Source organism: Pseudomonas sp. S5D5 (assembly GCF_003013355.1).
Lineage (GTDB): Bacteria > Pseudomonadota > Gammaproteobacteria > Pseudomonadales > Pseudomonadaceae > Aquipseudomonas > Aquipseudomonas aylmerensis.
The window spans coordinates 394947-509469 of the sequence record NZ_PTEO01000001.1; the positions used below are offsets into that span (position 1 = coordinate 394947).

Consider the following 114523-nt stretch of genomic DNA (forward strand, 5'->3'; position numbering starts at 1 on the left):
TCTTATTCAACGGCTGGGGGCTGGCATGACCAGGCAGGTTTGCATCATCGGTGGAGGGGTTATCGGCCTGGCGAGTGCCTACGCGTTGGTGCGCGCCGGCCATGAAGTGACGGTGATCGAGGCACGCGACAGCCTGGGCAGCGAAACCAGTTTTGCCAATGGTGGGCAGTTGTCCTACCGCTACGTCGCCCCGCTGGCAGACGCCGGCGTGCCGCTGCAGGCGATTGGCTGGTTGCTGCGCGGCGATTCGCCGCTCAAGCTGCGCCCGCGCCTGGACCCCCAGCAATGGCGCTGGATGGCGGCCTTCATCGGCGCCTGCCGCGGCTCGGTGAACAAACGCAACGCCGCGCACTTGCTGCGCCTGGCGAGCCTGAGCCAATCCACCTTGCAGCAATGGCGCGTCGATGACGGCCTGGACGGTTTCGACTGGCGACGCAACGGCAAGCTGGTGACTTTTCGCAATGCCGATACCTTCGAGCGTGCGCGCAGCAAGGTCACCGACGTCCTGCAGCAGCAGGTGCTGTCGGCGGTAGATTGTGCGCGCCTGGAGCCGACACTCGCGGCAGGTGGGTTTGTCGGCGGCATCTACACGCCCAACGAGGAAGTGGCGGACTGTCATGCCTTCTGCCAGCAGCTGGCGGCGCGTCTTCAAGCGTCGGGGCGCTGTACCTTCATGCTGGGGCGCAAGGTCACCGGGATCCTGCATGCCGACGGTGCGGTACAGGCTATCGAACTGGGCGGCGAAGTGATGCCGGTGCAGCAATTGGTGCTGGCTGCCGGGCATCGCAGTGCCGAGTTGGCGTTGCCGGGCTTGTCACTGCCGCTGTACCCGCTCAAGGGCTACAGCCTGAGCGTGCCGATTGGCGCGCAGCACCGCGCGCCGAACGTGAGCATCACCGACTACGACCGAAAGATTGTCTACGCGCGCATCGGCGAACAACTGCGGGTGGCGGCGATGGTGGATATCGTCGGCTTCGACGCCAGCCTTGAGCCCAAGCGCCTGGCACTGATCAAGCGCCAGGCAATCGAGACATTTCCTACAGCTGGCGACTACACGCATGCGCTGGAATGGGCCGGCATGCGCCCGGCTACCCCGACCGGCGTGCCGCTGATTGGCGCCAGTCGCTATCGCAACCTGTGGCTGAACCTGGGCCACGGTGCCCTGGGCTTTACCCTGGCGTGCGGCAGCGGCCAATTGCTCGCCGAGTTGATCGGCCAACACGTCCCTTCCATTGATATGCAGGGCCTGGCGCCCCGCGCCGCATAAGGATGCACCCATGACCATCACGCGAATCAGCAGCAACGAACGACTGTCCGGCGCCGTCACCTTCAAGGACCTGGTATTCCTCTCGGGCCAGGTGCCGGGCGAGGGTGTCGACGTGGCGACCCAGACCCGCGAAGTGCTGGCGAAGATCGACGGGCTGCTGGCCCAGGCCGGCAGTGACAAGGATCATGTCTTGAATGCGACCATTTACTTGAAAGATATCGGCAACGGTTTCGCTCCAATGAATGATGTGTGGTCTGCCTGGCTGTCGCCGGGCATGGCGCCGACGCGCACCACCTTGCAGGCGGAACTGGCGCGACCGAGTGTGCTGGTGGAAATCAGCGTGATTGCTGTCCGTAAATAACTCAAAGACCAACGGAGAATAACAATGAAAAAAATCCTGTTGACCGGTTGCACCCTGGGGCTGTTGCTGGGGGCGCAGGCCCATGCCAATCAAGCGCCGCTGGACGGCACGCTGGGCAAGATCGCCAGCGCCAAGTCGATCACCCTGGGCTATCGCGATGCGTCGGTGCCGTTTTCCTACGTGGGGGATAGCAGTGGCAAGCCCATGGGGTATTCGGTGGACCTGGCGAGCAAGATCGTCGAGCGCATCGAGGAGAAAACCGGGGTCGCCGATCTCAAGGTGAAATACAACCTGGTGACTTCCCAGACGCGTATCCCGCTGGTACAGAACGGCACCGTCGACCTCGAATGCGGCTCCACCGGGGTGACTGCAGAGCGCCAGCAACAGGTGGCATTTTCCTACGGCTTTATCTACGTGAAGGGGCAGTTGCTGACCGCCAAGGACAGCGGTATCCAGGGCTTTGACGACCTCAAGGGCAAAAACGTGGTGACCACCGCCGGTACTACCAACGAGCGGTTTCTCAAGAACTACAACGCCGAGCACAAGACCAATATGTTCGTGATCAGCGCCAAGGACCACGGCGAGGCGTTCAAGATGCTCGAGACCGGTCGCGCGGCGGCGTTCTATATGGACGATGCGCTGCTCTACGGTGAGCGCGCCAAGGCCAGGGATCCGCACAAATGGGTGGTGGTCGGCAAAGAGCAGTCGCGGGAAATCTACAGCTGCATGGTGCGCAAGGGCGACCCGCAGTTTCTCGCGGTGGTCAACGAGGCACTGGGCGACCTGTACCGCTCGGGGGCGATCAACGGGATTTACCAGCGTTGGTTTGAACAGCCGATTCCGCCCAAGGGCTTGAACCTGGAGTTTCCGATGACCAGCGAGTTGAAGGCGATCATTGCCACGCCGGTGAGTGACCCGGTGGAGTGATCACCCGGCCAACCGTAGGCGCCGGCTTGCCGGCGCTTACATTGGAGGCGGGGTTAGAAATCGCCCCAGAGTTGCTGGGCCACCGCCAGCGCGACGACGGGCGCCGTCTCGGTCCGCAATACGCGCGGGCCCAGGCGGGCGGCATGGAAGCCGGCGTCTTGCGCGGTTCGCACTTCATTGTCGGTCAACCCGCCTTCAGGGCCGATCAGGAAGGCCAGGCTGGCAGGCTTGGCATGGCTGACCAGCGGCTCGGCCACCGGGTGCAGGACCAGTTTCAAGTCGGCCTCGGTCTGCTTCAACCAGTCCGCCAGCAGCAGCGGTGGGTGAATCACTGGCACTGTCGAACGCCCACATTGTTCGCACGCGCTGATTGCCACCTGGCGCCAGTGCAGCAGGCGTTTGTCGGCGCGTTCATCCTTGAGGCGCACTTCGCAGCGCTCGCTGAAAATCGGCGTGATCGCATTGACGCCCAGTTCGGTGGCTTTCTGTATCGCCCAATCCATGCGCTCGCCCCGCGACAACCCCTGGCCGAGGTGGATGTGCAGCGGCGATTCAGCCTGCCCGGCGAAGCTTTGCGTGAGTTGCACGCTGACGCGCTTCTTGCCGACATCCAGCAAAGTACCCAGGAACTCCTGGCCGGAACCGTCGAACAATTGCACGGCGTCGCCTTCGTTCATGCGCAGTACACGGCTGATGTAGTGCGCCTGGGCTTCGGGCAACTCGTGCTCGCCAAGGCTCAGCGGGGTGTCGGTGAAAAAGCGGGACAGTCTCATTTCTGTTCTCTGGAAAATAAGGTGTTTCTGCAGGCGCCGGCTTGCCGGCGCCTGCAGGGGTGTGATCAGCCGGGATCGCGAAAGCCTGGGTGGAAGTCCTTCGGCACGGCGACACTGACTTTGCTGTTGGTGGCAATGTCGATGCCTTCACTGGCCACCTCGGCCAGGAAATCGATCTGCTCCGGCGTGATCACATACGGCGGCAGGAAATACACCACGCTGCCCAAGGGCCGCAACAGCGCACCGCGTTCCAGGGCATGCTCGAAGACCTTCAGGCCACGGCGTTCCTGCCACGGGTAGGCGGTCTTGGTGGCTTTGTCCTGGACCATCTCGATGGCCAGGACCATGCCGGTCTGGCGCACTTCCGACACGTGCGGGTGGTCCACCAGGTGGGCGGTGGCGGTGGCCATGCGCTGGGCCAGGGCCTTGTTGTTCTCGATGACGTTGTCTTCTTCGAAAATATCCAGGGTCGCCAAGGCGGCCGCGCACGCCAGCGGATTGCCGGTGTAGCTGTGGGAGTGCAGGAAGGCGCGCAGGGTCGGGTAGTCGTCGTAGAAGGCGTCGTAGACATCATCGGTGGTGACCACCGCCGCCAATGGCAGGTAGCCGCCGGTGAGGGCCTTGGACAAACACAGGAAATCCGGGCGGATACCGGCCTGCTCGCACGCGAACATGCTGCCGGTGCGGCCGAAGCCCACGGCGATTTCATCGTGGATCAGGTGCACGCCATAGCGGTCACAGGCTTCGCGCAGTAGCTTGAGGTACACCGGGTGGTACATGCGCATGCCGCCGGCGCCCTGGATCAGCGGCTCGACGATCACCGCCGCGACGCTGTCGTGGTTGTCGGCGAGGGTCTGTTCCATGGCCTGGAACATGTTGCGCGAATGCTCTTCCCAGCTCATGCCTTCGGGACGCAGGTAGCAATCCGGGCTCGGCACCTTGAGGGTGTCCAAGAGCAGCGCCTTGTAGGTTTCGGTAAACAGCGGCACATCGCCCACCGACATCGCGGCGATGGTTTCGCCGTGGTAGCTGTTGGTCAGGGTGACGAAGCGCTTCTTGTTCGGCAGGCCGCGGTTGAGCCAATAATGAAAGCTCATCTTCAGCGCCACTTCGATGCACGACGAACCGTTGTCGGCATAGAAACAGCGGGTCAGGCCTTCGGGCGTCATCGCCACCAGGCGCTCGGACAGTTCGATCACCGGTTGGTGGCTGAAACCGGCGAGGATCACGTGTTCGAGTTGGTCGACCTGGTCCTTGATGCGCTGGTTGATACGCGGGTTGGCGTGGCCGAACACGTTGACCCACCAGGAGCTGACGGCATCGAGGTAGCGCTTGCCTTCGAAATCTTCCAGCCACACGCCTTCACCGCGCTTGATGGGGATCAGCGGCAGTTGCTGGTGGTCTTTCATCTGGGTGCAGGGATGCCACAACACGGCCAGGTCGCGTTGCATCCACTGGTTGTTCAAGCCCATCGGTCATCTCCTCGAAGCGGTCCTGCGTGTGGCGCAGGTGAAACATTCGCGCAAGCCTATGCAATGCAGGCCTGTGTCACAACCCATTGCGAGTTTGAAGCGTAAATTGGTGGTAAACGCAGGACAGTCCGTCACGTTTCTTCTGGATAGTCCTTAATCTCTTGTTAACTTACTCTGCATACGCTCTTGATCGTATTTCTCGATATTTCAAAGCGAAATTTTCCGCTTTAATTCGATAGGTAAATCGATAGTCTTGCCACAGCTCTTACGGGATTTGGGACATGCAACTACGTAATTCACCGGCCCGCTATGGCTGGGTCAGCATCGTTTTGCACTGGGGCGTGGCCCTGGTGGTGTTCAGTCTGTTCGCATTGGGCCTGTGGATGGTCGGTCTCGACTACTACAGTGCCTGGCGCAAAGACGCCCCGGACCTGCACAAGAGCATCGGCATTACGCTGTTCGCCATCATGCTCGTGCGGATCGTCTGGCGCCTGGTCAGCCCGCCGCCGCCACCGCTTGCCAGCTATAGCCGCATGACGCGTCTGGGGGCTGCGTTTGGCCACGCGTTCCTGTATCTCGGGCTGTTTGCCGTGATGATTGCCGGTTACCTGATTTCCACCGCAGACGGTGTCGGGATCCCGGTGTTTGGCTTGTTTGAGATTCCTGCGCTGGTTTCCGGGCTACCGGACCAGGCAGACACTGCAGGCGTGGTGCATTTGTACCTGGCCTGGGTATTGGTGGTGTTCGCCGGCCTGCATGGCGTGGCCGCGCTGAAACACCATTTCATTGATCGTGATGTGACCCTGGTTCGTATGCTGGGGCGCAAAGCCTGATGTTCAACCTCGACTCACAAGGAATAGAAAGCATGTTGAAAAAGACGCTCGCCGCTCTGGCAATCGGTACCGCCCTGCTGTCTGCTGGTCAGGTGATGGCCGCCGACTACAAGATCGACAAGGAAGGCCAGCACGCCTTCATCGATTGGAAAATCAGCCACCTGGGCTACAGCTACATCCACGGTACCTTCAAGGACTGGGATGGCTCGTTCAGCTGGGATGCCGCCAAGCCTGAAGCCAGCAAAATCGCGGTCGACGTGAAAACCGCCAGCCTGTGGTCGAACCACGCAGAACGTGACAAGCACATCGCCAGCAAGGACTTCCTCGACGTTGGCAAGTTTGCCGATGCCAAGTTCGTGTCCACCGCTGTTAAATCCACCGGCGAAAAAACCGCTGACGTGACAGGCGACCTGACTTTCCACGGCGTGACCAAGCCTGTGACCTTCAAGGCGACCTTCAACGGTGAAGGCAAGGATCCATGGGGCGGCGAACGTGCTGGCTTCAACGCCACCACTACTGTCAACCTGAACGACTTCGGCATCAAAGGCCCAGGCCCGTCCTCGCAGACCGTGGACCTGGACATCTCGCTGGAAGGCGTCAAGCAGAAGTAATTTCTGTTTTTACCCGAAAAAACCGGATCCTGAGATCCGGTTTTTTCATGCCTGGAATGCACGCAATGTGGGCGCTGGCTTGCCTGCGATGCGGGCGCATCGAAGCATCAGGCACACCGAGTCGATACAATCGCAGGCAAGCCAGCTCCCACAGTTGATCAGTGTCGAGTCAAAAAAAATGCCCCGTCTCGAAAGAGGCGGGGCATTTTTTGTGGTGCTTTGAAACTCAGCGGTTGCGGGTCAGCAGCGCTGGTTTTTCACCACGAGGACGGCCTGGCAGTTGATCCAACTGCTCCGGTGTCGGGAAGCGGTCGGCTTTCGACTCCTTGTGGATGATCTTCGGCGCCGGGCCACCGCGCGGGTTCTGCACGGCGGGTTCGGACAAGCGTGGCTGGTCGTCACGGGCCGGGCGACGGTTGTTGCTGCGCGAATCATCGCGACGGGCCTGGCCATCACGAGGCGCGCCGTTACGCGGGCCGTTGCGCTTGGCCGGTGGCGTACCGGTGGTGCCGCCGCTGCTGTTGCGCGGACCGTTCTGACGACCGCCCTGTGGCTGGCCGCCACGTGGGGCACCAGCGCCGGCACCTTGCGCCGGGGCGCCTGGACGACGGCCACGACCCTGGGCCGGTTTGGCCTGGGGCACGTAGTCAACGCGGTTACCGAAGTTATCCACGTCGTCGTCGAGGAACTCGTCCGGGGCGCGGTCGGCTGCAGCACGTGGTGGCTGGGTCGGCTGGCGCTGTTCGCGGGCCGGGGTGCCTTCACGTGGTTTTTGCTCACGGGCCGGGCGCTCGCCACGGCCGTTGGTAGGCGCTTTTTCCTTGCCGCCCTTGTCCTTGCCCTTGTCGCGACGACCACCGCCACCGCCGCCGTTCGGGCCATCGCCCTTCGGACCGCGTGGGTTGCGTGGGTTGCGCACGTCCGGACGCTCGCGCGCTTCTGGCTTTTCAGCCTCGACGGCGCTGGCATCGAAGCCCATCAGGTCGCCGTCGGCGATTTTCTGCTTGGTCATGCGCTCGATGCTTTTCAGCAGCTTTTCTTCGTCCGGTGCAACCAGGGAGATGGCTTCACCCGAACGACCGGCACGGCCGGTACGGCCGATACGGTGCACGTAGTCTTCGTCGACGTTCGGCAGTTCGAAGTTGACCACGTGTGGCAGTTGGTCGATATCCAGGCCGCGGGCGGCGATATCGGTGGCCACCAGGATGCGCACTTCACCGGCCTTGAAATCGGCCAGGGCTTTGGTGCGGGCGTTCTGGCTCTTGTTGCCGTGGATGGCGACGGCGGTGAGGCCGTGTTTGTCCAGGTACTCGGCCAGGCGGTTCGCGCCGTGCTTGGTGCGGGTGAACACCAGTACCTGTTCCCACGCGCCGGCGGTGATCAGGTGGGCCAGCAGCGCACGCTTGTGGCTGGCGGCCAGGCGGAACACGCGTTGTTCGATACGCTCGACCGTGGTGTTCGGCGGCGTGACTTCAATGCGTTCCGGGTTGTGCAGCAGCTTGCCGGCCAGGGCGGTGATGTCGTTGGAGAACGTTGCCGAGAACAGCAGGTTCTGACGTTTGGCCGGCAGGCGGGCGAGGACCTTTTTCACGTCATGGACAAAGCCCATGTCGAGCATGCGGTCTGCTTCGTCCAGCACGAGGATTTCCACGTGGGACAAGTCGACGCTGCCTTGGCCGCACAGGTCGAGCAAGCGACCGGGGCAGGCGACCAGCACGTCGACACCACGGGACATGGCCTGAACCTGTGGGTTCATGCCGACGCCGCCGAAGATGCAGGCGCTGACGAACTTCAGGTCGCGGGCATACAGCTTGAAGCTGTCGTGCACTTGCGCGGCGAGTTCGCGGGTGGGGGTCAGGACCAGTACGCGCGGTTGGCGCGGGCCGTGACGCTGGGATTTGTCCGGGTGACCATTGGGGAACAACCGCTCCAGAATCGGGAGGGCGAAGCCGCCGGTTTTACCAGTACCTGTCTGAGCCGCAACCATCAGGTCGCGACCTTGCAACACGGCGGGAATGGCCCGCTGTTGCACCGGAGTAGGCTCGGTATAGCCCGCTGCCTCGATGGCGCGGACTAAAGCCTCGGAGAGACCGAGGGAAGCAAAGGACATGAGTAATCCTGTTTTAGTTAGGGCTTGGCCCAGAGGGATAATCTTGCCGGGCGCGAATGGCGCTTAGGGGAGCGCAATCCCGTCCGGTCCTGCTGCGTCTGGCGAGCACTCCACCGGCTCGCGCGGGCTGAAAGCTGCGCTGTAGCGGGGTTGGGTGCCTTTTTCAAGACCTCAGCGGCCGGGCGTAAGCCTGGCGGAAAGGCCGGAGTATAACAGAGCAATCACTGCGCGCTGCTTTCCTGCTGCTCAACGGTGTCTCCTGCTGCCGATATGGCCTGGATTCCACCATATTTGGCACTCAAGGCGGCGTAGGCCGGTTCCTGTTTGAAGCGCCTGAGCTCGGCGGCAAAGCGCTGCACCAGCAGGTCCATGCCCGCACCCCGGCGCACGGCCAGGAACTGCGGCTGGCGGCTGACCACGACCTGGGCCTGGCTGACCTTGCCTTCCAGGCCCATGGCCTTGATCACGTGCTGGCCGACCCGGCGGTCGGTGATCACCAGGTCGATGCGCCCGAGCATCAATTTGCCGAAGTTGGCCTCATGGCTGGGCGCCGCTTCGCGGTTGAACAGCGTGGAATCGCTGAAAGGCTCGCCGTACAGGTAGCCTGGCGAGGTGCCGACGGTCAGGCCGCGCAGGTCCTCAAGGCTTTGGGCCGGGTGCGGCCGTTCGTTGGCATAGAACAGGGTGAACTCGACTTGTGACAGCGGTTCGCTGGGGTAGAGCAGCAGCGCGTCGCGCTCATGGCTGTGGAAAATATCCAGCGCGCCGTCGGCCTGGCCCTGGTCAAGCATGGTCAGGCAGCGCTTCCAGGGCAGGAATTGCCACTCGACATCGACCCCCAGGCGCTGGAACACGATCACCGTGGTGTCGTAGTCCAGTCCCTGCATGGCGCCGCGTTCTTCGTACACATAGGGTGCCCAGGGCTCGGTGACAATGCGCAGTTTCTCGCCATAAGCGGCCAGGCTCAGGCAAGTGAAAAGGGCAGCGGTCGCAAGCTTCAGGATCACGGGCATACCCTGAGGTTACGACGCTCCTGCGCTAAAGAGAAGCTCTGGCACACGCATCTGCAGGCGGTATCAATGCGTCTGCGAACTCATCAGGTGCTCGTAGATGGCGGTACGCCGCTCACCGAGAATCAGGCGCACCAACGGGTTGGCGAACCAGTGCTCCAGCTGGTGTGCATCGACCGGGCGCTGCTGGCGCTCTTCCTGATTCTGGCGGGCCTTGTCCCACCAAACCGGGCCACATGCCTGGTCGAACTCGTTTTGGTGCTCGTAGCACCCGTAGAGAATCTCGCGGATGAACTGCTGCTTGCGCTTGGGCAGGGCCAGGGTGATCAGCTTGTACATCAGGCGCTGCAGGCGTGGCGGGCGCGGCAAGTGGGCGGAGACCTTGCATGTGTCGGCCAGGGCCAGGGTGCTGATGGGGCTGGCGCTGTGCTTGGTGATCCACGCCTTGACCTTGGCCCGGAACAGCTGTTTGCGGCTCCAGTAATGGTGGATCAGGTCCGGGCATTGGCGCACGTTGACCTGGCGGTAGGCGGCAACCGACAGGCAGAACTCTTCCAGGGTGTAGGCGCCGAGAGCCATCGGGAACAGTTCGTCCATCAGCGCAATCGACTGGTCCAGCAGGTGCGCGTCCTGGCGTGCCAGGCCCATGACCCCGGAGTTGAGCAGCCACATGTTGTCGTCGGCCAGGCCTTTTTCGCTCAGGTATGGCGCGAGCGCTTCGTACAGCACGCTTTCGCGGTTATCGCCGTACTTGGCGTGGAAGGCGTTGCACAGCAGGGTGCCGGGCGCGACGCGCTCGAACAGGGCCATGGGCGAATCGTGGAAAAACGTATCGGTGTCGATCAGCAGTGCCCGCTCCGCCGTTTCCAGGACTTGGCGCAACAGCACGTGCTTGGTGCGGAAATGGTAACCGTGAGGCTCGCTCCAGCGTTTGCGCGTGGCCTCATCCAGCGTGTGGACCTGCACCGGCAGGCCGTCGTAGGGCGCCGGGTTGTCGCTGAACACCTGGATGTCCAGGGGCAGGTCCTCGGTTGCGCCCAGCTGCGCCAGGGCACTGGCGATGCTGAATACCGCTTCCTGATGATAGGTCTCGGCGCCGAATACCAGGTAAACCAGCTGCGGGCGGGGAGTCGGGGACGCTGTATTCATTTACTGCAGGCTTCCATTCCGGGGAGATGTGAACAAAAAAAGCCCTCGTATAAACGAGGGCCTGGATGCAGCTCGGTCAGACCTCAGCGCGGTAGCTTGAGGTTGTTCCAGATTGCAAGGCTCGGCTCAGCCTGGTTAAGCGTATAGAAGTGCAGCCCGGGTGCGCCACCTTGCAGCAATTCTTCACACATGCTGCTGATGACCTGTTCGCCGAACGCCTGGATGCTCTTGACGTCGTCGCCGTAGGCTTCCAGTTGCTTGCGGATCCAGCGTGGGATCTCGGCACCGCACGCGTCGGAGAAGCGTGCCAGCTTGCTGTAGTTGGTGATCGGCATGATGCCTGGCACGATCGGGATGTTCACACCCATGGCCCGCACGCGCTCGACGAAGTAGAAGTAGCTGTCGGCGTTGAAGAAGTACTGGGTGATCGCGCTGTCGGCGCCGGCGTTGGCCTTGCGCACGAAATTCTGCAGATCGTCTTCGAAGTTGCGCGCCTGGGGGTGCATCTCCGGGTAAGCCGCCACTTCGATATGGAAGTGATCGCCGCTTTCTTCACGGATGAAACTCACCAGGTCGTTGGCGTAGCGCAGCTCACCGCTGGCCATGCCCATGCCGGATGGCAGGTCGCCACGCAAGGCGACGATGCGCTTGATGCCGGCTTGCTGGTATTGGGTCAGCAGGCCGCGCAGGTCGGCCTTGCTGTCGCCCACGCACGACAAGTGCGGAGCGGCGGGAATGTTGGCTTCGCTTTCGAGCTGCAGCACGGTGTTGATCGTGCGGTCACGGGTCGAGCCGCCGGCGCCGTAGGTGCAGGAGAAGAAGTCAGGGTTGTAGCTGGCCAGTTGCTTGGCAACGGCCATCAGTTTTTCATGTCCAGCATCGGTCTTGGTCGGGAAGAACTCGAAGCTGTAGCGACGGTCTTGGGACATGTGAGGTCTCCAGCTGCAAGTTGCAAGCCTCAAGCTGCAAGAGGGCGGTGTGCCTGTTCTTGCAGCTTGGAGCTCGCAGCTGGTAGCTGCTTAAAGAGCAATGAAGTAGCAAGCCCTCGGCACAAGCGCATTTCTTGCCGCTTGCCGCTGAAAGCTTGCCGCTGCTTAGTAGCGGTAAGCGTGCGGCTTGAACGGACCTTCGACGGTCACGCCGATGTAGTCGGCCTGGGTCTTGGTCAGTTGAGTCACGACGCCACCGAAGCCGCGGACCATTTCCAGGGCCACTTCTTCGTCGAGTTTCTTCGGCAGTACTTCCACGGTCAGGCGCTCGGCTTTCTGGGCAGGCGACAGGTCGGCGTATTTCTGGCCGAACAGGAAGATCTGGGCCAGAACCTGGTTGGCGAACGAGCCATCCATGATGCGGCTTGGGTGGCCGGTGGCGTTGCCCAGGTTAACCAGGCGGCCTTCAGCCAGCAGGATCAGGTAGTCATCGTTCTGCGGGTCGAAATCGCCAGCGCCGGTACGGTGAACCTTGTGTACCTGTGGCTTCACTTCTTCCCACGCCCAGTTCTTGCGCATGAAAGCAGTGTCGATTTCGTTGTCGAAGTGACCGATGTTGCACACTACGGCGCGCTTTTTCAGGGCCTTGAGCATGTTCGCATCGCAAACATTGACGTTACCGGTGGTGGTCACGATCAGGTCGATCTTGCCCAGCAGGGCTTTGTCGATGCTCGCTTCGGTGCCGTCGTTCTGGCCGTTGATGAACGGCGAAACCACTTCGAAACCGTCCATGCAGGCTTGCATGGCGCAGATCGGATCGACTTCGGACACCTTGACGATCATGCCTTCCTGACGCAGGGACTGGGACGAACCCTTGCCCACGTCACCGTAGCCGATCACCAGGGCTTGCTTGCCCGACAGCAGGTGGTCGGTGCCGCGCTTGATGGCATCGTTCAGGCTGTGACGGCAGCCGTACTTGTTGTCGTTCTTGCTCTTGGTCACCGAGTCGTTGACGTTGATGGCCGGGATTTTCAGCTCGCCCTTGGCCAGCATGTCCAGCAGGCGGTGTACGCCGGTGGTGGTTTCTTCGGTCACGCCGTGGACGCGGTCGAGGATCTGCGGGTACTTCTTGTGCAGCAGCTCGGTCAGGTCGCCGCCGTCGTCGAGGATCATGTTGGCGTCCCATGGCTTGCCATCCTTGAGGATGGTTTGCTCCAGGCACCACTCGTACTCTTCTTCAGTCTCGCCTTTCCAGGCGAACACGGCGATACCAGCAGCAGCGATAGCGGCAGCGGCCTGGTCTTGAGTCGAGAAGATGTTGCAGGACGACCAGCGTACTTCGGCACCCAGGGCAACCAGGGTCTCGATCAGCACGGCAGTCTGGATGGTCATGTGGATGCAGCCGAGGATCTTCGCGCCCTTGAGCGGTTGCTCAGCGGCGTACTTGCGACGCAGGCCCATCAGCGCAGGCATTTCGGATTCGGCGATAAAGGTTTCGCGACGGCCCCAGGCAGCGAGGGACATGTCGGCGACTTTGTAGTCGTTGAAATCTGCAGGCGTGTTTACAGCGCTCATGAAGAGCCTCCATTCGTAGTGTGCGAATGGGCGCCGTTGTGCGTTTAGTATCCAGCTGGCTAACCAGGCCGGACAACGCCCCATCCGAGCCTGACAGGTTGAACCTGCTGCAGCGCCCCTCGGACAGGTGGCGGGAGAACGGTAGTAGCCGTTCTGAAATCGGGGGCGATTATAGCTGTCTTTGTCCGGCTAGTGGCAAGCAACAAGCTACAAGCGGCAAGTAAGAGCGAATCGGCTACTACTTGCAGCTTGTCGCTTAAAACTTGAAGCTGGGGGCCACAACCCAATCGCCAAACATCTCAAACCTGGAGTCCCCATGAACTTCCACACCCGCAAATGGGTAAAACCCGAAGACCTCAACCCCAACGGCACCCTGTTCGGTGGCAGCCTGTTGCGCTGGATCGACGAAGAAGCGGCGATCTATGCGATTGTCCAGTTGGGCAACCAGCGCGTGGTGACCAAGTACATCTCCGAAATCAACTTCGTCAGTGCCTCGCGCCAGGGCGACATCATCGAGCTGGGCATCACCGCCACCGAATTCGGCCGCACCTCGATCACCCTGACCTGTGAAGTGCGCAACAAGATCACCCGTAAAAGCATCCTCACCGTCGAGAAAATGGTCTTCGTCAACCTCGGTGAAGATGGCCTGCCAGCGCCTCACGGCCGTACGGAAATCAAGTACGTGAAAGACCAGTTTCAAGAGGATGGCATCCAGGAGTAACTGCATGCCCACCGGTTTGGTTTCTGTTACCTGATTGTTCCGGTTGGATCTTTCCCAGGCGCTGTCATCACTCAGCACTACACCCCCCGCAGAGTGAGTCAGCGCATGAAAGTGCTCAATCCGGTCAACCCCGTTCAGTTTCTCTCGCCTGGAGATGTCAGTACCCACGCCGATCACACCGCGAAGATGTTACGGGTGGAGGGCGGCGGCGCGCGCAATCTGATCCTCCAGCGCGATCCCCATGGGCGTGTGGAGGTGACATTGTCGCGGCCGCCCATCACGCATTTGGTGCTCAGCGGTGGTGGCGCCAAGGGGGTTGCCTTTTCGGGGGTGGTGCAGGCACTCGAGGACGCCCGGAAGCTGGAAGGCATCCAGGTGATTTCCGGCTCATCCGCCGGTGCGATTTCTGCGGCATTGATTGCCAGTGGAATGAGTGCCGCAGCCTTCGATGGACTGTCGGACAACATCAGTCTGCCAACCTTGCTGAACAGCAAAGACCCTGTGACGGCCTGGTTGCAGGACGCCAGTTCGACACTGGGCAAATACCTCGGGTACTTGCCGGGCCCGGTCGGCAATATTTCCCAGTTGCTGATGACCCTGCTGCCGCGCCTGAAAACCGATGCCGCCCCGCTGGAGGACATGATCCGCGACGAGTCGCGCAAGGCGCTTCTTGGTCATATTGCCGACACTCCCAGAGAAACCCGGCCTGCCGACGTCATGCGCATTGCTGACAAGCTCAGTGCTGGTGGGGCACCGACGTTTGCCGACCTTGAGGTGTTAAGCCGCAGTATTGCAGCGGTCAAGCAACTCAATATCACCGGCACGGGCATGTTTGGAGGGCGTCCACAGTTGGTAGTGTTCAACAGCAGTTTGACGCCGGACATGGATATTGCCCGCGCTGCGCGTATTTCGGGTTCGTTGCCGGCACTGTTCAAAAGCCCTGTGGAACAGGGGCATGGCTTCCAGATAGCGACAGAAACCACGACCTTTCAGGACGGTGGCCTGATGCTCAATACGCCAGCGCCAGGCGTGGTGGACCGATTGTTTGCCGAGAGCCTCCTGAGCAAGCCCGAGTCGCTGATCATCAAATTCGAGCCTGACTCCGCCGAGGAGCCTGCCCAAAGTGGCAGTTTTTTCAGCAGCTTGGTCGACTGCATTACGGGAACGCCACATTCGGCTGCCGAGGCTTACCAGGATAATAGGCTCAAGGCATTTGCCGACCAGACGCTGGTGTCGCCACTGAATACCGAACAGGGAGATTTTCGCGGCCTGTTCAACGGGACGGTCAACTTCACCATGAAGGATGAGCACAAGCAGCACCTGCAGGAAAGGACCCGTGAAGCGGTGGCTGGGCACCTGCAGAATCTGGCCTCGACGAGGGATTCTCACTCGTTCGGTTCGCTGGATGCGGCGGTGCTGGCGATGGATGATGAAACACTGGCCAGTGTGCAGACGGCATTGCAGGCAGACAGCGCCGCAGCCAGTGTGCTGATGTTTCGAGAAGAAGCGAAACAGGCGTTGCGCGCGCTGGACCATGCGATTACAGAGGTCGATAAGTCGCATGCTGGCTTGCTGTTCACACCGAAGCTGTCGTCGGCAGTGCGCAATCTGGAAGCACTTGCCCGAAGTCCCGAGCAATTGGAGTGGTTGGGACGGCGCTTGAATGACCCAGGCCAGCGAAATTTTCAGCGATTGCTGCAAGTGGCTGCTAATCAGGGCTCCGGCGATGTACCGTCCACTTCCAGGGTCATGGCTTGCGCTGTTGCCGAAATGAAACGTCGCGATATCGCGGTGAGTGCCGAGAGCTTTACACGGGAGGTTATCTACCCGTCACTGTTCCGACCTGGCCAGCCGGCATCCAATGTCGAACTGTTGCAGCGCGCGGCACGAGACTTGGCCAAGGCCACCGCGCCGCAGGCGTTCAATCGTGTGCTTGATGATCTCAGCGAACATTACCAGGCGCGCAACACGCCATGGAGTATGTCTTCCAGTGACACTACTGTGGCGATGGCCAAGGCCTGGCGCAAACGGGTTTAGTTGCCTGGCCACTGAACAGCTACTGTGCCGGCATGTCGTAGCTACAGGCACCCCTCGGACTCTGGTACATCATGGCCACTCAAGCAGACGGCAAGACCCCCAACCTGTCGCAGGAAGAGCAACAGGACGTAGACAAGAACCAACCCCCCCGCGCGGCGGTGTTGCATGAAATCATCCGCACCCAGGGCGACCAGGAGCTGGAGCGCAGCGTCGCCGCCTTGTGGTGGTCGGCGCTGGCTGCCGGCCTGACCATGGGACTGTCGCTGATGGCGATGGGCTTGCTCAACTCGCGCCTGCCAGATGGCGAAGCCTTCAAGGTCATCGCCAGCTTCGGCTACTGCGCGGGCTTCCTCGCGGTGATCCTGGCGCGCCAGCAATTGTTCACCGAAAACACCCTGACCGCCGTGCTGCCGGTGATGAGCAAGCCTACGCTGGGCAATGCGGGACGCCTGCTGCGCTTATGGACAGTCGTGCTGGTCGGCAACCTGTGCGGCACCCTGCTGGTGGCGTATGTGATGCTGCACCTGCCGATCTTCGATACCAAGACCGACCTGGCCTTCCTCGAAATCGGCCGCAAGATCATGGAAAACGACGCCGGCCAGATGTTTGCAAAAGGCATCGTTTCCGGTTGGATGATCGCGACCATGGTGTGGATGATCCCCTCCATGGAAAGCGCCAAGATGTGGATCATTATCCTGATCACTTACCTGATGGCGCTGGGGGACTTCACCCATATCGTCGTCGGTTCGGCCGAGGTTTCGTACCTGGTGTTTGCCGGCGAATTGCCGTGGAAAGACTTCTGGCTGGTGTTTGCCGGTCCGACCCTGGCCGGCAATATCATCGGCGGCAGCTTTATCTTTGCGTTGATCAGTCACGCGCAGATCCGCAGTGAAAGCAGCTTGCCGGGAAAAACCGCTGCGGACCCGAGGCATCCGCAGCAGATCAACAAGGATCAGTGAGGCTCGGGCGTGGCTTGGGGCTCGTCCCGAGTCACGCGCTTGACCAGCCTGCCGATGCTCAACCCCTGCAACAGGATCGACGACAGCACCACGATGTAGGTGATGCTCAGCAGCAGGTCGCGCTCCGGGCCGAGCGGCAATGCCAGTGCCAGCGCTACCGAAACCCCGCCGCGCAAGCCGCCCCAGGTCAGGATGCGGATGGTCCCGCGTGGCACCGTGCGCCAGCGGCGCAGCAGCAGGATTGCCGGAGCAACGGTCAGCAGGCGTGACAGCAGGATTGCCACGGCCAGGAGGCTGGCAGCGAAGACGTGCAGCCAGTTGAACGGCAACAGCAGCAGCTCCATGCCGATCAGCGCGAACAGCAGCGCGTTGAGCATGTCATCGAGCAGTTCCCAGAAGCCATCCAGATAGCGACGGGTCATGTCGTTCATCGCCAGCTTGCGCCCCAGGTTGCCGATGATCAGACCGGCCACCACCATCGCAATCGGCGCCGAGACGTGCAGTTCGGTGGCCATCGCCGAACCGCCGATGACCAAGGCCAGGGTCAGCATCACTTCGATCTGGTGCTGCTCGATGCTCTTGATCATCAGGTACACGAGGTAGCCGATCAGGCCACCAAACACCACGCCGCCAATCGCCTCATGGGCAAACAGCATCGCGGTAGCGCCTACGGTCGGCGTTTCGCCCAGCTGTGCAATACCCAGTAAAACCGTAAACACCACCACCGCCGTGCCGTCGTTGAACAGTGACTCGCCGACGATCGTGGTTTTCAGCGGTTTGGAGGCGTTGGCGGTACGCAGCACGCCCAAGACTGCAATCGGGTCGGTGGGTGAGATCAGCGCGCCGAACAGCAGGCAGTAGAGGAAGCTCACGTGCCAGCCAAACAGCGCGAAGATGTAGTACGCCAGGCTGCCGATCACCACGGTGGCAATCAACACGCCGAACGTTGCCAGCAGGCCGATGGGCCAGCGGTAGCTGCGCAGGTCGTTGAGGTTGACGTGCAGGGCGCCGGCGAACAGCAGGAACGACAGCATCCAGTTCATCAGCAAATCGCCGAAGTCGATCTGGCCGATCAATTGCTGGATACGTTCCTCCAGGCCCGGGTAGCCGAGCACGCTCAGGCCTTGCAGGATCAGCGAAAACAGCAGGGCCGTGACCATCACGCCGATGGTGGGTGGCAGGCCGATAAAACGGAAGTTCACATAGGTGAGCAGGGTGGTGAGGCAGATGAAGGCGGCGACAAGTTCAAGCATCCGGGGTCCTTGGAGGTTGGGTGGCAGTTCTTTGGTGCATGGGTGGACCGCAGGGCGGGCATGAGGTTGCACAGCGCGATAGAACCTTTCGGTGCGCGGCGTGCTCATAGCCGGTAAGTGCGGTTTGCTAGGTTTAGTGCTAAAACTCTAATTTCTGTTTAAAACTACAAAAGGAATCAGTGATGACGGTGGCTTTCTGGTGTGTGTTGATAGCGATTTTCCTGCCTTACCTGTGCACAGGGGTGGCCAAGTTCAGTGGCGGCAAATTCGGCCCGCGGCAGAATCATGATCCGCGCGCTTTTCTGGATACCCTCGACGGCTTCGCCAAGCGCGCCCACAACGCGCAGCTCAACAGCTTTGAGGTGACACCCGCCTTCGCGGCGGCGGTGATTATCGCCCACCTTGCCGGGACTGCGTCGTTGGTGACCATCAATGTGCTGGCGGTGCTGTTTATCACCAGTCGCCTGTTGTACATCATCTGCTACGTCGCCGACTGGGCAATGCTGCGTTCGCTGGTGTGGTTTGTAGGGATGGTATTGATCGCGAGCTTCTTCTTCGTCTCGATCTAAGGCGTAGCCCGGCCCTCTATTGTGGCCGGGCTTACTGTGGCAAGCCGGCTGCTGTGGCAAGCCCGCCTACTGTGGCGAGCGGGCTTGCCCCGCGTTGGGGCGCGAAGCGGCCCCAATCGGCACACCGAGTTTTTTCAGAAGGAACTCGGCGCCTGTTGTCAGGGCTGCTTCGCACCCCAACGCGGGGCAAGCCCGCTCGCCACGAAAGCCCGCTCGCCACAGTAAGTCCGCTCCCCACGACAGGCCTTATCCCCACGACAAGCCCGTTTACACATTTGATCTTCAGTGTTCCTCAGGTACCCGCGGGTGCATCCGGCACGTGCGGCAACGCCGCGCCTTTGGGCCACAGCATCCAGATCTGGCCTTGCTGCTTCATATTCCCCGCCAACTCGCCTGCCGCATCACCCGTGCCCCAGAACAGATCCGCGCGCACTTCGCCGGTGATTGCACCGCCGGTGTCCTGTGCGGCGACGGGACGTGCCAATGCCGAGCCGTCGGGCGTGGTGGTCGACAGCCACAACAGGCTGCCCAGCGGGATCACCTTGCGATCCACCGCCACGCTGTAGCCTGCCGTCAGCGGCACGTTCAGCGAACCGCGCGGACCTTCATTGCTGTCGGGACGGGCGCTGAAGAACACGTAGCTGGGGTTGCTCGCGAGCAGTTCCGGGATTCGCTCCGGGTGCGCCTTGGCCCAAGCGCTGATGGCGCCCATGGTCACTGCTTCTTTCTTCAACTCGCCTTGCTCCACCAGCCAGCGGCCGATAGGACGATAGGGGTAGCCGTTCTGGTCGCCATAACCCACGCGCAGTTGGCGCCCGTCCTTGAGTTGAATGCGGCCCGAGCCCTGGATCTGCAGAAATTGCAGGTCCATCGGGTTGGTCAGCCAGGCAATCGGCTTGGCGCTGGAGCCTTGGCCGTTGATGGCGCTGGCATCGTCATAGGGCTTGAGCACGCGGCCTTCGAGGCGACCGCGCAGGCGCTTGCCCTTGAGTTCCGGATAGATGCTTTCCAGATTGACGATGATCAGGTCATCCGGCACGCCATACACGGGCACATGGGCGGTGGCAGTCTTGGTCAGGCTGCCGGGGTAGACCGGTTCGTAGTAGCCGGTGATCAGGCCATTGGGGGTGTCGTCGGCCGAGCGCAGGCCGAATACATCCAGGCGTTCTTTTAGAAAACCACGCACCGCCACGGCATTGCCCGGCACGGTGGCCGCTGCGGCACAGGTCGCGCCCCAGATCGGGTCGGCCTTGAGGCGTTGGCAGGCGCTGCGCCAGGCTTCAAAGCCGGCCAGCAGGTCGCTGTCGGACACCGCCGGCAGGGCTTCCCATGGCGCGCTCACGTAGGTGGCTACGGCATGGGGTTTGGCCACTTCCTCTGTTTTGTTGGCGTCTTTACCGCCATCACAGCCGGCCAGCAGTGCAGCAATCGGCAGAGCCCACGCCAGGCGGCGGCTCCAGGTTTTCAGCACGACATTCATAAACGCAATTCCTGAAGCGATTGCCCGCGCTGTAGCGCAGTCGGGCAACCCTTATTATTAATAGGGCTATTGGTCTTTACGGGCGGGGCGAGGATACTGGCCGCCGTTTCCCGTGACCCTGAGCCATCATGACTTTTAATAAACTGACGGTTGTATTGCTGGCCTGCGTGGCCTTGTCCGCCTGTGGCGGCGTCGATCCAAATTCCCCGCTGGGCCAGCGCAAGGCGATTTTCAAGCAGATGCTCAAGACCGGCGAGGACCTGGGCGGCATGTTGCGTGGACGCATCCCGTTCGACGGCGCGAAGTTTGCCGAAGGCGCGGTCAAGCTCGATGCGTTGTCGCATGAACCGTGGAAGCACTTCCCGAGCGTGCGCGAAGAAGATCACACCAGTGCCAAGGACGACGTATGGCAACAACAGGCGCGCTTCCAGGAACTGGCCCGCAACCTTGAAGCGGCCACCGGTGAACTGGTGGTCGCCAGCCAGGTCCAGCCGTACAAGGCCAGCAACCTTGGGCCTGCGGTGCAGAAAGTCGAAGATGCCTGCAGCGCCTGCCATAAGCAGTTTCGCGATCACTGACCGGCGTTATTCGTCGAGTTGTTCAACGGCGTCCTGCAGTTCTTTGCGCGACTGGGCGAGCTTGTCCTTACGTTTGTTGATTTTCTCGGCGTCGCCCTTTTTCATTGCCTTGTCGAGGTCAGCCTGACGGCGGCTGACTTCGTGCTTGGCGTCGAGCACCTTGTTTTCGCGCTCCTTCCTCAAGGAGGCGTCGGTGCAGTTGGCAGTGACTTCGCTCAGGGCTTTTTCCAGGCCGGCCTGTTGCGCGCTGTTGCCATGCGCCTTGGCTTGTTCGATCTGGGCGCTGATGGCCTGGCGCTTGGCGGCGCAGCCGGTGAGGGGGGCAACTTCTTCGGCCGCCAGCAGTGGCGTGGCCATGCAGCTTGCGACAGTCAACAAGACAAAGGGGGCGAGAAATTTCATGTGGTACTCCAAAGTCGCAATCTGGCAGCAGGATGAATTCTGCCGCCGTTCAAAGGTGGCCAGGCCGGGTTCAAAACCCGTCTATCCCGGCCACGCGTAGTGTTTCAGCCAAAGCCTGTACGTGCGGATCGCGGAAAAAAGCGCTCAGTTGCGCTGCGCGACCCGGGCCGATGCCATCGGTGGCCTGCCAGGCCTGGGTGTCCTTGGCGGCCAGTGTCTGCCAGCCGCCTTCCAGGTTGTTGCGTGCCGCAGGCGGTATGCCCAGGGCCTTGAGCCATTGGGCGAAGGGCCGTTGCCGCGCGCTGTGCAGGCTGTCGAGCACCCGCGCGCGGCTGCGATCGCCGAAGCCATCAATGTTAGCAAGCTCTGCCGCGTCCAGGGTTAACCAATCGAGAAAGCCTGCGATTAGACCGGCCTGGATCAATATGTTCCAGGTCTCACGGCCGATATGGGGCAAGGCCAGGCCTTGATCACCGCTGAGCCAGGTGAGCCGCGCCAGCAGTTGTTCCTCGCAGCCGGGGTCCAGCTGCCAGCAGCTCAAGGCGTGGAAGTCCAGAGGGTCCGGGACCGGCAGGTCGACCCGGGTGGCGTTGCGCAGGATCACTTGGTCCAACCGTGGGATGATCTGGCCCGCCAGGCTGATGGCGACCTGATCGCCAGGGCGGATGTCCAGTGCTTGCCAGCGTTTCAGCGAGCCGACGTTGACGCGGCTGATCTGCCGGTCATCCAGCCGCACGGGCTCGAGTTCGAGCATGGGGGTGATGCGCCCGGTACGGCCGATCTTGAACCGCACGTTGCGCACCAGTGCCAGGGCCTTGGCCGCCGGGTACTTCCAGGCGACCGCCCAGTACGGCGTGCTGGCCTGCCAGCGCTCGGCGGGTGCGCGCTGCGCCTGGTGCAGCACCACGCCATCACTGGCGAAGGGCAGGGGATGGTTGTACCAATAGGCGCGCCAGTGTGCGGCGTGGGTAATGTCCTGGATGGGCTGGCTGTAGCGCTGGCTGTCGGTGAAACCCCAGCGTGCCAGGCTGGCGAGGCGCTCGTTGAACGCGGCCGGGCCGTCGGGCCAGGCCCAGATGAACACGCCGATGCCGGCGGCTTCGATGTCGCTCAAGTGTTTGCGGTTCATCAGCCCAGCCACTTTGCTGCGGGCATTGAGCCCGCCATGTGCCGACTGCACGTGGTCGTCGAGGCGCCAGTAAAGTTCGCCTTGCAGCACCAGGTCAAGGGGCTCCGGCAGCTGCTGGACAATGGCGGGGATCTTGCGCGCCGAGGCTGACCAGTCCTGGCCGAGCAGGCCATCGCCACGGCTGATGACTCGGCTCAGCCGACCCTGGCGGTACACCAATGTCACCGCCACGCCATCGACCTTGGGTTGTATCCACACTTCCTGGCGCGTGCCGAGCCAGGTGCCGACTGCCTGTTCATCCAGCAGTTTTGCCAGCCCGGTATGGGCGACCGGGTGAGCCAGGGTGCCGCGTGCGCTGGCCAGTGGGTTGTCGGCCTTTGCCGTGGGTTGGGGGAAACATTCGCGCCATTGCGCGAGGCGTTGGCGAGCCTGGTCGTAGAGCTCATCGCTGACGGGGGAATGGCCGAGCCGGTGATAGCTGTCATCCCACTGGCGGATCTGTTCGGCCAGGCTGCCGAGTTGGGTCCGGGCTTCAGCCGGGCAGCCGTCAGCCCAGGCTGAAAAGGTCAGCGTGCTGAGCAGCAGCGCAATCAGTAAGCGCGTCATGAGCATTCCTTGCTCGTAAAGGGCGCCCAGCCTAAGTGATCCAGGCAGGCACAAAAAAGCCCCGGCAGTGCGGGGCTTTTTACCGGGTGTTTCCAGTTACTTGAACAGACCGCCCAAGGCTTTCACGGCGTCATTCTTATCAGCCTTGGCCTCCTGGGTTTGCTGCTTGGCGTCGGCCTTGGCCTGGGTTTCAGCAAGTTTGTTACAGCCTTTGTTGATCTGCTCCTGCGCCGCTTTGAAGGCCTTCACTTTCAGGTTGTCTTTCTGGGCTTCGGCTGCATCGATCTTGGCTTGCAGGTCCGCGGATTGCTTCTGGCAGTCGCCGGAGTTGCCGCCACCCAGTTGGGACGTCAGCGCGCCACTCAGTGCGCTCAGGTCGGCGGATTGGGCCGGCAGGGCGAACAGGCTGAGCAGAAGGGCGGCAGGGGCGAGCGTGGAGATGCGCATGAAAAACCTCAATGTTCGATTGCCTGCGCGCTGATCGATCCCGGGCTGGCGCAGGGCAATATCCAAATAAGGTAGAGGGCCCGAGAGGGCGCGGATTCTAGAGGGCCATTATTTGGCCTGCAAGCTTTGGATCCAAAAAATGTGAGGGTGATCCCGCAGGCAATAAAAAAGCCCCGCCGGGGGTAAACCCGGCGAGGCTTTATATGCCGTGAGCGATTACAGGCCGGCGGCGGTGCGCAGGTCGTTGGCGCGATCGGTTTTTTCCCAGGTGAAGGTGGTGAAGGTGTCGTCGCCGACAGTCTTCTGCGCAGGGGTACGACCGAAGTGGCCGTAGGCTGCGGTTTCCTGGTACATCGGGTGCAGCAGGTCGAGCATGGTGGTGATCGCGTAAGGACGCAGGTCGAAGATCTCGCGCACCAGCTTGACGATCTTGTCGTCGCTGATCTTGCCGGTACCGAAGGTATTCAGCGAGATCGACGTAGGCTGGGCCACGCCGATGGCGTAGGACACCTGGATCTCGCAGCGCTCGGCCAGGCCCGCGGCGACAATGTTCTTGGCCACGTAGCGACCGGCGTAGGCCGCCGAACGGTCAACCTTGGACGGGTCTTTGCCGGAGAACGCGCCACCGCCGTGACGGGCCATGCCGCCGTAGCTGTCGACGATGATCTTGCGACCGGTCAGGCCGCAGTCGCCCACCGGGCCACCAATGATGAACTGGCCAGTCGGGTTGATGTGGAACTGGGTATCCTTGGACAGCAGTTCGGCCGGCAGCACGTGCTTGACGATCAGCTCCATCACGCCTTCACGCAGATCAGCGTAGGAAACGTCCGGGTTGTGCTGGGTCGACAGTACAACGGCGTCGATGCCGACGACTTTGCCGCCTTCATAGCGGCAGGTCACCTGGGACTTGGCGTCCGGGCGCAGCCAAGGCAGCAGGCCGTTCTTGCGGGCTTCAGCCTGGCGTTGCACCAGCTGGTGCGAGAAGGTGATCGGCGCTGGCATCAGCACGTCGGTTTCGTTGCTGGCGTAGCCGAACATCAGGCCCTGGTCGCCGGCGCCCTGATCTTCAGGCTTGGCACGGTCGACACCCTGGTTGATGTCAGGCGATTGCTTGCCGATGATGTTCATCACGCCGCAGGTCGCGCCGTCGAAGCCGACGTCGGAGCTGGTGTAGCCGATGTCGGTGATCACATCACGAACGATCTGCTCCAGGTCAACCCAGGCGGTAGTCGTTACTTCGCCAGCGATGATCGCTACACCGGTTTTCACCAGGGTCTCGCACGCCACACGGGCGAACTTGTCTTCAGCAATGATGGCGTCCAGCACCGCATCAGAAATCTGGTCGGCGATTTTGTCCGGATGCCCTTCAGACACGGACTCGGAGGTGAAAAGGGAGTATTCGCTCATCTCGATGTTTTCCTGAAATTTACCGATGGTGAGTGTCGCCAGCCGGCCGCTGGAAATGGCGGACCTGGATCTGGAAACCATTACGTAAACCTACATAGAGGCTTTCCCCGGGAACGAGTCCCGCAGCGGTGGCCCAACGGGCCAGATCGTCCTGTTCAAAACCCAACCAGAGATCACCGCAGGCCTCCCTGGCCCAATTCTGGTTGTGGCTGCATAAATCTGTGACCAGCAGGCTACCGCCGGGTTGCAGCAACTTCGCCATCTGCTTGAGGGCGTCTGCGGGGGCAGCGAAATGGTGCAGCACCATATTCAGCACCACGCAGTCGGCCTGCAGACTGTTGTGATTGAGCGCATCCGCCAACTGCAGGCGCACGTTGCCCAATGCTTCACGCTCGCACAGCTGGCGTGCCAGTTCGAGCATGGCCGGGCTGTTGTCCAGCGCCGTGACTTGCTGGAAACGCCGCGCCAGTTCTGGCAGGAAACCGCCATCGCCAGGGCCCACTTCGAGTGCCGTGGCTTCATCACTGAAGCTCAGCTTGTCCAGCAGCGCCAGTACGCTGTCGCGGTATTGCGGCAAACCTGCGATCAGGTCCTGCTGGGCGCGAAACTTCTCGGCAACCCGGGTGAAAAAATCCTGGCTGGCGGCGGCGCGCTGACCATGGACCTGACCGATGCGCGACTGCACGTCGCTGGGCAGGGCCAGGCTGTCGACTTCTTCGAGCAGGGCGGCGTGCAGCTTGCCGCCGAGCAACTCGGTGTGGGGCAGGGCGCGACGGTAGAAAATCGCATTGCCTTCGCGGCGGGTGGCTACCAGGTCGGCCTGGGCCAGTACCTTCAAATGGTGGCTCATGCCGGACTGGCCGATGGCGAAGATCTGCGCCAATTCCAGTACGCCGAACGAATCGTTGGCCAGTGCGCGCAATACGTTCAGGCGCAACGGGTCGCCAGCGGCCTTGCACAAGGCTGCCAGGTCATCGCCGTCGTCAGGACGCAGGGAGGGCACGGGTAGATTCATAAGGCCAGCAGTCTAGTGACGAGGTGAAGACCTCGCAAGGCCAATATCAAAAAGTTTTGATATTGAACGATAAGTGGCAGTTATAAGCAGCCGCTATAACCTTTAGACGAACCGGTCGGTCTTTTCTGCAAGCGATTGCCGCGCAAAGCACAGGAAAAACACCCACAAGTGACTATCTGTCATTGCCCGCAGGCGGTGGCTGAGGGAAAATGCCGGTCCTTTTTTCCGTTTCTTTTATTCAAACCCCAGGAGATCAGCGATGCCCAGCCGTCGTGAGCGTGCCAACGCCATTCGTGCCCTCAGCATGGATGCCGTGCAAAAAGCCAACAGCGGCCATCCCGGTGCCCCGATGGGCATGGCGGATATCGCCGAGGTACTTTGGCGTGACTACCTGAAACACAACCCGAGCAACCCGTCGTTCGCCGACCGTGACCGCTTCGTGCTGTCCAACGGCCACGGCTCGATGCTGATCTATTCGCTGCTGCACCTGACCGGCTACGACGTCACCATCGATGACCTCAAGAGCTTCCGCCAGCTGCACAGCCGCACCCCGGGCCACCCGGAATTCGGCTACACCCCAGGCGTCGAGACCACCACCGGTCCCCTGGGCCAAGGCCTGGCCAACGCCGTTGGTTTCGCGCTGGCCGAAAAAGTCCTGGGCGCGCAGTTCAACCGCCCTGGCCACAACATCGTCGACCACCACACCTACGTGTTCCTGGGTGATGGCTGCATGATGGAAGGCATTTCCCACGAAGTCGCGTCCCTCGCCGGCACCCTGGGCCTGGGCAAGCTGATCGCCTTCTACGATGACAACGGCATCTCCATCGACGGCGAAGTCGAAGGCTGGTTCACCGATGACACGCCCAAGCGTTTCGAAGCCTACAACTGGCAGGTGATCCGCAACGTGGATGGCCACGATCCGGAAGAGATCAAGACCGCCATCGACACCGCGCGCAAGAGCGAGCAACCCACCCTGATCTGCTGCAAGACCACCATCGGTTTCGGCTCGCCGAACAAGCAGGGTAAAGAAGACTGCCACGGCGCCCCACTGGGTGACGCGGAAATCGCCCTGACCCGCGAAGCGCTGAAGTGGAACCACGGCCCGTTCGAAATCCCGGCCGACATCTACGCCGAGTGGAGCGCCAAGGAAAAAGGCCTGGCGACCGAAGCCGAGTGGGACCAGCGTTTCGCGGCCTACTCCGCCGAATTCCCTGAGTTGGCCAACGAACTGGTACGCCGCCTGGCCGGTGACCTGCCTGCGGACTTCTCGGAAAAAGCCTCGGCCTACATCGCCGAAGTCGCGGCCAAGGGCGAGACCATCGCCAGCCGTAAAGCCAGCCAGAACACCCTGAACGCCTTTGGCCCGCTGCTGCCTGAGATTCTCGGCGGCTCGGCTGACCTGGCCGGTTCCAACCTGACCCTGTGGAAAGGCTGCAAAGGTGTCTCGGCCGAAGACGCCAGCGGCAACTACATGTACTACGGCGTGCGCGAGTTCGGCATGAGCGCCATCATGAACGGCGTGTCCCTGCACGGCGGCCTGGTGCCTTACGGCGCGACTTTCCTGATGTTCATGGAATATGCGCGCAATGCCGTGCGCATGGCCGCATTGATGAAGAAGCGCGTGATCCACGTGTACACCCACGACTCCATCGGCCTGGGCGAAGACGGCCCGACGCACCAGCCGGTCGAGCAGTTGACCAGCCTGCGCACCACGCCGAACCTGGACACCTGGCGTCCAGCCGACGCGGTCGAATCCGCAGTGGCCTGGAAACACGCGATCGAGCGTAAGGACGGCCCTTCGGCGCTGATCTTCTCGCGTCAGAACCTGCAGCACCAGGCGCGTACCGACGCGCAGATCGCCGACATCAGCCGTGGCGGTTATGTGCTCAAGGACTGCGTCGGCGAGCCGGAGCTGATCCTGATCTCCACCGGTTCCGAAGTCGGCCTGACCGTCCAGGCCTACGACAAGCTGACCGAGCAAGGCCGCAACGTGCGCGTTGTGTCCATGCCGTGCACCAGCGTGTTCGAAGCCCAGGACGCCGGCTACAAGCAATCGGTATTGCCACTGCAGGTCAGCGCGCGTATCGCCATCGAAGCGGCTCACGCCGACTACTGGTACAAGTACGTGGGCCTGGAAGGCCGCGTGATCGGCATGACCACCTACGGTGAGTCGGCGCCGGCGCCAGCGTTGTTCGAAGAGTTCGGCTTCACCCTGGAAAATATCCTGGGCCAGGCTGAAGAGCTGCTGGAAGACTAAGGCTGTAGATTGAGGTGGCTGTACTGACGCCTTCGCGAGCAAGCCCGCTCCCACATTAGATCGGGTTCACATGGTTGCAATTGTGAACCCATTCCAAATGTGGGAGCGGGCTTGCTCGCGAAGGCAGTCTGGCAGACACCCCATTACCCAAGGTAATCGAGAACCCCATGCCCCAACCGCGTCCTTACAAAGTTGCACTCAACGGCTACGGCCGCATTGGTCGTTGCGTCTTGCGTGCTCTGTTCGAGCGAGGGGCGGCGGCCGGGTTTGAGATTGTTGCTATCAACGATTTGGCCGACATGGCCAGCATCGAATACCTGACACGCTTTGACTCCACTCACGGCCGCTTCCCCGGCGAAGTGCGTGTGGAAGGCGATTGTCTGCATATCAATGGCGACTGCGTAAAAGTATTACGCAGTGCCACCCCCGAGGGCATCGACTGGGCGGCGCTGGGCGTTGACCTGGTGTTGGAATGCTCCGGTGCCTACCACACCCGTGCCGATGGCCAGCGTTTCCTCGACGCCGGCGCACCGCGTGTGCTGTTTTCCCAGCCGATGGCCAGCGAGGCGGATGTCGACGCCACCATCGTCTACGGCATCAACCAGGATTGCCTGACCGGCACTGAGTTGCTGGTCTCCAACGCGTCCTGCACCACCAATTGCAGCGTGCCGCTGTTGCGCCTGCTGGATCAGGCGATTGGCCTGGATTACGTGTCGATCACCACGATTCACTCGGCGATGAACGACCAGCCGGTGATCGATGCCTATCACCACGAAGACCTGCGTCGCACGCGCTCGGCGTTCCAGTCAGTGATTCCGGTGTCCACCGGCCTGGCTCGCGGTATCGAGCGACTGTTGCCGGAACTTGCCGGGCGAATTCAGGCCAAAGCCGTACGGGTGCCGACGGTGAACGTGTCCTGCCTGGACATCACCATGCAAACCGTCAGCGATACCGACGCGACGGAGGTCAACCGGATCCTGCGCGACGCCGCCACCAGCGGCCCGCTCAAAGGCCTGCTGGCCTACACCGAGTTGCCCCACGCCAGTTGTGATTTCAACCATGACCCGCATTCGGCCATTGTCGATGCCAGCCAGACCCGCGTTTCCGGCCCGAGGCTGGTGAACATCCTGGCCTGGTTCGACAACGAATGGGGCTTTGCCAACCGAATGCTGGATGTTGCGGAACATTATCTGCACATCGCCTCTAAACAACCTCAACAGTAATTCAGGAACTGCGACCCATGACCGTGTTGAAGATGACCGACCTCGATCTGCAAGGTAAGCGCGTACTGATTCGCGAAGACCTCAACGTCCCAGTCAAGGACGGTGTTGTCACCAGCGATGCGCGAATCCTGGCCTCGCTGCCGACCATCAAGCTGGCCCTGGAAAAAGGCGCGGCCGTGATGGTCTGCTCGCACCTGGGTCGTCCGACCGAAGGTGAGTTCTCCGCCGAGAACAGCCTCAAGCCGGTAGCCGATTACCTGAGCAAGGCCCTGGGTCGCGACGTGCCACTGGTCGCTGATTACCTGGGTGGCGTCGACGTGAAGGCCGGCGACATCGTGCTGTTCGAAAACGTGCGCTTCAACAAAGGCGAGAAAAAGAACAGCGACGAACTGGCCCAGCAGTACGCTGCGCTGTGCGACGTGTTTGTGATGGACGCCTTCGGCACCGCCCACCGCGCCGAAGGTTCGACCCACGGCGTGGCCAAGTTCGCCAAGGTCGCCGCTGCTGGCCCACTGCTGGCCGCTGAACTGGATGCATTGGGCAAGGCCCTGGGCGCGCCGGCACAGCCAATGGCCGCCATCGTGGCCGGCTCCAAGGTCTCGACCAAGCTGGACGTGCTCAACAGCCTCAGCCAGATCTGCAACCAGTTGATCGTCGGCGGCGGCATTGCCAACACCTTCCTGGCCGCCGCCGGCCATCCGGTAGGCAAGTCGCTCTACGAGCCGGACCTGCTCGACACCGCCCGCGCCATCGCCGCCAAAGTCAGCGTGCCATTGCCGGTCGACGTGGTCGTGGCCAAGGAATTCGCTGAAAGCGCCGAAGCTACCGTCAAGCTGATTGCTGATGTGGCTGCCGACGACATGATCCTGGATATCGGCCCACAAACCGCGGCCAACTTCGCTGAACTGCTGAAAGCCTCGAAGACCATCCTGTGGAACGGCCCGGTCGGCGTGTTCGAGTTCGACCAGTTCGGCAACGGCACCAAAGTGCTGGCCAAGGCCATTGCCGAAAGCTCGGCGTTCTCCATTGCCGGTGGTGGCGACACCCTGGCCGCCATCGATAAATATGGCGTTGCTGACCAGATCTCCTACATTTCTACCGGTGGCGGCGCGTTCCTCGAGTTCGTCGAAGGCAAAGTCCTGCCGGCCGTTGAAGTGCTGGAAACCCGAGCCAAAGGCTGAGGCTCGTGATCCGGAAAAGGAGTATTCCCATGATCAAGCCGTTGGCATTGATGATCGCGGCGGGCCTGTTGGCCGGCTGCGGCAGCACGCCAAGCAGTGTGCCGGAGGCCGATAAGCCCACCCCGGCGCAGAAAAAGAGCTGTTATCAGGCGGACTGGCAGGCCGAGACCATGCCGGTGATCAACAAGCGCATCGGCAACGAGCGGCTGGAGAAATACGACGCCGCGCCCAACGGTCAGGAACAGGGTTGCCCTTGACGGGTCAGATCAACTAACCGACAGCAATGACGGCGCTTTGGGCCGTCGTTCGAGGATTGGCAATGAAAGGCGTTTTCGCCCTGGCAGCCCTGGCCCTTCTGGCCGGTTGCAGCAGCATGAACATGTTCAACAAGGCAGAGCCTGCCGATAAATGGACCACTTGGATTTGCGACAGCAAGGCCGAGGTGAACTGGCGCTTTGCCAACCAGGCCCGCAACGAGGTGGATGTTCGCCTCGGTGGTTCGGACCAGGTTTATCGCCTTAAACAGGACGTTGCCGCCTCGGGCGTGCTTTATAGCAACGACCAGTTGGCGTTCCACACAAAAGGTGAGGAAGGCCTGGTTTACTGGGTCGCCACTGATGATTTGATCGGGCGCGGCTGCAAGGCCCAATAGTGAGATCACTGAAGATCAAATGTGGGAGCGGGCTTGCCCGCGAAAGCGGTGTTTCCGATTGGAATTTGAGTTCAGCTCATCAGCAATAACGATTCAGCCGGTCAGATGCACTCACCCTGACCTGCAATAACTTGAATAGCAGCCGCCGCTACGGCAGGCTTGCACGATTAACGACCCTCGACCGGGAGAGACAACACAATGGCACTTATCAGCATGCGTCAAATGCTGGACCACGCAGCCGAGTTCGGCTACGGCGTCCCAGCCTTTAACGTCAACAACCTTGAGCAGATGCGCGCCATCATGGAAGCCGCTGACAAGACAGACTCCCCGGTGATCGTCCAGGCTTCGGCCGGTGCGCGCAAATACGCCGGTGCCCCGTTCCTGCGTCACCTGATCCTCGCCGCGATCGAAGAATTCCCGCATATCCCGGTGTGCATGCACCAGGACCACGGCACCAGCCCGGACGTGTGCCAGCGTTCCATCCAGCTGGGCTTCAGCTCGGTGATGATGGACGGCTCCCTCGGTGAAGACGGCAAGACCCCGACCGACTACGAATACAACGTACGCGTCACCCAACAAACCGTGGCCATGGCTCACGCCTGCGGCGTTTCGGTTGAAGGCGAGCTGGGCTGCCTGGGTTCCCTGGAAACCGGCATGGCCGGTGAAGAAGACGGCATCGGCGCCGAAGGCGTGCTGGATCACAGCCAGATGCTGACTGATCCGGAAGAAGCCGCCGACTTCGTCAAGAAGTCCCAGGTTGATGCCCTGGCCATCGCCATCGGCACCAGCCACGGCGCCTACAAGTTCACCAAGCCGCCTACCGGCGACGTGCTGGCCATCGACCGCATCAAGGAAATCCACAAGCGCATCCCTAACACCCACCTGGTGATGCACGGCTCTTCCTCGGTTCCGCAAGAGTGGCTGGCGATCATCAACCAGTACGGCGGTGACATCAAAGAAACCTACGGCGTACCGGTTGAAGAAATCGTCGAGGGCATCAAGTACGGCGTGCGCAAGGTCAACATCGACACCGACCTGCGCCTGGCCTCCACCGGTGCGATGCGTCGCCTGATGGCCACCAACCCGAGCGAATTTGACCCACGCAAATTCTTCGGCGCTACCGTGACTGCGATGCGTGATGTGTGTATTGCTCGCTACGAAGCGTTCGGCACCGCCGGTAACGCTTCGAAGATCAAGCCGATCTCCCTGGAAGCGATGTACCAGCGTTACCTCAAGGGTGAGTTGAACGCCAAGGTGAACTAAGCCTCAAGCGTTAATAAAAAACCCGCAGAAATGCGGGTTTTTTATGCGCGACGCTTAGTGTGCAGGCGCCCCGCTTGCCGGCGATGGGCGCCTGAAGCCTGAGGACGACCCTGCGCACGCCATCGCCGGCAAACCGGGCCACTACGGGCACGTGCTGAAGGGGCTGGAGATGAGACGCCGCTCAGTCGTGGTCAATGTCCAACTTCGCAAACGTCACCCGCGCGCCTTCCTTGCTGTTGCCACTGTTGTCCTGCACATACGCGCCGGCCTTGAAGTACAGCGGCTTGGCACCCCACGCCGCGCCGATGCGCTCGTTCCACTCACCGTCGGCGGCATACACACTCAGCAGCCCGGCCTTGTTCAGGTTGATGACGTAGGTGAAGGTTTTCTCCAGCGGCACATTCGAGGCGACGATGATCACCCGGCCTTCGTCCTCGTCCGGGCGCATGCGCACTTTGGCGACGATGTTGCCGGTCTGGGTTTTTTCCTTGAATTGATACTCCAGCTTGATCAGCGGTTTCTGGCTGTCATAGGCGTGAATCTGGCCGATGACGATCTTGCCGCTGGAGGGCACCTGGTTGACGGCCAGGGTGGCGCGCAGGAAATTGTCGGCGTCGGGGTAGGTCCAGTTGCGCAAGCGGCCGTCGGCGTAGGTTTCGCGCAGTTCGCTGCGCGGGTAGACGGCGTTTTCGGTGCGGGTACCGGTGACGGGGGTCCAGAATTGCACATTGCTGCCTTCGGCCTGGAAATATTGGTCCTTGAAGCCGCTAAGCAGTTTCGGGGTGTCGATGGTCGCGGGGGGCGAGCCAACGGGAATGCTCAGGTTCCAGGTAGAGAGGTCGATCATGGCGTAGGCCTTTTTACAGAGGGGTGTAGGCTATGGCCCTTAGGCCAGACAGGTTCTTTATAGGCCGTAGTCCTCCGCTTGTTAATTAATCGCTGGCAAATTATTGGCGCCAGAGGAATGCCAAAAAGCCATGTTTCCCATGAACCGTGGCCTGCAGGCACTGACCGTTAGTCGGCTTCCTGAGCTTTGGCGCAATGATGGCACTTAGGTTACTTCTGATTTTTCGGAACCGGGGCTAGAGTGAGGCCTCAGTGTTTGTCCGGGTTTTCTCCCAGAAGTGACCGGAGTGGGCTCCCAAGGAAGAGATGTAGCATGGAATGCGCTCCACACCACGGCGATAGCAGTTCGGTTCTTTTGGTGGTCGATGACTACCCGGAAAACCTGATCAGCATGCGCGCACTTTTGCAGCGGGAAGACTGGCAGGTAGTCACCGCCGGTTCCGGCCTGGAAGCCCTCGAGTTGCTGCTGGTACATGAGGTCGATCTGGTGTTGCTCGACGTGATGATGCCCGGCATGGACGGCTTTGAAGTCGCGCGCCTGATGCGCGGCAGCCAGCGCACTTGCATGACGCCGATCATCTTCCTGAGTGCCAATGCCCAATCCCCGGCTGCTGTGCTGGAAGGCTACGCCAGTGGCGCCATCGACTACCTGTTCAAACCCTTCGACCCGCATATCCTCAAGCCCAAGGTCCAGGCGTTGCTGGAGCACCAGCGTAACCGCCGGGCCTTGCAGCGCCTGAGTCATGACCTGGAATCGGCGCGCGCCTTCAACGCCTCGGTACTGGATAACGCCGCCGAAGGCATCCTGGTGGTGAGCGAAGGTGGGGTGATCGAATACGCCAACCCGGCGATCTCGCGCCTGCTCAATGCCACGATCCATGAGCTGCAGGGCCAGGAATTCCTCGGCTTTCTGCAAAAACCGCATATCCCTACGTGGCTGGAGTCGCAGATGTATGCCGGGTTTCGCAAAGGCGAAACCTGGCGCCTGCACGACGCCATCCTGCGCACCGGCCGTGGCCAGCAAGTGCCGGTGGCGTTGTCGTGTGCGCCGTTGCCGACCGAACAGAAGGCCATGGTGGTGACCGTGCTGGACATGTCCGAGGTGCGTCACCTGCATCAGCAGTTGGAGTTCCAGGCGGTCACCGACCCGCTGACCGGCCTGCTGAACCGGCGCGGCTTCTACCAGACCGTCGAGAACACCTTGCTGCGCAGCGAGCGCGCGGAACATTGCCTGGTGCTGCTCTATCTGGACCTCGATGGCTTCAAACGGGTCAACGACTCCCTGGGTCATGACGCCGGCGACCGGGTGCTGCGCTGGGTCTCGGAGCAATTGCAGGGTTGCCTGCGCTCCGGTGACATTCTGGGCCGCATGGGTGGGGATGAATTTACCGCGTTGCTGGAGCTGGAATTCCCGGAGCAGGCGGCGAAGATTGCGGAAAAACTGATCGACCGGGTTTCGATTTGCCAGCAGGTGGATGGCCTGGATGTGATGCTGGGTGTGAGCATTGGTATCGCGATTTTTCCGGACTGTGGTTCGGACCTCAATGGCCTGCTGCGCGCTGCCGACATCGCCATGTACGAAGCCAAGCGTGCGGGGCGTCAGCAATATCGCTATTACGATCAGGAAATGAACGGCCGCGCGCGTTCGCGCCTGATGCTCGAAGACAGCGTGCGCACCGCCATACAAAACAAGGACTTCACCCTGGTGTACCAGCCTCAGGTGTCGCTGGCGGACGGGCGTCTGCGCGGCGTCGAGGCGCTGTTGCGCTGGCAGCACCCGAGTGTCGGCGATGTGCCGCCGGGGTTGTTCCTGCCGTTGTTGGAGGAGGCACGGCTGATCAGCCAATTGAGTGCCTGGATCTACCAGCAGGTCGCTGCCCAGCGCCAGGCGTGGCAAGCCACGTTCGACGATGATCTGGTGTTGAGCGTGAGCCTGAGCAGCAGCCAGTTCAATATGCCCAACCTGGCCAACCAACTGCAGCAGGTACTCGAGCGACATGGGCTGCAGGCGCGGCAGCTGGAGGTGGAAATCGGCGAGGACTGCTTGATGAGCAACCTGGAAGAGTCCGCCAAACAGCTCAAGTTGCTGCGTCGGATCGGCGTGCGCATTGCCCTCGATGACTTTGGCGCCGGCCAGTGCTCCCTGGCCCACCTGCGCGACCTGGCGTTCGACACGCTCAAACTCGATCCGCAATTGGTCGCACGCCTGCCGGGCTCGGCACGCGACGCGGCGATGGCGCGCAGCATCATCGAACTGTGCGGGCATTTTGATGTACTGGTGGTGGCCGAAGGCGTGGAAACCGCCGAGCAAGCCCACTGGCTCAAGACCAATGGTTGCGCGTTTATCCAGGGTTCCTGGGCAGCGCAGCCGTTGATGGCCGAGGAAGTGGTCGACTGGTCACGCACTCGCTTGCGCTGAATTCGTTACACTGGCGACCTTCCGAATTCTGTTGCCATACCCCATGACCGCGCTGAAATACCTCCAGGCCTACCCCGCAGCCCTTCAAGAGCAAGTGCGCCAATTGATCGCCAAGGACCAATTGGGCGCCTATCTGGAGCAGCGCTACCCCGAACGCCATGCCGTGCAGAGCGACAAGGCCCTGTACGCGTATGCCCTGGCCTTGAAACAGGAACACCTGCGCAACGCGCCGGCCATCGACAAGGTGCTGTTCGATAACCGCCTGGACCTGACCCATCGCGCCCTGGGCCTGCACACCACGATTTCGCGGGTGCAGGGCGGCAATCTCAAGTCCAAGAAAGAGATTCGCATCGCCGCGCTGTTTAAAGAGGCCGCGCCGGAATTTCTGCGCATGATCGTGGTGCACGAGCTGGCACACTTCAAGGAATCGGACCACAACAAGGCGTTCTATAAACTCTGCGAATACATGATGCCCGGCTACCATCAGGTGGAATTCGACCTGCGGGTGTACCTCACGTATCGCGACCTGCAGGGCAAACCCTGACCGCACAAGGCGACCGACCATGGATGTGAGCAAGACCAAGAGCAGCTTCTACCGCCGCCTGTACGTGGCCTACCTGATCGACAGCGGCCAGGCCAGCAGCGTACCGGCCCTGACCGACGCCACCGGTATGCCCCGGCGCACCGCGCAGGACACGATTGCGGCGTTGGCGGACCTGGATATCGTGTGTGAGTTCGAGCAGGAAGACGGCGCCCGTAACCATGCCGGGCATTACCGGATTCGCGACTGGGGTGCGATTGATCGGCGGTGGATCGAGGCGAATCTGGCGTCGGTGAAGCAGGTGCTGGGGTATCCCTGAAGGTCGGTGGTGAGTGCGCTGGCGCCATCGCAGGCAAGCCAGCTCCCACAGGGATCGCGAGGGGCCAACCCCTATCGCCCATGCCGCCGCTTCGCTGAAGCTCGACTGGTTGCTCCCACTTTTTGCTGTGTGCACACGGTTAAAGGTGGGAGCTGCCTGCGATGAGGCTCTCAGTCGCGGCGCATGCCGATGTGTGGAATGTCATCTTCCAGATACTCCTCACCCGCCACCACAAAGCCATACTGCCCGTAATAGCCCTGCAGGTGCGCCTGGGCCGAGAGAAAAATTGGCGTCTCGGGCCAGATATCAGCGATTTGCTTGAGCGCCTCGGTCATCATCCGATGCCCCAGCCCGGTGCCGCGCGCCACCGGTGCGACGATCACGCGGCCGATCACCACATCACCACCCTGGGACTCCGGGTCCAGCAGGCGCAGGTAGGCCACCAGTTCATTGTCCTGCCAGGCCATGAGGTGATGGGTGTCGCCCGACAAGTCCTGCCCGTCGAGGTCCTGGTAGATGCATTTCTGCTCGACGACAAACACTTCGTTGCGCAGGCGCATGATGGCGTATAGCTGCTCTTTGCCCAGCTCGTCGTGATGTTTGCAGACCCAATCAACTGTCATGGTGTGTTCTCGCATAAGTGTCAGGTCTGGATAGTAAGCGCGGCGGGTGAGTCTGTCTAAATCAGCTATTTTTGTAAGTGAAATCAATTTGCCATCATTGAGTGCATTCGCTGCCCGTTTCTTTGTGTAATCTGAGCTACTGTTAGAACCTCAGGCACCGCCTGGAACAAGTGCCCGCCAAGGACTTTGAGCATGCTGCGATTCACTCGTGTCGTTGCTTTGATTGGAGTGGTGTTGCTGGCGACGCCTGCGTTCGCTCAGCGTCTGCGCCTGGTGGCGGATGCCTGGCCACCCTTTACCGATGCCACCTTGATCAACGGCGGGCTGGCCACCGACATTGTCAGCACGGCCCTGGCTCGCGCGGGCTACGCCAGCGATTTCGAACAAGTGCCCTGGGCCCGTGCGCTGATGGGCGTCGGCGATGGCCGCTATGACGTGCTGGTCAATGCCTGGTACGACGATGCCCGTACGAAACTGGGCCAGTTCTCCGGCGAATACCTGCTTAACCGTGTGCGCTTCATCAAGCGCCACGACGACCCCATCGACTTCCAGACCCTTGAGCAACTGCACGACTACCCCGTCGCGGTGGTGCGCGGCTATGCCTATTCGGCGGCGTTCGATGCGGATGCACAGTTGCAGAAAGTCCCTGTGCATAACTTCGCCATGGCCGTGCGCATGCTCGCGGCGCAGCGGGTGCGGCTGACAGTGGAAGATGAATACGTGGCGCGCTATTACCTGGCGCGCGAATCGGCGCGGGTGCGCAATGCGGTGGAGTTTCTACCCAAGCCGCTGAGTGAAAACAGCCTGCATATTCTGGTCAGCCTGAAGAACCCGCAGCATGAGCAGATCGTTGCCAGCTTTGACCGGGAGATTGCCAAGATGAAGGCTGATGGCAGTTATGCGCGATTGATGCGGCAGCATGGGATGTAGCGTCCTCGGGGGCCCTATCGCCGGCAAGCCGGCGCCTACGGGGGTAGCGACCTAAGCCGCGCGGGTGTCTTTGATCAAATGCGCCGCCAAGGTGCGCAACGGCCCCAGCTGCCGGCAGATCAGCGCCAACTGCGTCTGCACCAGCCGCTGGCCTTCATCGATCTCATCCGGCATCTGCTCCAGGTCCGCCGCCAGCGCTTCTTCGGCATCGCTCTGGATCGCGATCGGCTGCTTGTTCGCCAGCCCGGTGGCAATTTCATCAATGCTCGCCGCCAGGCTGTTACCGGCACCGTCGATCAAATGCTCGCGTACTTCGGCTGGCAGCTGGGTTTCGCGGTGCGCGCCCAGGCCCGACAAGTAGCTGAGCAAGGTGTGCGACAACACCAGGAAGCGGAAGCCCACATCGGCCTCCTTACGAAAGTGTCCGGGCTCCATCAGCATATTCGCCAGGGTGGTGGACAGGGCTGCGTCGGCGTTGTGCGCATTGCGCCGGGCCAGGCGGTAAGCGAGGTCGTCGCTCTTGCCGGCGGCGTACTGCTGCATGATCTGGCGCAAGTAGATGCTGTTGCAGGTCAGGGTGTTGGCCAGCACTTTGTTCAGGCGTCGGCCCTGCCAGTCCGGCAGGAACAGGAACACCGCCAGGCCGGCGATCAGGCTGCCGAGCAAGGTATCGAACAGGCGCGGCAGGAACAGCCCGTAGCCATCGCCCACCTGGTTGAAGCAGAACAGCACCATCAGGGTGATTGCCGCCGTGGCCAGGGTGTAGCGCGTGGTGCGGTTGATAAAGAACACCAGGCCGGCGGCGATGGCAAACATCGATTGCACCAGCGGGCTGGGGAACAGATCAAACAGTGCCCAGGCCACGGTGAGGCCGATGGCGGTGCCGATGATCCGCTGGCCGAGTTTGCGCCGGGTCGCGCCGTAGTTGGGCTGGCACACGAACAGGGTGGTGAGGATGATCCAGTAGCCTTGGGAGGCGTGGATCGCGTGGAGCATGCCGTAGCCGACGGTCAAGGCGAGGGCCAGGCGCAAGGCGTGGCGAAACAGCAGCGACGTCGGCGTGAGCTGGGTGCGCAGGCGCGTCCACATTTCCTTGAGGTTGCGCGGCGCGCGGTCCAGCAGGTTGCTGTCGGTGGCGTCGGCCAGGGCGTCGGGGTTGCTGGCGTCGCCGAGCAGGCGGTCGAGGGTCGACAGGTTGGCCGCCAGGGCGCGCAACGAGCGCAGCAGGCCGCGCCAGGCCGGGTTGCTCTGGATGCGCAGGTGTTCCAGCGATGCATTCAGGTCGCCCAGGGCCTCGGCGAAGCTGTCGTCATAGATGAACGGCTGGCGCAGTTGGATCGACTCGGCCAGGGCCTGGCACGCCTTGCCTTGCTGGCGCAGCAGGCGCTGGCAGCGGAACAGCACATCGCTGTGGAAGAACGCCTCGGCCAGGGCGTTGTAGGGATAATGCGATGAGCTGGCGCGCTCGTGGATGTCCTGGGCCAGGAAATACAGCTTCAAGTAGCGACTGACCTTCGAGCCTGGGCGACCATTGCCCACACGGTGCAGGATGATTTCTTTCGCCGCATTCAGCGCCGCGACCACCCGGCCGTTCTGCTGGGCCAATTCCAGGCGGCGCGCTTCCACGTCCAGTTGGCGGATCGGTTCGAACAGGGATGACTTGAGCTTGAGGTAGCGCCCCAGTTCGCGGAACAACCGCGCCAGGCTCTGCTGGACCGGCTGGTTGGAAAACAGCGCCTGCCACAGCACCGAAAGCACGCCATACCAGGCAGCTCCCGCCACCAGCAGCAGCGGTTCGTGCCAGAAATCGGAAACCGCGCCACCGCGCTGGTCCACGCCGATCATGGTGTAGACCGACAGGATCAGCGTCGCCGACGCAATCGCCCCGTAGCGCTCGCCGAGGGCGCCGAGCATGGTCAGGCAGAAACTGGCCAGCGCCAGGGCAATCGCGAAGATCCAGGGGTAGGGAAACAGCAACTCCACCGACAGCGCGGCAATGCTGAAACACACCAGCGTCACCGCCAGGGCATTCAGGCGGCCTTGCCAACTGTCGTCGGTCTCGGCCAGGGCGCTGGCGATAATCCCCAGGAACAGCGGGATCAGCAGCGTCATTTCATCCTGGTACCAGCACAGCGCCATGCTGCCGGTGAGGGCGATGAATACCCGAACGCTGTAACTGAATTTATCCAGCGCCCACAGGCGCCGCATGGACTGCTTGAACGAGGTCGATGACATGAAGGCTGGAGTCTTCCGGGACGATGCCGCTAAATTGAGCCATCAGTGACGTCACGGCAAGCGTAGCGATCACATCTCATTGCATATTTTTGAGTGCCACCCCAAAACGAATGTGGGAGCGGGCTTGCCTGCGATGACGGCGGTGAATTCACCACCGCTATCGCAGGCAAGCCAGCCCCCACAGTTTGACCGAGTACGCGCTTCAGGCGTACTGCGCGGCGGCGTAACCGGATGCCCAGGCCCACTGGAAATTGAACCCGCCCAGGTGACCGGTCACATCCAGCACTTCCCCAATGAAGTACAACCCCGGGCTTTTCAGCGACTCCATGGTTTTCGACGAGACTTCCCGCGTGTCGACCCCACCCAGCGTCACCTCGGCGGTGCGATAGCCTTCGGTGCCCGCCGGCACCAGTTGCCAGCTCGCGAGTTTTTGCGCGATATCGGCCACTTCGGCGTGGGTGTATTGCTTCATGGGCTTGGACACGAACCAGGTTTCCGCCAGCAGGTTGGCCATCTTCTTGGTGAAGATCTCTCCCAGCAGGGTTTTCAACTCGCTGTTGGGACGCTCGACTTGTTGCTGTTGCAGCCAGCTGTGGGCGTCGTGATCGGGCAGCAGGTTGATCTCCACGGTATCGCCGGACTCCCAGTACGAGGAAATCTGCAGGATCGCCGGGCCGCTCAGGCCACGGTGGGTAAACAGGAGGTTCTCGCGAAAGCTCTGGCCGTTGCAGCTGACCAGGCAGTCCACCGAGGTGCCGGACAGCTCGCCGCACAATTCCTTGAGCTGGTCGGTGATGGTGAACGGCACCAGGCCCGCGCGGGTCGGCAGCAGCTCGTGACCGAACTGCTTGGCCACCTGATAACCAAAGCCGGTGGCGCCAAGTGTCGGAATCGACAGGCCGCCTGTGGCAATCACCAGGGACTCGCAGCGCAACTCACCCAGAGTGGTCTGCAGCTGATAGCCGTTGTCGAGCTTGGCGATCTCTTCGATGGAGGTATCCAGGTGCAGGCTCACGCCGGTCTGGATGCACTCATCCAAGAGCATGCCGAGGATGTCGCTGGACTTGTTGTCGCAGAACAGCTGGCCGAGTTTTTTCTCGTGGTATGGCACGCCGTGCTTGGCCACCAGCCCGATGAAATCCCACTGGGTATAGCGGGCCAGGGCGGATTTGCAGAAGTGTGCGTTGTGCGAGAGGAAGTTGGCCGGCTCGGTGTACATATTGGTGAAGTTGCAGCGGCCACCACCGGACATCAGGATCTTCTTGCCGGCCTTGTTCGCGTGGTCGATCAACATCACCTTGCGCCCACGCCCGGCGGCGGTCAGTGCGCACATCAAGCCTGCGGCGCCGGCGCCAATGATCACAACTTCGGTCGAGCGCACAGCAATGTCCTCATACAAATTCTGGATTGGAATACAGTCAAATGTGGGAGCGGGCTTGCTCGCGAATGCGCAGTGTCAGCCACCGAATCTGTCGACTGATACACCGCATTCGCGAGCAAGCCCGCTCCCACATTTTTGATCTCGGTATCGCTTGAGATCTTTACAGGATCCGCACGCGCAGCGAACGGCCTTTGATCTTGCCGTCGTTCAAGCGCTGCAGCGCCTGCTTGGCGATCCCACGCTCCACGGCCACAAACGCCTGGAAGTCGAAGATCGCGATCTTGCCGACCTGGGCACCCGGGATGCCCGCTTCACCGGTCAAGGCGCCGAGGATATCGCCCGGGCGAACCTTGTCCTTACGGCCGGCGGCGATGCACAGGGTGCTCATCTGCGGCAGCAGCGGGCCGCCGCTTTGTGGCTTGAGGTTGTCCAGCTGGTCCCAGTTCAGCGGCGATTTCTGCAGCTGCTCGATGGCCTGGGCGCGGTGTGCCTCGGACGGTGCTACCAGGCTGATGGCGATGCCGGTCTCACCCGCGCGCCCGGTACGGCCGACGCGGTGGATGTGGATTTCCGAGTCACGGGCCAGCTCGACGTTGATCACCATGTCCAGCGAGTCAATGTCCAGGCCACGGGCGGCAACGTCGGTGGCGACCAGAACCGAGGTGCTGCGATTGGCAAACATCGCCAACACCTGGTCACGGTCGCGCTGCTCCAGGTCGCCATGCAGGCCGACGGCGGAAATGCCCTTGGCCGTCAGGTGATCCACGGTTTCCTGCACCTGCTGCTTGGTGAAGCAGAACGCCACGCAGGACGCCGGGCGGAAATGCGCCAGCACCTTGGTCACGGCGTCCATGCGTTCTTCCGGGGAAATCTCGTAGAAACGCTGCTCGATCTGGTCGTCGGAGTGAAACGCCTCGGCCTTCACTTGCTGCGGCGCACGCATGAATTTCGACGCCAGCTGCTTGATGCTCACCGGGTAGGTGGCCGAGAACAGCAGGGTCTGGCGACGGGCCGGGGTCTTGCTGATGATGTCTTCGATGGCGTCGTAGAAACCCATGTCGAGCATGCGGTCAGCTTCATCGAGGATCAGCGTGTTCAAGCCGTCGAGTACCAGTGAGCCTTTGCGCAAGTGCTGCTGGATCCGGCCCGGGGTGCCGACGATGACGTGGGCGCCATGCTCCAGGGAGGCGATCTGCGGGCCGAGGGACACGCCGCCGCACAGGGTCAGCACCTTGATGTTGTCTTCGGCGCGGGCCAGGCGGCGGATTTCCTTGGCGACCTGGTCGGCCAGCTCGCGGGTCGGGCACATTACCAGGGCCTGGCAGCCGAAGTAGCGCGGGTTGATCGGGTTCAGCAGGCCGATGCCGAAGGCCGCGGTCTTGCCGCTGCCGGTCTTGGCCTGGGCGATCAGGTCCAGCCCCTTGAGGATCACCGGCAAGCTTTGCGCCTGGATCTGCGTCATCTCGACATAACCCAGCGAGTCGAGGTTAGCCAGCATGGCGGCGGAAAGCGGCAAAGTATTAAAAGCGGTGGCGATGGTAGTCACGGGACTGGCTCTGCAAAACAAAATGTTGCGCAGTGTAGCAGCCCCCCGTGGGTTTTTTCGCATGTTCCAGACAAGGGGGTGGGGGACAGCGGCAACTGATGAGCTGCAAGCGGCACGCTTGCAGCGGCTTCAATGCTCGATGTCGTGCTCGCGGCTGACCACGCGTTTGCCGTCTTTGGGCGACAGCTGGAGGAAGATCGCAGCGGCCAGCATCGCCATGATGCCCACGGTCAGGAAGGTCAGCTGGAAGGCGCCGAGCACACTGTCGACCCCGTCGTTGCCGGCTTCGGCGGTAAAGCCACCGAGCAACGCGCCTGCACAGGCCACCCCCAGGCTCAGGGACAACTGCGCCACTACCGAGAGCAAACTGTTGCCGCTGCTGGCCTGGGCGTCGTCGAGGTCGATCAGGGTGACGGTGTTCATCGCGGTGAATTGCAGCGAGTTGATCGCGCCCAGTATCGCCAGCATGCCCAGCAGCAGTGGGTAGGGCGTGTGTTCACTGACCAGGCCCATGCTCGCGAGCATGATGCCCAGGGCCAGGGTATTGCCGGTCAGCACCACCCGGTAACCCAGGCGCTCGATCAGCGGCCGGGCGATGGACTTGGCAAACATCGCCGCCGCCGCCAGCGGCAGCATGCTCATGCCGGCTTCGGACGGCGAGTAGCCCAGCGCTACCTGCAACAGCAACGGCACCAGGAACGGCAGGGCGCCGCTGCCCAGGCGCGCGAACAGGTTGCCGAGGATGCCCACGGCGAACGTGCGGGTCTTGAACAGCACGGGCGAAAACAGCGGGTTCTCGATATGCCCGGCGCGCAGCCAGTACGCCGCCAGGCACGCCAGCCCGCCGAACAGCAGCAACATCACGCGCAGGTGCGGCAAGTGCAGTTCGCCCAGGCCCTCCATGGCTATAGTGATCAGCACCATTGCCGCGCCGAACAGCAGAAACCCGACGCCATCAAAGCGCGTGCGCTCGCTGCCGCGCAGGTCGGGAATGAATTTCCACACGGCGTAGCAACCGATCATGCCCACCGGCAGGTTTATCAGGAAGATCCAGTGCCAGGTCAGGTATTGCACCATCCAGCCGCCCATGGTCGGGCCAAGCAGCGGGCCAAGCAGGCCGGGGATGGTGATGAAACCCATGATGCGCACCAGCTCGGAGCGGGGGTAGGCGCGCAGCACCACGAGCCGGCCGACCGGCAGCATCAGCGCGCCACCCAGGCCCTGGATCACCCGCGCGCCGACCAGCATGGTCAGGCTGCTCGAGAGTGCACACAACAATGAGCCGATGCTGAACAGCATGATCGCGCCGAAAAAGATGCGTTTGGTGCCGAAACGGTCGGCGACCCAGCCCGACGCCGGGATCAGCAAGGCGACGGTGAGCATGTAGGCGATCACCACCCCTTGCATGCGCAGCGGGTTCTCTGCGAGGTCGCGGGCCATGGCCGGCAATGCCGTGTTCAGAATCGTCCCATCCAGCGATTGCATGAAGAAGGCAATCGCGACCACCCAGGGTAGCCAGCGGGCGGTCTTGGCATCGAGAGGGGCGCGATTCGGCATAGGTGACCTTTTTGTTAGCAGGCTATGTGTCGGCGATTATGCGCCATCCGTCGCTCCTTTTCCCACTGGCGGTTCGTCTAAATCCGACATCGTTGCATGCTCTCCCACCAGGAAATCCAGCAAGGCACGGTGCACCGCCAGGGCCGCCTCACGGGATTCCAGGTCAAGCAAATGGCCGGTGTGTTCCGCCACGGCAAAGCTGCTGCGCCCGACATACTGTTTGAATAACCGGGCTTCGGCGGCGGGGGTGTATTCGTCCAGCGTGCCGTTGATGAAGTGCACCGGCGTCTCGATGCGGGTGAGGGCCGGCAGGTAGTTGCCATCCCCCAGGGCGAGCACCTGATGGATATGAAAGCGCGCCTGGCGGTATTCGGTGGTGGCCATGTTCGACAGGTGACGATGGTTGTTGCGCTTGAGGCGCGGCGACAGGTACTTGCCCACCGTTTCGTTGAGCAAGTGGCCGACGGCGGATTTGTCATCGGCCTCGATCAGCACGCGCACGCGCTCCACATAATCGAGCATCGCCTGGTTGAGGTTGGGTGCCAGGGCCATCACCACCGAGCTCTCGATGGAGGGCGGGTTGTGCGCCAGGGTCAGCAATGTCGAGATGCCGCCCCAGGAAGCCGACACCAGGTGATTGACCTCGAAGCGTTCGACCAGGGCCCGCAGGATCTGCACCTCGTCGTCCTTGGTCACCAGGTCGAGGTCGGTGTTGTGTTCGCGCGAATAGCCGGAGAACGGCAGGTCGAACAGCAGCACATTGAAGTGCTCGGCCAGGCATTTGCTGGTCCGGGCAAAGGAGCGCGTGGTGGACAGCGCTCCATTGACCATCAGCACGGTGTTCTTTTCCGAATCGTTTCCCAGCTGCTCAACATGAACGTTGTAGTGCTTGAACAGCTTTTCAATGACAAAACTTCCATGGTTCATGTCAACGCTCCAGCTTGCCCAATCCAGGCAAGGTCGTGCATCACGTGCGCGCACGTGGGGTTGGTGGCGGGGTGCCACTAACCGTTATAACGAGGTTTTTTGCGGGCGACAACCGGCCGCACGGAGAGACGGGTGAGATGGGAATTGTCGGTAGGAAGGGACGAAATGCAGTGGCTGAAATCAATGCAAAGCCGTGTGGGAAGTGGCTTGCCTGCGCTGCAGGCACCAGGGTGTATCAGTGACACCGCGGTGATGCTATCGCAGGCCAGCCAGCTCCCACCGGGACTGGCGGTGCTTATAAGGTCAGGGTCAGGCGTTTGACCAGGGCGCCTGGCAGCAGGTTGGAGGCCGTGTTGCGCTGGCCATACGTGCTGGCCGACAGCAGCAGTTCCCGATCAGCGGTCAGTGCTTCCAGTTGCGCACCGAGCAACTGGAACACGCTGTCATCAAAGCGCATGGTGCTGACCGGCGCCTTGATCTCGCCGTCTTCCACCCAGAACGTGGCGAAGCGCGTCATGCCGGTCAGGCGGGCGGCCGGCAGGTCGGAGTAGTTCAGGTACCACAGGTTGCTGATGTACAAACCGGTGCCCAATTGCTTGAGGATGTCGGCCTGGGCGAGGGTGCCCGCCGCCATCTGCAAGGCGCTGGGGGATTCGTCACGGCTGGCGCCGTTGGCACTCAGGCCGTACTCGGCGGCGCTGCGCGAGTTCACCAGTTGGCCGTCGGCCTTGCCGGCGTTGATCAACCTGACATCGCTGCGCGGGTAGCCTTCGCTGGAAAACGCCGGGCTCAGGGAGCCGCTGACCTGTTCGTCCACCGTCACCTGCGGGCTGAGGTGTTGCTCGCCGGCGTACAGGCGTTGCAGGGAGCTGCCCTTGCTGGCGATGGCCTGGGCCGAGAAACCGCCCCAGGTGATGATGCTGATGATTTCTTCCAGCGCCGCCGGGGCCAGGTAGGCGCGGTATTCACCGGGTGCCAGCGCGTGCAAGGGGCGGCCGAGGAATTCCAGCTGTTCGCGGGCCAGTTGGAAGCGCCGGGCGAACTCGGCGCTGTTCCAGGCATGGCCGGCGTAGCTGGCTTTGACAGCCTCGCCATTGGCGTGGAACAGGCTGAAGTCGAAGTTGAAGCTATTGGCCTGGTGCCAGCCGAACGCACCGTTCGAACTGGCGAAGCCGCGGCTGATCGGGCCGGCGGCGTAGAACCCGACGAGGTCGACACCTGCAGCCGCCTGGCTGATTTCGTCCAGCACCTGGGCCAGGTCCGGCAATGGCAGGTCCTGTTCGTTGTGATTCTGCCAGGCGTTGTGGTTGAGCAGCAGGTAGGGATCGTGGGGCAGCAGCGGCAGGGTTTCGCGCAGCTGTTGCAGGCCCTCGGCGAGGCGCTGGCGGTCCAGCTCCGGATCACCGGCGAGGGTGATGCCGAGGTCGGCGTGGCGGCCATCGTTGATCAGTTTCAGGTTGAGGCTGGCCTGTTGCACCTGGCCGGCCTGGCGCACCTTGGCGTGGTTGAAGCGCACGAACTCGGACGACTCGGCCGCATAGCCCAGGTGGAATTGTTCCTTGTCGGTGATGGCCTGTTTGAGCCATTGCACCAATGCCTTGAAATTGTTCATCAGGCATCTCCCCCAAATACGTCAACGTTGCTGAACACACAGGCCGGCGACGCGTGGCCGACGCGGATCACTTGGTTGGGTTCGCCTTTGCCGCAGTTCGGCGTGCCCAGGACCTTGAAGGTGCTGGCATCGCCCACGGCGCTGAGGTTGCGCCAGAACTGCGCGGAAATCGCCCGGTAGTTGGGGTTTTTCACCACGCCCTTGAGCTCGCCGTTTTCAATCAGTTGGCCCCATTCGCAGCCGAACTGGAATTTATTGCGCGCATCGTCGATGGACCAGGAACGGTTGGTCGACATCAGGATGCCGTGTTCGATGCCGCCAATCAGTTGCGCCAGGCTCTGGTCACCGGCTTCGATATTCAGGTTGGCCATGCGGTCGATCGGCGGGCGGTTCCAGCTGCTGGCGCGGCTGTTGGCGACACCGCCCAGGCCGGCACGGAACTGCGACAGCGCGCCGCCGAGTGGCCTGAGCAGCACACCTTCGCGGATCAGGAACTGTTTGCTGGCCGGGGTCCCGTCATCGTCATGGCTGTAGCTGGCCAGTTGTTCGGGGATGTCCGGGTCGAAGGTCACATTGAGCAGTTCGGAGCCGTATTGCAGGTGGCCGAAGTCCTCGGCCTTGACGAAGCTGGTACCGGCGTAATTGCGCTCATCGCCGAGGATGCGGTCCAGCTCCAGCGGGTGGCCGATGGACTCGTGGATCTGCAGGATCATCTGGTCGGGCATCAAGAGCAGGTCGCGCGGGCCCTGGGGCGCATTCGGCGCCAGCAGCAGTTGCAGGGCTTCGTCGGCAATGCGCGGCGCAGCGCCGACCAGGCCGAAGCGGTCGATCACATCAAAGCCGCCTTGCTGGCCGAAGTTGCTGCCGCCAAGGGTGCGCGACTGGCTGTCGTTGCCGTCGTAGGCAGTGACATTGACGCCGGGGAACACAAAGCGCTGCGCCTGGCGCAGCTCGGCGCCGGCACTGTTGAGGTAGATCTGTTCGACATGGGTCAGGCCGAGGCTGACTTCCCAGTTCACCAGGCGCTCGTCGTGGGGCACGGCAGCGGATTCATCACCGAGCAATTGGTAGCAATCGCTGAGGGAAGGGAAGGCTTGCGCAAGGTTGGGTGACAGGTAGTCGGCGACGTCACTGGAGACGTGTTGGTCGCGCAGGTCGAGCAGGGCGTGGGGCAAAATCCGCCGGGCTTGCTGTTCGGCGCGCTCAAGGGCGGCTTGCAGGCCATGCAGGGAAATATCGTGGGTTGCGGCGTAGGCTTCCACACCGTTGACACGCACGGTGAGCATGGCGCCTTCGTCGTGGTTCAGGTGGGGCGGTTCGGCGACGTTCTTGCGTACCGACAGGTACTGGCCGGATTCGCGGACATAACGCAGCGAGAAGAAGTCGGCGGTGGTGCGCAGGGCACTGAAATGCTTTTTGAGTGTGGCGTGGTGGTCGAACATGGGGCCTTCCTTGTGGGCGGCTCAGCGCAGGCAGGCAAACAGAGTAGGCCTGGGCTGGGGAGCGATCAAGGAGGGCGACTACTTGTAGCAGGTGAACCCTTGTGGTGAGCGGGCTTGCCCCGCGTTGGGCTGCGCAGCGGCCCCAAAAATCTTGGGAGCGCTACGCACTCCAACGCGGGGCAAGCCCGCTCGCCACAAAGTATTTCAGTTACTGCGCAGTCGGGCCCACTTCACGCAACGGCTTGCCACGCACCGGCGCATCGCCTGCCACGTAGTAGTCGGCGGTGCTGCGCGGCAGCGGCTGGCGGCCACGGATCTTGTCGGCGATTTTCTCGGCGATCATGATCGTCGGCGCGTTCAGGTTGCCGGTGGTGATGATCGGCATGATCGACGCATCAACCACCCGCAGGCCCTGCATGCCATGCACACGGCCTTCGCCGTCCACTACCGCCATCTCGTCGGTGCCCATCTTGCACGAGCAGGACGGGTGGAACGCGGTTTCGGCGTGCTCGCGGATGAACTTGTCCAGCTGCTCATCGGTTTGCACTTCGATGCCCGGGCTGATCTCGCGGCCACGGTAGGGGTCCAGCGCCGGCTGCTGCATGATTTCACGGGTCAGGCGGATGCCGTCACGGAATTCCTGCCAGTCCTGCTCGGTGGCCATGTAGTTGAAGAGGATGCTCGGGTAATCCCGTGGGTTCTTCGACTTCAATTGCACGCGGCCACGGCTTGGCGAACGCATGGAGCCCATGTGTGCCTGGAAACCGTGTTCTTTTACACCGTTGCTGCCGTTGTAGTTAATCGCCACCGGCAGGAAGTGGTACTGGATGTTCGGCCAATCGAATTCTTCACGGGTACGGATAAAACCGCCCGCTTCGAACTGGTTGCTGGCGCCGATGCCGGTGCCGTTGAACAGCCACTCGGCACCGATGGCTGGCTGGTTGTACCAGAGCAGCGATGGGTACAGCGAGACCGGTTGGGTGCACGCGTATTGCAGGTACAGCTCAAGGTGGTCCTGCAGGTTTTCACCAACGCCCGGCAGGTCGTGGACCACCGGGATGTCCAGGCTTTCGAGCAGTTTGGCCGGGCCCACGCCGGAGCGTTGCAGCAGTTGCGGCGAAGCGATTGCACCGCTGCACACCAGCACTTCTTTACGCGCACGGGCTTCAACGCGCTCTTCGGCGGCACCGATCAGGTAACGTACGCCCACGGCACGCTTGCCTTCGAACAACACTTTGTCGGTGAGGGCGTGGGTGACGATGGTCAGCGTCGAACGCTTCTTGGCTGTGTCCAGGTAACCGCGCGCGGTACTGGCGCGACGGCCGTTCGGCGTGACGGTACGGTCCATCGGGCCGAAGCCTTCCTGCTGGTAGCCGTTCAAGTCTTCGGTACGCGGGTAGCCGGCTTGCACGCCTGCTTCAACCATGGCGTGGAACAGCGGGTTGTTGCCGGCTTTAGGCGTGGTCACGCTGACCGGGCCGTCGCCACCGTGGTAGTCGTTGGGGCCGATGTCGCGAGTTTCAGCCTTGCGGAAATACGGCAGGCAGTCCAGGTAGGTCCAGTTTTCCAGGCCCGGCAGTTTCGACCAGTTGTCGTAGTCCATGGCGTTGCCACGGATGTAGCACATGCCGTTGATCAGCGAGGAACCGCCGAGGCCCTTGCCGCGACCGCATTCCATCCGGCGGCCGTCCATGTGAGGCTCTGGATCGGTTTCGTAGGCCCAGTTGTAGCGACGGCCTTGCAGCGGGAACGCCAGGGCGGCCGGCATTTGCGTACGGAAATCGAAACGGTAGTCCGGGCCGCCGGCTTCCAGCAGCAGGACGGTGACGCCTTCGTCTTCAGTCAGACGGGTCGCCAGGGTGTTACCGGCGGAACCGGCACCCACAATGATGTAATCGTATTCTTGAGTCATGGGGGTCTCCTTGAGAGCTGCTAGCTCTAAGCTTCAAGCTGCAAGAAAGAGCAGCGAGCGGTGTATCTGGGAAGTGCGGCAAACCAAACTGCTTTTACTTGCAGCTTGAAGCTTGCCGCTTGCCGCTTATCAGAACACCGAGGCGTAGTCGCCCAGCTCAACCTGTACCGATTTGATGCGGGTGAAGTTGTTCAGCGAGCTGATGCCGTTCTCACGGCCCACACCGGATTGCTTGTAGCCACCGACCGGCATTTTCGCGTCGGACTCGCCCCAGGCGTTGATCCAGCAGATACCCGCTTCCAGCTGATGAATCACGCGGTGGGCGCGGTTCAGGTCCTTGGTCACAAGGCCCGCAGCCAGGCCGAAGTCGGTGTCGTTGGCGCGACGGATCACTTCTTCTTCGGTTTCGTAAGTAAGAATGCTCATCACCGGGCCGAAGATTTCTTCACGCACGATGGTCATCTCGTCGGTGCAGTCGGTGAACACGGTCGGGGCCACGTAGGCGCCTTTGGCGAATGCACCGTCGGTCAGGCGGTCGCCGCCGCAGAGCACGCGAGCGCCTTCTTCCTTACCTTTGGCGATGTAGCCGAGCACGCTTTCCATGTGGGCGAAGCTGACCAGCGGGCCGAAGTTGGTGTTTTCGTCTTGCGGGTCGCCAACGCGAATGCGTGCCACACGCTCAACGATCTTGGCTTCGAAGGCGGCTTGCAGGTGCTTGGGCACGAACACGCGAGTGCCGTTGGTGCAGACCTGACCAGAGCTGTAGAAGTTGGCCATCATCGCGATGTCGGCGGCGCGATCCAGGTCGGCGTCTTCGAACACGATCAGCGGGGACTTGCCGCCCAGTTCCATGGTCACTTCCTTGAGCGAGGAGCTTGAAGCGCTGGCCATGACTTTCTTGCCGGTGTCGGTGCCGCCGGTGAAGGAGACTTTCTCGATGCGCGGGTGCTCCGTCAGCCAGGTGCCGACTTCACGGCCGCTGCCGGTCAGTACGTTGAACACGCCCGCCGGAACGCCGGCTTCGGTGTAGATCTCGGCCAGTTTCAGGGTGGTCAGCGAGGTGACTTCGCTCGGCTTGAAGATCATCGCGTTGCCGGCAGCCAGGGCCGGTGCGGACTTCCACAGGGCGATCTGGATCGGGTAGTTCCACGCGCCGATACCGGCAACCACGCCCAGCGGCTCGCGGCGGGTGTAGACGAAGGACGTGTCGCGCAGCGGGATCTGCTCACCTTCGATGGCTGGCACCAGGCCTGCGTAGTACTCCAGTACGTCAGCGCCGGTGACGATGTCGACGTATTGGGTTTCGGAGAATGCTTTACCGGTGTCCAGGGTTTCCAGGGCGGCCAACTCGTCGTTGCGCTCACGCAGGATGTCGACGGCGCGACGCAGGATGCGCGAACGCTCCATGGCGGTCATCGCGGCCCAGATCTTCTGGCCTTTTTCGGCGCTGACCACGGCACGTTCAACGTCATCGAACGTGGCGCGTTGCACTTGGGCGAGAACTTCACCGTTAGCCGGGTTGATGGCTTCGAAGGTGGCATCGCTGCCAGCGTCGCTGTAGCCGCCGTCAATGTAGAGTTTTTGCAGTTCGAAACGGGCCATAAAGTCCTCGCAAGTGCATAAGTGGTTGGCGTTAACCGCCGAAAGTGGGCCATAAGGGTCTGGCATCACTGATCGACAGCAGTTCAGGGGTTGAGCGGTTGTGTGTGCTCTAACTCACCTGCTTGGCCAATTGGAAATCCATGTATTCGTAAGCGATCCGTTGCGCTTGCGCCGTGTCGAAAGCGTCTCCCGACAGGGCGCCGCGCAACCACAAACCGTCGATCAGGGCCGCCAGGCCTCGGGCTGCTTTGCGTGCGTGCGGCAGCGGCAGCACTCGGCGGAACTGGCAGCACAGGTTGGAATACAGACGTTGATCGTTGATCCGCTGCAACCTGTGCAATGACGGGTGGTGCATGCTGGTGGCCCAGAAGGCCAGCCAGGTTTTCATTGCCGGGCCGTTGACCTGGCTGGCATCGAAGTTGCCCTCGATGATCACCTGAAGGTGCGCCCGTGGGCTGTCATCCTTCAGTGCGAGCCTGCGTTCGTGGACGTTCTCGATCAGCACATTCATCAGGTACCGCATCGTCGCGGCGATCAGGCCGTTCTTGTCCTGAAAGTAGTGACTGATGATGCCGTTCGAGACGCCGGCCAGACGGGCGATCAGCGCAATGCTGGCATCCCCCATTCCGACCTGATCGATCGCCGTCAAGGTGGCTTCGATCAACTGCTGGCGGCGTATGGGTTGCATACCGACCTTGGGCATGTAGCACCTCTCCTTAGGCCTGCCGATGGGCGATCAACGTCCGTCGGCTTGATGGCCAGTCTATTTTGTTTTGATTGAACGTTCAATCAACAAAGAATAAGATCTGCGACAAATGGTCGCTGCCTACAGATATTTCCTACCTGCGAGCTGCGACATCTGACACCTGCAAAAGTCCTTGAAACAGGCCGTATCAGGGCCTGGGCACCGCTTCGACGGGGCTCAAGAATTTTCGGGGTGTCTTTATAACACCCGTCCGTCGACTGCCGAAAAATCGATGTCCCGGGATAACCGTTGCCTTGTGTTTCTCTCTCGCACTGCCCGGAGCATCTGCGCCATGAGTTCTGCCTCTCTTATAAAGACCCCGCCGGAAAAGGTCCGGGTCAACGGTTGGGTGTTCTACACCTCCACCGCGCTCATTCTGTTGTTGACCGCCATTCTGATCATCGCCCCGCAGGAGGCCGGGCGCATGCTCGGCGTAGCACAGGCCTGGCTGTCGAAAAGCTTTGGCTGGTACTACATGGTGGTCATCGCCGCTTACCTGGTGTTTGTGGTCGGCCTGGCGTTTTCGTCCTACGGCAAATTGAAACTGGGCAGCAAGGACGACACCCCGGACTTCAGCTACGGCGCCTGGGCCGGCATGTTGTTCTCGTCCGGGATCGGCATTTCGCTGCTGTACTTCGGCGCTTCGGAGCCGTTGGACCACTACTTCAACCCGCCCGAAGGCGCGGCCGCCAGCAATGGCGCAGCACGCCAGGCGCTGCAACTGACCTTTCTGCACTGGGGCCTGCACGGCTGGGCGATCTATGCCCTGGTCGGCCTGGCCGTAGCGTACTTCGCGTACCGGCATAACCAGCCGCTGGCGCTGCGTTCGGCGCTGTACCCGCTGGTAGGCGAGCGTTGGGTGAAGGGCGCGGCCGGCCATGCGGTGGACGGCTTCGGCATGTTCGTGACCCTGCTCGGCCTGGTGACCAACCTGGGTATTGGTTCGATGCAGGTCTCGTCCGGGTTGGAAAACCTGTTCGGCATGCAGCACAGCAACACCAACCTGTTGATCGTGATCATCGTGATGAGCACCGTGGCAACCATCGCTGCGGTGTCCGGTGTGGAGAACGGCATTCGCCGCCTGTCCAACCTCAACATCGTGCTGTTCAGCGGTTTGTTGATCTTCGTATTGCTGTTCGGCCCGACCCTGCACTTGCTCAACGGCTTTGTGCAGAACATCGGCGACTACATGAACGGCCTGGTGCTGAAAACCTTCGACCTCTATGTGTATGAAGGCGACGCCGATAAGACCGAACGCTGGATGGGCCTGTGGACCCTGTTCTACTGGGCCTGGTGGATTTCCTGGGCGCCATTCGTAGGCATGTTCATCGCGCGTATTTCCCGTGGCCGCACCGTGCGCGAGCTGGTGGCCGGCGTGCTGCTGATCCCGCTGGGCTTCACCCTGGCGTGGTTGTCGATCTTCGGCAACTCGGCGCTGGACCTGGTGCTCAATCACGGTGCGGTGGAGTTGGGCAAGACGGCGCTGGAACAGCCGTCCATGGCCATCTATCAACTGCTGGAGCATTACCCGGCGTCGAAAATCGTCATCGGTGTGTCGATCTTCGTCGGCTTCGTGTTGTTCCTGACCCCGGCGGATTCCGGCGCGGTAATGATGGCCAACCTTTCCTGCAAAGGCGGCAATGTGGATGAAGATGCGCCGCACTGGCTGCGGATCTTCTGGTCGGCGGTGATCACCCTGGTGACTATCGGCCTGCTGTTCGCCGGTAACTTCGAAGCCATGCAAACCATGGTGGTGCTGGCGGGGCTGCCGTTCTCGGTAGTGCTGATTTTCTTCATGTTCGGTTTGCACAAGGCCATGCGCCAGGACGTCGCAATCGAACAGGAGCAGGCGCAGTTGGCCGAGCGTGGACGTCGGGGGTTCAGCGAGCGTCTCACCGCGCTGGATCTGCAACCGAGCCAGGCCACTGTGCAGCGCTTCATGGACAAACACGTCACGCCGGCGCTGGAAGAAGCCGCGACGGCGTTGCGCGACCAGGGGCTGGAGGTGCAGACCCTGCTGGGCAAATCCAAGCGTTGCATCGGTGTGCGCATCGAGATGGAAGAGGGCAACCCGTTCGTCTACGAAGTGAGCCTGGATGCTTACTCGTCGGCGCCGAGCGACCTGCCGGAAGAAGAGCGCACCCGCTACTACCGTGCCGAGGTCTACCTGCACAACGGGCCTCAGGAGTACGACCTGATGGGCTTTGCCCAGGAACAGATCACCCGGGACGTGCTCGATCAGTTTGAAAGCCATCGGCAGCTCCTTGGCCGTGTCTATAGCTGATAGTTAATCCGAGTGGCGCCTTCCCTGGCGCCGCTGTTTCAAGATTGGAATGGGGTCAAATGTGGGAGCTGGCTTGCCTGCGATAGCTATGTTGGATTCACCATTGCTGTCGCAGGCAAGCCAGCTCCCACATTGACCCAGTTCATTCAGCCGATCTGTGCACTGCTCAGCCCAGGTTCTTGCCCAGCAGGGCATGGTAGAGCTCACTGTCCCCCAGAATCCCCACCACCTGGTTGTTGTCATGCAACACCAGCTTGTTGCCGGTGTGATAACGAATCTGCAGCGCATCGCGCATGCCGATGTTGGAGTCCACCAGTGTCGGCACCCGGCCCAGACCTTCCACCGGTTGCCCCGGCGCCCAGTTCTGCAGGTTCATCACCGCGCCATTCTGGCGAGCACCGGTGATGGTGTTGCCTTCGGCCAGGTCCAGCCATGAGTCGCCACCCGGATCGAGGCACACCGAGCCGTTCACGCGCTTGCAGTTGTCCAGGGTGCGCATCAGGCTGCGGCCGCACAGCACGTTGAGCGGGTTGGTATGGGCGACGAAGGTGCGCACATAGTCGTCCGCCGGGTTCAGCACGATCTCTTCCGGCACGCTGTACTGGATGATCTTGCCGTCTTTCATGATCGCGATGCGGCTGCCCAGCTTGAGCGCTTCATCGAGGTCGTGGCTCACGAACACGATGGTCTTGCTCAGCTTGCGTTGCAGCTCCAGCAACTCGTCCTGCAGGCCCTGGCGGATCAGCGGGTCGAGGGCGGAGAAAGGTTCGTCCATCAGCAGGATGTCGGCGTCCATCGCCAACGCACGCGCCAGGCCGACGCGCTGCTGCATGCCGCCGGAGAGTTCATCCGGCTTCTTGTTGCGCCACTGGGTCAGGCCCACCAGCTCGAGTTTCTCATCCACCAGCTTGCGGCGGTCTTTCTCCGGGCGGCCCTGCATTTCCAGGCCGAAGCTGATGTTTTCGCGCACTGTCAGCCAGGGCATCAGGGCGAACTTCTGGAACACCATGGCGATGCGCTTGGTGCGCATCATTTTCAGCTCGGCGGGCGTGCACGACGCGATGTCGATCTGGCGCCCTTCATGCTCCACGAACAGCTGGCCACGGCTGACGGTATTGAGGCCGTTGATGCAACGCAGCAGGCTCGACTTGCCGGACCCGGAGAGGCCCATGAGCACGCAGATCTCGCCTTTCTCGATATCCAGGCTGGCTTTTTCAACGCCGACAATCTGCCCGGTCTTTTTCAGGATTTCGTTGCGGTGCATCCCTTGGTCCAGCAGCTTGAGGGCTTCGCGTGGGTCCTTGGAGAAGATCACATCGACCTTGTCGAATCGGATAATGCTCATGCATCACCCCCTACTTTGGCGTCGGGTTGTTTGCAGATGCGGTCGAGCATGATGGCGAGCAATACGATCGCCAGGCCGGCTTCGAAACCGAGGGCGATATCGGCGGTGTTCAGCGCGTTGACCACCGGCTTGCCGAGGCCGTCGGCGCCTACCAGGGCCGCGATCACCACCATCGACAACGACAGCATGATGCATTGGGTAATGCCGGCGGCAATGCTCGGCATGGCGTGGGGCAGTTCAATGCGCGAGAGCAACTGACGGCGCGAGCAGCCAAAGGCCTTGCCGGCGTCCATCAACTCTTGCGGTACATCGCGGATACCCAGGTAGGTCAGGCGGATCGGCGCGGCAATCGCGAACACCACCGTGGATATCAGCCCGGGCACCACACCCAGCCCGAAGAGGGTCAGGGTAGGGATGAGGTAGACGAAGGTCGGTACGGTCTGCATCAGATCGAGCACCGGCCGCATCAGGGTGTAGAACATCGGCTTGTGCGCGGCAACAATGCCCAGCGGCACACCGATGACCACGCAGACCAGGGTGGCGAACAGCACCTGCGCGAGGGTTTCCATGGTTTCCTGCCAGTACCCCAGGTTGAGGATCAGCAGGAACGAGGCAATGACAAATACAGTCAGGCCCCACTTGCGTTGAATGAAGTGAGCCAGCAGCGCAATCAGACCGATCAATGCCAGCGGATTGAACCAGGTCAGCGCAAACGTCACGCCGTGGATCATCGTTTCCAGCGTCGATGCGATTGCGTCGAAGTAGTTGGCGCCGTGTTGGGTCAACCATTCGACGAAGGCAGCGATGTACTGGCCTAGTGGGATTTTCTGTTCAGTCAGCATGGTAGTGAATGTCCACATGCGAAGGGGAAAACATCCCAGGCCAGCGCACCGGCCTGGGGTCAGCGGGTGTTATTTGGCGAGATAAGCTTTGACGGCCTCCAGACCGGGTTTGCCATCGACGGTGGTGACGCCTGCGAGCCAGGTGTCGAGCACTTGCGGGTTGGCCTTCAGCCAGGCCTTGGCCGCTGCATCGGGTTTCTGTTTTTCGTCCAGGACTTTACCCATCAGGGTGCTTTCCATGTTCAGGGTGAACACCAGGTTTTTCAGCAACTGGCCGACGTTGCTGCATTCCTGGGTGTAGCCCTTGCGGGTGTTGGTATAGATGGTGGCCTGGCCGTAGTTGGGGCCGAACGAGTCGTCACCCCCGGTCAGGTACTTCATCTTGAAGCGAGTGTTCATCGGGTGCGGTTCCCAGCCGAGGAACACGATGGCCTGGTCGCGCTTGGTGGCGCGTTCGACCTGGGAAAGCATGCCGGCTTCGCTGGATTCGACGACTTTGAAGCCGGCGGTTTTCAGGCCGAAGGCGTCTTTGTCGATCAGCGTCTGGATAGTGCGGTTGCCGTCGTTACCCGGCTCGATGCCGTAGATCTTGCCCCCCAGCTCATCCTTGAATTTGGCGATATCGGCGAAGTCTTTCAGGCCTTTGTTGTACAGCGCTTCGGGTACCGCCAGGGTGTACTTGGCGTTCTCCAGGTTGGCGCGCACGGTTTCCACGGTGCCGGCATCACGGTACTGCTTGATGTCGTTTTCCATGGTCGGCATCCAGTTGCCGAGGAAGATGTCCATGTTCTTGCCGTCGGCCAGCGACTTGTAGGTCACAGGTACCGAAATCATCGTGGTGCGCGGCTTGTAGCCCAGGCCCTTGAGGACTTCGCTGGTGGTCGCGGTGGTGACGGTGATGTCGGTCCAGCCGACATCGGAGAAATTGACGGTCTGACATTGTGCCGGTTCTGCAGCGTGCGCCAGGACTGGCAGACTCAGCATGGCGGCCAACAACAACGAGGGTGAACCTTTCATCTGGGTAGACTCCTGTGTTTTTTCTGGCGGCATTCGCCGCGCTTTATATGTGTTGCGGTTGGAACGTGCGACGCAGCGGCGGCGCGGTGCCTTGCAAACGAGTCGAGACTGATCATGTACCAGTGAAAATCTGACGCCTACAGGGGGCGTCGTATCCAGTACAGGGATGGTCGTATCCAGTGTCGGTGACGTCGCTTACAGATTTTTCCAAAGGCAAAACTGCAGTTTTCAACGATCTGCACCGCTAAAAACGGCCAAAACGCCTGATCGCACGAGAGCGACGCTGGTGAGCATGGGTACGTCGGTGTGAGACGCCGTGACGGCGGATAAAAGCTTGATGATGCCGCCATCTGGGCGATCTGAGCGTAGCAGCTCCTTGGTGTCCGGTTTGCTCACCTGCGGAGTCCCACGTTAATGGCTATCAGCGTTTTCGACCTGTTCAAGATCGGCATCGGGCCTTCTAGTTCTCACACCGTCGGCCCCATGCGCGCCGCGGCGTTGTTCGTCCAGGCATTGCGTGAACGTGAACTGTTGGAACAAGTCAGGCGCGTCGAAGTTCAGCTCTACGGCTCATTGTCGGCCACCGGCATTGGCCACGGCAGCGACACCGCGACCATCATGGGCCTGATGGGCGAGTGGCCCGACGCGATTGATCCGGCGCAGATCGGCCTGCGTATCCACACCCTGCGCGAGACCGACACGCTGCTGCTGGATGGGCGCTTGCCGGTGCCGTTTGTGTGGGCACGCGACATGCGCCTGCTCGACGAAAACCTGCCGTTTCATCCCAACGCCATGACCCTGGTGGTGTTCGGCGATGACGGTGAGTTGCATCGCGACACCTACTATTCGGTGGGCGGCGGTTTTGTCGTGGATGAAGCCCAGGCGCAGAGTGGCGTGGCGGATATGGACCGCACCGAGCTGCCCTATGATTTTTCCAGCGCGGTGGAGTTGTTGCAGCTGTGCAATACCCACAACCTGCGCGTCGCCGAGCTGATGCTGGCGAATGAAAAAACCTGGCGCTCGGAAGATGAAATCCGCAGCGGCCTGATGAAACTCTGGCGCGCCATGCAGGCGTGTGTGGAGGAGGGGCTCAAGCACGAGGGCATCTTGCCGGGCGGGCTGAACGTGCGCCGCCGCGCGGCCAAGTTGCACCGCAGTTTGCTGGAGCTGAACAAACCCAATGTGATCGGCTCGACCTTGAGCGCCATGGAGTGGGTCAACCTGTTCGCCCTGGCGGTCAATGAAGAAAACGCTGCCGGTGGACGCATGGTCACCGCACCCACCAACGGCGCGGCGGGGATCATCCCGGCAGTGCTGCACTACTTCATGAAATTCAGCGAGGAAGTGACCGAAGCCAACGTGGTCGACTACCTGCTCGGCGCTGCGGCGGTGGGCATCCTGTGCAAGAAGAACGCCTCGATCTCCGGCGCCGAGGTCGGCTGCCAGGGCGAAGTCGGCTCGGCCTGTGCGATGGCCGCCGCCGGCTTGGCGGAGATCCTCGGCGCCACGCCGGAGCAACTGTGCAACGCGGCTGAGATCGGCCTGGAACACAACCTCGGCCTGACCTGCGACCCGGTGGGCGGGCTGGTGCAAGTGCCGTGCATCGAGCGCAACGCGATTGCGGCGGTGAAGGCGATCAACGCGGCGCAGATGGCCTTGCGTGGTGATGGCCAGCACTTCATCTCGCTCGACCGGGTGATCCGCACCATGCGCGATACCGGGGCGGACATGCACGACAAGTACAAGGAAACCTCGCGCGGTGGCTTGGCGGTGAGCGCGGTGGAGTGTTGACCCCTTTTTCCGGTGGGCGGCTTGTTGTGGCGAGCGGGCTTGCCCCGCGGTGGGCTGCGCAGCAGCCCCAATAACTTCACTGAGTTCGTTCACGAATATCGAGGTGTCAGGTTCTGGGCTGCTGCGCGGCCCGACGCGGGGCAAGCCTGCTCGCCACAATTGAGGTGCAAACTGCGCATAAAGTGAACATCCCAACCAAAAGCGCCACCTTTTAGCGCGTCGCAAACAGATAAGTAGCTCCCAAACGATTTACCCCTCGACCACCCGTCACCTGTGCGTGTGGTGACAGACTTTTCCTACGCCCTGAAAGCGCCTTCCCACAAGTGCTACCGATCTGCTCACACCCCTTGAGCAGGCTCACTCCTGCCACTGAATCGGGTCATATCCCGCACTCGCGGCGCGGGCTTATATAGACGCTTCATCAGGTCGTTTTCAGGAGTTATTGAATGGCCATTCAAATTTAGGCATGGCATTTGCTCTATCAATTCAAAGCCTCGCCTCTCCAGGACGAGCGCAATAACAAGAGCCTCGCCTGAGGCCATCACCCGCTTTGTGTGAGGAGATACCGCGATGACGTCGTTCAACTCAGGGGCCCAACCCCAGAACCGTGCGCCTCAATCCATCGGCTTTTTGCTGCTGGACAATTTCACGCTGATTTCCCTGGCGTCGGCAGTGGAGCCGCTGCGCATGGCCAACCAGTTGTCCGGCCGCGAGCTGTATCGCTGGACCACCCTGAGTGTCGACGGCAACCAGGTCTGGGCCAGCGACGGCCTGCAAATCACCCCCGATGCCTCCATGCACAAAGCCCCGGCCCTGGACACTGTGATTGTGTGCGGCGGCGTGGGTATCCAGCGCACCGTTACCCGTGAACACGTGTCGTGGCTGCAAAGCCAGGCGCGCCAGTCGCGTCGCCTTGGCGCGGTGTGCACCGGCAGCTGGGCCCTGGCCTGCGCCGGCTTGCTCGATGGGTTTGATTGCAGCGTGCACTGGGAATGCCTGGCGTCGATGCAGGAAGCCTTCCCGCGGGTCGCCATGAGCACACGCTTGTTCACCCTCGACCGCAACCGTTTCACCAGCTCCGGTGGTACCGCGCCGCTGGACATGATGCTGCACCTGATCAGCCGCGACCACGGTCGCGAACTGTCCGCAGCCATCTCCGAGATGTTCGTGTACGAACGCATCCGCAACGAACAGGATCACCAGCGCGTGCCGCTCAAGCACATGCTCGGCACCAACCAGCCGAAGCTGCAGGAAATCGTCGCGCTGATGGAAGCCAACCTTGAAGAGCCGATCGACCTGGATGAGCTGGCGGTGTACGTCGCCGTGTCGCGGCGCCAGCTGGAGCGGCTGTTCCAGAAATACCTGCACTGCTCGCCGTCGCGCTACTACCTCAAGCTGCGCCTGATCCGTGCGCGGCAGTTGCTCAAGCAAACGCCGATGTCGATCATCGAAGTGGCGTCGGTGTGCGGGTTTGTCTCCACGCCGCACTTCTCCAAGTGCTACCGCGAATACTTCGGCATTCCGCCACGCGATGAGCGTGTGGGTTCCAACACCACGCAGCAAGTGGCGATGATGCCGATTCCGCAGGCGCTGGTGTTGTCACCGTTGTCGGGGCCGATGTCGGCGTTGAGCCAGGCGCGCAATGAGTCGACTTTTGCCAGTGTAAGGCTCTAGACCGGGCCGTCTTCATCGCAGGCAAGCCAGCTCCCACATTTTGATCTGTGAATAGATTCAAATGTGGGCGCTGGCTTGCCTGCGATGGCGCTTTATCAGGCGCCAGAGTTTTGCTTGAACTGCACCAAGGCCGGCAACAACTGCTTGTCGATTGCCTGGCGTACCGCCGGCAGGATCGTCGCGCTGCCGGTGTACATTTGTTCCACCATGCCCTTGAGCGCCTTGGCCCGTGCGGCACTCAAGCCGCGCACGGCGCACTCGCAGGCCTGTTCGGCGCTGGCGCCGCTGGACACCTCGAAACCCAGCGAGCGCAGTTGGCTCAGCAGGTCATCCTGGTCAATCAAATCCGCGTGCATCATGACGTTTATCCTGGTGTAGGGAGCGGGAGATTGAGGTCGATTCTGGTAGGCCATCACCGAGTCGGCAAGGCCTGAATGCGTGAATGTCCGGCACACCTATGAACAGGTCGTTTTCGGCTAACTCGCAAGGAAGAGGAGTGTGCACACTGGCATCAAGCAAGCAGCTTGAAGGTTTGGTCACCCTCGGGATGCGCAGCTCACACAAAGCACTCTGCCCCGATCCTGTCACGGCTGGATCGGGGTTTTTTTTGGCTGGAATCTGGGGTGTTGGTACTGGCCCTATCGCAGGCAAGCCAGCTCCCACAGTTTGGAGTGTGAGCCCGGTCAAGTGTGGGAGCGGGCTTGCTCGCGAAGGGCGCGCCTCGGTCTACCGCTGCAACACCAATATCCGCGACAACAACTCATCCCGGTCGATATAGCACCCCTGGAAATGCCGTGCCCCCGAAGCCGGATCAAACGCATTGCGCGCATGCAAGGTGCGACGGTTATCGAAGCACCACAGCTCACCCGGGTTCAGGCGCTTGACCAGCCGGAAACGAGCCTCGCGCGTCATCGCAATAAACCGCCGATAAGCCCGATACAACAACGGCATCTGCTCCACCGGCGCCTCGAACGGCCCGCGCAAAAAGTTCGCCATGCGAATCTCCGCCACATCGCCCAGGGCATCCAGTGCAATGATCGGCGCGAGACGGCGATAGTCGCTGTGACGGTCCTTGTTGCGAAACTCTACGGGGATTTCACACAGTGCACGAAACGCCTCGGGGTCTTCCGTGCGCAGGGCATGGGCGATGGCGAAACCATCGACAAAAATACTCTCGCCGCCGGTGGCATCGTTCACCAGGCAATGCAGGAATTGCAGCCCCGGTTGCAGCTCCCGCGTCGGCAAATCGCTGTGCAACGGCAGGTTGAAGGCGGTGTAGGCATTGCTGTCGGCATCGGCCTTGGATTGCACGTTGAACAGCACGCCGAAATTGCTTTCGCGGATAAACGCAATACGCTTGGCGATCAGCGCCAGTGAGCCGGGTTCGGTCGGAACGCCGCGCACTTGGGTCAGGCCGGAGTCGCGCACCGCCAGCAGCCACTGCAGCAGCGCCTTGGGGTCTTCCATCACGGCGGCATAGTCGAACACCGGCAACGTGAAGCGGCTGTCCCAGAGCCTGGATTTCGGCCTGGCAGCCTGGCGTTCAGCGCGCGATTCGTCGTCGTAGGCGTGAGCCCGCAACCAGCCGGGATCGTAATGGCTGCGATGGCCGCCGAGCCACTGCACACTGAGAAAACCCTGTTCGATCTGCACGTCGACGGCGGTCAGTGCCTCATCCACATCGACGATTTCCAGTACCTGCTCGCGGGTGACGCTGTACACGCATTCGGTACACGGGCAGTTATCGCGCAGCCATTGATGATGAAACGGGCTGACCCGCCCATCGGCCCACCGCACGCGAATCTGATCGTTCAGCACCTGCGCATCGGCGAGGTCGCTGATCTTGGGGTAGGTACGAAAATCGGCAACAGCGGCGGCGGTTTGCATGGTGGCTCCTTATGGTTTTTTAGGCGGCAATCCAATCACTCGACCCAGTAGTGCAGGGCGGGGCAGGTCGGCTTGAGCGGTGCTGATGACCGTCAGCTTTTCCAGCGTGGCCTCGGTGAACGGCGCCGAATTCGGCCCCGCCAGGTCGACGTGCAAGAGCATCTGTTCATTGCCGGCCAGTTCCTGCTCATGACCGACTAAATGCAGGCTGTGATAGAGATGCAGGCGCTTGGCGTCGTGGGCGATCAGTTGCGTGTGTACTTCAACCTCGGCACCCAGTTTTACCTCGTGCAGGTAGTTGAGGTGCAGCTCGAGCGTGAACAACGAGTGGCCGCTGGCTTCGCGGTTTTCGCTGTCCAGCCCCAGGGTGTCCATCAGTGCGTCGGTGGCGTAGCTGAAGATCAGCAGGTAGAACGCATCGCGCAGATGGCCGTTGTAGTCCACCCAATCCGGTTGGATTTTGGTGGTGTAGGTGGTCAATGCAGGCATGTCTGGGATTCCGGATCATTATTCGGTTCAACTGTAGGAACTGGCATGCAGGCGATGGTGACGTCGGATTCACCACCGCTATCGCCGGCAAGCCAGCTCCCACAAGGATCAACTGCCGTTATTCGGCGAAGCTCATGCCGTGCTTGGCTTTAGTCACCTTGACCGCCTCCAGCACTGCCAGCAGGCAATCGTCACGATAGCGTTCCAGCGCCGAAATGCTGTGGCTGCCGAGTTGATCGCGGGTGCCGTCGACCACATCGTCAATCAACTTGTCGGTGAGTTCCGGTGCCGGCAGGTACGTCCACGGCAACTGCAGCGCGGGGCCGAACTGCGCCATGAAGTGGCGCATGCCGGCATCACCGCCCGCCAGGGTGTAGGTGAGGAAAGTGCCCATGAACGACCAACGCAAGCCGGCGCCAAAACGAATCGCATCGTCGATTTCACCGGTGGTCGCCACGCCGTCATTCACCAGGTGCAGCGCCTCGCGCCACAGCGCTTCGAGCAAGCGGTCGGCGATGAAACCGGGGACTTCCTTGCGCACATGCAACGGGCGCATGCCGAGGGATTCATACACCGTGATCGCGGCCTGAATGGCTTGCGGCGCGGTGTGCTTGCCGCCGACCACCTCCACCAGCGGCAGCAGGTACACCGGGTTGAACGGATGACCCACCACGCAACGTTCCGGGTGCGTGGAGCCTTCATAAAACTCGCTCGGCAACAGCCCTGATGTACTCGAGCCAATCAATGCATTCGGCTTGGCCGCTGCACTGATCTTGCTGTGCAGTTCCAGCTTCAACTCCAGGCGCTCCGGGGCGCTTTCCTGAATGAAGTCGGCGTCTTTCACGCACTCTTCAATGGTGGCAACAAAGCGCAGGCGCTCCTGCGAGGCACCTGGTGCCAGGCCTTGTTTCTCCAGGGCGCCCCAAGCATTCGCGACGCGCTTGCGCAGGGCGGCTTCGGCACCGGGCGCCGGGTCCCAGGCGACCACATCGAGGCCGTGGGCTAGGGCGCGGGACACCCAGCCGCTGCCGATAACGCCGCTGCCGAGGGCGGCGAAGGTTTTGATTTCAGTGATAAAGCTCATGGAAAATTCCTGAATTATTCGATGATCCCCTGTGGGAGCGGGCTTGCTCGCGAATGCGGTGTGTCAGGTGATGCATTGAGTGGCTGATTCACCGCATTCGCGAGCAAGCCCGCTTCCACATGTTTAATTCGCTTTCGGCAAGCAATCAGCCGCGCTTGGCCAGGCCCATCTTGATGCGACCTTCCGCCGGGGTCATGACCCGTGCACCCAGGCGGCTGAGGATTTCACTCGCCCGCTCCACCAGTTGGCCGTTGGTCGCCAGCACCCCCTTGTCCAGCCACAGGTTGTCTTCCAGGCCGACCCGCACGTTGCCGCCCAGCAGCACCGCTTGTGCGGCCATCGGCATTTGCATGCGGCCGATGCCGAAGCCGGCCCACACCGCATCGGCGGGCAGGTTGTCGACCATGGCTTTCATGGTGGTGGTGTCGGCCGGCGCGCCCCACGGAATGCCCAGGCACAGTTGGAACAACGGGTTATCGAGCAGGCCTTCCTTGATCATCTGCTTGGCGAACCACAGGTGGCCGGTGTCGAAGATTTCCAGCTCGGCCTTCACGCCCAGCTCTTGAATGCGCTTGGCGCCGGCACGCAGTTGCGCCGGGGTCGACACGTAAATGGTGTCGCCGTCGCCGAAGTTCAGGGTGCCGCAGTCCAGGGTGCAGATTTCCGGCAGCAGCTCCTCGACGTGAGCCAGGCGGGTCAGCGGGCCGACCAGGTCGGTATTGGGGCCGAACTCCATCGGGTGCTCGCCGCCGCCGATCTCCAGGTCGCCGCCCATGCCGGCCGTGAGGTTGACGATGATGTCGATGTCGGCCTCGCGGATGCGCTCCATCACTTCGCGGTACAGGGCGACGTCGCGGCTGAACTTGCCGGTGTGCGGATCACGCACATGGCAGTGCACCACGGTGGCACCGGCCTTGGCGGCTTCCACCGCGGCGGCGGCGATTTGCTTGGGGGTGACCGGCACGTGCGGGCTTCTGGCGGTCGTGTCGCCAGCACCGGTGAGTGCGCAGGTGATGATGACGTCGTGGTTCATGAGGCAGGTTCCTTACAGGCGTGGTGGTGCCGTTCGCAGCCAGGAGCGGCTGCGAAACGGTGATGCGGATCAGGTTATTTGCTGCTCAATTGCAGGTTGGCGGCGGCCGGTTTGCCGTCGAACGTGGTCACCCCTTCGAGCCAGCGCTGCTGGTCTTGCGGGTGATCCTTGAGCCACTGCCTGGCGGACTCGAGGGCGTCCTTGTGATCCAGCAACGGCTGCATCATTCGGCTCTCGTCGGCGGCAGTGAAGGTCAGGTTGGTCAGCAGCTTGTGGACGTTGGGGCACTGCTCGGCGTAGTTCGGCGCGGTAACGCTCCACACGGTGGCCATGCCTTCGTTCGGGCCCAGGGCATCGTCGCTGCCGGTGAGGTAAGTCATGGCGACGTTGACGTTCATCGGGTGCGGCGCCCAGCCGAAGAACACCACCGCTTCCTTGCGGCGCACCGCACGGTCGACGGCGGCGAGCATGCCGGCCTCACTGGATTCCACCAGCTGGAACTTGCCGAGGCCGAACTGATTCTTGGCGATCATGGCCTTGATCTGGGTGTTGGCGCCCGAGCCAGGCTCGATGCCGTAGATCTTGCCGCCCAGCTCTTTCTCGAACTTGGCGATGTCGGCGAAGGTTTTCAGGCCTTTGTCGGCGAGGTACGTGGGGACTGCGAGGGTGGCGCGGGCGTCTTCCAGGCTCGGCTTGTCGAGGACCTTGACCTGCTTGGCGTCGACGAACGGCGTGATGGTCTGGGTCATCAGCGGGTTCCAGTAGCCGAGGAACAGGTCCAGGCGCTGGTCGCGGATGCCGGCGAAGATGATTTGCTGGGAGGCGCTGGTCTGTTTGGTCTTGTAGCCGAGGCCGTCGAGCAACACTTGGGTCATGGCGCTGGTGGCGATTACGTCGGTCCAGTTCACCACGCCCATGCGCACGTTCTGGCAAGAGGCCGCATCGGCAGCCAGGACGTTCGTGCTCAAAATGGCGCTGGCGCTGAGTGCGAGCACGCAGCGGCTGATCAGTCGGTTCATGGTGGATCCCTCGGCAGGTCGTTATTGTGGGGGCCGGCGTCTTTGTGCGCCGTGAGGCCAAGTTACGCAGCTTGCAGGTCGAGAAAACGCACGGCGGCGACTCGCTCTTGCACTGCAGCGACCTGCCCCCTTGAATCCGCCCATGAACGGGAGTATCACAGTGCCACGCTGCCCGTCCGACGAGAGCGCCACCATGTCCCAGGATTTCTACTTTCTGCTGATGCCGGGTTTCTCGGCCATCGGTTTTATCTCCGCGTTGGAGCCACTGCGGGTCGCCAACCGCTTTCGTGGTGAGCTGTACCGCTGGCACATACTGAGCGCCGATGGAGGGGCGGTACTGGCGAGCAATGGCATGTCGGTCAACGCCGATGCCGCGCTGGAACCCCTGAAAAAAGGCGCGACGCTGCTGGTGGTGGCCGGCTTCGAGCCGCTGCAGTTCGCCACGCCTGCGCTGGAGCACTGGCTGCGTCGCCTCGACCACGATGGCGTGACCCTCGGCGCCATCGACACCGGCGCGTGTGTGCTGGCCGAAGCCGGTTTGCTCGACGGCCACCGGCTGACCCTGCACTGGGAAGCCATCGACGCCTTCAAGGAATCTTATCCACAGCTCACCGTGACCCAGGAGCTGTTCGAGATCGACCGCCGACGCATCACCTGCGCCGGCGGCACCGCTTCCATCGACCTGATGCTCGACCTGATCGCCCAGGCCCACGGCCCGGACCTGGCGATCCAGGTCTCCGAGCAATTCGTGCTCGGGCGTATTCGCCCACGCAAGGACCACCAGCGCATGCAGATCGCCACGCGCTATGGCATCAACAACAAGAAGTTGGTGCAGGTGATCGGCGAAATGGAGCAGCACACCGAACCGCCCCTGAGCACCCTGGCCCTGGCGGAGGCGATCAAGGTCACGCGGCGCCAGCTGGAGCGCTTGTTTCGCCTGCACCTGAACGACACACCGAGCAACTTCTACCTCGGCCTGCGCCTGGAAAAAGCTCGGCAACTGCTGCGCCAGAGCGATATGAGCGTGCTGGAAGTGAGCATTGCCTGCGGGTTTGAGTCGCCGTCGTACTTCACCCGGAGTTATCGGGCGCGGTTTGCGAAATGTCCGCGGGAGGACCGGCGACGGGAGGCGGTTTGACGGCCAATTATAGACGATTATACTCGCTACTATAATTTATAGTCCTTTGCATAATTGAGTATAAAACCATGTCCAAGCACAGCGGCTTTGTATTCCGCCGTCCCGCCCTGGCCAGCAGCATTGCCGATGGCCTGGTGGGGGCCGGCATCCAGGATTTCACCTCGGGCCTGTTTCTAGCAGCGCCGCGTCGCACGGGCAAAAGTACGTTTTTGCGTGAAGACCTGATCCCGGAGTGCCAGCTGCGCGGTTGGCTGGCGGTGTATGTCGATCTGTGGGCCGACAAAGAGAAAGACCCTGCGGAGTTGATCGCCAGTGCAATCGCCGCCGCGCTGGTGCCCTATGAAAAGGGCATTCGCAAGCTGGCCAAGAACATTGGCATCGAGAAATTAAGCTTCCTGCGTACCCTGTCCTGGGATTTCACCAAGCCACAATTGCCCGTCGGTGCGACGCTGACCCAAGCCTTGGAATTGCTCCACCGTGCTGCGGAAAAACCCGTTGTGCTGGTGATTGATGAAGCACAGCACGCCTTGACCACCGAGTCAGGCATCAATGCGATGTTCGCGCTGAAAGCCGCCCGGGACCAGCTCAACCAAGGGCGTGACGAGGAGGGCAGCGGTTTGCACCTGGTGTTCACCGGTTCCAACCGCGACAAGCTGGCCCATTTGGTGCTGGGCAAGAGTCAGCCGTTCTTCGGCTCCAGCATCACGCCGTTCCCGTTGCTCGGCAAAGAGTTCACGCGAGCCTACACCGCGCACCTCAACGCACATTTGGCTAAAACCAATCAGTTCAACGCCGCCGACATTGATGACGCCTTCGAGCTGGTAGGCCGTCGCCCCGAAATGCTGCGCACCATTATTGGCGAAGTGGCGCTGGAGCTGGGCGAAGCGAGCAACCTGGGCCAGTTGCTGCACAGTCGCGCCGAATTTCTGCGTGCCGGCGTGTGGACGGAATTCGAAAGTGCCTGGAACAACCTCACCGTCCCCCAGCGAGCCGTGCTCGAGGTCATGGTGCAGCGCTCGCAGAACAACGAACCCTTTGCGCCGTTCACCGACAGCACCCTCACGGCGGTGAGCAAGGCGCTGGAAGCCATGGGCAGCGATGTGGTGCCGGGCACCCAGACGATTCAGGCCTGTATCGATGCCCTGCGCGACAAGGAACTGGTGTGGAAGTCGAGCCGGGGCGGCTATGCGCTGGAGGACAAAACCTTCGGCGATTGGCTGCTGCGCAAGCGCTGAAGGGCAACGCGGGTCAAATGTGGGAGCTGGCTTGCCTGCGATAGCGGTCGATCAGGCATGCAGCGTTATCTGGCAAACCGCCATCGCCGGCAAGCCAGCGCCTACAGGGGGTTGGTGTGTGGCTTACTTCTTCAGCAGGGCCGAACACGCCGCCTTATAGGCTTCATGCTGATACTTGTTCAACGAGGCCGGCAGCTCGAAGTTGTGTTTCTTGTTCTGTGCATTGATGGTCTGCGGCGACAGCAGCGTCACTTCAACCCCCTCCAGCAACTGAAACACGCCTTCGATCTTGAACGTGGTCGGGCCGCCGGCGAACTCGCCTTTTTTGCTGCGCTTCTTGATCGCGATCCGGGTGATGGCGTTGGCCTGCACGAACGCCTTCACCTGTGCCGCAAAGGCTTTGACGTTGGCGGCTTCATCGTCGTCTTCAAGCGCGATTTTCTTGGTGGCCAGGGCGATGTGGGCCAGCGCCTGGTTATCCAGGGAGGCAACGGCGATGATGGCTTCGCTGCCTTTGATTTCGATGCCGCAGAGAGTCATGAGTAGCCTTGATTCAAGAGGAAAGTGACGGGGATTGTCGCTTATTCCTGCCCGATCGACTCCAAAAACTCCGACCGCTCATCACTCATCCGTGCCAGGCAGTCATTTTGCGCAATCGCGTAGGCCTTGGTCCCGTTCACCGCTGGGAAGGTGTCCACGGCGCAGTCGGCGTCACGCAGTTTTTCCCACTTTTGCTGGGCATCCTTCAGACGAGCGGTAATGTCGGCGAGTTTGGTCTTGTCGCTGCCATAGGTCGAACCCATGCGTTCCAGCAGGCCCTGGTAGTTATCCTTGAGCAGCTGTTCGGCGGTGGTTTTGTTGTAGGTGGCGCATTCCAGGGTTTGCTTGTCGTTTTCGATGCCATCGCACGGCGTGCTGTCGGTGTCTTCGGCCGCGTGGACGCCGGTTGCGATGAGTGCCAAAGCCAGGAAAATCGATTTCATTGCGCCGTCTCATATCAGGTGATGCGGAATTCTGGCTCAAGCGTAAGACAAATAACAGCCGCCAGTCAGACACCTCTTAACAGCCTTTGTCGCGGATTGACGCTTTCGGCAATTCCCCTGTCGTTTTTGCACCCGGCTCGGGTTTGCCCTGGGCATATGCTGGCCCCAAAGCGCCGGCAGACGATTCGGCGCATGAATCGCCAATAAGGGGACGCCTGATGAGCCCAGCCGAATTGCACGCCGACAGCATCGTTATCGACGGGCTGATTATTGCCAAGTGGAACCGCGACCTGTTCGAGGACATGCGCAAAGGTGGCCTCACCGCCGCCAACTGCACCGTGTCGGTGTGGGAAGGGTTCCAGGCCACGATCAACAACATCGTCGCCAGCCAGACCCTGATCCGCGAGAACAGCGACCTGGTGATCCCGGTGAAAACCACCGCTGACATCCGCAAGGCCAAGGAGCAGGGCAAGACCGGCATCATCTTCGGCTTCCAGAACGCCCATGCGTTTGAAGACCAGTTGGGCTATGTCGAGATCTTCAAGCAGCTCGGCGTCGGTGTGGTGCAGATGTGCTACAACACCCAGAACCTGGTGGGTACCGGCTGCTACGAACGCGATGGCGGCCTGTCGGGCTTCGGACGCGAGGTGGTCGCCGAAATGAACCGCGTCGGCATCATGTGCGACCTGTCCCACGTCGGCTCCAAGACTTCCGAAGAAGTCATCCTCGAATCGAAAAAACCGGTGTGCTACTCCCACTGCCTGCCTTCCGGCCTGAAAGAGCACCCGCGCAACAAGTCCGATGAAGAACTCAAGTTCATTGCCGACCATGGCGGTTTTGTCGGCGTGACCATGTTTGCGCCGTTCCTCGCCAAGGGCATCGACTCGACCATCGACGACTACGCCGAAGCCATCGAGTACACCATGAACATCGTCGGCGAAGATGCCATCGGCATCGGCACCGACTTCACCCAGGGCCATGGCCAGGATTTCTTCGAAATGCTGACCCATGACAAGGGCTACGCCCGCCGCCTGACCAGCTTCGGCAAGATCATCAATCCGCTGGGCATCCGCACCGTGGGCGAGTTCCCCAACCTCACCGAGACCCTGCTCAAGCGCGGCCACAGCGAGCGCGTGGTGCGCAAGATCATGGGCGAGAACTGGGTCAACGTCTTGAAGGACGTTTGGGGCGAGTGAATAACTCCGGAGCCTACTCCGCTCGCCGATAGCTGCGTCAGGTCCTCGCGCCAAACTCGCCGTACGTCCCGTACTGCCTCGCTTGTCGCTCCGGTCCTTCCTTGCTCTCGACGTGCTCGCTACGGCTCCAAAGTCATTCACACGGCTTGTTTATAAGAGCAAAGCAAAAGCTTTGCTAAGCACTGAAAACGAATTTTCTGGAGTTAAGTTTCCATGGCCAAGATCGCCCCGCAATTGCCTATCGAAGTCGACAGCGAAACCGGTGTCTGGACCTCCGACGCCCTGCCGATGCTGTACGTGCCGCGCCATTTCTTCGTCAACAACCACATCGGTATCGAAGAAGTGCTGGGCGCCGAGGCCTATGCCGAGATCCTCTACAAGGCCGGCTACAAATCCGCCTGGCACTGGTGTGAAAAAGAAGCCGAATGCCACGGCCTGGAAGGCGTCGCGGTGTTCGAGCACTACATGAAGCGCCTGTCGCAACGTGGCTGGGGCCTGTTCAAGATCCAGGACATCGACCTCGACAAAGGCACGGCCAGCGTCAAGCTCGAACACTCGGCGTTTGTCTACGTGTACGGCAAGGTCGGGCGCAAGGTCGACTACATGTTCACCGGCTGGTTTGCCGGCGCGATGGACCAGATCCTGCAGGCACGCGGCAGCAGCATTCGCACGGTAGCCGAGCAAGTCTACGGCGGCTCCGAAGAGGGCCACGACGACGGCCTGTTCACCGTCAAGCCGTTGTAAGTCGAGGAACCCTGCCATGGCTTTCGAAGCAATGTTCGCGCCGATCCAGATCGGCAAACTGACCATTCGCAACCGCGTGCTCAGTACCGCCCACGCCGAGGTGTATGCCACCGACGGCGGCATGACCACCGACCGCTATGTGAAGTACTACGAAGAGAAAGCCAAGGGCGGGATCGGCCTGGCGATCTGCGGCGGGTCTTCCAGTGTGGCCATCGACAGCCCGCAAGGCTGGTGGAAATCGGTGAACCTGGCCGACGACCGCATCATCCCGCACTTTCAAAACCTGGCCGATGCCATGCACAAGCATGGCGCCAAGATCATGATCCAGATTACCCACATGGGCCGCCGCTCGCGCTGGGACGGCGAGCATTGGCCGACCCTGCTGTCGCCCTCGGGCATCCGCGAGCCGGTGCACCGTGCGACCTGCAAGACCATCGAGCCGGAAGAAATCTGGCGTGTGATCGGCAACTACGCCACGGCGGCGGCACGCGCCAAGGCCGGTGGCCTGGACGGCGTGGAACTGTCGGCGGTGCACCAGCACATGATCGACCAGTTCTGGAGCCCGCGGGTCAACAAGCGTACCGACGAATGGGGCGGCAGCTTTGAAAACCGCATGCGCTTCGGCCTGGAAGTGTTGAAGGCGGTGCGCAAGGAAGTCGGTCCGGATTTCTGCGTCGGCATCCGTTTGTGTGGCGATGAATTCCACCCGGACGGCCTGTCCCACGAGGACATGAAGCAGATCGCCAAGTATTACGACGACACCGGCATGCTCGACTTCATCGGCGTGGTCGGCTCGGGGTGCGACACCCACAACACCCTGGCCAACGTGATCCCCAACATGAGTTATCCACCGGAGCCGTTCCTGCACCTGGCGGCCGGTATCAAGGAAGTGGTCAAGGCCCCGGTGCTGCACGCGCAGAACATCAAGGACCCGAACCAGGCCACGCGGATTCTGGAAGGCGGCTACGTCGACATGGTCGGCATGACCCGTGCGCACATCGCCGACCCGCACCTGATCGCCAAGATCAAGATGGGCCAGGTCGACCAGATCAAGCAGTGCGTCGGCGCCAACTACTGCATCGACCGCCAGTACCAGGGCCTGGATGTGCTGTGCATCCAGAACGCTGCGACGTCCCGTGAGTACATGGGCGTGCCGCACATCATCGAGAAGTCCACCGGGCCCAAACGCAAAGTCGTGGTGGTCGGTGCCGGCCCGGCGGGGATGGAAGCCGCACGGGTGGCTGCAGAACGGGGCCACGACGTGACCCTGTTCGAGAAGAAAGACTTTATCGGTGGGCAAATCACCACCGCTTCCAAAGCCCCGCAACGCGACCAGATCGCCGGCATCACCCGCTGGTTCCAGCTGGAGTTGGCGCGCCTGAACGTGGACCTGCGCCTGGGCGTGGCGGCGAATGCCGACGCGATCCTCGACCTGCGCCCGGATGTGGTGGTGCTGGCCGTCGGCGGGCATCCGTTCCTGGAACAGAACGAACACTGGGGCGCAGCCGAAGGCCTGGTGGTCAGCAGCTGGGACGTGCTCGACGGCAAGGTTGCGCCGGGCAAGAACGTGCTGGTGTACGACACCATCTGCGAATTCACCGGCATGTCGGTGGCGGATTTCCTGGCGGACAAGGGCAGCCAGGTCGAGATCGTCACCGACGACATCAAGCCGGGCGTGGCCGTCGGCGGTACGTCGTTCCCGACCTACTACCGCAGCATGTACCCCAAGGAAGTGATCATGACCGGCGACATGATGCTGGAAAAGGTCTACCGCGAAGGCGACAAGCTGGTGGCGGTGCTGGAGAACGAATACACCGGCGCCAAAGAGGAGCGGGTGGTCGACCAGGTGGTGGTCGAGAACGGCGTGCGCCCGGATGAAGAACTCTATTACGGGTTGAAAGCCGGCTCGCGCAACAAGGGCCAGATGGACATCGAAGCCCTGTTCGCGATCAAGCCGCAGCCGTGTTTGAGCGAGGCGGGTGAAGGGTACTTGCTGTTCCGCATCGGTGACTGTGTGGCGCAGCGCAATACCCACGCCGCGATCTATGACGCCCTGCGCCTGTGCAAGGATTTCTGACCCAACACCGAACCAATGTGGACTCGGTCAAAAATGTGGGAGCGGGCTTGCTCGCGAAAGCGGTGTGTCAGTCGATGCATCCGGTGGCTGATTCACCGCCTTCGCGAGCAAGCCCGCTCCCACATTAGGCCTATGTGGTCTGTGGGAGCTTCACCATGTTGAACACCTTGCTTCCTGTTCTTTTGTTCGCAGCGATAGGCCTCGCCGTCCTCGGCGCCCTGCGCCGGGTGAACATGTGGCGTCGTGGCCGTGCATCCAAAGTCGACCTGCTGGGCGGCCTGCTGGCCATGCCCAAGCGCTACATGGTCGACCTGCACCACGTGGTCGCCCGTGACAAATACATCGCCAACACCCACGTCGCCACCGCCCTGGGATTTGTGCTCTCGGCGTTGCTGGCGATCCTGGTGCATGGGTTCGGCCTGCATAACCGCATCCTGGGTTACGCCTTGCTGCTGGCTTCGGTGTTGATGTTTGTCGGTGCCACGTTCGTCTACCTGCGTCGGCGCAACCCGCCTGCGCGGCTGTCCAAAGGCCCGTGGATGCGCCTGCCGAAAAGCCTGATGGCGTTTTCGGTGAGTTTCTTCCTGGTGACGTTGCCGGTGGCCGGGATCCTGCCGGCGGACTTCGGCGGCTGGTTGCTCGCTGCGCTGCTGAGCCTTGGCGTGCTGTGGGGCGTGTCCGAAATGTTCTTCGGCATGACCTGGGGCGGCCCGATGAAACACGCCTTCGCGGGCGCCTTGCACCTGGCCTGGCACCGCCGGGCCGAGCGCTTCGGTGGCGGCCGCTCCACCGGTTTGAAGCCGCTGGACCTCAGCGACAAGACCGCGCCATTGGGGGTGGAAAAACCCAAGGATTTCACCTGGAACCAACTGCTCGGCTTCGACGCCTGCGTGCAGTGCGGCAAGTGCGAAGCCGCGTGCCCGGCATTCGCCGCCGGCCAGCCGCTGAACCCGAAAAAGCTGATCCAGGACATGGTGGTCGGCCTGGCCGGCGGCACCGATGCCAAGTTCGCCGGCAGCCCTTATCCCGGCAAGCCTGTCGGCGAACACAGCGGTAACCCGCACCAACCGATTGTCAATGGCCTGGTGGACGCCGAGACCCTGTGGTCCTGCACCACCTGCCGCGCCTGCGTGGAAGAGTGCCCGATGATGATCGAGCACGTGGACGCCATCGTCGACATGCGCCGCCACCTCACTCTGGAAAAAGGCGCCACGCCGAACAAGGGCGCCGAGGTCCTGGAAAACCTGATCGCCACCGACAACCCCGGCGGCTTTGCTCCGGGCGGACGCCTGAACTGGGCGGCGGATTTGAACCTGCCACTGCTCAGCGACAAAGGCCGCGCCGACGTGCTGTTCTGGGTCGGCGACGGCGCATTCGACATGCGTAACCAGCGCACCCTGCGGGCTTTCGTCAAAGTGCTCAAGGCCGCCAAGGTCGACTTCGCCGTGCTCGGCCTCGAAGAGCGCGACAGCGGCGACGTGGCCCGCCGTCTCGGCGATGAAGCCACCTTCCAACTGCTGGCGACGCGCAATATCCAGACCCTGGCCAAGTACAGCTTCAAGCGCATCGTCACCTGCGACCCGCACAGTTTCCATGTGCTGAAAAATGAGTACGGCGCCTTTAACGGTGACTACGTGGTGCAGCACCACAGCACCTTCATGGCCGAGTTGATCGGCGACGGCGCGCTGAACCTGGGCCAGCACAAGGGCAACAGCGTGACCTATCACGACCCGTGCTACCTGGGGCGCTACAACGGCGAATACGAGGCGCCGCGCCAGGTACTGCGCGCGCTGGGCATCGAGGTCAAGGAGATGCAACGCTCGGGCTTCCGTTCACGCTGCTGCGGCGGCGGCGGTGGTGCGCCGATCACCGACATCCCCGGCAAGCAACGTATCCCCGATATGCGCATGGAGGACATCCGCGAAACCGCCGCCGAGCTGGTCGCCGTGGGCTGTCCGCAATGCACTGCGATGCTGGAAGGTGTGGTCGAACCGCGCCCGATGATCAAGGACATCGCCGAACTGGTGGCTGACGCGTTGCTTGAAGACGCCGCACCGGCCAAGACCCTGAAACGCGAACCTGCGGAGGTGCACTGATGAGCGACATTATCCGCCGCGACCCACGGGCCGAATGGATCGCCCGCAACCGCCTGCACCCGCTGCATGCAGCGATGCAGCCGGCGCAACACAGCTGGATGGGGCCTAACGGTGTGATTCGCAAAAACGTCCACGGTGTCGGGTTCATCGGCCCCAACGGCATCAAGCGCATCGACCGCAGCGGCGCCCAGCAGGGCGGCGCGGCCAAGCGTACGGCGGCGGTGCAGGTGCAGTTGCCGCTGCACCAGGTGCCTGCGCCGGCGTTCTACATCAACGTGGTGCCGGACATGGTCGGCGGCCGCCTGAGCAGCCACGACCGCGACCTGCTCGGCCTCGCGCGGCAACTTGCCGGCAGTGACGGCGCGGTGCTGGCGGTGGTGTTTGGCGAGCACAAGGAAAGCGCCTTTGCCACGGCCGGGGTGGATCGCCTGCTCGTGCTCGACGGCCACGAATTCGACGGTTATGCACCGGAACAACGCGTGCAGGGCCTGCGTGCTGTGGATAACCAGTTCAACCCGCGCCATTGGTTGCTGCCCGACAGTCGCAGCGGTGGCGGTGAGTTGGGTCGGCGTTTTGCCGCCAGCCTCAAGGAACGCCCGGCCACGCGGGTGTGGCAGATCAAGGGCCAGGAGTGCATCGGCCGCGCCGGGGCGGGCCAGGAGGACTTGGCGCGACCGCTGCCGCGCCTGATCCTGGCCGCCGCCGAGTGCGCCGAGCCGGTCAGCGAGACCCGCCACGAAGTGTTGCCCGTGGAGTTATCCACAAGCCTGGCGCGCAGCCTGCCGCGCATCGAAGACCTCGGCGCGGTGGCGGTGGACCCGGCAGCGATTCCGATGGCCGAGGCCGAATTCATTTTCTCTGGCGGCAATGGCGTGAAGGACTGGGCGCTCTTCCACCAGACCGCCGCTGCATTGGGCGCCACCGAAGGCGCATCGCGCGTGGCGGTGGACGATGGCTTTATGGCCCGCGATCGCCAGGTCGGCGCCAGTGGCACCTGGGTGACGGCGCGGGTGTACGTGGCCGTGGGGATTTCCGGGGCGATCCAACACCTGCAAGGTATCGGTGCCTGCGACAAGGTGGTGGCGATCAACCTCGACGCCGGCTGCGACATGATCAAGCGTGCCGACCTGTCGGTAATCGGCGAAAGCGCCGCGATTCTGCAAGCCTTGATCGATGCGGTGCAGACATACCGCAACGGCGCCAAGCGCGATGCGGCTTAAGGATATGGCCATGACCACGAATGTAATCAGCCTGGTGTCCATTGGCGCCCACCCGACCTCCGGCCGCCCACGTCGCGCCGAACAGGACGCGCGCGCGGTCGAGTTGGGCCTGCAGATGGCGGGGGACAAATTGCAGGTGCTGCACGCCGGCGATATCCACGAGCCGACCTTGCGCAGCTACCTGGGCATGGGGTTGCCACAGCTGCACGTGCTCGAACAACCGGCCGGCGCTGATGCCTTGCCGGTGCTCAGTGATTATTTGCGCGAGGCCGGCGCCCAGCTGGTGCTCACCGGCAGCCAGGCCGAAACCGGCGAAGGCTCGGGAATGTTGCCGTTCCTGCTGGCCGAGCAATTGGGCTGGCCGCTGATTGTCGGCCTGGCGCAGGTGGAGTCCATTGATGGCGGCGTGGCCCACGTGCTGCAAGCCTTGCCCCGTGGCCAGCGGCGCCGCCTGAAGGTACGCCTGCCGTTCCTGGCGACTGTGGATAACGCCGCGCCCAAGCCACGACAAAGCGCCTATGGCCCCGCGCAACGCGGCGAGCTGGCGGCCCATGAGGTTGAGGTCGAGCAGGACGAGTTATTCACCGGCGCGCTGTTGCAGCCGGCCAAGCCACGGCCCAAGCGCCTCAAGGTGATCAAGGCCAAGAGTGGCGCCGACCGCATGAAGGCGGCCACGGCCAAGGCCAGCGGCGGCGGCGGGCAAGTGCTCAAGGGCGTGAGCGCCGAAGAGGGCGCCCAGGCCATTCTCAAGCTGCTCATCGAAGAAGGCGTCGTGCGCTGATCCAAGGGGGGTACGAGGCCTGTGTGGGAGCTGGCTTGCCTGCGATGGCCTCATCGCGGTCTTGCCCTGGACCGGGTCGCCTGCATCGCGGGCAAGCCCGCTCCCACAGAAAAGCCGGCTGGGCCGGTGTTTTTGCGGCGCGCCTGGAGGATTACCCACAATCCCTGTTGATCCACCTGTGGATAACCTGTTCGCGGTTGTCCACACCCCCTGCAAATCAAGCCCTGTAGCCCTCTGTATGAAAAACAACCAGCCTAACTGACGGTTTTTCCTTGGGTTTTTCTCTTATTCAGCGCCTCTCTGTCCACAGACTTTCCCCCAAAGTCTGTTGGCGCTTCTGTGGATAAGATGTTCGCTATCGGCTGCAGGCCATATAAACAGGGGCTTTCAGGTGGTTGATCGAAATATGATCAATTAGGCTGTATTACCGGCTGTGTGAGCCTGGATACCCCGGTTTATGAAGGTTTGAAGCGGTTTTCCACAGCGCTGGCAAAGTTGCCCACAAAGTCTGTTGGTGCTTTTGTGGATAAGGTGTTTGCGTACCGCTGCAGACCACGGATTATGTGGCTTGCAAAGGATTGGTCAATAAGTGATCAATGTGTCTCGAGAACCGTGAGCTTGAATAAGTCACGGATTTTCTTCAGTTAATTTTGGGCGGGTTGCGCAGTTGCCCACAATTGCTGTGGGTGGCTTTGTGGATAAGTTGTTGGGTAAAGGCTGGAGGGCACAGTGGTAAAGGGGTGTAGGGGGAGTGATCAATTATTGATCACTGCGAGGGACTAAAAGTGGGAGCGGGCTTGCCCGCGAAAGCGGTGTGCCAGTCGTACAATTTACTGGCTGATCCACCCCTTTCGCGAGCAAGCCCGCTCCCACATTTTTATCTGTGGTGTGTCAGTTACTCGTGAACCGCAACGCCCTTGAGGTAAGGCGCGGGCGCCGCCCCCAGGTTGTTGAGCATGCGCTCGCTGTACCAGTCCACGAAGTTCACCACGCCAAATTCATAGGTCTTCGAGTACGGTCCTGGCTGGTAGGCCGTGGAGTTGATGCCGCGCTGGTTCTCTTCGGCCAGGCGCCGGTCCTGGTCGTTGGTGGCGTCCCACACCTGGCGCATGCGCTCCACGTCGTAGTCCACGCCTTCGACGGCGTCCTTGTGCACGATCCACTTGGTGGTGACCATGGTTTCCTGGGCGCTGATCGGCCACACGGTGAACACGATGATGTGGTCGCCCATGCAGTGGTTCCACGAGTGCGGCAAGTGAAGGATGCGCATCGAGCCCAGGTCGGGGTTCTTGATGCGGCCCATGAGCTTGGCGCAGCCCTGCTTGCCGTCCAGGGTCATCGACACGGTGCCCTTGAGCAAAGGCATGCGCACGATACGGTTGCGCAGGCCGAAGCTGGCGTGGGCGTAAGGGATTTTCTCGGCATCCCAGGCGGCGGCCGAGGCGGCGACGTGGTCCTTGAAGGCCTGGTCGGCGCGCGGGTCGGTGACGTCGTCCCATTCCAGCAGGGTTTTCAACAGCTCCGGGTGCGACGCATTGCAGTGGTAGCACTCGCGGTTGTTTTCCAGCACCAGTTTCCAGTTGGCTTTTTCCATCAAGGTGGTTTGCACCGCCACCTTGGTGTTCTCCATGTCGTACGGTTCCATGTAGTGATTGAGTGTCGACAGGAAGTCATCGATGGCTGGCGGATTCTCGGCCAGGCTGATGAAGATGTAGCCGCCGGCGGTCTTCACGTTCACTGGCTTGAGGCCGTACTGCTTCATATCGAAGTCGGCGCCCATCTCGGTGCCGGCGAACAGCAGGCGGCCGTCCAGCTCGTAGGTCCATTGGTGGTAGTGGCACACCAGTTTGGCGACCTTGCCCTTATCGCTGGTGCACAGGCGCGAGCCCCGGTGGCGGCACACGTTATGGAACGCATGCACGACGCCTTCGGCGCCACGGATCACGATGATCGGGTTCTTGCCCACTTGCAGGGTCAGGTAGTTGCCCTTGGTAGGGATTTCGCAGGTCATGCCGGCGATCAACCATTCTTTCTGGAAGATCTCCTGCATGTCGATATCGAACAGCCGCTCGTCAGAGTAGAACGGCTGCGGCAGCGAGAAGGTGCGCTCGCGCTCTTGCAGCATTTGCGCGGTGGCCTTGCGTGCGGGTTCCAGCGGATCGCCCAAGCTCAGGGTTGCGGTGACGTCCATCGTGTGTGTCCTCATGGCCATTCTGTGTGGCCGGGATAAGTGGCTACGGTTGTTGCTGTGCAAGGCGTAAAGAAAGCGTCGTTGTTGGGAGCGAGTGTGGGGCCGCCGATGCCCCGAACCTTATCCATGAGCGACATGGCCCACTCTGATCCCGACGCGCAACCCCCGTGGTATGGGGGCTGGTCGCGATAAGTATGTGAATGTCGCAGATAGGTAAATGGGTGGTTCTCGCGTTACGCAGAATCGCCACCATCAGGCCGACACACGGCTACGGAGAACAGCATGTCCAACAGCTTCCTGAATCCGGTCACCACCCAGACCTGGGCCAATGGTCGACACATCGTCCGTTGCGTCAAAGTCATCCAGGAAACCTGGGACGTGCGCACCTTCTGCTTCATGGCCGACCAGCCGATCCTGTTCTTTTTCAAGCCGGGCCAGTTCGTGACCCTGGAGCTGGAAATCGACGGCCAGCCGATCATGCGCTCCTACACCATTTCCAGTTCACCGTCGGTGCCTTACAGCTTCTCGGTGACCATCAAGCGCGTGCCGGGTGGGCGTGTGTCCAACTGGCTGCACGACACCCTGCATGAAGGCCAGGAACTGGCGGTGCACGGTCCGGTGGGGTTGTTCAATGCCATCGACTTCCCGAGCCCGAAAGTGCTGTACCTCAGCGGTGGCGTGGGGATTACCCCGGTGATGTCCATGGCGCGCTGGTTCTACGACACCAACGCCAACGTCGACATGACGTTTATCCACAGCGCCCGTTCGCCCAAGGACATCATCTACCACCGCGAGCTGGAACACATGGCGTCGCGGATCGACAACTTCAGCCTGCACCTGATCTGCGAGAAACACGGGCTGGGCGAACCCTGGGCCGGTTATCGCGGCTACTTGAACCACAAGATGCTCGAGCTGATGGTGCCCGACTTCCTGGAGCGCGAAGTATTCTGCTGCGGCCCCACGCCTTATATGAACGCAGTGAAGCGCCTGCTGGAAGCTGCCGGTTTCGACATGGCGCGCTACCACGAGGAATCCTTCGGCGCGACGCCGCCGGAAGCGCGCGCCGATGCGGTGGAGCAAGCCGAACAAGCGGCCGAGGCACCGGAAATCGACCTGGCGGACCTGCACCAGGTGGAGTTCATTGCCTCGGGCAAGAGCATTCGCGTGGCGCCTGGCGAAACCGTCCACGCAGCGGCGGCCAAGCTTGGGCTGTTGATCCCCAAGGCCTGCGGCATGGGCATCTGCGGAACATGCAAAGTGATGAAGCTGGGCGGGGAGGTCGAGATGGACCACAACGGCGGGATCACCGAGGAAGACGAAGCCGAGGGCTACATCCTGTCGTGCTGCAGTGTGCCCAAGGGTGATGTGCGCATCGAGTTCTGACCCTCATCCTGATCGTTCCCACGCTCCGCGTGGGAACGCCTCCTTGGACGCTCCGCGTCCCGCTGTATGACGCCGAGCATCACGGGCTGCATTCCCACGCAGAGCGTGGGAATGATCAGGTCCAGCGCTGAATCTCGATCAAACCTTCTTGTCCTGCATAGTTGCGGGCACTGGAATATCGCCAGTGTTCCGCCAAGTCCACATAGCCGCGCTTTACCGGGTTGTGGTGAATGTAATCAAGTTTTTGGCGCATCACTGATTCGCTGTACACCAGTTCGGCGTGTGAGCCCTCCTGCCATAGCTGATAAGCCCGATCTGCCTTGTGGGCTCGTTTGCTGAAGCGCAGGCGCTGCAACACTCGTTCAGCTCCTCGGCTATGCAAGTCGTCGATAATAGTTCGGGCTGTGAACGATTTGAATTGAGCGACGCACCTTCCAAGATCCGACGCCTGAGCGATGCAGTGCAGATGGTTTTCGAGGACTACGTAGCCGTAGAGATTGAGATGTTCGTGGGTTTGTTGATAGCGCCAGCAGCTCAATAGATGGCCGACGAGGTAGTCGCGGGTAAATAGCGGTAGCCATTCCATGACGGTGAAAGTCAGGAAGTGTGGCTTTTCAGGTTCGGTAATGGTGTAACGACTTCTGGCCATCAATTCATCCTTGAATCGTGCTGTGGCCTGGACGCGGAGCGTCACGGGCAGCATTCCCACGCAGAGCGTGGGAACGATCAGTTAGAGGTTACTGGGCATAGATATGCACGACGAAGTGCTGGCCTGATGCTGTCAATTCGTAGACTTTGTCGTAGATCCGCAAGGTCCTGGATGGTTCGCGGATGGTGTCACCGACTTTTGCGTATTTGCGAAACTCATCCCAATCAATGACGGTGGTGCTGATGGTCCCGTCGCCTTGCAGGTTGTTAGTGTTGTTTTGATATTCCATGGTGTAGTCCTCTGCTGGAGTTCCATATCCGGCCGATTGTTCGGCAGGCGGTGATACCCGAAAGGAGGTCGCTGCAGCGGCCTTTTCCTTCCGGGTTCCAAGAGGCTAGTCAACGAAAAGCGGGTTCGCTGCTGTCAGAAATATCAAAAAACAGTCTCGGCATTCGGCCAGTATTCGCTGGCCTTTTTCCTACGTTAAGCGTTCATCACTTCCCGAATATCCGCAGCCAATTCTCTTACGCGCTCTTCTTCGGTATCCCACGCACACATGAAGCGCGCACCGCCTTTGCCGATGAAGGTGTAGAAGCGCCAGCCCTTGGCCGTGAGTGCGGTGATGGCCGGTTCCGAGAGTTGCAGGAACACGCCGTTGGCCTGTACCGGGAACATCAATTCCACACCCGGAATGTCTGCCACCAGGCTGCTCAGCAGCTGCGCGCAGTGGTTGGCATGGCGTGCGTGTTTGAGCCAGGCGTCGTTTTCCAGCAGGCCCACCCACGGCGCGGAGAGGAAGCGCATTTTCGACGCCAGCTGGCCGGCCTGTTTGCAGCGGTAGTCGAAGTCTTCGGCCAGTTTGTGGTTGAAGAACAGGATCGCTTCGCCCACCGCCATGCCGTTCTTGGTCCCGCCAAAGCACAGCACGTCGACCCCGGCTTTCCAGGTCAGGTCGGCCGGCGAGCAGCCGAGGAACGCGCAGGCGTTGGAGAAGCGTGCGCCGTCCATGTGCAGGTTCAGGCCCAGCTCCTTGCAGGTAACGCTGATCGCGCGGATTTCTTCCGGGGTGTACACGCTGCCGACTTCGGTGGCTTGGGTCAGGGTGACCACGCGCGGTTTCGGGTAGTGGATGTCCTGGCGCTTGAGGGCGATCTCACGGATCGATTCCGGGGTCAGCTTGCCGTTTTCGGTGCGCGCGGTGAGCAGCTTGGAGCCGTTGGAGAAAAACTCCGGCGCGCCGCATTCGTCGGTTTCGACGTGGGCGGTTTCCGAGCAAATCACGCTATGGTAGCTCTGGCACAACGAGGACAGCGCCAGCGAGTTGGCTGCAGTTCCGTTGAAGGCGAAGAACACTTCGCAGTCGGTTTCAAACAGATTGCGGAAACCGTCGGCGGCGCGATGGGTCCATTCATCATCGCCGTAGGCGCGTTGATGGCCCTGGTTGGCTTGTTCCATGGCGGCCCAGGCTTCCGGGCAGATGCCCGAATAGTTGTCGCTGGCGAATTGTTGGCTCTTGTCGGTCATGGCCCATTCCTGTGGTCGATGTTGGTGCGCACTGTAACCAAGATTGTCGGGCGTGCGCACGCACTGTAAATGCAAAGTCACTGGGGAATTATGCACGGCACTGAAACGATTCCTGTCAGACGCGTCCGTGATGGCGCCCTGGACCTGCTCAAGTGGCTGGCGCTGCTGTGCATGGTGCTTGATCACCTGCGTTATGTCGGGCTGAGCCTGGATGGGTTGTACGTACCGGGACGCCTGGCGTTCCCGTGGTTTTGCCTGGCGATTGCGGCGAATTTGCATCGGGTCAAGGGCGCGCCGGTGACGGGCCAATGGCGCTACCTGGGTTGGTTGCTGCTGTTCAGCGTGATCAGTGAAGTGCCGTACCGTCTGTTTATCGACGATGCCGATACGTTGAACGTGCTGCCGACCCTTGCGTTGGGTCTGCTGGTTGCCCGAGGATGGCAGCAGAAGGCGCTGGTTGATCGAGGATTGGCGCTGATTGCGTTAGTTGTCGCCGGCGTATTTTCGACCCAACTCATGTTCGGTTTCTTTGGCGTCGTGCTGCCGCTGGCGATGCTCGTGGTGTTCCGCCGGACATGGTATTTCAGCATATTGCCAGGCCTGGTATGCGTGGCTGCCAATCAATGGGAGATCCTGCTCAGCAGCGGCACGCTGGTGGCGTTAATGGGATTGGCAACATGCCTGATTGCGCCATTGGCTGGTCTGTTTCTGTTGCGACGTGCCAAAAACGTCTCGCCACCGGCCATGCGGCGTTGGGCTTATGTCCTCTATCCCCTGCATTTCCTGCTGCTGTTACTCGTCCGCCAGATCATCGCCTAACCCCCTGTGGGAGCGAGCAAGCCCGCTCCCACATTTGTTTCGTGTCGCTCATCTAATGTCGTAAACGCACCTTTGCGTGGCGTCCGTAGGCATTTGACCTGCGGGCGCCAGCCCTACCATCGCATCAAAGGGCCCTGCGAGGGCCTCAACAATACGAAAGGCTGGGAGAGACGCGATGTTCAGCAAAAAAGACCAGATCCAGGGATATGACGACGCACTGCTGGCGGCCATGAATGCCGAGGAGCAGCGCCAGGAAGATCATATCGAGCTGATCGCGTCGGAGAACTACACCAGCAAACGCGTGATGGAAGCCCAGGGCAGCGGCCTCACCAACAAATACGCCGAAGGCTACCCGGGCAAGCGCTACTACGGCGGCTGCGAGCACGTGGACAAGGTCGAGGTCCTGGCGATCGAACGCGCCAAGCAACTGTTCGGCGCCGATTACGCCAACGTGCAGCCGCACTCCGGCTCGTCCGCCAACAGCGCGGTGTACCTGGCGCTGCTGAACGCCGGTGACACCATCCTCGGCATGAGCCTGGCCCACGGTGGTCACCTGACCCACGGCGCCAAGGTGTCGTCCTCGGGCAAGCTGTACAACGCGGTGCAATACGGCATCAACACCGACACCGGCCTGATCGACTACGACGAAGTCGAGCGCCTGGCGGTGGAGCACAAGCCGAAGATGGTCGTCGCCGGTTTCTCCGCGTACTCCAAGACCCTGGATTTCCCCCGTTTTCGCCAGATTGCCGACAAGGTCGGGGCGCTGCTGTTCGTCGACATGGCCCACGTCGCCGGCCTGGTTGCCGCTGGCCTGTACCCGAACCCGCTGCCGTACGCTGATGTGGTCACCACCACCACCCACAAGACCCTGCGCGGCCCGCGCGGCGGTTTGATCCTGGCCAAGTCCAACGAAGAGATTGAGAAAAAACTCAACTCCGCGGTATTCCCCGGCGCCCAGGGCGGCCCGCTGATGCACGTGATCGCCGGCAAGGCCGTGTGCTTCAAGGAAGCGCTGGAGCCCGGCTTCAAGGCCTACCAGCAACAGGTCATCGACAACGCCCAGGCCATGGCCGAGGTGTTTATCAAGCGGGGCTACGATGTGGTGTCCGGCGGCACTGACAACCACTTGTTCCTGGTCAGCCTGATCCGCCAGGGCCTCACCGGCAAAGAGGCGGATGCCGCCCTCGGTCGCGCCCACATCACCGTCAACAAGAACGCCGTGCCGAATGACCCGCAGTCGCCGTTCGTGACCTCGGGCCTGCGTATCGGCACCCCGGCGGTGACCACGCGTGGTTTCAAAGTGCCGCAGTGCATCGAACTGGCCGGCTGGATCTGCGACATCCTCGACAACCTCGGCGACGCCGACGTCGAGGCCAACGTGGCCAAGCACGTGTCTGCCCTGTGCGCTGATTTCCCGGTTTATCGCTGAGCGCGGTTTTGGAGTAATGACTATGCAACGCTACTCGGGCTTCGGCCTCTTCAAGCACTCACTCAGCCACCACGAAAACTGGCAGAAGATGTGGCGCACGCCGACCCCTAAAAAGGTCTACGACGTGGTCATCGTCGGCGGTGGCGGGCATGGTCTGGCGACCGCCTACTACCTGGCCAAGGAACACGGGATCACCAACGTGGCCGTGGTCGAGAAAGGCTGGCTGGGCGGCGGTAACACCGCGCGCAACACCACCATCGTGCGTTCCAACTACCTGTGGGACGAGTCGGCGCACCTCTACGAACACGCGATGAAGCTCTGGGAAGGTTTGTCCCAGGACCTGAACTACAACGTGATGTTCTCCCAGCGTGGCGTCTACAACCTGTGTCACACCCTGCAGGACATCCGAGATTCCGAGCGCCGCGTGAGTGCCAACCGCCTCAACGGCGTGGACGGCGAACTGCTCAACGCCAAGCAAGTGGCCGATGAGATCCCGTACCTCGACTGCTCGAAAAATACCCGCTACCCGGTAATGGGCGCCACCGTGCAACGGCGCGGCGGTGTGGCCCGTCACGATGCCGTGGCCTGGGGCTTTGCCCGCGCCGCTGATGCACTCGGCGTGGACTTGATCCAGCAGACCGAAGTGATCGGTTTCCGCAAGGAAAACGGCGTGTGCATCGGCGTGGAAACCAACAAGGGCTTCATCGGCGCCAAGCGCGTCGGCGTGGTCACCGCCGGTAATTCCGGGCACATGGCTTCGCTCGCGGGCTTTCGCCTGCCGATCGAATCCCACCCGTTGCAAGCGCTGGTGTCGGAGCCGATCAAGCCGATCATCGACAGCGTGATCATGTCCAACGCCGTGCACGGCTACATCAGCCAGTCCGACAAGGGCGACCTGGTGATCGGCGCGGGGATCGACGGCTACAACGGCTACGGCCAGCGCGGCTCTTACCCGGTGATCGAACACACCATCCAGGCCATCGTCGAGATGTTCCCGGTGCTGTCGCGCGTGCGCATGAACCGCCAATGGGGCGGCATCGTCGACACCACGCCGGACGCCTGCCCGATCATCTCCAAGACCCCGGTCCCGAACATGTTCTTCAACTGCGGTTGGGGCACCGGTGGCTTCAAGGCCACGCCGGGCTCAGGCAACGTGTTTGCCGCCAGCCTCGCCAAGGGTGAAATGCACCCGCTGGCAGCGCCTTTCTCCATCGACCGTTTCCACAACGGTGCGTTGATCGATGAACACGGCGCTGCAGCCGTCGCTCACTAACAGGAGAAATTCCCTATGTTGCATATCTTCTGTCCTCACTGCTTTGAGCTGCGCTCCGAAGAGGAATTCCACGCGTCCGGCCAGGCACATATCCCGCGCCCGCTGGACCCGAACGCCTGCACCGACGAAGAGTGGGGCGACTACATGTTCTTTCGCGATAACCCGCGTGGCCTGCACCACGAGCTGTGGATCCACGCCGCCGGGTGCCGCCAGTATTTCAACGCCACCCGCGACACCGTGACCTACGAAATTCTTGAAACCTACAAGATAGGCACCAAGCCGCAATTCACCGCCAAGGCTTCTGGAGAGAAGGTATGAGCCAGATCAATCGCCTGTCCAACGGTGGCCGGATCGACCGGAACAAAGTGCTGAGCTTCAGCTTCAATGGCCAGAGCTACAAAGGCTTTGAAGGCGACACCCTGGCCGCAGCCCTGCTGGCCAACGGCGTCGACATCATCGGTCGCAGCTTCAAGTATTCCCGCCCGCGCGGGATCTTTGCCGCCGGTGCCGAAGAGCCGAACGCGGTGCTGCAGATCGGCGCCACCGAAGCCACCCAGATTCCCAACGTGCGCGCTACCCAACAGGCGCTGTACCAAGGCCTTGTCGCCACCAGCACCAACGGCTGGCCGAGCGTCAACAACGACATGATGGGTATTCTCGGCAAAGTCGGCGGCAAGCTGATGCCGCCGGGTTTCTACTACAAAACCTTCATGTACCCGCAGTCGTTCTGGATGACGTACGAGAAGTACATCCGCAAGGCTGCCGGCCTGGGCCGCTCGCCGACCGAGAATGATCCGGACACCTACGACAACATGAACCGTCACTGCGACGTGCTGATTGTCGGCGCCGGCCCTGCCGGTTTGGCCGCTGCACTGGCCGCCGCGCGCAGCGGTGCCCGCGTGATCATCGCCGACGAGCAGGAAGAGTTCGGCGGCTCGTTGCTGGATTCGCGCGAAAGCCTCGACGGCAAGCCGGCCACCGAGTGGGTTGCCAGCGTCATCGCCGAGTTGAAAGCCCTGCCGGACGTGGTGCTGCTGCCTCGCGCGACCGTCAACGGCTACCACGACCATAACTTCCTGACCATTCACGAGCGCCTTACCGATCACCTCGGCGACCGTGCGCCGATCGGCCAGGTGCGCCAGCGTATCCACCGTGTGCGTGCCAAGCGCGTGGTGCTGGCGACCGGCGCGTGCGAGCGCCCGCTGGTGTACGGCAACAACGACGTGCCGGGCAACATGCTCGCCGGTGCGGTCTCGACTTACGTGCGCCGCTACGGCGTGGCACCGGGCAAGAAGCTGGTGCTGTCGACCAACAACGATCACGCCTATCGCGTGGCGCTGGACTGGTTCGACGCTGGCCTGCAAGTGGTCGCCGTGGCCGATGCGCGTCACAACCCACGCGGCGCGCTGGTGGAAGAGGCCCGCGCCAAAGGCATTCGCATCCTCACCGGCAGCGCCGTGATCGAGGCCCGTGGCAGCAAGCACGTGACCGGCGCCCGCGTGGCGGCCATCGACGTCAAGGCGCATAAAGTCACCAGCCCCGGCGAGTGGCTGGACTGCGACCTGGTCGCCAGCTCCGGCGGCTACAGCCCGGTGGTCCACCTGGCTTCGCACCTGGGCGGCAAGCCGACCTGGCGTGAAGACATCCTCGGCTTCGTCCCGGGCGAAGCGCCGCAGAAGCGCGTGTGCGTCGGTGGTATCAACGGCGTCTACAGCCTCGGCGATTCCCTGGCGGATGGTTTTGAAGGCGGCGTGCGCGCGGCCAGCGACGCCGGTTTCGCGCCGGTGGAAGGCACCTTGCCGAAAGCCTTGATCCGTCTGGAAGAGCCGACACTGGCGTTGTTCCAGGTGCCCCATGAGAAAGCTACCGCGCGGGCGCCCAAGCAGTTTGTGGATTTGCAGAATGACGTCACCGCCGCCGCCATCGAACTCGCGACCCGCGAAGGTTTCGAGTCGGTCGAGCACGTCAAGCGCTACACCGCGCTGGGCTTCGGCACCGACCAGGGCAAGCTGGGCAACGTCAATGGCCTGGCCATCGCCGCCCGTTCGCTGAACGTGACCATCCCGCAGATGGGCACCACCATGTTCCGTCCCAACTACACGCCGGTGACCTTCGGCGCCGTCGCGGGCCGCCACTGTGGGCACATCTTCGAGCCGGTGCGCTACACCGCGTTGCAGGCCTGGCACGTGAAAAACGGCGCCGAGTTTGAAGACGTCGGCCAGTGGAAACGCCCGTGGTACTTCCCGCGTAACGGTGAAGACCTGCACGCCGCCGTGAAGCGCGAGTGCCTGGCCGTGCGCGACAGTGTCGGCCTGCTCGATGCATCCACCCTCGGCAAGATCGACATCCAGGGCCCGGACGCGCGTGAGTTCCTCAACCGCATTTACACCAACGCGTGGACCAAGCTCGATGTGGGCAAGGCGCGCTACGGCCTGATGTGCAAGGAAGACGGCATGGTCTTCGACGACGGCGTCACCGCCTGCCTCGCCGACAACCACTTCCTGATGACCACCACCACCGGCGGCGCCGCGCGCGTGCTGCAGTGGCTGGAAATCTACCAGCAGACCGAGTGGCCAGACCTCAAGGTTTACTTCACTTCGGTCACCGACCACTGGGCGACCATGACCCTGTCTGGTCCCAACAGCCGCAAGCTGTTGAGTGAGGTGACCGACATCGACCTGGACAAGGACGGCTTCCCGTTCATGACCTGGAAGGAAGGCCTGGTCGGCGGTGTGCCGGCGCGGGTGTTCCGCATCTCGTTTACCGGTGAGCTGTCGTACGAAGTCAACGTGCAGGCCGACTATGCGATGGGTGTGCTGGAGAAAATCGTCGAGGCCGGCAAAAAGTACAACCTCACGCCCTACGGCACCGAGACCATGCACGTGCTGCGGGCCGAGAAGGGCTTCATCATCGTCGGCCAGGATACCGACGGCTCGATGACCCCGGACGACCTGAACATGGGTTGGTGTGTCGGTCGCACCAAGCCGTTCTCGTGGATCGGCTGGCGCGGGATGAACCGTGAAGACTGCGTGCGCGAAGAGCGCAAGCAACTGGTGGGCTTGAAGCCGATCGATCCGAACGTGTGGCTGCCGGAAGGTGCGCAACTGGTGTTCGATCCGAAGCAGACGATCCCGATGAAGATGGTTGGCCACGTCACCTCAAGTTATGCGCACAACTCGCTGGGTTATTCGTTTGCGATGGCGGTGGTGAAGGGCGGCTTGAAGCGCATCGGCGAGCGGGTGTTTTCGCCGCAGGCCGACGGCAGCGTGATCGAGGCGGAGATTGTGTCTTCGGTGTTCTTTGACCCGAAAGGCGAGCGCCAGAACATCTGACACCTGATCGTTCCCACGCTCCGCGTGGGAATGCATCCCGGGGCGCTCTGCGCCCAAAGAGCGGACGCAGAGCGTCCATGGCGGCATTCCCACGCAGAGCGTGGGAACGATCAAATTCAACACAGGTGCTTTATGACAGCAGCCAATGTTTACCAACAACGCCCCACCACCGGCGCCAAGGCCGAGTCGTCGCTGCACCATGCCGACCTCGCCAGCTTGGTCGGCAAGGGCCGCAAGAATGCCGGCGTGACCGTGCGTGAAAAGAAACTCCTCGGCCACCTGACCATCCGTGGCGATGGCCACGATGCCGCCTTCGCCGCCGGCGTGCACAAGGCCCTGGGCATCGAGTTGCCTGGCGCCCTGCAAGTGATCGTCAACGGCGAAACCAGCCTGCAATGGCTCGGTCCGGATGAGTGGCTACTGGTCGTGCCGAGCGGTGAAGAGTTCGCCGCCGAGAAAAGTTTGCGCGAGGCGCTGGGCGAGCTGCATATCCAGATCGTCAACGTCAGCGGCGGCCAGCAGATCCTCGAGCTCAGCGGCCCGAATGTGCGCGACGTGCTGATGAAGTCCACCAGCTACGACGTACACCCCAACAATTTCCCGGTGGGCAAGGCGGTGGGCACGGTGTTCGCCAAGTCGCAACTGGTTATCCGCCATACCGCTGAAGACACCTGGGAGCTGGTGATTCGTCGCAGCTTCTCGGACTACTGGTGGTTGTGGCTGCAGGATGCCTCGGCCGAATTCGGCCTCAACGTTCAAGCCTGACATGATCGTTCCCGCGCTCCGCGTGGGAATGCATCCCGGGGCGCCCTGCGTCCCAAGAGCGGACGCAGAGCGTCCATGGCGGCATGCCCACGCAGAACGTGGGAACGATCAAGGAGTCATGCACTATGAGCCGCGCACCCGATACATGGATTTTGACCGCCGACTGCCCCAGCGTGCTCGGCACGGTGGACGCGGTCACTCGCTATCTGTTCGAGCAGGGGTGCTACGTCACCGAGCACCATTCGTTCGATGACCGCCTCTCGGGCCGATTTTTTATCCGCGTGGAATTCCGCCAGCCCGACGGCTTTGACGAGCAGGCTTTCCGCGATGGCCTGGCCACGCGCGGTGAAGCCTTTGGCATGATCTTCGAGCTGACGGCGCCGAACTACCGGCCAAAAGTGGTGATCATGGTCTCCAAGGCCGATCACTGCCTGAATGACCTGCTGTACCGCCAGCGCATCGGCCAGCTGTCGATGGATGTGGTCGCGGTGGTCTCCAATCACCCCGATCTCAAGCCTTTGGCCGACTGGCACCAGATTCCCTACTACCATTTCCCCCTCGACCCCAATGACAAACCGTCCCAGGAGCGGCAGGTGTGGCAAGTGGTGGAAGACACGGGGGCAGAGCTGGTGATCCTTGCGCGCTACATGCAAGTGCTGTCGCCGGAGCTGTGCCGCAAGCTGGATGGCAAGGCGATCAATATCCACCACTCGTTGCTGCCGGGATTCAAGGGCGCCAAGCCCTATCACCAGGCCTACAACAAGGGCGTGAAATTGGTCGGCGCCACGGCGCATTACATCAACAACGACCTGGATGAAGGTCCGATCATCGCCCAGGGCGTGGAGGTGGTGGATCACAGCCACTATCCGGAGGATTTGATTGCCAAGGGGCGCGATATCGAAGGGCTGACATTGGCCCGGGCAGTGGGGTATCACATTGAGCGGCGGGTGTTCTTGAATGCCAATCGCACGGTGGTGCTTTGATGGACGCCTTCGCGAGCAAGCCCGCTCCCACATTCGACCGCATTCCAAAGGTGGAACCCGGTCGAATGTGGGAGCGGGCTTGCTCGCGAAAGGGCCATCAGCAACAACGCAAAAAAACAGCATCTGTACCCGAGCACTTAAACGCGCTGCCTGCCTGGGCAACGCGGTTCCATAAAAACAACAGCGAGGTGAAAGCATGTCTGGTAATCGTGGTGTCGTGTATCTCGGCAACGGCAAGGTCGAAGTACAGAAAATCGACTATCCCAAAATGCAGGACCCCCGTGGCAGGAAGATCGAGCACGGCGTCATCCTGCGCGTGGTCTCCACCAACATCTGCGGCTCCGACCAACACATGGTGCGCGGTCGCACCACCGCCCAGACCGGCCTGGTACTCGGTCACGAGATCACCGGCGAAGTGATCGAGAAGGGCAGCGACGTCGAAAACCTCAAGATCGGTGACCTGGTCTCCGTCCCCTTCAACGTGGCGTGCGGCCGCTGCCGTTCCTGCAAGGAGCAACACACCGGCGTCTGCCTGACCGTCAACCCGGCACGTGCGGGGGGCGCCTATGGCTATGTCGACATGGGCGACTGGACCGGCGGCCAGGCCGAGTACGTGCTGGTGCCGTACGCCGATTTCAACCTGCTGAAACTGCCGGACCGCGACAAGGCCATGGAGAAAATCCGCGACCTGACCTGCCTCTCCGACATCCTGCCTACCGGTTACCACGGCGCCGTGACGGCCGGTGTCGGCCCTGGCAGCACCGTCTACATCGCCGGCGCTGGCCCGGTCGGCCTGGCTGCAGCGGCCTCGGCACGCCTGCTGGGCGCGGCGGTGGTGATCATCGGTGACGTCAACCCGATCCGCCTGGCCCACGCCAAGGCCCAGGGGTTTGAGATTGCCGACCTGTCCAAGGACACCCCGCTGCACGAACAGATCGCCGCGCTGCTGGGCGAGCCGGAAGTGGACTGCGCCGTCGACGCCGTAGGCTTCGAAGCCCGTGGCCACGGCCATGAAGGCGCCAAGGCGGAGGCCCCGGCCACCGTGCTCAACTCGCTGATGGGCGTGGTGCGCGTGGCGGGCAAGATCGGTATCCCCGGCCTCTACGTGACCGAAGACCCGGGCGCCGTCGACGCCGCCGCGAAAATGGGCAGCCTGAGCATTCGCTTCGGCCTGGGCTGGGCCAAATCCCACAGCTTCCACACCGGGCAGACGCCGGTGATGAAGTACAACCGCCAGCTGATGCAGGCGATCATGTGGGACCGTATCAACATTGCCGAGATCGTCGGCGTGCAGGTGATCAGCCTGGATGATGCACCGCGTGGATACGGCGAGTTCGATGCGGGTGTGCCGAAGAAATTTGTGATCGATCCGCACAAGTTGTTCAGCGCGGCGTAATAAAAAAGGGCGACTTCAAGTCGCCCTTTTCAGTGGTGCGTAAATTCACACCTGGAACGGTCCAGGGCTTCGCAATAGGTGCCTCTCCACTCGCCTCTGGTGGGCGTAACGTTCCAATCAACGACAGGTGCCGTTACTGAAACGCTGGCGTCGTTATTCATGGGGCCTTTGTAGGTGCAGATGACGGCCTTGCTGTTCATGTCGTAACGGGCATCGTGGAAGGTCGAGTCAGTCAGGTCCGACGCCGCCGCCTGCGGGTTTTCGCCTGTCCAGGTGAGCCCGTCAGGCTGTGAGGTTTCGTAGCGGTAACCGCCGTTGGCCATTGCCGTTTGCTTGATGTCCTGGATCGGCGGGCAGGTGGAAGTTGCCGCCGCGTGGGCAGGGTTCATCAGTGCGATCGTGACGAACACACCTGCAGACATTGCGCTTTTCATGGCCCACCTCCTGTGGCGCGCGGGAGGCTTTATGCTGCGGGTGGTTTTGCGTCGACGGCTACTGTGAGAAATCACAGTTTTCTAGAACAGATCGCGATTAACTGGTGGGCTTTTATCGCGAGACACGCAAAAGGCTAACTCACCGCACTGCCAGCGCGCCCTGATACACCGTCGGCCCTGTCGGTTGTTTGCTCAACGAGCCGCCCTTGGTCTCCGAACTCACCAGTAACGCCACCGGCTGGCGGATGCTTGCCTGTTGGCGCGGGTTGAGGCCGATGATGCCTTTGCCGTCCTCCGGCAATAGCCCCAGGGAGACTGGTTTGCCCCCTTCGGGCATGGCCCACAGTTCCAGGCTGCGATCGGGCTCGGGCGCTGTCGTGGCGATCGGTTCGACTTCGAGGTAATCCTTGTGCGCCATGACTTGCGCCGCCGGCTGCTGGGTGGTGGTCACCAGGGTGGCGGCGGACTTGACGTTGTCCTGGGTGTAGAACGCGCCGCCGAGGCCGGCGATCACGGCCACGCAGACGCCGATGAACAGGCGCGGACGGCTCCAGAAAGGGGGTTTGGGCTCGATGATAGTGGGGCGTGTCGCGCTCATGAAGAGGGTCCTGACAGGGCTTTCAGTCCTGTCATGGACCCTGGTTTACGCGATGGGTTCCTGAACCGGTTGGCGCTCAAAGTGATGCCAATTGGCCCTGATACAGCACCGGTCCGGTCGGCTGCCCGGTGGGCGAACCGCCGCGCGGCTCCAGGCTCACGGCCAGGGTCAGCGGTGCGGCTAGCAAGGCTTGCTGTGCCGGGCTCAGCTGAATCCGGCCCCTGCCAGCCGTCGGCACCAGGCCCAGCGAGATCGGTTTGCCACCGGGCTGGATGGCCCACAATTCCAGGTCGCGCGTCGGCTCAAGCGCGGCCAACGCCAGCGGCTCCACTTGCAGGTGATCGGCAAACGCCTTGATCTGCAGCGCCGATTGCTGGTTGGCAGCGACGAGTGTGGCGTTGTATTCCACGCCCAGGTCGCGCTGGTACAGCACGCCCACCAGCACCGCGATGACAATCCCGAAGGCGGCCGCCCATAGACGCAGGTTCAGCCACAACGGTTTCTTCGCCGGCAGGTGCAGGACCTGCGGCTCGATCCGCGCCTGGATGCCTTCCCACACGTGATCGGGCACCGGCCGTTCGGGCAGGGTCCCGGTCAGGCTGGCCAGGGCCGCCTGCCAATGGCCGAGTTCCACGCGTAATGCGGCGTCGTCGAGCAGCAGGGCCTCAAACCGGCGGCGGGCGGTAGCGGGCATCAGGCCGATGGCGTAGTCGCCCGCCAAGGCGCGGCGCAGGGGAGTGGTCTGGTAGTTCATGATTCAAGGCACCTGCGCAGGCGTTCCATGCCGCGACGAATCCAGGACTTGACCGAACCCAGCGGCGCGGCCAGATGGTCGGCCAATTCCGAGCACGACAGGCCCTGGAAGTAAGCCACGGTGATCGATTGGCGCTGCATGCCGTCGAGCGTGTCGAGGCAGCGGTTCAGCGCGCGCGCCTCGCGCTCGCTGTCGAGCTGTTCGAAGGTACTAGGGCCGTCATCGAGCAGGGCGTCCTGTTGGCCATCTGCCAACGGTTGTTCACGGCGTTTGCGCAGTTGGTCGATGGCCAGGTTGCGGGTGATGTTCACCATCCAGGTCATCGGCGCCGCCAGGTGGGCCTCGTAGCGCGAGGCGTTGTACCAGATGCGCACGAAGGCTTCCTGCAGCACCTCTTCAGCCAGGTCCGGGCGGCCCATGAAACGCAAGGCAACGCCGTGCAGCCGCGGTGAAACCGTACGGTAGAGGGTTTCGAACGCCTGGCGGTTGCCCAGGGCGCATTGGGCCAGCAGGGGCCGCAGCGGGTCAGCGTCGGAAGTGGAAATAGGGCTTCTCCAGGCCCTGGCGACAGGGCGGTGGGACTGCACGTGCAAGCGGTGGCAGGCAGAGGGTAGTCCAGGTTGCGCGTGCGTTCCATTCACCGGCGTCGTCCTCAACAGGTGTGTGGTGGTTATACGCAGCAGGCGGGGGATTGGATGCACTGGGAACAATCCCCCGGGCTACCCAGTCAAACGCCTGCTTTCGCACCTATATCCAGAGGTTGTTTCGATGAAGATTTCACGCGGTTTCGCCCTTTCCTGCCTGATGACCCTGGCGGCCGGCCCGGTGTTCGCCGCAGGGTTCAGCCTTGGCGATGCGGCCAATGCCATTTCCGGCATGCAGGGGGGCAACAACAAAGCCGCTGCCGCCGCGCCGTCGTCCGAGACGGCCGGCCTGCTGAGCGCATTGACCTCGCAATTGAATGTCACCCCCGAGCAAGCGGTCGGCGGCACCGGCGCGATGCTCGGCCTGGCCAAGAACCAACTGAGCAGCACCGACTACTCGCAACTGGGCAAGAGCGTGCCGGGCCTGGATCAGCTGTCGGGCAACAACGCGTTGGGCAGCCTCGGGGCCTTGAGCGGGATGCTCGGCCAGACCGGCGGCAGCAAGACCAGCGGCCTGGATGGCCTGCTGGGTAATGTGAAAAACACCAATGACCTGAACACCGCGTTCAGCGCACTGGGCATGGACAGCGGCATGGTCGGCCAGTTTGCCCCGGTGATCCTGCAGTACCTGGGCGGCCAGGGCGCCAGCAGCTCCGTGTTGGGCAAACTGGCCCAGGCGTGGGGCACCGGCAGTTAAGGGTTTTCCGCGCGCAGTTGGGCGATGCGCGCGTCTTTCTCCAGCCAGAGCTGGTTCACCCAGTTCTGGACGGTCTGGCGAAACACCGGATCGTTTTCGTAATCGCCCTGCCACAACGCCGGATCCAGCTCGCGGGTCTGGATATCGATGATCACCGTCGGCACCGAGCCGCAGATCAAGTCCCAGAAGCCCGGGATCCTCTCCTGGGGATAGACGACTGTAACGTCGAGCACGGCGTCCAGTTGTTCACCCATCGCCGCCAATACAAACGCCACGCCACCCGCCTTGGGTTTGAGCAGACGCTCGAACGGCGAGTCCTGCTGCTTGCGCTTGGCCGGGGTGAACCGCGTGCCTTCCAGGTAATTGACCACCGTCACCGGCTGGCGCTTGAACAGCTCGCAGGCCTCTTTGGTGATCTTCAGGTCCTGGCCGGCCAGCTCGGGGTGCTTGGCCAGGAAAGCCTTGGTGTACCGCTTCATGAACGGGTAATCCAGCGCCCACCAGGCCAGGCCGAGGAAGGGCACCCAGATCAGCTCTTTTTTCAGGAAGAATTTGAAGAACGGCGTGCGCCGGTTGAGGGCCTGGATCAGCGCGGGGATATCCACCCACGATTGGTGGTTGCTGATCACCAGGTAGCTGGTGTCGCCGCGCAGGTCGTCGCCGCCGCGAATGTCCCAGCGGGTCGGGATGCACCACGAGAAAATAAGCTTGTCGATCTCGGCCCAGGTCTCGGCGATCCACATTACCGCCCAGGATGCGTAGTCGCGAAAACGTCCGGGAGCCACCAGCTTGAGCAGGGCAAACACCATCAATGGCCCGAACAGCACCAGGGTGTTGAGCAACAGCAGCAGGGTAACGAAACAGCCGGTGAGCAGGCGGCGCATAAGCAACTCTTGGGATCGTGTGGGCGGGTCATGATAAGAGAGCTTGGTCTGCAGGCCAAATCTCAAATCACCGGACGAATGTTTCACAATGTACCGGGTATGCTCGGATCAGCTAACTAAGTGCCCCCTTTGCGGTCTAGAATCCGCCTACTTCTTTCCGAGGAAACCACTTCGTGAAACTGCTCCTTGCCTCGCTCGCCCTGGTTGCCCTGCCCGTCATGGCTGCCGAGCCGACCCTTTACGGTCGCTACGAATACATCCAGTTGCCGGAGATCGGCGAAACCTTCAAGGCCAAGATGGACACCGGCGCGCTGACCGCTTCGCTGTCGGCCCGTGACATCGAGACCTTCACCCGTGACGGCGACGATTGGGTGCGCTTCCGCCTCGGCGGCAAGGACGCCAGCAACAAAGTCTACGAACACAAAGTGTCGCGCATCAGCAAGATCAAGAGCCGCGCCGACGAAGACGACGACAAGGACGAAGCCAGCGTGGCCAAGCGTCCGGTGATCGACCTGGAAATGTGCCTGGGCGACGTCAAGCGCACCGTCGAGGTCAACCTGACCGACCGCAGCAGCTTCAACTACCCGTTGCTGATTGGCGCCAAGGCCCTGCGCGAGTTTGGCGCAGCGGTGAACCCGGCCCGTCGCTATACCGCTGACAAACCGGACTGCTGATCGAACCCATGCCGCACATCCTGATTGTCGAAGACGAAGCGGCGATAGCCGACACGCTGATTTTTGCCCTGCAAGGTGAGGGCTTCACCACCACCTGGCTGAGCCTTGGCCAGGAGGCGCTGGCCTATCAACGGCAAACACCGGCCGACCTGATCATCCTCGACATCGGCCTGCCGGATATCACCGGCTTTGAAACCTGCAAGCAATTGCGGCGTTTCAGCGAAGTGCCGGTGATGTTCCTCAGTGCCCGCGATGGCGAGATCGACCGCGTGGTGGGCCTGGAGATCGGCGCCGACGATTATGTGGTCAAGCCGTTCAGCCCGCGGGAAGTGGCGGCGCGGGTGCGGGCGATCCTCAAGAGGGTCGGCCCTGGCGTGGCCCCCGCCGTGTTCCAGGTTGACCTGGAGCGCATGCAGATCAGTTATCGCGGCCAGCCCCTGAGCCTCACGCGCCACGAGTTCCGCCTGCTGCAGAGCCTGCTGGAGCAACCCGAGCGGGTGTTCAGCCGCGAGCAGTTGCTGGACGCGGTGGGCGTGGCGGCGGATGCCGGCTACGAGCGCAATATCGACAGCCACATCAAAAGCCTGCGCAGCAAATTGCGTGGCATTGCGGCGGACGCCGAGCCGATCCAGACCCATCGCGGCCTCGGCTACAGCTACAGCCCGGGCAACAGCTGATGCGCCTGGGGCTGCGGATTTTCCTGGTGTATGCGCTGTTCATCGGCCTGACCGGCTACTTCGTGCTTAGCACGGTGATGAAGGAAATCCGCCCCGGCGTGCGCCAGTCCACCGAAGAAACCCTGGTGGACACCGCCAACCTGCTGGCCGAGATCCTGCGTGATGACGTGAAAAACCACACCCTCGGCCAGAGCCACTGGCCGCAGCTGCTCAAGGCCTACGGCAATCGCCAGCCGGGCGCGACCATCTGGGGCCTGCCGAAAAACCAGGTCAACCACCGTATCTACGTGACCGATGCCAAGGGCACCGTGCTGCTCGATTCCAGCGGCGAAGCGGTGGGCCAGGACTACTCGAAATGGAACGACGTGTACCTGACCCTGCGCGGCGAATACGGCGCGCGTTCCACCCGCAGCGAACTGGATGACCCTGCCTCATCGGTGATGCACGTGGGCGCGCCGATCCGCGATAACGGCCAGATCATCGGCGTGGTCACGGTGGCCAAGCCCAACAGCTCGCTGCAGCCGTATGTCGATCGCACCGAGCGGCGGCTGCTCTGGTACGGCGCCGGGCTGGTGGTGCTCGGCCTGTTGCTGGGGGCGGTGTTGTCATGGTGGTTGAGCAGGGCCCTGCACCGGTTGACGGCCTATGCGCAGGCGGTCAGCGAAGGCCGGCGTGCCGAGTTGCCGCACTACCGCGGCGGCGAGCTCAAGCAGCTGTCCACCGCCGTGGAGCATATGCGCACGCAGCTGGAGGGCAAGGCCTACGTCGAGCATTACGTGCACACCCTGACCCATGAATTGAAAAGCCCATTGGCCGCGATTCGCGGCGCGGCGGAGCTGTTGCAGGGCGATATGAGCCGCGAGCAACAGCAGCGTTTCGTCGGCAATATCGACAGCGAGAGCGCGCGCCTGCAGCAGTTGATCGAGCGCCTGCTGAACCTGGCGCAAGTGGAGCAACGCCAGGGCCTGGAAGAACAGGTCAGCCTGCCATTGGCCGGCTTGGTCGATGAAGTTCTCACGGCCCAATGCGCGCGTATCGAAGGCGCCGGCCTGCACATCGAACAAACGATCGGCGCCGACGTGAAGGTGTTCGGCGAACCTTTTCTGCTTCGCCAGGCCCTGGGCAATCTGCTCGAGAATGCCCTCGACTTCACCCCGTCCGGCGGCACCTTGAGGTTCAGTGCGCAGACACAGCACCACGCGGTGCAGGTCAGCCTGTTCAACCAGGCCGCGCCGATTCCCGACTACGCCTTGCCGCGCCTGAGCGAGCGATTCTACTCCTTGCCACGCCCGGCCAGCGGGCGCAAAAGCACTGGCCTGGGCCTCAACTTTGTCGAGGAAGTGATGAAGCTGCACGGCGGCGCGTTGCAGATCGGCAATGTGCCGGGTGGCGTCCAGGTGGTGCTGCATCTCCACACAGTCTCCACATTGCCCACATAAATCCCCCACACGCGCGGCTCATGCTCTGCCCATCAAAACAGGGAGAGACCCATGAACCGCAGCCTGCTTTTCAAACTTGGCGCGATTGCGCTGCTGATCCTGCTGTTGCTGATTCCGTTGCTGATGATCAACGGCATTATCGGCGATCGCCAGCAACTGCGCGACGGCGTCCTGATGGACATTGCGCGCAGCTCCAGCTATGCCCAGCGCCTCACCGGACCGGTGATGGTGGTGCCGTATCGCAAGACCGTGCGCGAGTGGAAACTCAATGAAAAGCTCAACAAACGCTACGAGGTCACCCGTGAGGAGCGCGGTCGCCTGTATTTCCTGCCGGACCGTTTCGAGCTCGACGGCAAGGTGCAAACCGAACTGCGTGCCCGGGGCATCTACCAGGCGCGGCTGTTCCATGCCGACACCCGCATCAGCGGGCGTTTCGAGCTGCCTGCGCAGTTGGGGATCACCGAAGACTTTGTCGATTACCGCTTCGAACCGGCATTCCTGGCAGTGGGCATCAGTGATATTCGTGGCATCGAAAACGCGCTGAAACTCGAGCTGGGCAGCCAGCGCCTGGAGTTCTCGCCGGGCTCCCAAGTGGACTGGCTGGGAGAGGGCGTGCACGTTGCGCTGCCCGAACAGGACAGTAAAAAACCGGCCGTGGTGGACTTCGCTTTCGACCTGCGCCTGCAAGGCACCGAACAACTGCGAGTGGTGCCCGTGGGCAAGACCAGCCAGGTCTCGCTCGCCTCCAACTGGCCGCACCCCAGCTTCATCGGCAACTTCTTGCCGACCCAGCGCGAGGTCACCGATCAAGGCTTCAGCGCCAGCTGGCAGACTTCGTTCTTCTCCACCAACCTTGAGCAGGCCCTGCAAACCTGCCTGGACAGCCAGGGCTGCAACGACTTCAACAACCGCAGCTTTGGCGTGAACTTCATCGATCCGGTGGACCAGTACCTCAAGAGCGACCGCGCGATCAAATACGCGCTGCTGTTCATTGCCCTGACCTTTGCCGGTTTCTTCCTCTTCGAAGTGCTCAAGAGCCTGGCGGTGCACCCGGTCCAGTATGCGTTGGTGGGCTTTGCACTGGCGTTTTTCTACCTGCTGCTGTTGTCGTTGTCCGAGCACCTGGGCTTTGCGCTGGCCTACCTGATCTCGGCGAGTGCCTGTGTGTTGCTGATCGGATTTTATGTGTGCCACGTGCTGCGCAGCGTCGCCCATGGCCTGGGTTTTTCTGCTGGATTGGCGGCGTTGTATGGCTTGTTGTACGGGTTGTTGAGTGCCGAGGATTACGCGCTGCTGATGGGCTCGCTGTTGCTGTTTGGCCTGCTGGGGACGGTGATGGTGCTGACGCGCAAATTGGATTGGTACGGCGTGGGCAAGCGCAAGGTCGCCGAGCCGTTGCAGTTCGACCTGGAGGACGTGCAATGATCGGCTTGCGTGAGGATCAGCGAGTGAAGGCGCAGTTGGTGGCGAGGATCAACCGGCTGTTCCCCGTGGTTGTGGCGGGCGAGCCTCCTGTCGTGAGCGGGTGTCCTGTGGCGAGCGGGCTTGCCCCGCGTTGGGCTGCGCAGCAGCCCCAACACCTGAGATGAGTTTCATTGGATAAAACGGGGTGGCCTGATGGGGCCGCTTCGCAGCCCAACGCGGGGCAAGCCCGCTCGCCACAGGGAGTTCGGTCACCACAAGGTGCCCGCTCGCCACAGGGTCAGGTGGAAACAGGGCTATACCGGCGGCTGGGTCTCCAGCATCGAAGGTCGCTGGCTGACCTCGGCGTACCAGGCGGCCAGCTGTGGGTTGGCCGCGCGCCAGTGCATATCGGGGTGGCGGAAGTCGAGGTAGGCGAGGGCGCAGGCCACGCTGATCGAGGCGATGTCGAAGTGGCTGGTCAGCTCGGCGATGGCGTCCTGTTCCAGCTCGGCGAGGGTGCGGCGGATCTTGTTGCGCTGCTCGTCGAGCCACGGCGCCCAGTGTTTTTCCGCCGGGCGCAGGGCCGACTCGTAACGCACCAGTACGGCCGCATCCATGATGCCGTCAGCCATCGAGGCCAGGGTCAGGCGCCGCCAGCGGGCCGAGCCGTCGCGGGGGATCAGCGGGTTGCCGACATGCTGGTGGTCGAAGTAATCGAGGATCACCCGGCTGTCGTGCAATACGCTGCCGTCAGCCAGGCGCAGGGCCGGGATCTTGCCCACGGGGTTGCCTTGCACCACCTGCGCATCCGGGTTGACCGGCGTCGGCATGCAGCCGTGCAGCGCCACGCGGTCCTGCTGGCCGGTTTCGATCAGCAGCACGCGAACTTTGCGAACAAACGGTGAAGCGGGGTTGTGGAACAAGGTCATGCTGGGCACAGACATGGGCATTCCTCTGGAGGGGCGAGCGGGCTCGCGAAGGACGCTTACGATAGCGCAGTGCATCAGATTTGACGCGGTACTCTCAGGGTTTTCGCCGGCAAGCCGGCTTCCGCAGGAGGGCCCATACACCGATCACCGCAGGTATCCCAAGCCCCACCCAACTGAGCGAATCCCACCACCCATCCCCCAGCAACGCCGCAAATAACCCAGCGGCGCTGAGCAGGCCAATCCCCAGCGGAATGCCAAACACTTTCCAGAAATTCGACTGCCGTGGCTTCATGCCTTGCCCGCCTTGCGCCTGACGATCCACAGGTAAATCCCGCTGATCAGCACGATGATGGTCAGCACATCCAGTACCGCCCAGAGGACTTTCATCGGCATGCCGCCGTAATCGCCAAAGTGCAGGGGCTGGGACATGCCCATGGCGTCCATGTACCACGGCCGTTCGGCGATGGCGGTGACGGCCAGGGTGCTGGCGTCGATCAGCACCGGCGTCAGCAGGTGGGAGGTCAGGTGCGTGCTGCCCTTCATGAACACCGCGTAGTGGTGCTCGCTGGAAAAGCGCGTGCCGGGGAAGGCAATGAAGTCCGGCTGCATGCCGGGCGCGGCCTGGGCGGCAATGCTCAGCAGCTCGGTGGCGGGCGCGCGCTGGGTCAGCGGCGGGGCATGTTTGTACGGCTCGATCATGGCGCTGAGGCTGTCCTGGCGCCAGGCTGCGATGATCAGGTCGGCACAGGCGCTGATCACGCCGGTGACGCCCACCACCAGCGCCCAGGTCAGGGTGACCACGCCGATCAGGTTGTGCAGGTCGAGCCAGCGCAGGCGGGTGGATTTGTCCTGGCGCACGGTGGCGAACTTCAAGCGACGCATGAAGGGCAGGTACAGCACCGTGCCCGACACGATGGCCAGCACAAACAGAATGCCCATGAACGCCAGCAATAACTTGCCCGGCAGGCCAGCGAACATATCCACATGCAGGCGCAGCAGGAACAGGGTCAGCCCGCCATTCGCGGACGGCATTTCGACAGCGTCGCCGGTGCGCGCATCAAGCATGAAAGTGTGCGACGAGTTGGGTTCGGTGCCGGCCGTCGCAGCCATGATTGCGATCACGCCGTTCTTGTCGTCCTCGTCCCACGCCAGGTATTGCATGGCTTCGCCAGGGCGATGGGCCTGCGCTTTGGCCACCAGCTGTTCAAGGTTGAGCTGCGGCGTATCGGCGGGCATCTGCGCCAGTTCTGGCTCGTTGCCCAGCAGGTGATCGATCTCGTGGTGGAACACCAGCGGCAGCCCGGTCAGGGCGAGCAGCAGCAGGAACACCGTGCAGACCAGGCTGGTCCAGGTGTGGATAAAGGACCAGCGGCGGATGGTTTTACTTTTCATTTTCCAGCCTTCAGGCGCACCAAAGCCGCCCGGGAGGACGGCCTGATGGTTAACTCAGTCGATTACCACTGGTAGGTGGCACTGGCGACGACGCTGCGTTGGTCGCCGAAGTAGCAGTAGGAGCCATCGCAGGTGGAAATGTAGTCCTTGTTGAACAGGTTGGTGGCGTTGAGTTTCACCGAGGCGCCTTTGAGGCTGTTGTCCAGGCGGCCGAGGTCGTAGTGAACCGCGCCGTCGAACACGGTGTAGGCGTTGGCCTTGCCCGTCCAGGTGTTGCCTTGGTCGCCATAAGTGTTGCCGGTGTAGCGCGCGCCGAAGCCGATGCCGAAGCCATCGAGTACACCGGTGTGCCAGGTGTAGTCGGTCCACAGCGAGGCTTGCTGGTTGGGGATCAGTTGCAGGCGGTTGCCTTTGTAGATACCGGTTTGCACTTCGGACTTGGACAGGGTGTAGGCGGCGATGACCTTGAGGTTTTCGGTCACGTCGGACACCGCTTCCAGTTCCAGGCCCTTGACCTTCACTTCGCCGGCCTGGTCGGTGATCGATTGGTTACCCGCGCCGATCCGGGTCACCAGCACGTTTTTCTGGGTCAAGTCGTAGACCGCCGCACTCAGCAGCGTATTGGAGCCAGGTGGCTGGTACTTGATCCCCAGTTCCCATTGCTTGCCTTCGGTGGGCTTGTACGACTTGACGGGGTCGACGCTGGCGTTGCTCGCCGGTTGGAACGACTCGGCGTACGACAGGTAGGGCACGAAGCCCGAATCGAACACATAGCTGAGCGCCGCGTTGCCGCTGAAGTTCTTGCTGCGGTCAGTGTTGGTCGCGTCCAGCTTGTTGAAGTAAGTGGTGCCCTGATGCACCCAGTCCTCACGCCCACCCAGGGTCAGGCGCCAGTTGTCGAGGGCCATCTGGTCTTGTGCGTAGAGGCCGGTCTGGATGGTTTTCTGGTTGTAGTCGTAGTACGGCGTGACGTCCGTCGGGCGCAGGGTGGGCACGGTGTTGATCGGGTTGAAAATATTGATGTTCGACGCCGTGCCGTAGATCGTCCGGAAGGAGGTGTCGGTGCGCTGGTGGTCCAGGCCCAGCAGTACCGTGTGGGTGATGTCGCCCGTGGCGAAGTCAGCCTGGAAATTGTTATCCACTGCGAACTGGCCGATGTCCTCGTCAACGTTGGTGCTCGAGCGGCTGATATTGCCGTTGGCGTCAGCCGGGGAGTAGATATAGGAACCGACCGTCAGTTGCTGGAACGACAGCTCAGACTTGGTATAGCGCAGGTTTTGCTTGAACTGCCAGGTATCGTTGAAGCGATGCTCGAACGCATAACCCAGGGCGTAGTAGGTGCGGTCGTAGAACTCATAGTCGGGGTCGCCGAGGTTCTTGTGGTGGGAAACCTCGCCTTGGGGGAGCTTGATCTTGGTGCCCTGGATCGGCAGAAATTGACTGGTGGTGCCAGTATCGTCACGCGTGAACTGCGACAGCAGGGTCAGCTTGGTGTCGGTGTCGATGTTCCAGGTCAGGCTCGGCGCGATGTTGTAGCGTTTGTTGTCGATGTGGTCGACCTGGGTGCCGGCATCGCGCACCACGCCGCTGACGCCATAGAGGAACTGGCCTTCATCGTCGATCTTGCCGGTGCTGGCGAAGTTGATCTGGCGGTAGTTGTCACTGCCGTATTGCACCTGGATGGCATTGCTCGATTCGGCGCTGGGACGGCGGCTGACCATGTCCAGCAGGCCGCCTGGCGGGGTCTGGCCATACACCGACGAGGCCGGGCCGCGCAGCAGGGCGATGCGGTCGAGGTTCCAGGTCTCGGCTTTGGGGTTGGCATACACGCCGCGCGGCAGGGGCAGGCCGTCGAGGAACTGGGTGGGTTCGAAGCCGCGCACGCGCATCCAGTCATAACGGGTGTCGCTGCCGTAGCTGGCGGACACGATGCCGGGCATGTATTTGACCGCGTCATCCAGGTTCTGCACGTTGCGGTCCTGCATCTGCTCGCGGGTCGCCACGGAGATCGAGCGCGGCGCTTCCACCAGGGCGGTGTCGGTCTTGGTGCCGGCGGCGGTGCGTGTGGCCAGGTAGCCTTGCACCGGGCCCCAGGCGCTTTCCTGGTTGCCCTCTTGCCCGGTGATGTTGGTGACCGGCAGCGCCATCACGCCTTCCGGGATCGCCACCAGGGAATAAGTCCCCGCACTGCTTTGCTCCAGCTGCAGCCCGGTGCCACGCAGTGCCTCACGCAGCGCACCCGGGGCATCGAACTGGCCCTGGACCGGCGCCGAGGTCTTGCCCGATGCCAACGCCGGGTTGAGGGTCAAGGCCAGGCCGGCCTGGCTGGCGATCTGGTTCAGGGTGCTGGACAGCGGCGCAGCCGGCAGGTTGTACGCGCGCACGCTGGAGGACTGCTCGGCGGCGATCAGCGCGGTGCTCGCCAGCGGCGTGCAAAGGGCAATCGCCACGGCTAACAGGCTGGGGCGCAACAAGGTGTCTAGCGTGCGGGACATAGGGTGGCTCCTGAATGGAAGTAATTCGCAATTGCCTATGTGCCGAGCGAGAATCGGAAAGTGATAGGGCAGGATCAAAATATTTTTTGTGGTGGGTTTGAGGGCCTCATCGGGGGCAAGTCGAATCGTCGCACCGCCCCTCCCACATTTGAGGTATTCGCACATCAACCCGTGGGAGGGGCGGTGCGACGATTCGACTTGCCCGCGATAGCCATGGCCCAGGCCCAGCCTGAGCTAAGGCTTGGCGGTCACCGTCACCCACCACGGCGTGTGCTGCTGGATCTGCACCGGCAGGGTCGGCAGCAGCGCGTTGAGGGCCAGGTCGGTGTCATGCAACGGGAAGCTGCCGGTGATGCGCAGGTCCGCCACGCTTTTATCCACACCCAAATGACCGGTGCGGTAGCGACCAAGCTCGGCCACCACATCGCCGAGACGGGCGTTTTCGACCACCAGCATGCCGCGCGTCCACGCATCGGTAGCGGGAGTGACGGCCAGCGCAGGGCCAAGGCCGTCACTGCGCATCAACACTTGCTGGCCTTCCTTGAAGATCTGTTCCTGCGGCAATGCCTCGGGTTGGGCGCCCACTGCCGACTGCAGCACGCTCAGGCGCGTGGCGTGGTCTTCGCGCTTGACGATAAACCGCGTGCCCAGCGCCCGCAGGTTGCCGTCGCGGGTTTGCACGTAGAACGGGCGCGCATCGTTGTGGCCGGTTTCGACGAGGATTTCGCCTTCCTGCAGCACAATCAGCCGGCGCTTGTCATCGAAACGCACGTCAATGGCGCTGTGGGTATTGAGGTTAATCAGCGTGCCGTCCGCCAGTTTCAGCGTGCGCTGTTCACCGGTGGCCGTGCGTTGGTCGGCCAGCCAGTAGTGGATCGGCACGTAGCGTTCGCCGGCAAACAGCGCCAGGCCGCACACCAGCGCAATGCTCGCCAGGCCGCTGCCGAGTTTGCGCACGCGTTGGCGAATGCCCTCGCGCGACTGCAGCAACGCCACCCGCGCCGGGCCCGAAGCCACGCTGAAGCGCTGGTCGAGCATGCCCAGTTGGCGCCAGGCGCGGGCGTGCTCTTCATCGCTGGCCAGCCATTTGTCGAATTCCTCGCGCTCCACCGCGCTGCCGTCGCCGGAATCCAGCGACAGTTGCCAGGCGATCGCCGCATCCAGCACACGGGCCGACACGGGCTTGGAACTGATCACGCTCACAGCGGCTCGCCATACAGGGCGATGTAGCACTGGCGAATGCCCTGGGCCAGGTATTGGCGCACGCGCGGCACGGAGACGCCGAGGCGCTGGGCGATTTCCGCGTGGCCCAGGCCATCGAGGCGGTTGTAGAGGAAGGCCGCGCGGGCCTTGCTCGACAGCTTGCCGAGCAGGCGGTCGATGGCCTTGAGGTCTTCGAGGATCAACTGCTGTTCTTCGGGCGACGGGTGTTCGCTTTCCGGGATCAGCATCAATTCGCTGAGGTACGCCTGTTCCAGCGCTGCGCGACGGAAGTAGTCGAACAACAACCCTTTGGCGATTGCCACCAGGAAGGCACGCGGCTCGCGGGGTGCGCGCAACTCGTCACGGCCGAGCAGGCGCATGAAGGTGTCCTGGCTCAGGTCCTCGGCGCGGCTCGGGCAGGCCACATTGCGCCGCAGCCAGGCCAACAGCCAGCCACGATGGTCGCGATACAACGCGCCAACAAGCTCACTGTGTGGGTTCTGGACCGACGACAAGGCATCACCGAATAAACAAGAGGTTTAAACTAACGAGAATTATTCGCGATTGTGTCAGAGGCGTGGGGTGGGCGCAATTGGCGTCTGTCGGGAGATGACATTAAAACGATGGCGCCTGTTTACGCCGTTTCCATTGGCTCAAACGCGCTTGCAGCGCCTGGGGCGTGTCGATCTGCTGCTGGCGCGCACGGCTCAACAGGATGAGCATCAGCTCCGCCGTGGCCAGGGCGTCGGCGCTGGCATGATGGCGTTCGCCCACCTGCAGGTTGAAGTGATGGATCCAGTCATCCAGCCCGGCTTCACGGATGTGCGCTTCGGGGCACAGCAGTGGGGCGATGTCGGCCACATCCAGAAACGTGTGGGCCAGGCGATAGCCCAGGCTGTCCTTGAGCGCCCGGCACAGCATGTGCTGATCGAATGGCGCGTGGAACGCGAGCAGCGGGCTGTCGCCGACAAACGCCATGAAATCCAGCAGCGCTTCAACCGGATCACTGCCCGCGGCAATTGCACTCGGGCCCAGGCCGTGGATCAGCACGCTGGGGCTGAGCTTGGTGTCGGCGCGGTGCAAGGTGCGCTCGAACAGCTGGGAGAAATCCACCGCGCCGTCCTCGATGACCACTGCACCGATCGACAGCACCTGGTCGCGATTGAGGTTCAGGCCGCTGGTTTCCAGGTCCACCACCACCCAGCGCTGACTGCGCAGCGGACCGCCGCCCAGGGCCGCTGGCTTGGGCAATTGCGCCAGGCGTTGTTGCTGCGCGGCATCGAGCCCGGGTTTAGCCGCGCGCAGCCAGCCGAACAGGCTCACAGCTGGTACCGCAAGGTCAGGCTGCTTTGCAGGCGCTGGGCCTGGCGCAGGGACTCACGCAGGATGCGGCGGTCCAGGTGGTTGAGGCTGTCAGGGTCGACGCGGTTGGAGTACGGCTGGTTTTCCCGGGTCTGCAACTGATGCTGCTGCATGCGGGTTTGCTGGATGAAGTGATAGGCCTCTTCGTAGGCGGCGCCGTCGAGCGGCTCGATCACCTCCTTGACCACCAACTGGCGCAGGCGCTCCAGGGTGTTATTGGCGTGGATGCCATTGGCCAGGGCGAGCAATCGCGCGCCGTCGACGAAGGGCGTCAAGCCCTGGACCTTGAGGTCGAGGGTGGCTTTTTCCGCACCTTTGCGCGACAGCACAAAATCACGGAAACGTCCTACGGGTGGGCGCTGGCGCAAGGCGTTTTCCGCCAGCATGCGCTGGAACAGCCGGTTATCCGCGACCTGGTCGAGAATGCCCTGGCGCAGTTGTTCGCAGCCGCGCTCATCACCCCACACCACGCGCAGGTCGAAATAGATGCTCGAACCCAGCAGGTTCTCCGGCGTCGCCTCGCGAATAAACGCGCCGAAGCGCCGCGCCCATTCGGCCCGTGACAGGCACAGCTCGGGGTTGCCGGCCATGATATTGCCCTTGCACAGGCTGAAGCCGCACAGCGCCAGGCTCTGGTTGATCTGCTGCGCCAGGGGCAGCAGGCGCCCACGCAGGGTCGCAGCCTCGACGGCGTCCTTGGCGTCGAACAGGATGCCGTTGTCCTGGTCGGTGAAGAGCGTCTGCTCGCGGCGGCCTTCGCTGCCAAAACACAGCCAACTGAAGGGCACGCCTGGGTCACCTTTTTCCGCCAGGGTCAGTTCGATCACCCGGCACACGGTGTGATCGTTGAGCAGCGTAATGATGTGGGTGATCTGCGTCGACGACGCGCCGTGGGCCAGCATGCGCTCGACCAACTGGCCGATCTCGCCGCGAATCGCCACCAGGTTCTCCACCCGGGGCGCGTTGCGGATGGTGCGTGCCAGGTGCACCAGGTCGACCCGCTGCAGGGAAAACAGGTCGCGCTCGGACACCACGCCACACAGGCGCTTTTCCTTCACCAGGCACACGTGGGCGATATGCCGTTCAGTCATGGCGATGGCAGCGTCGAACGCGCTGTGGTCCGGGGTCAGGAAGAACGGCGCCTGGGTCATATGGGCGTCGATGCCCTGGCTGAAATCGCTGGTGCCATCGGCCACCACCTGGCGTAAATCGCGCAGGGTGAAAATCCCCAGCGGCGCCTTGTGTTCATCGACGATCACAATGCTGCCGACTTGCTGCTCGTGCATCAGCGTCACCGCCTCACGCAGCGGTGTTTGCGGGCTGCAGGTGACCGGGTGGCGCATGGCCAACTCGCCCAGGCGGGTGTTCAGGGAATATTGGGTGCCGAGGGTTTCCACGGCTTTTTGCTGCACCTGCTGGTTGACCTGGTCCAGCAGGCTGCTGACGCCGCGCAGGGCAAAGTCGCGAAACGGGCTGGAAAGGGCGAACAGCTTGATAAAGGCCGGCTTGTTCAGTTGCAGGCAAAAGGTGTCTTCGGCGGCCTTGTGCTCGGTCCGTGTGGCCCGCTCGCCCAACAGCGCGGCGAGGGGGAAACACTCGCCGGCGGTGATTTCGAAGGTGGCTTGCTTCGAGTCCGGCCGTTCACCCACCACGCGGCCTTGCTTGACGATGTAGAAGTGCTCCACCGGCCCGCCCGACGGTTTGAGGATGCTCTCGCCGGGGCCGAAGAAGCGTAATTGACACTGCTCCACCAGGAACGCCAGGTGTGCGTGCTCCATCTGGTTGAACGGTGGGAAGCGTTGCAGGAACTGCAGGGTGCCGTGGATGTTCTGCAATACAGCAGTTTTCCCCGCTTGGGCGAAGGCATCAGCTTTACTCATAACATGACCGCAATTTTTTTGTCGTTATCGTCCTGCATGGTCGACTCCTGCGCGGCAGGTGCCCATTGGACGTAAGTCTAGGTCGATGAAAACGGCGTAAAACTAAGGAAAAACCTTACATGACTATCGTCCAAACCCCGTAGAACGCCCACTAGGCAAACTTTCCGACGAAGTGCACATTGAACGCCCTTCCGCAGATGTCTGACGAGTGTGCTGGGAGATTGATGAGAACTGCTGAGAACTGTATGTCCGACCACGATATTTTGAGTGATGCCGAGCGCGAGGCGCTGAGCGCCGTGATGCTGGAGCCTGATTTACCGCCACAACGCGTGTTGATTGTTGACGACGACAAGGATGCGCGTGAACTGCTGGCGGAGATCCTGGGCCTGGACGGTATTCGCTGCATGACGGCCGACAGCGGCAAGACAGCGTGGGAATTGTTGAGCTCCAGCAGCTCCATCGGTTTGCTCATCACTGACCTGCGCATGGCCCCCAGCAATGGCCTGGAACTGATTCGCCAGGTGCGCAGTTCCACCCGTGCGGCGTTGCCGATCATCATTATGTCGGGAGACGCCGAAGCCCCGGATGTGATCGATGCAATGCATTTGAGCGTGGTGGACTTCTTGCTCAAGCCGATTGATAGCGTGAAGTTGGCGAAGATGGTCAAGCGGGAATTGGGGATGGCGCAGTAGGTTCCGTTCGTCGCTACTGTCAATTCTGACAGTAGAGTTCATGATTTATCCAATGTTTAGTGGTTTAGCAGGCATGGAGCGAGGATCCATGTTTCATAACCATTGAACGGGAATTCATCATGAGTACGGAAAAACCACTAATCGACGAAACGCAATTACAGGCAGCTCGAGCCAATGCCCAAGAGGGTAACGCCTACATTCTGGTCATTGAGAACCAAGCAGCTCGTTTGTTTCAGGCGCAAGAAGTGCTTGGAGCCCGATCTTGGACTGCAATATTGGGGGCTGACCCCGAACGCATTGACCTGCGCTACGGCCATGACGTGCCCAACGGCTTTCACGTCTTTGAAGCGACGAGTCTTAGACCGTGGTACCGGGCACCGGATGGCGAACTGTATTATTCAGCGGTAGAAGGTGAGATTTGGCTCTGGGTCGATCGGCCTCAGTTTGGTACTGCCTTTGAACACACTGGGTGGTTGCTGAACGTTCGCTTTAAGAAGGGTGATGGGACTTTTGTCGTGCTCAATGGCACATTCAGAAACTCATATACCTGATACTTAAGTTGTCTGGATCACAAATGAAAAAGCCCCGATCTCTCGATAGGGGCTTTTCACTTACCTCACTTTATTCAAAGCCCATTCTTGGCCTTGAACTCCCGACGCCGACGATGCAACACCGGCTCGGTATACCCATTCGGCTGCTTGGTCCCTTCAATCACCAACTCAACCGCGGCCTGGAAGGCAATGTTGCTATCGAAATCCGGCGCCAGCGGACGGTACAGCGCATCCCCGGCATTCTGGCGGTCCACCACCGGCGCCATGCGCTTTAGGCTTTCCAGCACCTGGGCTTCATTGACGATGCCGTGGCGCAGCCAGTTGGCGATGTGTTGGCTGGAGATACGCAGCGTCGCGCGGTCTTCCATCAGGCCGACGTCGTTGATGTCCGGCACTTTCGAGCAGCCCACACCCTGGTCGATCCAGCGCACGACATAGCCGAGGATGCCCTGGGCGTTGTTGTCCAGTTCGTTGCGGATCTCTTCCTCGGACCAGTCGGTATTCTGCGCCAACGGGATAGTGAGGATATCGTCCACCGAGGCGCGCTCGCGCTTGGCCAGTTCGGCCTGGCGCGCGAACACGTCGACCTTGTGGTAGTGCAGCGCGTGCAGTGCGGCTGCGGTTGGCGAGGGTACCCAGGCGGTGTTGGCACCGGCCAGCGGGTGCGCGATCTTCTGTTCGAGCATCGCGGCCATCAGGTCGGGCATCGCCCACATGCCTTTGCCGATCTGCGCACGGCCCTGCAAGCCAGTGCTCAGGCCGATATCGACGTTCCAGTTTTCGTAGGCGCCGATCCATTTTTCCGCCTTCATCGCCGCCTTGCGCACCATCGCGCCGGCTTCCATGGAGGTGTGGATTTCGTCACCGGTACGGTCGAGGAAGCCGGTGTTGATAAACACCACGCGCTCGCTGGCGGCCTTGATACAGGCCTTGAGGTTGACCGTGGTACGGCGCTCCTCGTCCATGATCCCGACTTTCAGGGTGTTGCGCGGCAGGTTCAGCACGTCTTCGATGCGGCCGAACAGCTCGTTGGTGAACGCAGCTTCTTCGGGGCCATGCATCTTCGGTTTGACGATGTACACCGAACCGGTCCGGCTGTTCTTGCGGCTGCTGGTGCCGTTGAGGCTGTGGATCGCCGCCAGGCTGGTGAGCAGGCCGTCGAGGATGCCTTCCGGGACTTCGTTGCCGTCTTTGTCGAGGATCGCGTCGATGGTCATCAAGTGGCCAACGTTGCGCACAAACAGCAGCGAACGGCCATGCAGGGTCACGTCCTGGCCATCCACGCCGGTGTAGACACGGTCG

At 61.9% G+C, this 114523-nt stretch carries 102 protein-coding genes and 1 riboswitch (1 of these 103 running past the window's edge); of the genes, 47 read left to right on the forward strand and 55 right to left on the reverse strand.

Annotated elements, in window-relative coordinates; genetic code table 11:
* Positions 1-25: 25 nt before the first annotated feature.
* Genes C9990_RS01885 through C9990_RS01895 form a run of 3 tightly spaced genes read left to right on the forward strand, consistent with a single transcriptional unit; the run spans position 26 to position 2555 of the window.
* The gene (locus tag C9990_RS01885; protein WP_106802408.1) at positions 26-1267 is read left to right on the forward strand and encodes a D-amino acid dehydrogenase; all 1242 of its coding nucleotides are present in this window, start codon (positions 26-28) and stop codon (positions 1265-1267) included.
* Between the two features lie 10 nt (positions 1268-1277).
* Positions 1278-1628, forward strand: a complete 351-nt coding sequence (locus C9990_RS01890; protein ID WP_065904878.1) for a RidA family protein — start codon at positions 1278-1280, stop codon at positions 1626-1628.
* A 24-nt stretch (positions 1629-1652) separates the two neighbouring features.
* Entirely contained in the window at positions 1653-2555 is a 903-nt protein-coding gene (locus C9990_RS01895) for a transporter substrate-binding domain-containing protein (RefSeq protein ID WP_106802409.1), read from the forward strand.
* A 53-nt stretch (positions 2556-2608) separates the two neighbouring features.
* Here the strand turns inward: C9990_RS01895 and C9990_RS01900 are convergent, their stop codons facing one another.
* Both C9990_RS01900 and C9990_RS01905 read right to left on the reverse strand, forming a co-directional pair.
* Complete coding sequence (locus C9990_RS01900; protein ID WP_106802410.1) at positions 2609-3328, reverse strand: 16S rRNA (uracil(1498)-N(3))-methyltransferase; 720 nt, start codon at positions 3326-3328, stop codon at positions 2609-2611.
* 65 nt (positions 3329-3393) lie between these two features.
* On the reverse strand, positions 3394-4800 hold the full coding sequence (locus tag C9990_RS01905) for an adenosylmethionine--8-amino-7-oxononanoate transaminase (RefSeq protein ID WP_106802411.1): 1407 nt from the start codon (positions 4798-4800) through the stop codon (positions 3394-3396).
* A 281-nt stretch (positions 4801-5081) separates the two neighbouring features.
* Here C9990_RS01905 and C9990_RS01910 point away from each other — a divergent pair, with 281 nt between their 5' ends.
* Both C9990_RS01910 and C9990_RS01915 read left to right on the forward strand, forming a co-directional pair.
* Positions 5082-5633: a cytochrome b gene (locus C9990_RS01910; protein WP_065904873.1), complete on the forward strand. Its 552-nt coding sequence runs from the start codon at positions 5082-5084 to the stop codon at positions 5631-5633.
* A gap of 32 nt (positions 5634-5665) precedes the next feature.
* Positions 5666-6244, forward strand: a complete 579-nt coding sequence (locus C9990_RS01915; RefSeq protein ID WP_065904872.1) for a YceI family protein — start codon at positions 5666-5668, stop codon at positions 6242-6244.
* A 226-nt stretch (positions 6245-6470) separates the two neighbouring features.
* On the opposite strand, the gene C9990_RS01920 is transcribed toward C9990_RS01915, so the two are convergent.
* From C9990_RS01920 to ahcY, 5 genes are all read right to left on the reverse strand, one after another.
* Positions 6471-8354 carry a DEAD/DEAH box helicase gene (locus tag C9990_RS01920; protein ID WP_106802412.1) on the reverse strand — a complete coding sequence of 628 codons (1884 nt, stop codon included), beginning with the start codon at positions 8352-8354 and terminating at the stop codon, positions 6471-6473.
* Between the two features lie 221 nt (positions 8355-8575).
* A complete protein-coding gene (locus tag C9990_RS01925) occupies positions 8576-9367 on the reverse strand; it encodes an ABC transporter substrate-binding protein (RefSeq protein WP_106802413.1) in 792 nt (263 codons plus the stop codon).
* A gap of 63 nt (positions 9368-9430) precedes the next feature.
* Positions 9431-10513, reverse strand: a complete 1083-nt coding sequence (locus tag C9990_RS01930) for a hypothetical protein (protein ID WP_106802414.1) — start codon at positions 10511-10513, stop codon at positions 9431-9433.
* Positions 10514-10596: 83 nt separating this feature from the next.
* Positions 10597-11442, reverse strand: a complete 846-nt coding sequence (gene metF / locus C9990_RS01935) for a methylenetetrahydrofolate reductase [NAD(P)H] (RefSeq protein WP_065904866.1) — start codon at positions 11440-11442, stop codon at positions 10597-10599.
* 165 nt (positions 11443-11607) lie between these two features.
* The gene (ahcY, locus tag C9990_RS01940; protein WP_010207176.1) at positions 11608-13017 is read right to left on the reverse strand and encodes an adenosylhomocysteinase; all 1410 of its coding nucleotides are present in this window, start codon (positions 13015-13017) and stop codon (positions 11608-11610) included.
* 21 nt (positions 13018-13038) lie between these two features.
* Positions 13039-13144, reverse strand: a riboswitch (S-adenosyl-L-homocysteine riboswitch).
* 189 nt (positions 13145-13333) lie between these two features.
* Between ahcY and C9990_RS01945 the strand changes: the two genes are divergently transcribed.
* The 3 genes from C9990_RS01945 to C9990_RS01955 all read left to right on the forward strand — a co-directional run bounded on the left by C9990_RS01945 (position 13334) and on the right by C9990_RS01955 (position 16734).
* Complete coding sequence (locus tag C9990_RS01945; protein WP_065904864.1) at positions 13334-13738, forward strand: acyl-CoA thioesterase; 405 nt, start codon at positions 13334-13336, stop codon at positions 13736-13738.
* Positions 13739-13843: 105 nt separating this feature from the next.
* On the forward strand, positions 13844-15775 hold the full coding sequence (locus C9990_RS01950; RefSeq protein ID WP_106802415.1) for a patatin-like phospholipase family protein: 1932 nt from the start codon (positions 13844-13846) through the stop codon (positions 15773-15775).
* A 71-nt stretch (positions 15776-15846) separates the two neighbouring features.
* On the forward strand, positions 15847-16734 hold the full coding sequence (locus C9990_RS01955) for a formate/nitrite transporter family protein (protein ID WP_065904861.1): 888 nt from the start codon (positions 15847-15849) through the stop codon (positions 16732-16734).
* Here the strand turns inward: C9990_RS01955 and C9990_RS01960 are convergent.
* Positions 16728-17987, reverse strand: coding sequence for a sodium:proton antiporter (locus tag C9990_RS01960; RefSeq protein WP_065904859.1), 1260 nt, complete (start codon positions 17985-17987; stop codon positions 16728-16730). The genes C9990_RS01955 and C9990_RS01960 overlap by 7 nt on opposite strands.
* Positions 17988-18169: 182 nt before the next feature.
* On the opposite strand from C9990_RS01960, the gene C9990_RS01965 reads away from it, so the two are divergent.
* The gene (locus C9990_RS01965) at positions 18170-18556 is read left to right on the forward strand and encodes an MAPEG family protein (RefSeq protein WP_065904857.1); all 387 of its coding nucleotides are present in this window, start codon (positions 18170-18172) and stop codon (positions 18554-18556) included.
* 292 nt (positions 18557-18848) lie between these two features.
* Here C9990_RS01965 and C9990_RS01975 read toward each other — a convergent pair whose 3' ends face one another.
* Positions 18849-20036 (reverse strand): murein transglycosylase A, encoded by a 1188-nt coding sequence (locus C9990_RS01975; protein ID WP_106802416.1) that lies wholly within the window; start codon positions 20034-20036, stop codon positions 18849-18851.
* Positions 20037-20164: 128 nt separating this feature from the next.
* Between C9990_RS01975 and C9990_RS01980 the strand changes: the two genes are divergently transcribed.
* The gene (locus tag C9990_RS01980; protein WP_106802417.1) at positions 20165-20614 is read left to right on the forward strand and encodes a cytochrome c; all 450 of its coding nucleotides are present in this window, start codon (positions 20165-20167) and stop codon (positions 20612-20614) included.
* A 6-nt stretch (positions 20615-20620) separates the two neighbouring features.
* Here C9990_RS01980 and C9990_RS01985 read toward each other — a convergent pair whose 3' ends face one another.
* The 5 genes from C9990_RS01985 to C9990_RS02005 form a co-directional block, all read right to left on the reverse strand.
* Positions 20621-21016, reverse strand: a complete 396-nt coding sequence (locus C9990_RS01985) for a DUF1090 domain-containing protein (RefSeq protein ID WP_065904854.1) — start codon at positions 21014-21016, stop codon at positions 20621-20623.
* Positions 21017-21086: 70 nt separating this feature from the next.
* Positions 21087-22751 (reverse strand): NAD-dependent DNA ligase LigB, encoded by a 1665-nt coding sequence (gene ligB, locus C9990_RS01990; RefSeq protein ID WP_106802418.1) that lies wholly within the window; start codon positions 22749-22751, stop codon positions 21087-21089.
* 96 nt (positions 22752-22847) lie between these two features.
* Entirely contained in the window at positions 22848-23198 is a 351-nt protein-coding gene (locus C9990_RS01995; RefSeq protein ID WP_065904850.1) for a hypothetical protein, read from the reverse strand.
* A 216-nt stretch (positions 23199-23414) separates the two neighbouring features.
* A complete protein-coding gene (gene metK / locus C9990_RS02000) occupies positions 23415-24605 on the reverse strand; it encodes a methionine adenosyltransferase (protein ID WP_034109862.1) in 1191 nt (396 codons plus the stop codon).
* Positions 24606-24624: 19 nt separating this feature from the next.
* A complete protein-coding gene (locus C9990_RS02005; protein ID WP_065904848.1) occupies positions 24625-25620 on the reverse strand; it encodes a metalloregulator ArsR/SmtB family transcription factor in 996 nt (331 codons plus the stop codon).
* Between the two features lie 259 nt (positions 25621-25879).
* Here C9990_RS02005 and tkt point away from each other — a divergent pair, with 259 nt between their 5' ends.
* The 6 genes from tkt (at position 25880) to fba (ending at position 32196) form a co-directional block, all read left to right on the forward strand.
* Positions 25880-27877 carry a transketolase gene (tkt, locus tag C9990_RS02010; protein WP_106802419.1) on the forward strand — a complete coding sequence of 666 codons (1998 nt, stop codon included), beginning with the start codon at positions 25880-25882 and terminating at the stop codon, positions 27875-27877.
* A 167-nt stretch (positions 27878-28044) separates the two neighbouring features.
* Entirely contained in the window at positions 28045-29100 is a 1056-nt protein-coding gene (gene epd, locus C9990_RS02015) for an erythrose-4-phosphate dehydrogenase (RefSeq protein ID WP_106802420.1), read from the forward strand.
* Between the two features lie 17 nt (positions 29101-29117).
* Positions 29118-30281, forward strand: coding sequence for a phosphoglycerate kinase (locus C9990_RS02020; protein ID WP_106802421.1), 1164 nt, complete (start codon positions 29118-29120; stop codon positions 30279-30281).
* 29 nt (positions 30282-30310) lie between these two features.
* Positions 30311-30538, forward strand: coding sequence for a hypothetical protein (locus C9990_RS02025; protein ID WP_106802422.1), 228 nt, complete (start codon positions 30311-30313; stop codon positions 30536-30538).
* A gap of 62 nt (positions 30539-30600) precedes the next feature.
* On the forward strand, positions 30601-30933 hold the full coding sequence (locus C9990_RS02030) for an MliC family protein (protein WP_106802423.1): 333 nt from the start codon (positions 30601-30603) through the stop codon (positions 30931-30933).
* Positions 30934-31131: 198 nt separating this feature from the next.
* On the forward strand, positions 31132-32196 hold the full coding sequence (gene fba / locus C9990_RS02035; protein ID WP_106802424.1) for a class II fructose-bisphosphate aldolase: 1065 nt from the start codon (positions 31132-31134) through the stop codon (positions 32194-32196).
* A gap of 181 nt (positions 32197-32377) precedes the next feature.
* On the opposite strand, the gene C9990_RS02040 is transcribed toward fba, so the two are convergent.
* Positions 32378-33043, reverse strand: a complete 666-nt coding sequence (locus C9990_RS02040; RefSeq protein ID WP_106802425.1) for a polysaccharide lyase family 7 protein — start codon at positions 33041-33043, stop codon at positions 32378-32380.
* A 312-nt stretch (positions 33044-33355) separates the two neighbouring features.
* Here C9990_RS02040 and C9990_RS02045 point away from each other — a divergent pair, with 312 nt between their 5' ends.
* Genes C9990_RS02045 through C9990_RS02055 form a run of 3 tightly spaced genes read left to right on the forward strand, consistent with a single transcriptional unit; the run spans position 33356 to position 36321 of the window.
* Entirely contained in the window at positions 33356-35461 is a 2106-nt protein-coding gene (locus C9990_RS02045) for a bifunctional diguanylate cyclase/phosphodiesterase (protein WP_106802426.1), read from the forward strand.
* 43 nt (positions 35462-35504) lie between these two features.
* Complete coding sequence (locus C9990_RS02050; RefSeq protein WP_010207148.1) at positions 35505-36005, forward strand: M48 family metallopeptidase; 501 nt, start codon at positions 35505-35507, stop codon at positions 36003-36005.
* 19 nt (positions 36006-36024) lie between these two features.
* A complete protein-coding gene (locus tag C9990_RS02055) occupies positions 36025-36321 on the forward strand; it encodes a helix-turn-helix domain-containing protein (RefSeq protein WP_065904835.1) in 297 nt (98 codons plus the stop codon).
* Between the two features lie 170 nt (positions 36322-36491).
* On the opposite strand, the gene C9990_RS02060 is transcribed toward C9990_RS02055, so the two are convergent.
* Positions 36492-36944: a GNAT family N-acetyltransferase gene (locus tag C9990_RS02060; RefSeq protein WP_065904833.1), complete on the reverse strand. Its 453-nt coding sequence runs from the start codon at positions 36942-36944 to the stop codon at positions 36492-36494.
* A 192-nt stretch (positions 36945-37136) separates the two neighbouring features.
* Between C9990_RS02060 and C9990_RS02065 the strand changes: the two genes are divergently transcribed.
* Entirely contained in the window at positions 37137-37874 is a 738-nt protein-coding gene (locus C9990_RS02065) for an ABC transporter substrate-binding protein (protein ID WP_065904827.1), read from the forward strand.
* A gap of 51 nt (positions 37875-37925) precedes the next feature.
* Here C9990_RS02065 and yccS read toward each other — a convergent pair whose 3' ends face one another.
* From yccS to betI, 10 genes are all read right to left on the reverse strand, one after another.
* Positions 37926-40109, reverse strand: coding sequence for a YccS family putative transporter (yccS, locus tag C9990_RS02070; RefSeq protein ID WP_065904826.1), 2184 nt, complete (start codon positions 40107-40109; stop codon positions 37926-37928).
* A 202-nt stretch (positions 40110-40311) separates the two neighbouring features.
* Positions 40312-41490: an NAD(P)/FAD-dependent oxidoreductase gene (locus tag C9990_RS02075; protein ID WP_106802427.1), complete on the reverse strand. Its 1179-nt coding sequence runs from the start codon at positions 41488-41490 to the stop codon at positions 40312-40314.
* Positions 41491-41650: 160 nt separating this feature from the next.
* Entirely contained in the window at positions 41651-42988 is a 1338-nt protein-coding gene (gene dbpA, locus C9990_RS02080) for an ATP-dependent RNA helicase DbpA (protein ID WP_232005461.1), read from the reverse strand.
* A gap of 177 nt (positions 42989-43165) precedes the next feature.
* The gene (gene mdtD / locus C9990_RS02085; RefSeq protein ID WP_065904823.1) at positions 43166-44593 is read right to left on the reverse strand and encodes a multidrug transporter subunit MdtD; all 1428 of its coding nucleotides are present in this window, start codon (positions 44591-44593) and stop codon (positions 43166-43168) included.
* Between the two features lie 36 nt (positions 44594-44629).
* Positions 44630-45520 carry an alpha/beta fold hydrolase gene (locus C9990_RS02090; RefSeq protein WP_106802428.1) on the reverse strand — a complete coding sequence of 297 codons (891 nt, stop codon included), beginning with the start codon at positions 45518-45520 and terminating at the stop codon, positions 44630-44632.
* A 295-nt stretch (positions 45521-45815) separates the two neighbouring features.
* Positions 45816-47132, reverse strand: a complete 1317-nt coding sequence (locus tag C9990_RS02095; RefSeq protein ID WP_065904819.1) for a TldD/PmbA family protein — start codon at positions 47130-47132, stop codon at positions 45816-45818.
* On the reverse strand, positions 47132-48574 hold the full coding sequence (locus tag C9990_RS02100) for a TldD/PmbA family protein (RefSeq protein WP_065904817.1): 1443 nt from the start codon (positions 48572-48574) through the stop codon (positions 47132-47134). The genes C9990_RS02095 and C9990_RS02100 overlap by 1 nt, the downstream gene beginning before the upstream one ends.
* Before the next feature lie 208 nt (positions 48575-48782).
* The gene (gene betA / locus C9990_RS02105; protein ID WP_065904815.1) at positions 48783-50486 is read right to left on the reverse strand and encodes a choline dehydrogenase; all 1704 of its coding nucleotides are present in this window, start codon (positions 50484-50486) and stop codon (positions 48783-48785) included.
* A 129-nt stretch (positions 50487-50615) separates the two neighbouring features.
* The gene (gene betB / locus C9990_RS02110; RefSeq protein WP_065904813.1) at positions 50616-52088 is read right to left on the reverse strand and encodes a betaine-aldehyde dehydrogenase; all 1473 of its coding nucleotides are present in this window, start codon (positions 52086-52088) and stop codon (positions 50616-50618) included.
* Between the two features lie 109 nt (positions 52089-52197).
* Positions 52198-52791, reverse strand: a complete 594-nt coding sequence (gene betI, locus C9990_RS02115; RefSeq protein ID WP_028618243.1) for a transcriptional regulator BetI — start codon at positions 52789-52791, stop codon at positions 52198-52200.
* Positions 52792-53182: 391 nt separating this feature from the next.
* On the opposite strand from betI, the gene C9990_RS02120 reads away from it, so the two are divergent.
* Positions 53183-55117, forward strand: a complete 1935-nt coding sequence (locus C9990_RS02120) for a BCCT family transporter (RefSeq protein WP_226939981.1) — start codon at positions 53183-53185, stop codon at positions 55115-55117.
* 166 nt (positions 55118-55283) lie between these two features.
* On the opposite strand, the gene choV is transcribed toward C9990_RS02120, so the two are convergent.
* The 3 genes from choV to C9990_RS02135 all read right to left on the reverse strand — a co-directional run bounded on the left by choV (position 55284) and on the right by C9990_RS02135 (position 58321).
* On the reverse strand, positions 55284-56462 hold the full coding sequence (choV, locus tag C9990_RS02125; protein ID WP_065904810.1) for a choline ABC transporter ATP-binding protein: 1179 nt from the start codon (positions 56460-56462) through the stop codon (positions 55284-55286).
* On the reverse strand, positions 56459-57304 hold the full coding sequence (gene choW, locus C9990_RS02130) for a choline ABC transporter permease subunit (RefSeq protein ID WP_015886271.1): 846 nt from the start codon (positions 57302-57304) through the stop codon (positions 56459-56461). The genes choV and choW overlap by 4 nt, the downstream gene beginning before the upstream one ends.
* 69 nt (positions 57305-57373) lie before the next feature.
* Entirely contained in the window at positions 57374-58321 is a 948-nt protein-coding gene (locus C9990_RS02135; RefSeq protein WP_065904809.1) for a choline ABC transporter substrate-binding protein, read from the reverse strand.
* Positions 58322-58735: 414 nt separating this feature from the next.
* Here C9990_RS02135 and C9990_RS02140 point away from each other — a divergent pair, with 414 nt between their 5' ends.
* Positions 58736-60112 (forward strand): L-serine ammonia-lyase, encoded by a 1377-nt coding sequence (locus C9990_RS02140; protein ID WP_106802429.1) that lies wholly within the window; start codon positions 58736-58738, stop codon positions 60110-60112.
* Positions 60113-60682: 570 nt separating this feature from the next.
* Positions 60683-61786 carry a GlxA family transcriptional regulator gene (locus C9990_RS02145; RefSeq protein WP_005792167.1) on the forward strand — a complete coding sequence of 368 codons (1104 nt, stop codon included), beginning with the start codon at positions 60683-60685 and terminating at the stop codon, positions 61784-61786.
* Between the two features lie 95 nt (positions 61787-61881).
* On the opposite strand, the gene C9990_RS02150 is transcribed toward C9990_RS02145, so the two are convergent.
* The 6 genes from C9990_RS02150 to C9990_RS02175 all read right to left on the reverse strand — a co-directional run bounded on the left by C9990_RS02150 (position 61882) and on the right by C9990_RS02175 (position 67298).
* Positions 61882-62145, reverse strand: coding sequence for a hypothetical protein (locus tag C9990_RS02150; RefSeq protein WP_065904803.1), 264 nt, complete (start codon positions 62143-62145; stop codon positions 61882-61884).
* Positions 62146-62512: 367 nt separating this feature from the next.
* Positions 62513-63673, reverse strand: a complete 1161-nt coding sequence (locus C9990_RS02155; RefSeq protein ID WP_106802430.1) for a gamma-butyrobetaine dioxygenase — start codon at positions 63671-63673, stop codon at positions 62513-62515.
* A gap of 9 nt (positions 63674-63682) precedes the next feature.
* A complete protein-coding gene (locus C9990_RS02160; RefSeq protein ID WP_106802431.1) occupies positions 63683-64162 on the reverse strand; it encodes a thioesterase family protein in 480 nt (159 codons plus the stop codon).
* Positions 64163-64280: 118 nt separating this feature from the next.
* Positions 64281-65246: an L-carnitine dehydrogenase gene (locus tag C9990_RS02165; RefSeq protein ID WP_106802432.1), complete on the reverse strand. Its 966-nt coding sequence runs from the start codon at positions 65244-65246 to the stop codon at positions 64281-64283.
* 145 nt (positions 65247-65391) lie between these two features.
* Positions 65392-66279 carry a 3-keto-5-aminohexanoate cleavage protein gene (locus C9990_RS02170; RefSeq protein WP_065904795.1) on the reverse strand — a complete coding sequence of 296 codons (888 nt, stop codon included), beginning with the start codon at positions 66277-66279 and terminating at the stop codon, positions 65392-65394.
* A 74-nt stretch (positions 66280-66353) separates the two neighbouring features.
* Positions 66354-67298 (reverse strand): choline ABC transporter substrate-binding protein, encoded by a 945-nt coding sequence (locus C9990_RS02175; RefSeq protein WP_065904794.1) that lies wholly within the window; start codon positions 67296-67298, stop codon positions 66354-66356.
* Positions 67299-67491: 193 nt separating this feature from the next.
* On the opposite strand from C9990_RS02175, the gene C9990_RS02180 reads away from it, so the two are divergent.
* Together C9990_RS02180 and C9990_RS02185 are read left to right on the forward strand one after the other, a co-directional pair.
* Positions 67492-68436 (forward strand): GlxA family transcriptional regulator, encoded by a 945-nt coding sequence (locus tag C9990_RS02180; protein WP_065904801.1) that lies wholly within the window; start codon positions 67492-67494, stop codon positions 68434-68436.
* 68 nt (positions 68437-68504) lie between these two features.
* Positions 68505-69671 carry an AAA family ATPase gene (locus C9990_RS02185; protein ID WP_106802433.1) on the forward strand — a complete coding sequence of 389 codons (1167 nt, stop codon included), beginning with the start codon at positions 68505-68507 and terminating at the stop codon, positions 69669-69671.
* A gap of 123 nt (positions 69672-69794) precedes the next feature.
* On the opposite strand, the gene C9990_RS02190 is transcribed toward C9990_RS02185, so the two are convergent.
* Positions 69795-70211 (reverse strand): DUF3010 family protein, encoded by a 417-nt coding sequence (locus tag C9990_RS02190; RefSeq protein ID WP_065904790.1) that lies wholly within the window; start codon positions 70209-70211, stop codon positions 69795-69797.
* A 41-nt stretch (positions 70212-70252) separates the two neighbouring features.
* Positions 70253-70654: a lysozyme inhibitor LprI family protein gene (locus C9990_RS02195; protein ID WP_034109800.1), complete on the reverse strand. Its 402-nt coding sequence runs from the start codon at positions 70652-70654 to the stop codon at positions 70253-70255.
* 218 nt (positions 70655-70872) lie between these two features.
* On the opposite strand from C9990_RS02195, the gene C9990_RS02200 reads away from it, so the two are divergent.
* The 6 genes from C9990_RS02200 to C9990_RS02225 all read left to right on the forward strand — a co-directional run bounded on the left by C9990_RS02200 (position 70873) and on the right by C9990_RS02225 (position 78768).
* On the forward strand, positions 70873-71850 hold the full coding sequence (locus C9990_RS02200; RefSeq protein WP_065904789.1) for a dipeptidase: 978 nt from the start codon (positions 70873-70875) through the stop codon (positions 71848-71850).
* Positions 71851-72063: 213 nt separating this feature from the next.
* A complete protein-coding gene (locus C9990_RS02205) occupies positions 72064-72594 on the forward strand; it encodes a DUF5943 domain-containing protein (protein ID WP_065904787.1) in 531 nt (176 codons plus the stop codon).
* A 16-nt stretch (positions 72595-72610) separates the two neighbouring features.
* Complete coding sequence (gene dgcA / locus C9990_RS02210) at positions 72611-74671, forward strand: dimethylglycine demethylation protein DgcA (RefSeq protein WP_065904785.1); 2061 nt, start codon at positions 72611-72613, stop codon at positions 74669-74671.
* A 155-nt stretch (positions 74672-74826) separates the two neighbouring features.
* Entirely contained in the window at positions 74827-76767 is a 1941-nt protein-coding gene (gene dgcB, locus C9990_RS02215) for a dimethylglycine demethylation protein DgcB (protein WP_106802434.1), read from the forward strand.
* Positions 76767-77987 carry an electron transfer flavoprotein subunit alpha/FixB family protein gene (locus C9990_RS02220; protein WP_106802435.1) on the forward strand — a complete coding sequence of 407 codons (1221 nt, stop codon included), beginning with the start codon at positions 76767-76769 and terminating at the stop codon, positions 77985-77987. Before dgcB ends, C9990_RS02220 begins: the two co-directional genes overlap by 1 nt.
* A gap of 10 nt (positions 77988-77997) precedes the next feature.
* Entirely contained in the window at positions 77998-78768 is a 771-nt protein-coding gene (locus C9990_RS02225) for an electron transfer flavoprotein subunit beta (protein WP_106802436.1), read from the forward strand.
* Between the two features lie 895 nt (positions 78769-79663).
* Here C9990_RS02225 and gbcA read toward each other — a convergent pair.
* Positions 79664-80959, reverse strand: a complete 1296-nt coding sequence (gbcA, locus tag C9990_RS02230; RefSeq protein WP_065904777.1) for a glycine-betaine demethylase subunit GbcA — start codon at positions 80957-80959, stop codon at positions 79664-79666.
* Between the two features lie 282 nt (positions 80960-81241).
* Here gbcA and gbcB point away from each other — a divergent pair, with 282 nt between their 5' ends.
* Complete coding sequence (gbcB, locus tag C9990_RS02240) at positions 81242-82342, forward strand: glycine-betaine demethylase subunit GbcB (RefSeq protein ID WP_106802438.1); 1101 nt, start codon at positions 81242-81244, stop codon at positions 82340-82342.
* Between the two features lie 115 nt (positions 82343-82457).
* Here gbcB and C9990_RS02245 read toward each other — a convergent pair whose 3' ends face one another.
* The 3 genes from C9990_RS02245 to C9990_RS02255 all read right to left on the reverse strand — a co-directional run bounded on the left by C9990_RS02245 (position 82458) and on the right by C9990_RS02255 (position 84515).
* Positions 82458-82991, reverse strand: a complete 534-nt coding sequence (locus C9990_RS02245; RefSeq protein WP_106802439.1) for a transposase — start codon at positions 82989-82991, stop codon at positions 82458-82460.
* An 88-nt stretch (positions 82992-83079) separates the two neighbouring features.
* Positions 83080-83280, reverse strand: coding sequence for a hypothetical protein (locus tag C9990_RS02250; RefSeq protein WP_065904771.1), 201 nt, complete (start codon positions 83278-83280; stop codon positions 83080-83082).
* Between the two features lie 194 nt (positions 83281-83474).
* On the reverse strand, positions 83475-84515 hold the full coding sequence (locus C9990_RS02255) for a low specificity L-threonine aldolase (protein ID WP_106802440.1): 1041 nt from the start codon (positions 84513-84515) through the stop codon (positions 83475-83477).
* Between the two features lie 90 nt (positions 84516-84605).
* Here C9990_RS02255 and C9990_RS02260 point away from each other — a divergent pair, with 90 nt between their 5' ends.
* The 8 genes from C9990_RS02260 to fdhA all read left to right on the forward strand — a co-directional run bounded on the left by C9990_RS02260 (position 84606) and on the right by fdhA (position 94512).
* Complete coding sequence (locus tag C9990_RS02260) at positions 84606-85334, forward strand: TraX family protein (RefSeq protein ID WP_106802441.1); 729 nt, start codon at positions 84606-84608, stop codon at positions 85332-85334.
* Between the two features lie 175 nt (positions 85335-85509).
* The gene (glyA, locus tag C9990_RS02265; RefSeq protein ID WP_106802442.1) at positions 85510-86763 is read left to right on the forward strand and encodes a serine hydroxymethyltransferase; all 1254 of its coding nucleotides are present in this window, start codon (positions 85510-85512) and stop codon (positions 86761-86763) included.
* A 22-nt stretch (positions 86764-86785) separates the two neighbouring features.
* Entirely contained in the window at positions 86786-88036 is a 1251-nt protein-coding gene (locus C9990_RS02270; RefSeq protein ID WP_003209185.1) for a sarcosine oxidase subunit beta, read from the forward strand.
* Positions 88037-88051: 15 nt separating this feature from the next.
* Entirely contained in the window at positions 88052-88354 is a 303-nt protein-coding gene (locus C9990_RS02275) for a sarcosine oxidase subunit delta (protein ID WP_065904766.1), read from the forward strand.
* Positions 88351-91368, forward strand: coding sequence for a sarcosine oxidase subunit alpha (locus tag C9990_RS02280; RefSeq protein ID WP_106802443.1), 3018 nt, complete (start codon positions 88351-88353; stop codon positions 91366-91368). Before C9990_RS02275 ends, C9990_RS02280 begins: the two co-directional genes overlap by 4 nt.
* A gap of 132 nt (positions 91369-91500) precedes the next feature.
* The gene (locus tag C9990_RS02285; RefSeq protein WP_065904762.1) at positions 91501-92133 is read left to right on the forward strand and encodes a sarcosine oxidase subunit gamma; all 633 of its coding nucleotides are present in this window, start codon (positions 91501-91503) and stop codon (positions 92131-92133) included.
* A gap of 125 nt (positions 92134-92258) precedes the next feature.
* Positions 92259-93116 carry a formyltetrahydrofolate deformylase gene (gene purU, locus C9990_RS02295; RefSeq protein WP_005792124.1) on the forward strand — a complete coding sequence of 286 codons (858 nt, stop codon included), beginning with the start codon at positions 92259-92261 and terminating at the stop codon, positions 93114-93116.
* A 196-nt stretch (positions 93117-93312) separates the two neighbouring features.
* On the forward strand, positions 93313-94512 hold the full coding sequence (fdhA, locus tag C9990_RS02300) for a formaldehyde dehydrogenase, glutathione-independent (RefSeq protein ID WP_034116135.1): 1200 nt from the start codon (positions 93313-93315) through the stop codon (positions 94510-94512).
* A 29-nt stretch (positions 94513-94541) separates the two neighbouring features.
* Here the strand turns inward: fdhA and C9990_RS02305 are convergent, their stop codons facing one another.
* The 4 genes from C9990_RS02305 to C9990_RS02320 form a co-directional block, all read right to left on the reverse strand.
* The gene (locus tag C9990_RS02305; RefSeq protein WP_106802445.1) at positions 94542-94946 is read right to left on the reverse strand and encodes a DUF3757 domain-containing protein; all 405 of its coding nucleotides are present in this window, start codon (positions 94944-94946) and stop codon (positions 94542-94544) included.
* A 139-nt stretch (positions 94947-95085) separates the two neighbouring features.
* A complete protein-coding gene (locus C9990_RS02310; RefSeq protein ID WP_065904758.1) occupies positions 95086-95544 on the reverse strand; it encodes an anti-sigma factor domain-containing protein in 459 nt (152 codons plus the stop codon).
* A gap of 76 nt (positions 95545-95620) precedes the next feature.
* On the reverse strand, positions 95621-96298 hold the full coding sequence (locus tag C9990_RS02315) for an anti-sigma factor domain-containing protein (RefSeq protein WP_106802446.1): 678 nt from the start codon (positions 96296-96298) through the stop codon (positions 95621-95623).
* The gene (locus C9990_RS02320; protein WP_371920610.1) at positions 96295-96939 is read right to left on the reverse strand and encodes an RNA polymerase sigma factor; all 645 of its coding nucleotides are present in this window, start codon (positions 96937-96939) and stop codon (positions 96295-96297) included. Before C9990_RS02320 ends, C9990_RS02315 begins: the two co-directional genes overlap by 4 nt.
* 127 nt (positions 96940-97066) lie before the next feature.
* On the opposite strand from C9990_RS02320, the gene C9990_RS02325 reads away from it, so the two are divergent.
* A complete protein-coding gene (locus tag C9990_RS02325; RefSeq protein WP_065904752.1) occupies positions 97067-97639 on the forward strand; it encodes a DUF2780 domain-containing protein in 573 nt (190 codons plus the stop codon).
* On the opposite strand, the gene C9990_RS02330 is transcribed toward C9990_RS02325, so the two are convergent.
* The gene (locus C9990_RS02330; protein WP_106802447.1) at positions 97636-98523 is read right to left on the reverse strand and encodes an acyltransferase; all 888 of its coding nucleotides are present in this window, start codon (positions 98521-98523) and stop codon (positions 97636-97638) included. The two genes, C9990_RS02325 and C9990_RS02330, sit on opposite strands and share 4 nt — an antisense overlap.
* A 173-nt stretch (positions 98524-98696) precedes the next feature.
* On the opposite strand from C9990_RS02330, the gene C9990_RS02335 reads away from it, so the two are divergent.
* Genes C9990_RS02335 through creD form a run of 4 tightly spaced genes read left to right on the forward strand, consistent with a single transcriptional unit; the run spans position 98697 to position 102738 of the window.
* Complete coding sequence (locus C9990_RS02335) at positions 98697-99197, forward strand: ATP-dependent zinc protease (RefSeq protein WP_065904748.1); 501 nt, start codon at positions 98697-98699, stop codon at positions 99195-99197.
* An 8-nt stretch (positions 99198-99205) separates the two neighbouring features.
* On the forward strand, positions 99206-99874 hold the full coding sequence (gene creB, locus C9990_RS02340) for a two-component system response regulator CreB (RefSeq protein WP_065904742.1): 669 nt from the start codon (positions 99206-99208) through the stop codon (positions 99872-99874).
* The gene (gene creC / locus C9990_RS02345; RefSeq protein WP_106802448.1) at positions 99874-101313 is read left to right on the forward strand and encodes a two-component system sensor histidine kinase CreC; all 1440 of its coding nucleotides are present in this window, start codon (positions 99874-99876) and stop codon (positions 101311-101313) included. Before creB ends, creC begins: the two co-directional genes overlap by 1 nt.
* 51 nt (positions 101314-101364) lie before the next feature.
* On the forward strand, positions 101365-102738 hold the full coding sequence (gene creD, locus C9990_RS02350) for a cell envelope integrity protein CreD (protein WP_106802449.1): 1374 nt from the start codon (positions 101365-101367) through the stop codon (positions 102736-102738).
* A gap of 293 nt (positions 102739-103031) precedes the next feature.
* On the opposite strand, the gene C9990_RS02355 is transcribed toward creD, so the two are convergent.
* The 8 genes from C9990_RS02355 to C9990_RS02390 form a co-directional block, all read right to left on the reverse strand.
* Positions 103032-103661 (reverse strand): glutathione S-transferase family protein, encoded by a 630-nt coding sequence (locus C9990_RS02355; protein ID WP_106802450.1) that lies wholly within the window; start codon positions 103659-103661, stop codon positions 103032-103034.
* Between the two features lie 79 nt (positions 103662-103740).
* Entirely contained in the window at positions 103741-103938 is a 198-nt protein-coding gene (locus tag C9990_RS32640; RefSeq protein ID WP_106802451.1) for a hypothetical protein, read from the reverse strand.
* Positions 103935-105038, reverse strand: coding sequence for a PepSY domain-containing protein (locus tag C9990_RS02365; protein WP_065904730.1), 1104 nt, complete (start codon positions 105036-105038; stop codon positions 103935-103937). The genes C9990_RS32640 and C9990_RS02365 overlap by 4 nt, the downstream gene beginning before the upstream one ends.
* Before the next feature lie 62 nt (positions 105039-105100).
* On the reverse strand, positions 105101-107533 hold the full coding sequence (locus C9990_RS02370; RefSeq protein WP_106802452.1) for a TonB-dependent siderophore receptor: 2433 nt from the start codon (positions 107531-107533) through the stop codon (positions 105101-105103).
* Positions 107534-107767: 234 nt separating this feature from the next.
* Complete coding sequence (locus C9990_RS02375; RefSeq protein WP_065904726.1) at positions 107768-108736, reverse strand: FecR domain-containing protein; 969 nt, start codon at positions 108734-108736, stop codon at positions 107768-107770.
* Entirely contained in the window at positions 108733-109251 is a 519-nt protein-coding gene (locus C9990_RS02380) for an RNA polymerase sigma factor (protein WP_065904725.1), read from the reverse strand. Before C9990_RS02380 ends, C9990_RS02375 begins: the two co-directional genes overlap by 4 nt.
* Positions 109252-109351: 100 nt before the next feature.
* Positions 109352-110059 (reverse strand): PolC-type DNA polymerase III, encoded by a 708-nt coding sequence (locus tag C9990_RS02385; protein ID WP_106802453.1) that lies wholly within the window; start codon positions 110057-110059, stop codon positions 109352-109354.
* Positions 110056-111978, reverse strand: coding sequence for a putative nucleotidyltransferase substrate binding domain-containing protein (locus C9990_RS02390; protein ID WP_065904720.1), 1923 nt, complete (start codon positions 111976-111978; stop codon positions 110056-110058). The genes C9990_RS02385 and C9990_RS02390 overlap by 4 nt, the downstream gene beginning before the upstream one ends.
* Before the next feature lie 245 nt (positions 111979-112223).
* Between C9990_RS02390 and C9990_RS02395 the strand changes: the two genes are divergently transcribed.
* Positions 112224-112670: a response regulator gene (locus C9990_RS02395; protein ID WP_065904718.1), complete on the forward strand. Its 447-nt coding sequence runs from the start codon at positions 112224-112226 to the stop codon at positions 112668-112670.
* Positions 112671-112789: 119 nt separating this feature from the next.
* Positions 112790-113221 (forward strand): hypothetical protein, encoded by a 432-nt coding sequence (locus C9990_RS02400; protein WP_106802454.1) that lies wholly within the window; start codon positions 112790-112792, stop codon positions 113219-113221.
* A 74-nt stretch (positions 113222-113295) separates the two neighbouring features.
* Here the strand turns inward: C9990_RS02400 and C9990_RS02405 are convergent, their stop codons facing one another.
* Positions 113296-114523, reverse strand: the 3' portion of a protein-coding gene (locus C9990_RS02405; RefSeq protein ID WP_106802455.1) for a malate synthase G. Its footprint extends 950 nt past the window's final position; 1228 of the gene's 2178 nt are visible here — the last part of the coding sequence; its start codon lies beyond the right edge, outside the window; its stop codon occupies positions 113296-113298.

What these genes read in the sequence shown, in the direction of transcription:
- C9990_RS01930 (WP_106802414.1), bottom strand. Translation starts at nt 10,513, where the DNA reads ATGAATACAGCGTCCCCGACTCCCCGCCCGCAGCTGGTTTACCTGGTA.
- C9990_RS02195 (WP_034109800.1), bottom strand. Translation starts at nt 70,654, where the DNA reads ATGAAATCGATTTTCCTGGCTTTGGCACTCATCGCAACCGGCGTCCAC.
- C9990_RS02160 (WP_106802431.1), bottom strand. Translation starts at nt 64,162, where the DNA reads ATGCCTGCATTGACCACCTACACCACCAAAATCCAACCGGATTGGGTG.
- C9990_RS02100 (WP_065904817.1), bottom strand. Translation starts at nt 48,574, where the DNA reads ATGTTCGACCACCACGCCACACTCAAAAAGCATTTCAGTGCCCTGCGC.
- C9990_RS02245 (WP_106802439.1), bottom strand. Translation starts at nt 82,991, where the DNA reads ATGGCCAGAAGTCGTTACACCATTACCGAACCTGAAAAGCCACACTTC.
- C9990_RS02025 (WP_106802422.1), top strand. Translation starts at nt 30,311, where the DNA reads ATGATCAAGCCGTTGGCATTGATGATCGCGGCGGGCCTGTTGGCCGGC.
- C9990_RS02310 (WP_065904758.1), bottom strand. Translation starts at nt 95,544, where the DNA reads ATGAGCGCGACACGCCCCACTATCATCGAGCCCAAACCCCCTTTCTGG.
- choW (WP_015886271.1), bottom strand. Translation starts at nt 57,304, where the DNA reads ATGCTGACTGAACAGAAAATCCCACTAGGCCAGTACATCGCTGCCTTC.
- creB (WP_065904742.1), top strand. Translation starts at nt 99,206, where the DNA reads ATGCCGCACATCCTGATTGTCGAAGACGAAGCGGCGATAGCCGACACG.
- C9990_RS02170 (WP_065904795.1), bottom strand. Translation starts at nt 66,279, where the DNA reads ATGAACCACGACGTCATCATCACCTGCGCACTCACCGGTGCTGGCGAC.
- dgcB (WP_106802434.1), top strand. Translation starts at nt 74,827, where the DNA reads ATGTTGAACACCTTGCTTCCTGTTCTTTTGTTCGCAGCGATAGGCCTC.
- C9990_RS01900 (WP_106802410.1), bottom strand. Translation starts at nt 3,328, where the DNA reads ATGAGACTGTCCCGCTTTTTCACCGACACCCCGCTGAGCCTTGGCGAG.
- betB (WP_065904813.1), bottom strand. Translation starts at nt 52,088, where the DNA reads ATGGCCCGTTTCGAACTGCAAAAACTCTACATTGACGGCGGCTACAGC.
- C9990_RS02090 (WP_106802428.1), bottom strand. Translation starts at nt 45,520, where the DNA reads ATGAACCATGGAAGTTTTGTCATTGAAAAGCTGTTCAAGCACTACAAC.
- C9990_RS02145 (WP_005792167.1), top strand. Translation starts at nt 60,683, where the DNA reads ATGACGTCGTTCAACTCAGGGGCCCAACCCCAGAACCGTGCGCCTCAA.
- gbcA (WP_065904777.1), bottom strand. Translation starts at nt 80,959, where the DNA reads ATGGACGTCACCGCAACCCTGAGCTTGGGCGATCCGCTGGAACCCGCA.
- creC (WP_106802448.1), top strand. Translation starts at nt 99,874, where the DNA reads ATGCGCCTGGGGCTGCGGATTTTCCTGGTGTATGCGCTGTTCATCGGC.
- C9990_RS02200 (WP_065904789.1), top strand. Translation starts at nt 70,873, where the DNA reads ATGAGCCCAGCCGAATTGCACGCCGACAGCATCGTTATCGACGGGCTG.
- metF (WP_065904866.1), bottom strand. Translation starts at nt 11,442, where the DNA reads ATGTCCCAAGACCGTCGCTACAGCTTCGAGTTCTTCCCGACCAAGACC.
- C9990_RS02180 (WP_065904801.1), top strand. Translation starts at nt 67,492, where the DNA reads ATGTCCCAGGATTTCTACTTTCTGCTGATGCCGGGTTTCTCGGCCATC.
- C9990_RS01905 (WP_106802411.1), bottom strand. Translation starts at nt 4,800, where the DNA reads ATGGGCTTGAACAACCAGTGGATGCAACGCGACCTGGCCGTGTTGTGG.
- C9990_RS01980 (WP_106802417.1), top strand. Translation starts at nt 20,165, where the DNA reads ATGACTTTTAATAAACTGACGGTTGTATTGCTGGCCTGCGTGGCCTTG.
- C9990_RS02005 (WP_065904848.1), bottom strand. Translation starts at nt 25,620, where the DNA reads ATGAATCTACCCGTGCCCTCCCTGCGTCCTGACGACGGCGATGACCTG.
- ligB (WP_106802418.1), bottom strand. Translation starts at nt 22,751, where the DNA reads ATGACGCGCTTACTGATTGCGCTGCTGCTCAGCACGCTGACCTTTTCA.
- C9990_RS02390 (WP_065904720.1), bottom strand. Translation starts at nt 111,978, where the DNA reads ATGAGTAAAGCTGATGCCTTCGCCCAAGCGGGGAAAACTGCTGTATTG.
- C9990_RS02055 (WP_065904835.1), top strand. Translation starts at nt 36,025, where the DNA reads ATGGATGTGAGCAAGACCAAGAGCAGCTTCTACCGCCGCCTGTACGTG.
- C9990_RS01965 (WP_065904857.1), top strand. Translation starts at nt 18,170, where the DNA reads ATGACGGTGGCTTTCTGGTGTGTGTTGATAGCGATTTTCCTGCCTTAC.
- fba (WP_106802424.1), top strand. Translation starts at nt 31,132, where the DNA reads ATGGCACTTATCAGCATGCGTCAAATGCTGGACCACGCAGCCGAGTTC.
- choV (WP_065904810.1), bottom strand. Translation starts at nt 56,462, where the DNA reads ATGAGCATTATCCGATTCGACAAGGTCGATGTGATCTTCTCCAAGGAC.
- C9990_RS02175 (WP_065904794.1), bottom strand. Translation starts at nt 67,298, where the DNA reads ATGAACCGACTGATCAGCCGCTGCGTGCTCGCACTCAGCGCCAGCGCC.
- C9990_RS02050 (WP_010207148.1), top strand. Translation starts at nt 35,505, where the DNA reads ATGACCGCGCTGAAATACCTCCAGGCCTACCCCGCAGCCCTTCAAGAG.
- metK (WP_034109862.1), bottom strand. Translation starts at nt 24,605, where the DNA reads ATGAGCGAATACTCCCTTTTCACCTCCGAGTCCGTGTCTGAAGGGCAT.
- C9990_RS02155 (WP_106802430.1), bottom strand. Translation starts at nt 63,673, where the DNA reads ATGCAAACCGCCGCCGCTGTTGCCGATTTTCGTACCTACCCCAAGATC.
- C9990_RS02205 (WP_065904787.1), top strand. Translation starts at nt 72,064, where the DNA reads ATGGCCAAGATCGCCCCGCAATTGCCTATCGAAGTCGACAGCGAAACC.
- C9990_RS02165 (WP_106802432.1), bottom strand. Translation starts at nt 65,246, where the DNA reads ATGAGCTTTATCACTGAAATCAAAACCTTCGCCGCCCTCGGCAGCGGC.
- C9990_RS01995 (WP_065904850.1), bottom strand. Translation starts at nt 23,198, where the DNA reads ATGCGCATCTCCACGCTCGCCCCTGCCGCCCTTCTGCTCAGCCTGTTC.
- C9990_RS02095 (WP_065904819.1), bottom strand. Translation starts at nt 47,132, where the DNA reads ATGAACAATTTCAAGGCATTGGTGCAATGGCTCAAACAGGCCATCACC.
- C9990_RS02060 (WP_065904833.1), bottom strand. Translation starts at nt 36,944, where the DNA reads ATGACAGTTGATTGGGTCTGCAAACATCACGACGAGCTGGGCAAAGAG.
- yccS (WP_065904826.1), bottom strand. Translation starts at nt 40,109, where the DNA reads ATGTCATCGACCTCGTTCAAGCAGTCCATGCGGCGCCTGTGGGCGCTG.
- C9990_RS02255 (WP_106802440.1), bottom strand. Translation starts at nt 84,515, where the DNA reads ATGACCGACAAGAGCCAACAATTCGCCAGCGACAACTATTCGGGCATC.
- C9990_RS01890 (WP_065904878.1), top strand. Translation starts at nt 1,278, where the DNA reads ATGACCATCACGCGAATCAGCAGCAACGAACGACTGTCCGGCGCCGTC.
- C9990_RS01985 (WP_065904854.1), bottom strand. Translation starts at nt 21,016, where the DNA reads ATGAAATTTCTCGCCCCCTTTGTCTTGTTGACTGTCGCAAGCTGCATG.
- C9990_RS02040 (WP_106802425.1), bottom strand. Translation starts at nt 33,043, where the DNA reads ATGATCGACCTCTCTACCTGGAACCTGAGCATTCCCGTTGGCTCGCCC.
- C9990_RS32640 (WP_106802451.1), bottom strand. Translation starts at nt 103,938, where the DNA reads ATGAAGCCACGGCAGTCGAATTTCTGGAAAGTGTTTGGCATTCCGCTG.
- C9990_RS01950 (WP_106802415.1), top strand. Translation starts at nt 13,844, where the DNA reads ATGAAAGTGCTCAATCCGGTCAACCCCGTTCAGTTTCTCTCGCCTGGA.
- C9990_RS02400 (WP_106802454.1), top strand. Translation starts at nt 112,790, where the DNA reads ATGAGTACGGAAAAACCACTAATCGACGAAACGCAATTACAGGCAGCT.
- glyA (WP_106802442.1), top strand. Translation starts at nt 85,510, where the DNA reads ATGTTCAGCAAAAAAGACCAGATCCAGGGATATGACGACGCACTGCTG.
- C9990_RS02280 (WP_106802443.1), top strand. Translation starts at nt 88,351, where the DNA reads ATGAGCCAGATCAATCGCCTGTCCAACGGTGGCCGGATCGACCGGAAC.
- C9990_RS02020 (WP_106802421.1), top strand. Translation starts at nt 29,118, where the DNA reads ATGACCGTGTTGAAGATGACCGACCTCGATCTGCAAGGTAAGCGCGTA.
- C9990_RS02275 (WP_065904766.1), top strand. Translation starts at nt 88,052, where the DNA reads ATGTTGCATATCTTCTGTCCTCACTGCTTTGAGCTGCGCTCCGAAGAG.
- tkt (WP_106802419.1), top strand. Translation starts at nt 25,880, where the DNA reads ATGCCCAGCCGTCGTGAGCGTGCCAACGCCATTCGTGCCCTCAGCATG.
- C9990_RS02370 (WP_106802452.1), bottom strand. Translation starts at nt 107,533, where the DNA reads ATGTCCCGCACGCTAGACACCTTGTTGCGCCCCAGCCTGTTAGCCGTG.
- C9990_RS02140 (WP_106802429.1), top strand. Translation starts at nt 58,736, where the DNA reads ATGGCTATCAGCGTTTTCGACCTGTTCAAGATCGGCATCGGGCCTTCT.
- C9990_RS02330 (WP_106802447.1), bottom strand. Translation starts at nt 98,523, where the DNA reads ATGCGCCGCCTGCTCACCGGCTGTTTCGTTACCCTGCTGCTGTTGCTC.
- C9990_RS02365 (WP_065904730.1), bottom strand. Translation starts at nt 105,038, where the DNA reads ATGAAAAGTAAAACCATCCGCCGCTGGTCCTTTATCCACACCTGGACC.
- ahcY (WP_010207176.1), bottom strand. Translation starts at nt 13,017, where the DNA reads ATGAGCGCTGTAAACACGCCTGCAGATTTCAACGACTACAAAGTCGCC.
- betI (WP_028618243.1), bottom strand. Translation starts at nt 52,791, where the DNA reads ATGCCCAAGGTCGGTATGCAACCCATACGCCGCCAGCAGTTGATCGAA.
- C9990_RS01925 (WP_106802413.1), bottom strand. Translation starts at nt 9,367, where the DNA reads ATGCCCGTGATCCTGAAGCTTGCGACCGCTGCCCTTTTCACTTGCCTG.
- mdtD (WP_065904823.1), bottom strand. Translation starts at nt 44,593, where the DNA reads ATGCCGAATCGCGCCCCTCTCGATGCCAAGACCGCCCGCTGGCTACCC.
- C9990_RS02355 (WP_106802450.1), bottom strand. Translation starts at nt 103,661, where the DNA reads ATGTCTGTGCCCAGCATGACCTTGTTCCACAACCCCGCTTCACCGTTT.
- C9990_RS01955 (WP_065904861.1), top strand. Translation starts at nt 15,847, where the DNA reads ATGGCCACTCAAGCAGACGGCAAGACCCCCAACCTGTCGCAGGAAGAG.
- C9990_RS02045 (WP_106802426.1), top strand. Translation starts at nt 33,356, where the DNA reads ATGGAATGCGCTCCACACCACGGCGATAGCAGTTCGGTTCTTTTGGTG.
- C9990_RS02250 (WP_065904771.1), bottom strand. Translation starts at nt 83,280, where the DNA reads ATGGAATATCAAAACAACACTAACAACCTGCAAGGCGACGGGACCATC.
- gbcB (WP_106802438.1), top strand. Translation starts at nt 81,242, where the DNA reads ATGTCCAACAGCTTCCTGAATCCGGTCACCACCCAGACCTGGGCCAAT.
- C9990_RS02185 (WP_106802433.1), top strand. Translation starts at nt 68,505, where the DNA reads ATGTCCAAGCACAGCGGCTTTGTATTCCGCCGTCCCGCCCTGGCCAGC.
- C9990_RS02220 (WP_106802435.1), top strand. Translation starts at nt 76,767, where the DNA reads ATGAGCGACATTATCCGCCGCGACCCACGGGCCGAATGGATCGCCCGC.
- dgcA (WP_065904785.1), top strand. Translation starts at nt 72,611, where the DNA reads ATGGCTTTCGAAGCAATGTTCGCGCCGATCCAGATCGGCAAACTGACC.
- C9990_RS02285 (WP_065904762.1), top strand. Translation starts at nt 91,501, where the DNA reads ATGACAGCAGCCAATGTTTACCAACAACGCCCCACCACCGGCGCCAAG.
- C9990_RS02190 (WP_065904790.1), bottom strand. Translation starts at nt 70,211, where the DNA reads ATGACTCTCTGCGGCATCGAAATCAAAGGCAGCGAAGCCATCATCGCC.
- C9990_RS02315 (WP_106802446.1), bottom strand. Translation starts at nt 96,298, where the DNA reads ATGAACTACCAGACCACTCCCCTGCGCCGCGCCTTGGCGGGCGACTAC.
- C9990_RS02270 (WP_003209185.1), top strand. Translation starts at nt 86,786, where the DNA reads ATGCAACGCTACTCGGGCTTCGGCCTCTTCAAGCACTCACTCAGCCAC.
- C9990_RS01885 (WP_106802408.1), top strand. Translation starts at nt 26, where the DNA reads ATGACCAGGCAGGTTTGCATCATCGGTGGAGGGGTTATCGGCCTGGCG.
- C9990_RS01915 (WP_065904872.1), top strand. Translation starts at nt 5,666, where the DNA reads ATGTTGAAAAAGACGCTCGCCGCTCTGGCAATCGGTACCGCCCTGCTG.
- C9990_RS02030 (WP_106802423.1), top strand. Translation starts at nt 30,601, where the DNA reads ATGAAAGGCGTTTTCGCCCTGGCAGCCCTGGCCCTTCTGGCCGGTTGC.
- C9990_RS02395 (WP_065904718.1), top strand. Translation starts at nt 112,224, where the DNA reads ATGTCCGACCACGATATTTTGAGTGATGCCGAGCGCGAGGCGCTGAGC.
- C9990_RS02325 (WP_065904752.1), top strand. Translation starts at nt 97,067, where the DNA reads ATGAAGATTTCACGCGGTTTCGCCCTTTCCTGCCTGATGACCCTGGCG.
- purU (WP_005792124.1), top strand. Translation starts at nt 92,259, where the DNA reads ATGAGCCGCGCACCCGATACATGGATTTTGACCGCCGACTGCCCCAGC.
- C9990_RS02135 (WP_065904809.1), bottom strand. Translation starts at nt 58,321, where the DNA reads ATGAAAGGTTCACCCTCGTTGTTGTTGGCCGCCATGCTGAGTCTGCCA.
- C9990_RS01960 (WP_065904859.1), bottom strand. Translation starts at nt 17,987, where the DNA reads ATGCTTGAACTTGTCGCCGCCTTCATCTGCCTCACCACCCTGCTCACC.
- C9990_RS01920 (WP_106802412.1), bottom strand. Translation starts at nt 8,354, where the DNA reads ATGTCCTTTGCTTCCCTCGGTCTCTCCGAGGCTTTAGTCCGCGCCATC.
- C9990_RS02225 (WP_106802436.1), top strand. Translation starts at nt 77,998, where the DNA reads ATGACCACGAATGTAATCAGCCTGGTGTCCATTGGCGCCCACCCGACC.
- C9990_RS01945 (WP_065904864.1), top strand. Translation starts at nt 13,334, where the DNA reads ATGAACTTCCACACCCGCAAATGGGTAAAACCCGAAGACCTCAACCCC.
- epd (WP_106802420.1), top strand. Translation starts at nt 28,045, where the DNA reads ATGCCCCAACCGCGTCCTTACAAAGTTGCACTCAACGGCTACGGCCGC.
- C9990_RS01975 (WP_106802416.1), bottom strand. Translation starts at nt 20,036, where the DNA reads ATGAATGTCGTGCTGAAAACCTGGAGCCGCCGCCTGGCGTGGGCTCTG.
- dbpA (WP_232005461.1), bottom strand. Translation starts at nt 42,988, where the DNA reads ATGCTGGCTAACCTCGACTCGCTGGGTTATGTCGAGATGACGCAGATC.
- betA (WP_065904815.1), bottom strand. Translation starts at nt 50,486, where the DNA reads ATGACTCAAGAATACGATTACATCATTGTGGGTGCCGGTTCCGCCGGT.
- C9990_RS01895 (WP_106802409.1), top strand. Translation starts at nt 1,653, where the DNA reads ATGAAAAAAATCCTGTTGACCGGTTGCACCCTGGGGCTGTTGCTGGGG.
- C9990_RS02260 (WP_106802441.1), top strand. Translation starts at nt 84,606, where the DNA reads ATGCACGGCACTGAAACGATTCCTGTCAGACGCGTCCGTGATGGCGCC.
- creD (WP_106802449.1), top strand. Translation starts at nt 101,365, where the DNA reads ATGAACCGCAGCCTGCTTTTCAAACTTGGCGCGATTGCGCTGCTGATC.
- C9990_RS02150 (WP_065904803.1), bottom strand. Translation starts at nt 62,145, where the DNA reads ATGATGCACGCGGATTTGATTGACCAGGATGACCTGCTGAGCCAACTG.
- C9990_RS02065 (WP_065904827.1), top strand. Translation starts at nt 37,137, where the DNA reads ATGCTGCGATTCACTCGTGTCGTTGCTTTGATTGGAGTGGTGTTGCTG.
- C9990_RS02305 (WP_106802445.1), bottom strand. Translation starts at nt 94,946, where the DNA reads ATGAAAAGCGCAATGTCTGCAGGTGTGTTCGTCACGATCGCACTGATG.
- C9990_RS01910 (WP_065904873.1), top strand. Translation starts at nt 5,082, where the DNA reads ATGCAACTACGTAATTCACCGGCCCGCTATGGCTGGGTCAGCATCGTT.
- fdhA (WP_034116135.1), top strand. Translation starts at nt 93,313, where the DNA reads ATGTCTGGTAATCGTGGTGTCGTGTATCTCGGCAACGGCAAGGTCGAA.